General features: G+C 40.5%; 77 protein-coding genes, 5 pseudogenes, 1 riboswitch and 2 other annotated features (1 of these 85 running past the window's edge). Of the genes and pseudogenes, 53 read left to right on the plus strand and 29 right to left on the minus strand.

The annotated features are described in order from the left end of the window. From QO189_RS09210 to QO189_RS09230, 5 genes are all read left to right on the plus strand, one after another. On the plus strand, positions 1 to 4,653 hold a 4,653-nt coding region (locus tag QO189_RS09210), incomplete at its 5' end, for a beta strand repeat-containing protein (protein ID WP_371532510.1). Between the two features lie 175 nt (positions 4,654 to 4,828). Next, positions 4,829 to 6,709, plus strand: a complete 1,881-nt coding sequence (locus tag QO189_RS09215; RefSeq protein WP_371532511.1) for a hypothetical protein — start codon at positions 4,829 to 4,831, stop codon at positions 6,707 to 6,709. Between the two features lie 332 nt (positions 6,710 to 7,041). Next, positions 7,042 to 8,586, plus strand: coding sequence for a TolC family protein (locus QO189_RS09220; RefSeq protein WP_371532512.1), 1,545 nt, complete (start codon positions 7,042 to 7,044; stop codon positions 8,584 to 8,586). A gap of 115 nt (positions 8,587 to 8,701) precedes the next feature. Then, positions 8,702 to 11,074, plus strand: a complete 2,373-nt coding sequence (locus tag QO189_RS09225; protein WP_371532513.1) for a type I secretion system permease/ATPase — start codon at positions 8,702 to 8,704, stop codon at positions 11,072 to 11,074. Between the two features lie 2 nt (positions 11,075 to 11,076). After that, positions 11,077 to 12,246 (plus strand): HlyD family efflux transporter periplasmic adaptor subunit, encoded by a 1,170-nt coding sequence (locus tag QO189_RS09230; protein WP_371532514.1) that lies wholly within the window; start codon positions 11,077 to 11,079, stop codon positions 12,244 to 12,246. Positions 12,247 to 12,360: 114 nt separating this feature from the next. On the opposite strand, the gene QO189_RS09235 is transcribed toward QO189_RS09230, so the two are convergent. The 7 genes from QO189_RS09235 to QO189_RS09265 all read right to left on the minus strand — a co-directional run bounded on the left by QO189_RS09235 (position 12,361) and on the right by QO189_RS09265 (position 18,155). After that, positions 12,361 to 13,122 carry a hypothetical protein gene (locus QO189_RS09235; protein ID WP_371532515.1) on the minus strand — a complete coding sequence of 254 codons (762 nt, stop codon included), beginning with the start codon at positions 13,120 to 13,122 and terminating at the stop codon, positions 12,361 to 12,363. Positions 13,123 to 13,251: 129 nt separating this feature from the next. Further along, complete coding sequence (locus tag QO189_RS09240; RefSeq protein WP_371532516.1) at positions 13,252 to 14,202, minus strand: acyltransferase; 951 nt, start codon at positions 14,200 to 14,202, stop codon at positions 13,252 to 13,254. Positions 14,203 to 14,410: 208 nt separating this feature from the next. After that, entirely contained in the window at positions 14,411 to 14,953 is a 543-nt protein-coding gene (locus QO189_RS09245; RefSeq protein ID WP_371532517.1) for a redoxin domain-containing protein, read from the minus strand. A 187-nt stretch (positions 14,954 to 15,140) separates the two neighbouring features. Further along, positions 15,141 to 16,028 carry a glutathione-dependent disulfide-bond oxidoreductase gene (gene yghU, locus QO189_RS09250; protein ID WP_371532518.1) on the minus strand — a complete coding sequence of 296 codons (888 nt, stop codon included), beginning with the start codon at positions 16,026 to 16,028 and terminating at the stop codon, positions 15,141 to 15,143. A 70-nt stretch (positions 16,029 to 16,098) separates the two neighbouring features. Then, a complete protein-coding gene (locus QO189_RS09255; protein ID WP_371532519.1) occupies positions 16,099 to 16,752 on the minus strand; it encodes a DsbA family protein in 654 nt (217 codons plus the stop codon). 107 nt (positions 16,753 to 16,859) lie between these two features. Continuing rightward, positions 16,860 to 17,417, minus strand: a complete 558-nt coding sequence (locus tag QO189_RS09260) for a carboxymuconolactone decarboxylase family protein (protein ID WP_371532520.1) — start codon at positions 17,415 to 17,417, stop codon at positions 16,860 to 16,862. A 447-nt stretch (positions 17,418 to 17,864) separates the two neighbouring features. Continuing rightward, positions 17,865 to 18,155, minus strand: coding sequence for a putative quinol monooxygenase (locus tag QO189_RS09265; RefSeq protein ID WP_371532521.1), 291 nt, complete (start codon positions 18,153 to 18,155; stop codon positions 17,865 to 17,867). A gap of 245 nt (positions 18,156 to 18,400) precedes the next feature. Here QO189_RS09265 and QO189_RS09270 point away from each other — a divergent pair, with 245 nt between their 5' ends. Both QO189_RS09270 and QO189_RS09275 read left to right on the plus strand, forming a co-directional pair. Next, positions 18,401 to 19,081, plus strand: a complete 681-nt coding sequence (locus QO189_RS09270; RefSeq protein WP_371532522.1) for a glutathione S-transferase family protein — start codon at positions 18,401 to 18,403, stop codon at positions 19,079 to 19,081. A gap of 120 nt (positions 19,082 to 19,201) precedes the next feature. Further along, complete coding sequence (locus QO189_RS09275; protein WP_371532523.1) at positions 19,202 to 19,786, plus strand: TetR/AcrR family transcriptional regulator; 585 nt, start codon at positions 19,202 to 19,204, stop codon at positions 19,784 to 19,786. A gap of 215 nt (positions 19,787 to 20,001) precedes the next feature. Here QO189_RS09275 and QO189_RS09280 read toward each other — a convergent pair whose 3' ends face one another. Both QO189_RS09280 and QO189_RS09285 read right to left on the minus strand, forming a co-directional pair. Continuing rightward, positions 20,002 to 20,922 carry a haloalkane dehalogenase gene (locus tag QO189_RS09280; protein WP_371532524.1) on the minus strand — a complete coding sequence of 307 codons (921 nt, stop codon included), beginning with the start codon at positions 20,920 to 20,922 and terminating at the stop codon, positions 20,002 to 20,004. Positions 20,923 to 21,134: 212 nt separating this feature from the next. Beyond that, positions 21,135 to 22,391 (minus strand): SIP domain-containing protein, encoded by a 1,257-nt coding sequence (locus QO189_RS09285; protein ID WP_371532525.1) that lies wholly within the window; start codon positions 22,389 to 22,391, stop codon positions 21,135 to 21,137. Between the two features lie 172 nt (positions 22,392 to 22,563). On the opposite strand from QO189_RS09285, the gene QO189_RS09290 reads away from it, so the two are divergent. From QO189_RS09290 to QO189_RS09325, 8 genes are all read left to right on the plus strand, one after another. After that, entirely contained in the window at positions 22,564 to 23,328 is a 765-nt protein-coding gene (locus tag QO189_RS09290) for an ABC transporter ATP-binding protein (RefSeq protein WP_371532526.1), read from the plus strand. 43 nt (positions 23,329 to 23,371) lie between these two features. Further along, the gene (locus QO189_RS09295; RefSeq protein WP_371532527.1) at positions 23,372 to 24,448 is read left to right on the plus strand and encodes an ABC transporter substrate-binding protein; all 1,077 of its coding nucleotides are present in this window, start codon (positions 23,372 to 23,374) and stop codon (positions 24,446 to 24,448) included. Next, on the plus strand, positions 24,445 to 26,571 hold the full coding sequence (gene fhuB / locus QO189_RS09300) for a Fe(3+)-hydroxamate ABC transporter permease FhuB (RefSeq protein ID WP_371532528.1): 2,127 nt from the start codon (positions 24,445 to 24,447) through the stop codon (positions 26,569 to 26,571). Before QO189_RS09295 ends, fhuB begins: the two co-directional genes overlap by 4 nt. A 190-nt stretch (positions 26,572 to 26,761) precedes the next feature. Then, positions 26,762 to 29,143, plus strand: a complete 2,382-nt coding sequence (locus QO189_RS09305) for a TonB-dependent receptor (protein WP_371532529.1) — start codon at positions 26,762 to 26,764, stop codon at positions 29,141 to 29,143. 109 nt (positions 29,144 to 29,252) lie between these two features. After that, positions 29,253 to 29,420: riboswitch (yybP-ykoY riboswitch) on the plus strand. Next, positions 29,392 to 30,000 (plus strand): manganese efflux pump MntP family protein, encoded by a 609-nt coding sequence (locus QO189_RS09310; protein ID WP_371532530.1) that lies wholly within the window; start codon positions 29,392 to 29,394, stop codon positions 29,998 to 30,000. Its footprint overlaps the riboswitch before it by 29 nt. Before the next feature lie 560 nt (positions 30,001 to 30,560). After that, positions 30,561 to 32,243: an NAD-dependent malic enzyme gene (locus QO189_RS09315; protein ID WP_371532531.1), complete on the plus strand. Its 1,683-nt coding sequence runs from the start codon at positions 30,561 to 30,563 to the stop codon at positions 32,241 to 32,243. A 1,317-nt stretch (positions 32,244 to 33,560) separates the two neighbouring features. Next, positions 33,561 to 34,319, plus strand: coding sequence for a 5-oxoprolinase subunit PxpA (locus QO189_RS09320; RefSeq protein ID WP_371532532.1), 759 nt, complete (start codon positions 33,561 to 33,563; stop codon positions 34,317 to 34,319). Positions 34,320 to 34,390: 71 nt separating this feature from the next. Beyond that, on the plus strand, positions 34,391 to 35,875 hold the full coding sequence (locus QO189_RS09325) for an amidase (protein WP_371532533.1): 1,485 nt from the start codon (positions 34,391 to 34,393) through the stop codon (positions 35,873 to 35,875). Between the two features lie 297 nt (positions 35,876 to 36,172). Here the strand turns inward: QO189_RS09325 and QO189_RS09330 are convergent, their stop codons facing one another. Continuing rightward, a complete protein-coding gene (locus tag QO189_RS09330; RefSeq protein ID WP_371532534.1) occupies positions 36,173 to 36,979 on the minus strand; it encodes an alpha/beta fold hydrolase in 807 nt (268 codons plus the stop codon). Positions 36,980 to 37,194: 215 nt separating this feature from the next. Here QO189_RS09330 and QO189_RS09335 point away from each other — a divergent pair, with 215 nt between their 5' ends. After that, complete coding sequence (locus tag QO189_RS09335) at positions 37,195 to 40,068, plus strand: LuxR C-terminal-related transcriptional regulator (protein WP_371532535.1); 2,874 nt, start codon at positions 37,195 to 37,197, stop codon at positions 40,066 to 40,068. Positions 40,069 to 40,113: 45 nt separating this feature from the next. Here QO189_RS09335 and QO189_RS09340 read toward each other — a convergent pair whose 3' ends face one another. Beyond that, the gene (locus tag QO189_RS09340; protein ID WP_371532536.1) at positions 40,114 to 40,857 is read right to left on the minus strand and encodes an SDR family NAD(P)-dependent oxidoreductase; all 744 of its coding nucleotides are present in this window, start codon (positions 40,855 to 40,857) and stop codon (positions 40,114 to 40,116) included. Between the two features lie 379 nt (positions 40,858 to 41,236). Between QO189_RS09340 and QO189_RS09345 the strand changes: the two genes are divergently transcribed. From QO189_RS09345 to QO189_RS09355, 3 genes are all read left to right on the plus strand, one after another. After that, on the plus strand, positions 41,237 to 41,746 hold the full coding sequence (locus tag QO189_RS09345; RefSeq protein WP_194618425.1) for a 2,4'-dihydroxyacetophenone dioxygenase family protein: 510 nt from the start codon (positions 41,237 to 41,239) through the stop codon (positions 41,744 to 41,746). A 699-nt stretch (positions 41,747 to 42,445) separates the two neighbouring features. Further along, a complete protein-coding gene (locus QO189_RS09350) occupies positions 42,446 to 43,792 on the plus strand; it encodes an APC family permease (protein ID WP_371532537.1) in 1,347 nt (448 codons plus the stop codon). A 1-nt stretch (position 43,793) separates the two neighbouring features. After that, entirely contained in the window at positions 43,794 to 44,732 is a 939-nt protein-coding gene (locus QO189_RS09355; protein WP_371532538.1) for an acetamidase/formamidase family protein, read from the plus strand. Positions 44,733 to 45,481: 749 nt separating this feature from the next. Here QO189_RS09355 and QO189_RS09360 read toward each other — a convergent pair. Then, positions 45,482 to 46,620 (minus strand): annotated as a pseudogene (locus QO189_RS09360) (IS3 family transposase). A gap of 330 nt (positions 46,621 to 46,950) precedes the next feature. Here QO189_RS09360 and QO189_RS09365 point away from each other — a divergent pair. From QO189_RS09365 to QO189_RS09390, 6 genes and pseudogenes are all read left to right on the plus strand, one after another. Next, the gene (locus QO189_RS09365) at positions 46,951 to 47,727 is read left to right on the plus strand and encodes an enoyl-CoA hydratase (RefSeq protein ID WP_134292699.1); all 777 of its coding nucleotides are present in this window, start codon (positions 46,951 to 46,953) and stop codon (positions 47,725 to 47,727) included. Between the two features lie 76 nt (positions 47,728 to 47,803). Then, a complete protein-coding gene (locus QO189_RS09370; RefSeq protein ID WP_371532539.1) occupies positions 47,804 to 49,411 on the plus strand; it encodes a 3-hydroxyacyl-CoA dehydrogenase in 1,608 nt (535 codons plus the stop codon). 49 nt (positions 49,412 to 49,460) lie between these two features. Further along, positions 49,461 to 50,663, plus strand: a complete 1,203-nt coding sequence (locus QO189_RS09375) for a 3-oxoadipyl-CoA thiolase (protein ID WP_134292701.1) — start codon at positions 49,461 to 49,463, stop codon at positions 50,661 to 50,663. A 297-nt stretch (positions 50,664 to 50,960) separates the two neighbouring features. Next, positions 50,961 to 51,479, plus strand: coding sequence for a helix-turn-helix domain-containing protein (locus tag QO189_RS09380; protein ID WP_371532540.1), 519 nt, complete (start codon positions 50,961 to 50,963; stop codon positions 51,477 to 51,479). After that, on the plus strand, positions 51,467 to 52,306 hold the full coding sequence (locus tag QO189_RS09385; protein WP_371532635.1) for an IS3 family transposase: 840 nt from the start codon (positions 51,467 to 51,469) through the stop codon (positions 52,304 to 52,306). Before QO189_RS09380 ends, QO189_RS09385 begins: the two co-directional genes overlap by 13 nt. Before the next feature lie 351 nt (positions 52,307 to 52,657). Continuing rightward, positions 52,658 to 53,827 (plus strand): annotated as a pseudogene (locus QO189_RS09390) (IS3 family transposase). After that, positions 52,885 to 53,000 (plus strand) — a sequence feature (AL1L pseudoknot). (Overlaps the previous pseudogene by 116 nt.) Positions 53,828 to 53,996: 169 nt before the next feature. On the opposite strand, the gene QO189_RS09395 reads toward QO189_RS09390, so the two are convergent. Beyond that, the gene (locus QO189_RS09395) at positions 53,997 to 55,235 is read right to left on the minus strand and encodes an MFS transporter (RefSeq protein ID WP_371532541.1); all 1,239 of its coding nucleotides are present in this window, start codon (positions 55,233 to 55,235) and stop codon (positions 53,997 to 53,999) included. Positions 55,236 to 55,285: 50 nt separating this feature from the next. Continuing rightward, positions 55,286 to 56,440 carry an acyl-CoA dehydrogenase family protein gene (locus QO189_RS09400; RefSeq protein ID WP_371532542.1) on the minus strand — a complete coding sequence of 385 codons (1,155 nt, stop codon included), beginning with the start codon at positions 56,438 to 56,440 and terminating at the stop codon, positions 55,286 to 55,288. A gap of 306 nt (positions 56,441 to 56,746) precedes the next feature. Here QO189_RS09400 and QO189_RS09405 point away from each other — a divergent pair, with 306 nt between their 5' ends. Continuing rightward, positions 56,747 to 57,964, plus strand: coding sequence for a CaiB/BaiF CoA-transferase family protein (locus tag QO189_RS09405; RefSeq protein WP_186474333.1), 1,218 nt, complete (start codon positions 56,747 to 56,749; stop codon positions 57,962 to 57,964). Between the two features lie 124 nt (positions 57,965 to 58,088). Further along, the gene (locus tag QO189_RS09410) at positions 58,089 to 58,943 is read left to right on the plus strand and encodes an IclR family transcriptional regulator (protein WP_134292705.1); all 855 of its coding nucleotides are present in this window, start codon (positions 58,089 to 58,091) and stop codon (positions 58,941 to 58,943) included. A gap of 456 nt (positions 58,944 to 59,399) precedes the next feature. Here the strand turns inward: QO189_RS09410 and QO189_RS09415 are convergent, their stop codons facing one another. Together QO189_RS09415 and QO189_RS09420 are read right to left on the minus strand one after the other, a co-directional pair. After that, positions 59,400 to 61,199 carry a DUF927 domain-containing protein gene (locus QO189_RS09415; protein ID WP_371532543.1) on the minus strand — a complete coding sequence of 600 codons (1,800 nt, stop codon included), beginning with the start codon at positions 61,197 to 61,199 and terminating at the stop codon, positions 59,400 to 59,402. A 131-nt stretch (positions 61,200 to 61,330) separates the two neighbouring features. Then, entirely contained in the window at positions 61,331 to 61,600 is a 270-nt protein-coding gene (locus QO189_RS09420; protein ID WP_134292707.1) for a helix-turn-helix domain-containing protein, read from the minus strand. A gap of 568 nt (positions 61,601 to 62,168) precedes the next feature. Here QO189_RS09420 and QO189_RS09425 point away from each other — a divergent pair. Continuing rightward, positions 62,169 to 63,392, plus strand: a pseudogene (locus QO189_RS09425) (IS3 family transposase). Continuing rightward, positions 62,444 to 62,560: a sequence feature (AL1L pseudoknot), on the plus strand. It overlaps the preceding pseudogene by 117 nt. A gap of 459 nt (positions 63,393 to 63,851) precedes the next feature. On the opposite strand, the gene QO189_RS09430 reads toward QO189_RS09425, so the two are convergent. Continuing rightward, positions 63,852 to 64,691: an XRE family transcriptional regulator gene (locus QO189_RS09430; RefSeq protein ID WP_371532544.1), complete on the minus strand. Its 840-nt coding sequence runs from the start codon at positions 64,689 to 64,691 to the stop codon at positions 63,852 to 63,854. Positions 64,692 to 65,056: 365 nt separating this feature from the next. On the opposite strand from QO189_RS09430, the gene QO189_RS09435 reads away from it, so the two are divergent. After that, positions 65,057 to 65,215, plus strand: a complete 159-nt coding sequence (locus QO189_RS09435; protein WP_166739248.1) for a hypothetical protein — start codon at positions 65,057 to 65,059, stop codon at positions 65,213 to 65,215. 667 nt (positions 65,216 to 65,882) lie between these two features. Here the strand turns inward: QO189_RS09435 and QO189_RS09440 are convergent. Further along, a pseudogene (locus tag QO189_RS09440) lies at positions 65,883 to 67,009 on the minus strand (IS3 family transposase). A 100-nt stretch (positions 67,010 to 67,109) separates the two neighbouring features. Here QO189_RS09440 and QO189_RS09445 point away from each other — a divergent pair. The 4 genes from QO189_RS09445 to QO189_RS09460 all read left to right on the plus strand — a co-directional run bounded on the left by QO189_RS09445 (position 67,110) and on the right by QO189_RS09460 (position 69,427). After that, entirely contained in the window at positions 67,110 to 67,514 is a 405-nt protein-coding gene (locus QO189_RS09445) for a helix-turn-helix transcriptional regulator (protein ID WP_371532636.1), read from the plus strand. Positions 67,515 to 67,538: 24 nt separating this feature from the next. Further along, positions 67,539 to 68,213 (plus strand): hypothetical protein, encoded by a 675-nt coding sequence (locus QO189_RS09450; RefSeq protein WP_371532545.1) that lies wholly within the window; start codon positions 67,539 to 67,541, stop codon positions 68,211 to 68,213. 50 nt (positions 68,214 to 68,263) lie between these two features. Beyond that, the gene (locus QO189_RS09455) at positions 68,264 to 68,716 is read left to right on the plus strand and encodes a DUF1810 domain-containing protein (protein ID WP_371532546.1); all 453 of its coding nucleotides are present in this window, start codon (positions 68,264 to 68,266) and stop codon (positions 68,714 to 68,716) included. Between the two features lie 84 nt (positions 68,717 to 68,800). Next, positions 68,801 to 69,427, plus strand: a complete 627-nt coding sequence (locus tag QO189_RS09460) for a hypothetical protein (protein WP_371532547.1) — start codon at positions 68,801 to 68,803, stop codon at positions 69,425 to 69,427. 125 nt (positions 69,428 to 69,552) lie between these two features. Here the strand turns inward: QO189_RS09460 and QO189_RS09465 are convergent, their stop codons facing one another. The 6 genes from QO189_RS09465 to QO189_RS09490 form a co-directional block, all read right to left on the minus strand. Next, positions 69,553 to 71,811: a DUF262 domain-containing protein gene (locus tag QO189_RS09465; RefSeq protein WP_371532548.1), complete on the minus strand. Its 2,259-nt coding sequence runs from the start codon at positions 71,809 to 71,811 to the stop codon at positions 69,553 to 69,555. After that, complete coding sequence (locus QO189_RS09470) at positions 71,808 to 73,748, minus strand: DUF262 domain-containing protein (RefSeq protein WP_371532549.1); 1,941 nt, start codon at positions 73,746 to 73,748, stop codon at positions 71,808 to 71,810. Before QO189_RS09470 ends, QO189_RS09465 begins: the two co-directional genes overlap by 4 nt. Positions 73,749 to 74,017: 269 nt before the next feature. Further along, complete coding sequence (locus QO189_RS09475) at positions 74,018 to 75,409, minus strand: GIY-YIG nuclease family protein (protein WP_371532550.1); 1,392 nt, start codon at positions 75,407 to 75,409, stop codon at positions 74,018 to 74,020. Then, positions 75,363 to 77,564 (minus strand): DEAD/DEAH box helicase, encoded by a 2,202-nt coding sequence (locus QO189_RS09480; protein ID WP_371532551.1) that lies wholly within the window; start codon positions 77,562 to 77,564, stop codon positions 75,363 to 75,365. The genes QO189_RS09475 and QO189_RS09480 overlap by 47 nt, the downstream gene beginning before the upstream one ends. An 83-nt stretch (positions 77,565 to 77,647) precedes the next feature. Further along, positions 77,648 to 78,265 (minus strand): hypothetical protein, encoded by a 618-nt coding sequence (locus tag QO189_RS09485; RefSeq protein ID WP_347163191.1) that lies wholly within the window; start codon positions 78,263 to 78,265, stop codon positions 77,648 to 77,650. Positions 78,266 to 78,349: 84 nt separating this feature from the next. Next, complete coding sequence (locus QO189_RS09490) at positions 78,350 to 81,124, minus strand: DNA methyltransferase (RefSeq protein ID WP_371532552.1); 2,775 nt, start codon at positions 81,122 to 81,124, stop codon at positions 78,350 to 78,352. Between the two features lie 160 nt (positions 81,125 to 81,284). Between QO189_RS09490 and QO189_RS09495 the strand changes: the two genes are divergently transcribed. The 7 genes from QO189_RS09495 to QO189_RS09525 all read left to right on the plus strand — a co-directional run bounded on the left by QO189_RS09495 (position 81,285) and on the right by QO189_RS09525 (position 91,335). After that, entirely contained in the window at positions 81,285 to 81,761 is a 477-nt protein-coding gene (locus QO189_RS09495; protein WP_371532553.1) for a hypothetical protein, read from the plus strand. Positions 81,762 to 81,942: 181 nt separating this feature from the next. Continuing rightward, positions 81,943 to 82,554, plus strand: a complete 612-nt coding sequence (locus QO189_RS09500; protein ID WP_371532554.1) for a hypothetical protein — start codon at positions 81,943 to 81,945, stop codon at positions 82,552 to 82,554. Between the two features lie 462 nt (positions 82,555 to 83,016). Further along, positions 83,017 to 85,083, plus strand: coding sequence for an anti-phage ZorAB system protein ZorA (zorA, locus tag QO189_RS09505; RefSeq protein WP_371532555.1), 2,067 nt, complete (start codon positions 83,017 to 83,019; stop codon positions 85,081 to 85,083). A gap of 18 nt (positions 85,084 to 85,101) precedes the next feature. Further along, positions 85,102 to 85,833 carry a type I Zorya anti-phage system protein ZorB1 gene (zorB1, locus tag QO189_RS09510; RefSeq protein ID WP_371532556.1) on the plus strand — a complete coding sequence of 244 codons (732 nt, stop codon included), beginning with the start codon at positions 85,102 to 85,104 and terminating at the stop codon, positions 85,831 to 85,833. 5 nt (positions 85,834 to 85,838) lie between these two features. Continuing rightward, positions 85,839 to 87,260 (plus strand): EH signature domain-containing protein, encoded by a 1,422-nt coding sequence (locus QO189_RS09515; protein ID WP_371532557.1) that lies wholly within the window; start codon positions 85,839 to 85,841, stop codon positions 87,258 to 87,260. Positions 87,261 to 87,269: 9 nt separating this feature from the next. Next, a complete protein-coding gene (locus QO189_RS09520) occupies positions 87,270 to 90,497 on the plus strand; it encodes a DEAD/DEAH box helicase (RefSeq protein WP_371532558.1) in 3,228 nt (1,075 codons plus the stop codon). Between the two features lie 124 nt (positions 90,498 to 90,621). Then, a complete protein-coding gene (locus QO189_RS09525) occupies positions 90,622 to 91,335 on the plus strand; it encodes a hypothetical protein (protein WP_371532559.1) in 714 nt (237 codons plus the stop codon). Between the two features lie 270 nt (positions 91,336 to 91,605). Here QO189_RS09525 and QO189_RS09530 read toward each other — a convergent pair whose 3' ends face one another. Together QO189_RS09530 and QO189_RS09535 are read right to left on the minus strand one after the other, a co-directional pair. Next, entirely contained in the window at positions 91,606 to 92,247 is a 642-nt protein-coding gene (locus tag QO189_RS09530) for a DNA polymerase III subunit epsilon (RefSeq protein WP_101212840.1), read from the minus strand. A gap of 125 nt (positions 92,248 to 92,372) precedes the next feature. Then, positions 92,373 to 93,014: a TetR/AcrR family transcriptional regulator gene (locus QO189_RS09535; RefSeq protein WP_101212838.1), complete on the minus strand. Its 642-nt coding sequence runs from the start codon at positions 93,012 to 93,014 to the stop codon at positions 92,373 to 92,375. A gap of 331 nt (positions 93,015 to 93,345) precedes the next feature. Here QO189_RS09535 and QO189_RS09540 point away from each other — a divergent pair, with 331 nt between their 5' ends. The 12 genes from QO189_RS09540 (at position 93,346) to QO189_RS09595 (ending at position 110,153) form a co-directional block, all read left to right on the plus strand. After that, complete coding sequence (locus tag QO189_RS09540; RefSeq protein WP_101212836.1) at positions 93,346 to 94,491, plus strand: acyl-CoA dehydrogenase family protein; 1,146 nt, start codon at positions 93,346 to 93,348, stop codon at positions 94,489 to 94,491. A gap of 247 nt (positions 94,492 to 94,738) precedes the next feature. Continuing rightward, positions 94,739 to 96,199 (plus strand): GntP family permease, encoded by a 1,461-nt coding sequence (locus tag QO189_RS09545; RefSeq protein WP_025650715.1) that lies wholly within the window; start codon positions 94,739 to 94,741, stop codon positions 96,197 to 96,199. A 129-nt stretch (positions 96,200 to 96,328) separates the two neighbouring features. Continuing rightward, complete coding sequence (locus QO189_RS09550; RefSeq protein WP_228706538.1) at positions 96,329 to 97,129, plus strand: enoyl-CoA hydratase/isomerase family protein; 801 nt, start codon at positions 96,329 to 96,331, stop codon at positions 97,127 to 97,129. 50 nt (positions 97,130 to 97,179) lie between these two features. Continuing rightward, positions 97,180 to 97,956, plus strand: a complete 777-nt coding sequence (locus QO189_RS09555; protein ID WP_025650713.1) for an SDR family NAD(P)-dependent oxidoreductase — start codon at positions 97,180 to 97,182, stop codon at positions 97,954 to 97,956. A gap of 14 nt (positions 97,957 to 97,970) precedes the next feature. Continuing rightward, positions 97,971 to 98,999 carry an MBL fold metallo-hydrolase gene (locus tag QO189_RS09560; protein WP_025650712.1) on the plus strand — a complete coding sequence of 343 codons (1,029 nt, stop codon included), beginning with the start codon at positions 97,971 to 97,973 and terminating at the stop codon, positions 98,997 to 98,999. Between the two features lie 129 nt (positions 99,000 to 99,128). Then, entirely contained in the window at positions 99,129 to 100,691 is a 1,563-nt protein-coding gene (locus QO189_RS09565; protein ID WP_025650711.1) for a class I adenylate-forming enzyme family protein, read from the plus strand. A gap of 89 nt (positions 100,692 to 100,780) precedes the next feature. Beyond that, a complete protein-coding gene (locus QO189_RS09570; RefSeq protein ID WP_025650710.1) occupies positions 100,781 to 102,022 on the plus strand; it encodes a thiolase family protein in 1,242 nt (413 codons plus the stop codon). Between the two features lie 1,040 nt (positions 102,023 to 103,062). Then, positions 103,063 to 103,254, plus strand: coding sequence for a hypothetical protein (locus QO189_RS09575; protein WP_156915590.1), 192 nt, complete (start codon positions 103,063 to 103,065; stop codon positions 103,252 to 103,254). Between the two features lie 427 nt (positions 103,255 to 103,681). Beyond that, complete coding sequence (locus tag QO189_RS09580; protein WP_025650707.1) at positions 103,682 to 103,900, plus strand: helix-turn-helix transcriptional regulator; 219 nt, start codon at positions 103,682 to 103,684, stop codon at positions 103,898 to 103,900. 374 nt (positions 103,901 to 104,274) lie between these two features. After that, positions 104,275 to 104,712 carry a hypothetical protein gene (locus QO189_RS09585; protein WP_025650706.1) on the plus strand — a complete coding sequence of 146 codons (438 nt, stop codon included), beginning with the start codon at positions 104,275 to 104,277 and terminating at the stop codon, positions 104,710 to 104,712. Further along, positions 104,699 to 107,011 carry a hypothetical protein gene (locus tag QO189_RS09590; protein ID WP_025650705.1) on the plus strand — a complete coding sequence of 771 codons (2,313 nt, stop codon included), beginning with the start codon at positions 104,699 to 104,701 and terminating at the stop codon, positions 107,009 to 107,011. Before QO189_RS09585 ends, QO189_RS09590 begins: the two co-directional genes overlap by 14 nt. Next, entirely contained in the window at positions 107,004 to 110,153 is a 3,150-nt protein-coding gene (locus QO189_RS09595) for a tyrosine-type recombinase/integrase (RefSeq protein ID WP_025650704.1), read from the plus strand. Before QO189_RS09590 ends, QO189_RS09595 begins: the two co-directional genes overlap by 8 nt. 910 nt (positions 110,154 to 111,063) lie before the next feature. Here the strand turns inward: QO189_RS09595 and QO189_RS09600 are convergent. After that, entirely contained in the window at positions 111,064 to 112,587 is a 1,524-nt protein-coding gene (locus QO189_RS09600) for a hypothetical protein (protein ID WP_371532560.1), read from the minus strand. Between the two features lie 792 nt (positions 112,588 to 113,379). Between QO189_RS09600 and QO189_RS09605 the strand changes: the two are divergent. Beyond that, positions 113,380 to 113,520: pseudogene (locus QO189_RS09605) on the plus strand (transposase); the annotation flags it as partial. A 172-nt stretch (positions 113,521 to 113,692) separates the two neighbouring features. On the opposite strand, the gene QO189_RS09610 reads toward QO189_RS09605, so the two are convergent. Together QO189_RS09610 and QO189_RS09615 are read right to left on the minus strand one after the other, a co-directional pair. After that, the gene (locus QO189_RS09610) at positions 113,693 to 113,815 is read right to left on the minus strand and encodes a hypothetical protein (protein WP_371532561.1); all 123 of its coding nucleotides are present in this window, start codon (positions 113,813 to 113,815) and stop codon (positions 113,693 to 113,695) included. A 780-nt stretch (positions 113,816 to 114,595) separates the two neighbouring features. After that, a protein-coding gene (locus tag QO189_RS09615) for a WG repeat-containing protein (RefSeq protein ID WP_371532562.1) crosses the window boundary here: on the minus strand, positions 114,596 to 115,343 show its 3' portion. The gene runs 356 nt beyond the window's last position; only the last 748 of its 1,104 coding nucleotides appear in the window; the start codon falls outside the window, past its right edge — the gene reads right to left on this strand; it ends in the stop codon at positions 114,596 to 114,598.

Here is a 115,343-nt window from a genome sequence, read left to right on the forward strand (position 1 = left end):
GATCTGATTACCTTTTTAAGAGGTGATGATGGTGCCGATGGTCAGGACGGCGTTGATGGCGCAGATGGTGCCGACGGCCAGGATGGTGCAGATGGTCGATCTGCTCTTGAGCTGTTGATTGCAGTGGGCGAATTACCTGCAGATGCCACTGTCGATGACTTTATCGAATACCTAAGAGGTGATGATGGCATCAATGGCGCAGATGGTGTCGATGGTCAGGATGGTGCAGATGGTCGATCTGCTCTTGAGCTATTGATTGAAGTCGGTGCATTACCAGAAAATGCCACCGTTGATGACTTTATCGAATACCTAAGAGGTGATGATGGCGCAGATGGTGTCGATGGGGTCGATGGTCAGGACGGTATTGACGGTGACAATGTTCCTTTTGTTAATATATTAGAAGGAGATGATGCCCTTATCACTGGTTCTGATTTGCTTGAGACAGGTAGTATAGCAGTTGCTATAGCGCTGACAGATGACGCTCAAGTAGATGATATTCTGACCGTCAATGGCATTGATACTGTTATTACTCAAGACATGATTGATAATGGCTTTATTACTTCTGTAGATATTCCAGCACAAGGTCAGACATTGTTTGTTAGAGCCACAATCACATACCAAGATGGTACTCAATCAGGGACTGGTAAAGACTTTGCGAGAGTTGGTGATACAGAAGCCCCCATTCTAACAGTCGATGCCATTGATAATGGCCCAGACGAGGATGGTAACGGTGAACCGGATAGTACTACGATTACAGGGACAACCGAAGCAGGGGCTATCGTTGGTGTTGATATTAATGGAGACGGAAGGGCTGATTTTGTCACCTTGGCAGATGCATTAGGTAATTTCTCAGTGACAATCGAACCTGCACTGGATGAAGGTCAGCAAGTAGATGTTACTGCTACAGATGCTGCAGATAATACTTCTGAACCACAGGTAGTTATTGGCTTAGGTGACACTATTGCACCTACTAATCCTACCATTACTGCCCCGCCACCCAATGGGCTTAACGGTACGTACAGTGAAGAGGATTTGAATGCAGATGGTACCGTTACTGTCTTGGTTGAAGTGCCTAATGATGCTCAACTTGGCGATACCTTAATTGTTAATGATCAAGAAATCTTAATAACTCGAAAAATACTATTTACTGGTTACTCGCTAAATGTTGATCCTGGCGATAGAGTGACGGCCAGTATCAGAGATAAAGCGGGTAATGAAAGTGGTACTGTCATTGCAGATATTAGTGTTGATAGTACTGCGCCTTTAAATGCGCCGGTTATCACTGACAACGTGGCCAATGATGGCAGTGGCGATTTGCTAGATCCTCCAGAAATCATTGCAGATTTTGGTATTACTAATGACAATACCCCAGGTGTCATCGTACCTACCGATCAAGTGGCTAATGGCACACCGCAACTGGTCGTCGATGGAGAGGTAGTAGCGTCAACTTCTGTGCCAAATGGCGATGGTAGTGTAACTTTGACGCCCTCCCAGCCACTTGCAGATGGGGAGCATGACTTGACCTACAACATCAGAGATAGTGCTAACAACGTCAGTGGTAATGCGCCTGTCGAAACCATCATAGTAGATACCACTGCACCCGGAGGAGAAGATGGCGCAGCTCAACCGCTACCAGTCGTTATCATTCCTGAAGCTGCTGGTGGCGTAAATGCGACTGAGTTTGCAGATGGTATCCAAACTCAGGTAACGTTACCAACAGGTACTTTGGTAGGCGATATTGTCACGCTCACCATAACGCCAGAGATTGGCACAGCCATTACCGTTGACTATGTAGTGACAGCAAATGATCTTGATGTCAACGGTGGCAATGGTACAGCAGATATCACCATTCCAAATGGTGCAGGCGGCATCAGTATCAATGGCGCTTATAGCGTAGTGGCGACAGTAGCGGATGCTGCTGGTAATGTCAGTGCGCCAAGTGTGGCTGTCGATTTTGATTTAAACGCAGATTTCATCGCTCGCGATGATCTGGACGACTTGGATCTAGGAGCATTACAGGTCACCTATTACGGTCCAGTCAGTGGTTCTGATTTAGACATACTTGGTGTTGGAGAAGGGACGGGTGGTGTAGACAGCAGCCTCAACTTTACCGTGAATGCAGGCGCAAGTGGTACAGTCAGTATTGAAGTCAGTCAGACAGCGTTAGTCGCAGTAGCAGATGCGATAAATATAGAAGTTTATAATAGCAATGGAGATCTGGTTTATGTTGGTACGACAGGTGACGACCCACTGATAGGTGATGTGCTCGGTTTCGAGTTACTAGGGTTAACTGGTAATGATACATTGACCGCAACAGTCTCAGGTCTAACTCCAGATAATTATACGGTCGTGGTACGTAATGATCGTAGTACTCTCGAAACTTTAATCGATGATATTACCTTGGAAGAGTTAGGTGATGCAGGGGTTGTACTTGGTCCTGACAACCAAGAGGCTGTGCTGGATGCTGTTGAAGCTGCACTTAATGACACTCTTGGACTAGGTTCAGATTTAGGCTTAGGCCTAGGATTGAACTTAGGCTTAGACTTGAGTTTGGGTGTGGGAACTTTGGTTAGAGGTATTCTCGAAACTACCTTAGATCTAACCACAGATATAGGGGCTGGTGAACTGGTCGGTTTGCTGCAAGAAAGCGCAGTATTAAATACATTGCTCGGCGGGGTGATTGATCCTGTGGTCGATGCATTGGCCGAAGCACTACTAAGTAATACTTTGACATTACTTCAAACGACGGATATCACTGCCACAGTGACTGAGTTCGATTATGCAGATGACACTGTCATTGAAGGAAACGTCATCAATCCTGATCCATTGGTAGTAGGTGAACCAGGCGAGGATGACGTGCTTGGCGGCGTACTGATTGATATTGATAGTAATAATACTGGATCCGAGCCTACTTCGCAGACAGTTGGTAATGTAACGACATTCACGATACAGGGTCAGTACGGTGTTTTGGTTATTGATTCCAATGGTGGTTATACCTATACGGCGAACGGCGATTTTGCATCATCAGGTCAGACAGATACATTTACCTATACAGTATCTGATGGGGATGTCAGTGATACAGCAGAGTTGGTAATCAATCTCGATGCAGTCGTTGATACGACTCCGCCAGATACCCCAACGATCGATGTGCCTATCGCTGGCGATAACGTCGTTAATGCTACCGAAGCTGCGGCAAGTTTTGCGGTCACAGGTACGGGTGTTTCAGGCGATACGATTACCTTGACTGATGGCTCAAATAACATTCTCGGTACGGCGATTGTTGATGCGCTTGGTAATTGGAGTATCAACGTTGATGAAGCAGAAGTGAGGGCAATGGGAGAAGGCGCTGAGCAGTTGAGCGCTACTGCAACAGACCCTGCGGGCAACGTAAGTATTATCGCTGCGACAGCTACTATCACTGTTGACACGACTGTGCCAGTGGCGTTTGATAATGACGTTGCACTGGATATAGGTTTCCAGACATCGACTACTAATGTAGCCTTAAAGAGTACTACGGTAGGAGGACTACTTAACCTTGGTTTGCTTGCAGATACCGTAGAGGTAAGCGCGCTGAGTAGTAGTAATGTTCTTTCTTTCAATGTCGCTGAAAACACAACTAGGCAGGTAACGGTTGATGGTCGTGGAAGTGCTCTTGCAAATCTAAGTGTTTCTGGAGATCGTGATTTTGATCTTGTGGTATATAAAGATAATGGAGACGGTTCTGCTACATTAGTCCAAACAACAGAGGATTGGCTGGTTTATAAAGCAGGTATTGGATTCTTGGCACCTTCATGGAGTGCTGCTGACCTTGTATTACCGGAGTTTGAAGGTGGCGGAACGTACTATGTCACGCTCGGTAATGATGGCGGACTTCTAGATGTTTCGTTATTGAGTGGTCTTAGACTTGAAACAAAATCAGACGTCATTACCAATTACACCCCACCTGCTACCGTTAATGCTTCGGCAGGTGGGAATGTCATTACCGACATAGGTGATGATGGTGCAGACGTTATTACAGCCGGAACGATCGTGTCAGTAGTTGACGGCATTGGAGTAACCACAGGAACACAGATCACTGGAGACTATGGCGTACTTACCATTAACCAAGATGGTAGCTATACCTACGTAGCCAATACTGATTTCACGGGCACGTTTGGTGATGTTGATCGCTTTGAGTACACGATTACGGCACCAAATGGCGAAATATCTATCGCAAATCTAGATATTACGCTTGATTACAATACAGATAGTGGGGCGTTTGCTGCACGTAGCGTGATACTAGATGACACCTTCACACTTGGCATTGATGATGCTATCGAACTTCCTGATACATCATTAACCACCTCAAGCGAAGGTTTCGAAATTCTTAGCTTTGAGGGCGCAGATCAAGTGATTAGCCTATCTGATATGATGCAGCCCGATATCATTGATATTAGCGGTATTGGTGCTAATACGTTGAATGTAGCAGCTAAAGACATTAATTCCGCGATTTATGTCAGAGGCGATAGTGACGATACAGTCGATCTAGAAGGGGATAGTTGGTCAAGTGTTGGACAGACTGTCTCAGAAGGTGAGATATATGATGTGTGGCAATCAGGTGTTGACACCTCTACGCAGATCTACATCGATACTGATATAGTTAATATTATCTGATACCCGCCAATCGTATTTTAATATTGAAAACGCTTCCGAAATGGAGGCGTTTTTCATGCTATTTATTTAGCTGTTTTAAGATATAGTTAATAGTGCTTCAGAGGTTTCATATAATTGTTTTATTTTTTAAGTTAAAAATATTAGAAAGTAAAAGACTATAAAGGATAATAAAAACATGGATGAATGTATAGACTCGACTGTCTTAGTGAACCATTTGAAAGAAAATATCTCAAAAATTTATGACAACTGGTCAAAAACACATATTAATCAAATAAATAACAAGAGTGGAGTAAATGTCATTTTTGATACTCTACTTAATACCTTTGTGTTATCCGTATCCGATGGCTACGCAAGAGCCAAAACGGTGACATTTTTTATAGATGGTTTAGTGAATATAAATGAAGCAAGTCGTATTAATGATTTTGCTGATTTTGAAAAAATACTCCCTATCATTATTACAAAAATTACTAATTTATCATCTAAGTTTGAAGCGCCTATCGCTTGGCTTAGACTTGAGTGGATCAATCAGGCAGCACTTACGACTTGGTCAAGCTTTGAGCAATATGTAAAAAGTTTTAAACGCAATTACTATCGCTCAGGAGTTGCGTTCAAAGGAGTACGTGAGCCATGGTTGTTGCTTACTGAGATGGAGTTAAATGCCAATGCATGTCTGTATTTAGGCAATAGTGTCGCTCATGCTGGTGTCAATATCCACAATCTGACAACTTACGTGAGAGCGCGTCATGGCAGTAGTCAAATTCCAGATTTTAGCGATGATTTGCCTATTGTCAGCTTTAATACGGCAGGTGTGTTTATAGATGGAAAGACAGGAGGATTTCATAATCTTGAGACTCAGCCGCGTTGCAAAGGTCATCGTAAGCTGTTGCCACTATCGGCAGAAAATATTCAGCCTATCATTGAGATGTCTACACAGTATCTTGCTAGACAAGTAACGCACACAGGCCGATATGTATATGGGTATTTCCCTTGCTTTGATCGGATGATACAGACTTACAATAGTCTACGCCATGCCAGTAGTACTTATGCGTTGATAGAGGGTTATGAGGCGTGCCGTCGCTTTGGTAGTGATTTTGATGACGACTACAGCACGCAATCAAGTCAAGCTTCAGCGATGCTAGCTAAGCTGACGTTGTCTGAAATGCACATTAATATCGACAAAGCCATGAGCTATCTGATTGATGAGCTTATTCAAATATACGATGATAAGGCCTATGTCATAGATACAGGCGGAGAGATCAAACTGGGTGCGAATGCTGTGGCGATATTAGCAATCGTCAAGTATTTGCAGGTCTTGCCTGATATGCCGTTTGCAGACGACTACCGTGCATTGGCCACTAAGTTAGCGATAGGTATCGTCGCGATGCAACAAGATGACGGCAGCTTTGTGCACGTATTACATCGTAAAGACCTAACACTAAAAGCGAAACACCGCATTATTTATTATGATGGAGAGGCTGCATTTGCAATGATGCGCCTATATGGTTTGACCAAAGATGAGCGTTGGCTTGACTGTGTCACGCGAGCCTTTGATTATTTTATAGCAGCGAAGCACCACCAAGCCCATGACCATTGGCTGTCTTACTGTTCAAACGAGCTGATTATTTATAAGCCTGAAAAAAAGTATTTTCGTTTCGCGGTCAATAATATCGCAGGGTATATCGACTTTATCAAAAATCGCATCACCACGTTTCCAACCTTACTTGAGCTATGCATGGCGTTTCACAAAATGCTATTAAAGCTAGATGATTATCCAGAATTTCACGATGTGTTAGTAGACTTTGATATTCAAAGCTTTTATCAAGCATTACATGTACGCGCCAATCACCTCATGAATGGTTTTTTCTTTCCAGAAATGGCTATGTTCTATAAGGCTCCGCAGACCATCTTGCACGGTTTTTTCATCCGTCATCATTCATTTAGAGTGCGTATTGATGACGTGGAGCACTATCTATCAGGATTAATCGCGTATCAGCGTTTTTTGAAAAGCGCAGATTATCCAAAGCTTGCTAGTAAAAGCGCCAAAGCTATTAAATAATTATGATTGATGCTGAAGATTTCGCTATTGATCACTTTGACTTCACTATTACAGTCATTGATTTTTTGAAAAGTAAATTCACAGCGATTTTTTAGATCACTAATTTTGAATATAGTAAAAAAATACTACTATCGAGAATTTATTCGAAAAAATAGCATTTAAAATATAGACTTAAAAATGCTGATTGATTCTAATTCTCTATAAGGAATAAATAAATATCATTTTAGTTATTATCTGATTGTCTTATCACATAAGTTTTAGTAAGGTTTAATGAATAGACACTAAACAGCGCATCAAAAAGATGTTCATAATGCTGACCACTGAAACTGAATATGAAAAATACGAGTTACCGAAAATATCTCTCTTATAATCTGATATCGCGTCAGAAGACTGCTTTTTTGGCAGCGTGTTTGTCTTTTACCATACCTGCCAAAGCAGCGGTAGAAGATTTACAGATCAATAATTTGGTTGCGCAAGCGATTCAGACGCATCCTTTGGTGGGGTCGGCACGCGCGAGTCAACAAGCAACCACAGAAGGTATCAGCGCGGCCAAGTTAAATCTGTTGCCAACGCCAAGTGTCAGCTCAGGTTTTGATAGAGACAATGATTTTGTCTCACAAGTGACCCTACGCCAGCCTTTATGGACGGGCGGCAAGCTCACAGCAGATGTCAATCAAGCCATATTTGATGATAAAGCTGCCGTGGAATATATCTACGAGCAACAAAATTTAGTCGCCAAAACGACCATTGATGCTTGGCAGAGCTACATTCAAGCTGTCGCAAAACAAGCCGTCCATGTCGATAATCTAAAAGAACTGGGTGATTTTGAAGCCATGATGCAGCGCCGCGTTGGCCAAGGGGTATCGGCTAGGATTGAGCTTGATCTTGTGACCAACCGTATCCTGCAGGAGCAGACGGCTTATCAAGCTGCTGCTGAGCAGCAACGTATCGCCGCCGCTCGGCTTGAGCAAATTATCGGTCAGCCGTTGTCTCAAATGAGTGCGATGAGCATACCGAACATCAAGGTACTGGTAAATCAAGCCAAGCAGCAATCTGTCGATTTTGAAAAAATGGCGTTTGATCGAGCAGGTTTTTATAACCCTACTGTTGTAAAAGAGCATTTCCAGATTGAATCTGCCAAGCAAGGTGTCGAATCGCAAAAAGCTGCTCAATATCCCACCGTTTATGCTCAGTACGAACATGCTTACTATCACGAAAATAACGAAAACGATGGCAAGTTTTCATTAGGTTTGAGTTATGCACCCGGTGCTGGATTTTCCAATTTTGCGCTAGCACGCGCCTCACAAGCACAGGTCAATAGCCTAATACAGAATCAAGAAGCAGCACGCCGTAATGTGATAGAGAACATTCAAGTACAGTACCAGCAGTTTGTCAGTGCAAAAGATAGAGAAACGTCATTGGTCGCTGCCGTCGCTGGTGCACAGCTGGTGGTCAGCTCGTATCGTCGGCAGTTTATTGCTGGGCGAAAGTCATGGCTAGAAGTACTCAATGCCGTTCGTGAGCACAATGATTATCAAGTACAGCTGGTACAAACTCGGGCAGAGATGCTGGGTGCATTTTATCGACTGCAAGTAGATTTTGGCATCATGCAGTGGCAGCAGTTTTCTCATAATCGTCAGCCAGTCACTCTATTTAGCCCCAAAAATTCGGTCAAACAGTGGCTCAATAAGCAAGAGAATAGCAGCAACATGAGTCACGAGTTTGGCTACGGAGACAATATAGCAGAAGAGCAGTATATCGAGATTAGGCTACCAGCGACTGCCGAGCAAGATTTGGATAATGGTCACTATCTCATGTTGAATGAAGACTACAGTATTACGCCGATAATTGAACAAAAGAGTATGGTAAATAACTAAATAGGTAAGTCATAGAAAAGCGTAGATAGCCATTTCTCGATAACAATGACTTTAGTGTTTTTCCTAGATTATCTTGAATATAGCAACTGTCTAAAAAATGAAATAAGCGAGTGATATGAGTGCACATTTGCAGAAGACAACGTCTGAATCTGTTGATCACAGCAATGAATTACCACTGTCTGAACAGGTTGATCTGACTGAAACGCTGACCGATGCGATCAAGCACTTGCTCGGGCAACAGGGCTATCCAGTAGATAATATAAGACTCCATGATATCGTTGAGCGTCATAGTGAGCTATCGGATAGACAAGGTCAAAGCATTCATGAGTTAGGCGGTGTCATCGCTGTGTTACAAGGTATTGGTATTAATGACACACCCGAGATATTAGAGCAGCCCGATGCGGCTTTTTTGCCCTTGCTGGCGTATCAGTCGGCGTTAGGCTGGGGCGTCATCGACAGTCAAACCCCGCAAAAAATCTGGAACTTTAGACAGTCAAACCAGCAAGTACATGTGCGCGCCAATGAGCTGTCGTTGGTGTTGCGTATTCGCCTAAAAGAAGATCATATTCAGCAGCGCAAAGCCTCATTTTCTGACTTGCTAAAATCTGATTTGGGTAATTATAAAGGCATTCTCGTTGAAGCTGTTATCGCCACTTTTCTGATTAATATGCTGGCGTTGGCAGTCTCCTTGTTTTCTATGCAAGTTTATGACCGTGTCATACCAACACGCAGTGAGTACACGCTTATCATTTTGGCAAGCGGTGTGCTTTTGGTCATTTTATTTGAAGCGTTTATGAAATTTTCGCGTTCAAAGATTATGGATAAAGTGGTGGTCGGTCTCGATCAGTATCTGTCTCGAGAAGTGTTCCAGCGTCTACTCAAAGTACGTATCGATCAGATGCCAGGGTCAGTGGGCTCTATGGCAGCACAATTACGTGGCTACGAGCAAGTGCGCAGCTTTTTTACCGCCAGTACGCTTTTTGGCTTGGTCGATTTGCCGATGACCATTATTTTTATTACCTTGGTGGCTTTTATTGGCTCACCTTTAGTAGCTGCCGTACCAGTGGTTGCAGCGATGATCGCGATTACGATGGGACTGATTGCGCGCAAACGCATTGATGCCATTGCAGCAGAAGGCGCGACGGCTTCTTATTATAAAACAGGTCTGCTAGTCGAGGCGGTAGAAGGTGTTGAGACTATAAAGGCGGGGGCGGGTAGTTGGAAATTTCTTTCGCGTTGGCTTGATGTGATGGATGTGACTATCAAAAACGACTTGGACATGAAGCATGCCAATGATAATCTCACGTATTTCACACAGATGCTGCAGCAGGTCAGTTATGTTGGTATCGTGATTGTTGGCTCATTTGTCGTGATGCAAGGTGACATGACAATGGGTGGACTGATTGCCTGCTCGATATTGGGTGGTAGGGTACTCGCGCCCGTTATGGCGATACCCAATTTATTAGTACAGTATGCTCATGCCAAAGCCGCTAAGATGAACATTGAGAGCCTATTTGCCCTTGAGCAAGACAACCAAGGCGTGGCTTACCCATTGTCACCCACACATATTAAAGGTGGCTATCAGTGTGACGGTCTGGTATTTAACTATAAAGACAATGACCGCCCAGCCATCAACATTCCACAGCTATCGATAAAACCGGGCGAACGCATAGCGATACTTGGACCTATTGGCTCAGGAAAATCGACACTATTAAAGGTGCTGGCAGGATTGTATGCACCGACCAAAGGCCGAGTGTTGTTAGATGGTCTTGATATACATCAAGTCAGCCGTGAGACGCTCAGTGAGCGTCTGGGTTACTTGCAGCAAGACCATCGATTGTTTCAAGGGACTCTGCGGGAGAACTTATTAATTGGTATGGCAGCGCCCAATGATGATGTTCTACAGGACACGCTACATAGAACCGGACTCATCAATTTAGTATCGAGCCATTCTAGCGGCCTTGACTTGCCGATTAGTGAAGGTGGTAAAGGGCTGTCAGGTGGGCAAAAGCAACTGGTAGCATTCACCCGTTTGCTGCTGACCAAGCCGGATGTGTTTTTGCTAGACGAGCCGACAGCATCTATGGACAATCGCCAAGAGCAGCGCTGCTTGCAGGTTTTGCGGCAGGAACTGACTCAGGGACAGACATTTATTGTGTCTACCCATAAGACCGCATTGCTTGACTTGGCTGATCGCATCATTATCATGGACAACCAGCGCATTATTATGGATGGACCAAAACAGGCCGTACTCGATGAGCTGAAAAAAAACGAGCAAGGAAAACAAAAAGTCACTGCACAACAAAGTAATAAAACAGCGCACCAAACCAGTCGCCCAGCAGCTAAAGTGAAACCAAATCCTACTGTAGCTCAGCAACCAGTAACTAGGCAGCAATTGACTGACCCAAAAGTAAAAGGGCTTGAGGCGACGAACAATAGCGTACAGCCTAGCAGCGCCAAATTCTCAATAGACGATCAAGGGAAGTAGGTATGTCATCGTATAAATACACACCCACCAAACCCAAAGTTGGTCAAGCCAGATTGAGTATTTGGGTCGCTTTGATTGGTATTATCATTTTGATCGTATGGGCGTCGTTTGCCAAGATTGATCAGGTTACCCGTGCCACTGCAACAGTGATTGCAAGCGCGCGGACGCAGGAGATTCAAGCATCAGAAGGCGGTGTGTTGACAGATCTAGCGGTTGTCGAGGGTGAAGAGGTCAAAGCAGGTCAGCTGCTTGTGGTATTAGAAGAAGAGCGTGCTAAAGCAGCGGTGGATAATTCTGCCTCTAAAACAGCGGCATTAAAGGCCAAATTGGCAAGGTTAAATGCCGAAATTTTTGAAACACCACTGGTGTTCCCTAAAGACGTACAAAGTTATCCTGAGTACGTACAGAACCAAAGAGCGCTCTATAACCGTCGGCGTCAGGCCATTAATGAAGATGTCTCTTCTCTCGAAAAAATGCTGGTACTAGCGCGCCAAGAGCTTAGCATGAACGAGCCATTACTCGAATATGGCGATGTCAGTCAGGCCGATGTCATCAAGCTGAGTCGGCAGGTCGCTGATATTGAAGCGCAAATCAACAATAAGCGTAACAAGTACTTTGAAGAAGCACAGGCGGAAATGACGAAAGCTCAAGAGGAGCTGGATACAGAACTTGAGCAGTTACGAGATCGGGCACAAGTGCTAGAAGAAAAGCGTTTGATGGCACCGACAGAAGGTAAGATCAAAAATATCAATGTAACGACCATCGGCGGTGTGGTTAAACCGGGCGAGGTGATTATGCAGATTCTACCGACCAGTAGTGATTTGGTTGTCGATGCCAAGGTCAGCCCTGCTGATATTGCCTATGTTAAAGAAGGTCAGCAGGCAACCGTCAAACTCGATGCCTATGACTACTCTATCTTTGGGGCCATGAATGGCACGGTTAGCTATATCAGTCCTGATACGCTCATGGAGCAAACGCCCAAAGGAGAAGAACCCTACTATCGCGTATTGATTGTGATACATGGTGCTGAGTTTGCGGGCCGCGGTGATGAGATCGTCATCAAGCCCGGTATGACAGCCTCTGTCGATATCAAAGCGATGGAGCGTACCGTATTGTCTTATTTGACTAAGCCCATTACCAAGACCTTATCAGAAGGTTTGGGTGAGCGCTAACAGCTTAATATTGAGTATTTACCAATGAGATTGAAAAACCCCAGTTAATTGCTGGGGTTTCTTTATATAAAGGCATTTGGCTTTATTGTGCTACTTCTCATAAACCTTCTACTATTAGTTAGAGTTTTCACGAAGGTTTTGGCTATCTTTGATGTTCGCCTCATTTCTCAACTGCTGCTGCTTATCAATTTTTTGCTGATTGCGTTTTTTGACTTCATTGATAGCGGCGCTCAGCTGATCGTTGATTTCTTCTACTTCAGATTTCGCTGAGAGGTAATCTTTAGCTATTTGCGTCTCGTTTTTGTTTGTGGGCACATCCATCTCTAGTAGACCTGCATTGTTTTTGAGGTTCTCTAGATTAGTATCAGCACTCGTTATAATTGGTTGAGATATTTCATCTTTTTGAGCTTTTAGACGTTTATTTTCTTGGGATTGATCTTTGACATCTTGAGTCAATTTTGCGGAGGTATTGGGAGCTTTTTTAGGGTTGCTATCAAGATTATTATCAAGGTTGCTATCAAAATTGTTAGAAGCTTGAGAAGACATCGTTTGTGTAGTTTCTGAGATGGTTGTTTGCGCATCATTGCTGGTTGAATTGGTTAAGGCAGTGCTTTTATCGAGGACATTAGTGTCCGCAGGGCTATTATCGAGGTTGTCGAGTGTCTTAGTAGTGGTGACAGTCGTAGTATAAACTTTATCAGTAGGTGGGAGGTTGATACTATTAATAGCAGCGGGTTTGGCTGCATTCACACCATTGTTTGCTGTTTTTGCTGTATCCGCTTGATTTGTGTTGAGATAAAACATAAGAAAAGCCCCAGCATGTACCAGTATTGCAAGGCATAACGCCCAAAACCATTTTTCACGAAACTTCATCATTAGATGGTTTTACCTTTCTCATATTGGTACGTGCTGAACACCTCGAGGTTATCAAATAATAAGGATTATTGATATGGGGAATCAATTGAAAGCTTCTGAACTGAGTATTTTGAACCGAGCACTTTTATACTAGGCGTCTTTGGTCTCAAATTCAGCAAGCATGTCTGTGATTAGCTGATCTTTTTTGTGCCATACTTGCTCGACCCAGTCAAACATCTGTGCTTTTATCGCGTCATCTGTTTCATAACCGCCATTTTTAATCGCAGTAAATAAGTCTTCAGGTATCTCGATATGACGCACATCGACGCCTAGTCGTTTAATATTGCCTTTCCATAAGTCACTATAAGTGGGTATGCCGTCAGGATAGACAATCGTCATGTCCAAGATACCGTCGATCTCTGAGCCCAGGGCGCTCAAAGCAAGTGATAATCCGCCAGCACGGGGCTTGAGCAAATGCTTATATGGTGAGTTTTGTTTGTCACGTTTGCTAGGGGTGAAGCGCGTTCCTTCCAAATAATTTAGCAAAGTAAAAGGCTTGTCTTTTAATAGCGCGCAGGCTCGTTTTGCCTCTTCGATGTCTTTACCTTTTAGAGCAGGATTTTTGGCAATGGCTTCTTTAGAATGTCGACGCATCATGGGGAAGTCAAGAAAGTAAAAAGCCTGACCAATCACCGGAATATAGATAAGCTCAAACTTTGTAAAAAAGCGCGTCAATGGTAGGCGTTTTTCACTGATATATTGCATGATGCTGGTATCGACCCACGATTGGTGGTTGCTCATCAGTAGGTATTGACCGTCTGTGTGTACATCATCAGGCAAGCTGATACGCCAGTCTTTACGCGGCAGGACATTGTCGATAACGGCATTGTTACTGTTGATCCAATAGTTGGTGACATCGATAACGGCTTTGTCAGCGATAGCCGCTCCAGTGATGGCTTTGGCAGCGCCCATTATCCATACAGGAGGTCCTGCCAAGATACTATTAAAGGTAATCACGCCAGTTGCTGTGGTGAGTGATGCAGCTTTGCCCAATTTTGGGGCGCGTTCATGTAGTTTTTGAACGATTGATTTCAATCGCATAGTAAGTCCTTTTTCTCATACCAGTGATGAGGTATTGATAATATTACTGCATGATTTTAGCAGAAATCAATCTCAGTGTACGAGTGTTAACAAAAAATAATAAACAGCCGCTTTAATGAAACGCATTATTTTTGCCATAAAAAAGCGTACCAAGGCATGACCTTGATACGCTTTTTCCAAAACTATCGCCCATAAAAATTAGGGCTATTTAGCCATGCATACCACGGATTGGATAGTTGTTCTCTGGTTTTCTGACGAACACCAAGCCATCCGCTAGAGCTTCAAGGTCTGGTCTAGAGAATGGTGCATTTGAGAGATCAACGATTTGTATCTTGCCTTCACCGTTTATGACGAATACAGCAGGCTCTGCAAATGGATGATCCGTTTCTTTCGCTGAACGTGGATCAGAGATATAAAGCCCTAGCGTATTCATCTGATCGATAGTCAGACCATAAGCAATAGGGAAGCTGATATCTAATTCTTCTAAGTGTCCTTCTAGCTGCTCTTTACTGTCGCCAGACACGGCAATGACATCGATACCATTGTCATAGAAAGACTTTTTCACAGTCTCTAACGTATTTAAATATTTTGTACAGATTGGGCAGTGCTTGCCACGATAGACAACCACCAGCTTCCAGTCATGACCGTTCGCAGGTTTGCCAAGTTCTGTCATCTCTCCATCTAATAGCTGTACCTCCATTTCAGGAAAAGCAGCACCAGCTTTGATTTTTTGAGCGTAATTATTTGACATAGTTGTTATCCTTTTTAATAGCATTTTATGATGAGTATGTTTTGAACAATCTTACTTTAGCAGTCTTAATTGTAAAAGTATGGGGTGTTTACAGTGCTCCAAAGTAGCAATGGGAAAAGTTAACATTACCCTGAACATTGTCCAATAAGACTACTTAAGTAAGCGAGTAAATAATAGACAAAGGCGTCTATTTGTTTGGTTCTTCAGTGGTATGAGCATTTAGTTTGTCTTGAGTTTTTAGCTCAAAATCTGACGCATCATGACGTTCATGGAGTTGCTCAGAGGGTTTGCCCCAAGTGCGGTTGACCTTGCGACCGCGTTGTACAGCAGGGCGCTCTAAAATCTCTTTTGCCCAGCGGTGTACGTTTTTATAGCTTTCAACTTGTAGGAACTCTCCTGCACCGTAAGCCTCGCCAAGTATCAAATTGCCATACCAAGGCCACGTGGCGATATCGGCAATCGTATACTCATCGCCGCCCAAATAGCGATGTTCTGCCAGCTCTCGATCCAGTACATCTAACTGACGCTTGACTTCCATCGTAAATCGATTGATAGGATACTCAAACTTCTCTGGTGCATAAGAGTAGAAATGTCCAAAACCGCCACCCAAGTAAGGGGCAGAGCCTTGCAGCCAGAAGAGCCAATTCATGACTTCAGTGCGTGCAGCGGCATCTTTGGGGAGCAGTTGTCCGAACTTTTCAGCAAGATAAAACAAGATAGCACCACTTTCAAACACACGGCTACCAGTCTCTGTATCAAACAGCACTGGGATCTTTGAGTTGGGGTTAATCTCAACAAAACCTGATGAGAACTGTCCGCCTTCACCAATCTCAATAAGGTGCGCGTCGTACTCGGCTTCTGTTACACCTAAAGCCAGCAACTCTTCAACCATAATGGTGACTTTTTGGCCATTAGGCGTACCCATTGAGTAAATCTGCAAAGGGTGTTTGCCACGAGGTAGTTCTGCTTCGTGCGTGGCGCCTGCGATAGGGCGGTTGACGCTTGCCCACATACCGCCGCTTTCTGCATCCCACGTCCAGATACTGGGTGGCTCGTAATGATTAGAATTTGACATAATGAGGATACCTTTTTATAGACTGTGCTCAGTAGGGTGCGATTGATAAATTGAATCCGGTTTATGGTTTTTATTCTGACATCTCAGTCAATTGCTCAATAATATTTTTATAGTTTTCTACGTCTTGTGCGCCGCTCACTAAATGGCGACCGTTAAAGATAACTGATGGCACGCTTTGAATACCTTGCTGTTTTGAATGCTGTACGGACTCACGTATCACATCGGCAAAGCGTTGATCTTCGATGACTGCGAGCGCCTCAGTACGATCGAGTCCAATATTGGCGGCGATATCAGCAAGCACAGCGCTGTCAGCTACATTGCTATTATCAACGAAGTGCGCGACAAACAAGGCTTGTTTTAGGTCGTGCATACGTCCTTGCTGATCGGCCCAATGCAGCAACTGATGGGCATTAAACGTATTATAAGTACGAAACTCATCGGTAAATTGGAAGTTAAAACCAGCTTCTGCACCTGCCGCTGTCATTCTAGCTCGGCTCTCTTTAACGTCCTCAGCAGTCGTACCGTACTTCTCCATGATATGCTCACGATAGTTGCGTCCTTCAACTGGCGTGTTAGGATTTAGCTCAAACGGATGCCAGTGAATCTCATGCGGCGTGTTGGTTTGTTTTAGTGCCTCCGCTAGTTGACTGTAGCCAATAGCGCACCAAGGGCATACAACGTCGGACACGATATCTATTTGCAAGGGTTTTTTGACCTGTTCCATAGGATCTCTCATTAGCTATCAATTAATATGAAAAACTGCTGCCCGACGATGTTTCGAACAACAGTATGGAAACATCAAATGGACAGTATCAGCGTTCGCTGCAAGACTTATTGGTCAGCTTTATGCCATTCGAATTTCTGGAATGGTTTGTCGATTGGGGTATTAGCTAGGTGATTCGTGTAGTTGCTCATGACTTTTTGAGCCGTACCAAGAATGACTTCTAAGATCTGACGTTTGGTATAGCCTGCGTCCAAAAATGCTTGAACCGCGCTATCATCAACGTTACCACGATTACGTACGACAGAAAGCGTGAAATCACGTAAGGCTTCTAGGCGGGCGGTTGGTAGCGGCGTTTCATCACGTAGTGCATTAGTGATGGCGTCATCTACTTTCATGCTCTTAGCAATACCCGTATGCGCAGGCACACAGTAATGGCAAGCATGTTCAACATTGATGGTTTGCCATACGACAGTGGTCTCTTCATCATCAAAACTACTGTTCAGGAACAACTCATGAAGACGTTGATAACCTTCTAGCAGACCTGGCGCTTCAGCCATGACAGCATGTAGGTTGGGCACCATACCAAAAGCATTGATAGATACGTCAAGCAATGCTTGGCTTTCTTGTGGGGCGCTTTGTTTATCGTGAAGCGTAAATTCCGTCATAATGTTATTCCTAATCATAGGTTTGAGATTTGGTGTGTTTTAGATATTTATGCTGGTTAAGTTTATTTGCTGATTTATATTTAACGATTAAATTGAGCGTTCACTCAAAATCAGACATATTGCTTTGTAACTGAGTCAATGAAACCACTATAAATGATATTGAACAGTCGCTCAATATTTATTTGAGTAATCGTTCAAATAAATTGTAACGGTGAAATTATATTTCTATCTTCTGTGGGGTTTATAGTAATAATATCAGTGGTTTGAGAAAGTCGCACTTTGTAAACGGAGACGTAGTAACGAATGTCGTCAAGCTAATGAAGCAAGTTAAATGATTACGATGCGATCTTATCAACCAAAAACCACTCGCCAAAAAAAAGAGCACAGTAGCGCTCTTTTTAATATAAATATTCCTATGATCTAATTCTCATTGAGTGATTATAGGGATTAAGCAATTTCTGTCATCTCATTTAGTATGAAGGACTCAATAGCGCCTTCTGTTGCGGCTGAAAAATCTTTTAAGTGTTGGTTTTCCATATGTATTTGCCACAGCTCGCGCGTGGCCCAGCTTTCATGAAACATGAAGTGAGCAGGGTTGTCGTTATCTTGGAACAGGTTATACCCAAGACAACCTTCTTCATCACGCGTAGGTGGTATGAGTTTTTCGAGCTCAGCCTTGACTAGGGCAATGCTGTCATCTTTGGCAGTGATATTGGCAATAATCGTTAATATAGACATGTTTAATCCCTTGTTATCGTTAGTTAGTAGGATGGGTAGAGTAGCCTGTATGGGTATGCAATCTACTATATCGATGTACAGCATAAGATAAGTTATTACTTGAACGACCGTTCATTTATAGTTATAGTATTTGTCAGACCATAAACAAACTTTTCAGATCACGATGCCTATTTTTTGTTATCTCTCATACCTTTTATAGTCATCAGATTTTCAGATCATCTACTATGTTGTAATAGGACAAGATTATGCTTACGTTTTATTTTCACCAAACGCCAAACCCAATGAAAGTGGCACTGTTTCTTGAAGAGACTGGTTTGCCCTATGAGCTCGTTGCTGTCGATACGCTAAAAGGGGAGCAGCACACGCCTGAATACCGCGCTATCAATCCCAATGGTAAAACGCCGGCACTGGAAGATGATGGCAAGCGCGTGTTCGACTCTACTGCTATCTTAATGTACTTGTCTGAAAAAACAGGATTGCTGGCAGGACAGCCAGAGGATCGTAGTGAGATGCTCTCGTGGTTGATGTTTTTAGCAACTGGTCTGGGCCCTTATTCTGGTCAATCTGTGCATTTTAGGCACAAGGCGCCAGAAAAGATCCCCTATGCGATGAACCGCTATCTTCGTGAAGCTGAGCGGCATTACGAAGTGCTCGACACCCATTTGGAAGGCCGTGAGTATTTAGTTGGAGACGAGTATTCAATCGCTGATATCTCCGCGTGGGGCTGGATAGACAAGGCAACGGTGGTACTGGGCGACGCAGGTTTAGATAATTATCCTAATCTAAAGCGTTGGTTTGCAACTATTGATGCCCGTCCTGCGGTGCAAAAAGCGCGTGAAATTCCTAAAAACATCGACTTTAAAACTGAGTTGGATGAGGTTGCTGCACGCGCGCTTTACCCACAGAATTTTGATAAGAACAGTTAATCAAAGCAAAGATGCACAAAAAGCTTTATAATAAAAAGTGATTAAAAACAGCAACTAAGGTTGATTCTATAAACTTTGCCTTAAAATAGATTTTGAGGCAAAGCTATTAAGGTAAAAATTATGAGTGCTCCAATAAAGTTCAATCGCGAGGATGTGATCGAAAAAGCAAAAAATCTCTATTGGGAAAAAGGCTATCACGCAACCTCGATGCGCAATCTGCAAGACGTCATCAATATGCATCCTGGTAGTCTTTATGCGGCTTTTGGTAGTAAAGATAAGTTATTTATAGAATCCTTAAACCGTTATGCGGCAGATGGTGCCAAGCGTTTGGCTGACTGTATTGAGCAAAAAGACACCGTGCTTGATGGATTAAAACATTTTATCCATACCGTTATCGTATGTAATAAAGCGACGGCACCAAGTGGTATGTGCATGATTGTAAAAACGATCGCTGAATTGACTCAGAATGATAGTCCAGCGCTGTTGGCACATGCCACAGGGATTTTGGAAGGGATAGAAGCCTCATTCGCTACGCTATTCGCACAAGCTATTGATAGTGGCGAAATCAACGCAGAGAAAAACCCGACTGAATTGGCGCGCTATCTTCAAATTCAGATCATAGGTCTTAGGACGTATGCTCAGATTACCAGTGATGACGTTGCAGTAGAAAAGTACATCGATGATATTTTTAAAAACATCGTATAAAGACTGATACTTTTTAGCAAAAACACCCTGACTGTCTACTTAAACAGTCAGGGTGTTTTTTTATGAGCTATTTTATATATGCCATTTACTGCGAGTCTTTAGAGTCACTAGGGCGTGTCCCTATTTTAAAAATGGTGATAAAAATGAGATAAATCACAGGCAAACGGCGTCAAAGATTTAGCCATTTTTAGCCCATTTAGTGATAAACGTTTGAATTAGGGACACGCCCTAGGATTATCACGAATGAATTTAAGCAACAGCTCAGCCAGCTTTTCGCCTTGATCTTCTTGAAGAAAATGCCCACCGTTAACAATGGTCGTATGCTGCTGACCATTGGTGCCGGGGATGAGTTTTTGCAGAATACGGTCGCCGCCACCCGTCACTGGGTCAGAGTCACTAAACAGTGTGATAAAAGGTTTTGTCCATTTGCTCAGTACTCCCCAAGCGGCACGATTTTTTTCTGACGCAGGGTCATCTGGTGTGGTGGGTACTAGTAACGGAAACTGCCGAGCGCCTTCTTTGTACGACTCATCAGGGAAGGGGGCATCGTACGCATCCATCACCCCTTGTGATAGCGTCGTTGTGGTACCACTTTTGATCGTCGCGCCTGCATTGAACTGCGGCGTCTCTTGCGAGAATTGCTGCCATTTACGAAACCCTTCGCCAGAATCATGATCGCCAGTCGGGAGCATGGTATTGCCAGCGGCCACTCGAGCGAAACTATCTGGGTTTTCTGCCACCAATCGTAGGCCGATTAAACCACCCCAATCTTGACAGAATAGCGTGATATTATTCAAATCTAGCTGATCAAGTACCGATTGCATCCAATCGACATGCCTTTGATAAGTGTAATCGGTGCGAGAGGCAGGCTTATCTGAGCGACCAAAGCCGATAAGGTCTGGCACGATGACACGGTGTCCTGCGTTCGTCAGTATCGGAATCATTTTGCGGTACAAATAACTCCAAGAAGGCTCTCCATGTAGTAGCAATACAGGGTCAGCGTCTTTTGGGCCTTCATCGAGATAATGGACGCGCAGCTCACCGCCTTCGGTGTCATCGATCATCAGATAGTTTGGGGCAAAGTCATAATCGGGTAGATTGGTAAAACAATCATCCGAGGTTCTGAGGGCTTTCATAATCATCCTTGAGTGGGGTTAATAACCGTGCGTGCTTGCACAATGTTGAGATTTGCTTTAATCAAGTCTTGAATAAAGACTATAACGTACAATGCTTTGCAGCTACAAACCCTAGTAGTGAACAGTTCAGTATTGAATGATGTGCATTAGAATACTGAAAAACTGTCATCTTCAGCTCGATTATTATGGTCAACAAGCCACATTTTATGGGTTTAATCCTGACGCCAATATACCTTTATCACAACCTCTGCACGGCTAAGATCAAGTCGCTCTCTGAGCATGGGGCGCAGTGCCTTGACGGTGCTTGCCTCTAACGCACCCCAGACCTGATCAATTTTTAAAGACTGATCTGTCAAATAATTGCCTACCGCACTATCGATTATGGACGCTAAATGCTGTCCTGAGCATTGCTGATCGGTGACGATGGGAAGTACGGTGAAGTTGTCTTTAGCGGTATTCTTGGTAGTGCGCTCACTATTGCTGTCAATACTATTATTCGTGCTGCTATCAATACCGCTACGCATTTTTACGTTATCAAAATAACGTTGATCCGCCGCGGTGTGTGTGACACAAACAACTAACGGCGGTGTCGGATTTTCCCAAAGCTCGAGCAATCTCGCGACAGTCGGCATAGACGTCTCATCAGCGATTAATAACGCTTGACCGTCACGCAAATGATCCACTTTTTCAGGGAACTCTCTTTTGGTCACTATGGTTTCACCTACCTGTAGCGACTGAGCCCAACTGCCGCCCAGCGTATCTCCATGAAGAAACACATCGACCCACGCTTGTACGCCAGTAGGCGTTTGCCATGCTTTTCTTAAGGTGTAATAACGATGAGCGCGTGCAGAGCGTGCGTTGTCCTCTATACCAGTGGTTACGCTATTATTAGCGGCGCTATTGTGCGCCAAGTCAAACAAGTAAGCATAGCCTGCGTCATTGATTGGCACTGAGGAGGGCTGTTTGTTTAATGAGTCACTATTACTTAATTCGAGCATGCTTAGTTCAAGACGGAGCATGTTCTCGCTGACTTTATAGCGGTTTTCCACCGTAAAGGTTTGTTTGATTAATTTGATGGTTTTTTTACCCAGCTTTTTATCTGCCCTTTGTTTGAGCGCAATATATTGAACTTGTAGCTCATCAGGATGGGTAAGGGCTGCGGGAAAGGCAATAAAAAAGGTTTGATTCTGCACAGTGTGGTTTTGAGCATTAACAGATTGAGACTCTACATTTTTTGGTTGTACTTGTAACTGCATCCCTTCAGCGTAAACCGTCGTCAATTGTACCTCTATATTATCTAATTCAGCAGTGGATATAGGGGTAAATGCCTGTAAAAACCCTAACAGCTCATCTACATGTTCTTCATTGATATGACTGATGATGTCTTTTAGTTCAGGGGCATTTAAGGGGGTATACGGTCTGTCTTGACCATAACGATTACGTTCAGAAGTTAGGAGGATATTAGCCATATTGATACTCATAAGAAATTACGGGTTTAAAAGTTAAACGGTCAATTAGTTAATGATAATTGTTTTTATTATCATTTACGAGTAAAATCATTTTAATTGTCGTTTTCGTTTTAAGAAAGCGATTGCTATCACCTCTTAATTTTCTTAATTTTGACCAACAATGAGTGCCTATATGCTACGTGCAAACCAACTGACCATCAGTCGTCAAGGGAATACTTTACTAGATAACGTGAGCTGCGAGATTGATACCAAGCAGTTGGTGGCGCTGGTTGGACATAATGGTTCAGGCAAGTCGACTCTGATTAAGGCATTGGCAGGGGAGATGGCGAGTAGTGGCGGTAGTATCACCCTAGATGATACTCGTATCAATGATTACGGCAGTAAAGAGCTGGCACGTCAAATGGCCTATCTACCGCAGCAACTGCCGGACGCCGCTGGTTTTACCGTTCGTGAGCTGGTGATGCTCGGACGCTATCCGCATCAAAAGTGGCTACAAAAGCCAACTCAAATGGATAGAGATAAAGTTGAGCAAGCGCTAAAGGTGACCCAAACCAAAGCGTTTGCTGATCGTATTACGGCCACATTATCAGGCGGTGAGCGCGCCCGTGCTTGGCTTGCGATGTGCTTGGCGCAAGACACTAAGTATTTATTGCTTGATGAACCACTCGCTGCGCTTGATATGCATTATCAGATTGAGGTCATTCAGCTGATCCGCCGTTTGGTAGATGAGCAGGGCTTGAGTGTGGTGATTATTATTCACGATATTAATTTAGCCGCGCAGTATGCGGATCGCATTATCGCGCTAAAAAACGGCCGTATTTGTCACAACGGCACTATCAAAAGCACGATGCAATCTGAGGTATTACACAATATTTTTAACGTTGACATGCAGCTACTCAGTCATCCCATAACAGGGCAGCCTGTTGCAGTCGCTTAACACGAGATTGTTCTTCCTCATTTGCCTAAAAAGATATGCCTCTATGTTTTCTGTTGTGTTCGCTGTTTTTTATCACTATCAATCGTCAAGGCACTCGGTAGCCACATCAGGGCGCGCGTCGCCAGCCGCCGTGTTCAAAGTGCTGACTCTCTTCGCCTTTGTTATGCTCACCTCGTTGACATTGACCGCTTGTAGTCACTCTGCATCCGACAAAGATGTTACTCACTTTGATGAATCACCTCCTGACAATATCACTGAAACAGCAAACAGCCACACGGTCATTATTAATAGTGACCGTATTAATAATGACCGTATTAATATCGTCTCCCCTGATTGGGGCAATGCTGCGACGCTGACCGCGATGGGACATGCGCCGATTGCGACTGGTGATATCAGAGTGTGGGACAGATGGGTCGGTCGCCCCAATCTCCCAGCGTCAACCACAGACATTGGTATTCGTTATCAGCCTAATGCCGAGTTAGTCGCCCAGCTACCGGTCGATATGGTCATAGATAACTATTTTTATGAGCATGCTCGCAGCCTATACGGTGATGTGCCTGCCGAGTCAGTGATGTTTGCAGCAAAAGGGGAGACAGCAACGTGGGCCGACTATACCGAACCGACGCGAGCGCTTGGTGCGCTTATTGAAAACCCTACATTGGCAGAAGACTATATTGTACAGAGCCAAAAAGAGATACAGCTTGCCAGCCAGCATTTCCAAAATAGCTACCCAAAAGTAAAAAAGTTTGCGGTGGTACAGTTTGTTGATGCCAATAACATGCGCATGTATGTCGATAACAGTCTATTCAAAGTAGCATTAGATCAGATGGGTAAAGAGCTTATGGTCTTAGGTAAGGGAAATGCATGGGGGTTTTTTAAAATACGTATGAAAGATTTGGCGCAGTTAGATGATGAGACCTGCCTACTTATCATAGATCCTATTAGCCCAATCACTAAAGCTGAAATTGAAGACAGTTTAATATGGCAGCGTCTAGGTTACGGTGATAATCGCTGTATGGCAGAGCTGCCACCAGTATGGATTTATGGCGGTATGTCGTCACTGGTCAGTTTGGCAAATAACCTATCGACGGCTGCGTTGAAAGGTGGTGTCACATTATGACTATCCACACTGATACTGCCACTAATACTAACTCTACTAATACCAATAATAGTACTAATGCTATGACCTCAGCTTCACGCTCCTGTTCAGCAATCACTTCATCGTCTAAGCCGCCACCGAGCAGACCTCATATCTCTTCATTGATCAGCACATCTTGGCGATTGTGGATTACTCTCATAGGGCTAACGGTTTTATCAGTATGGAGTGGTTGGACATTATTAAATCAAGAATGGACGCGTCCGATCAGTGAGCTATTTTTACCAAGCTCGCAACTGGATATTGCCAGTATGGCAACGCAGCTTCATTTGGTTGCGACCAGTATAGTGGCGTTATTAGCAGGCGGATTGTTGGGTGTGGTCAGTATTTTGCTACAGCAGCTAGTCAAAAACCCATTGGCGTCAGACACTACGTTGGGGGTAGGGGTAGGCGCACAGTTGGCTATGCTGATTGTGACGTTATTTTTACCAAGTTTGGCCATTTATGGTGGCATTTATGTGGCTTTTGTCGGTGCCATTATAAGTATGGGTTTAGTGTTTGCCTTGTCAGCGCCCAGTCGATTTAACCCGCTGATTTTGATATTAGCCGGTTTAGTCGTGAATATTTTGCTAGCAGCGGTCGCCAACGTATTAGTGCTATTTTTCGCTGAGCGCAGTAATGGCATGTTGTCATGGGCAGCTGGTTTTTTGGCTCAAAGTAGTTGGGGCACCAGTCAAATACTGGTAGTAACAGCTATTTTAATGACCATAGTGAGCCTACCTTTGTTAAAACCGCTGACGCTGATGAGTTTAGATGACTCGCAGGCCAGGCGTTTGGGCGTACCGATCAATGGTATTCGCGCATTGGTGGTGCTCATTGTGGCAATGGTAACGGCATTGGTCATTAGTGAAGTTGGGCTGATAGGTTTTATTGGTCTTGGTGCGGCAAGCTTGGTCAATGCGCTGGGTATCTCGTCCATTGGCAAGCGTTTGGTAGCCGCGTTTGGGCTAGGTGCATTGCTGCTACTGTTAACCAGCAATGTTGCGTTATTGCTTGAGCCGATACTAGGTATGCAAATCCCAGCTGGTGCCATGACGGGTATCCTTGGTGCGCCACTGATTATTTGGCTGATTTTGCGCCAGCGTCGTGAGCGCATAGAAACCGTAACGCCTATGATGAGCGGTCAAAACAAGAGCGTTGTGTTTTGGCGATGGAGCGCTGGTGTTATCATCACAATAATGCTGGCTTGCCTTTTTGTACAGGATATCAATGGTTGGGGACTTAGTGCCGATTGGGCGCTGACGCAGCAGTACCGTTTACCTCGTAGTTTAAGTGCTGCGGCCACAGGGTTGATGTTGGCTGTTGCAGGTGTGCTACTACAAACTTTAACGCGTAACCCCATGGCTAGCCCCGAGGTCTTGGGTGTCAGCTCAGGGGCGGCGCTTGGGGTGATTTTAGGGTTTTTATTACTGCCAAGTTTAGGGCTATCTGCGGGAGCAGGGACGTTGCTGGTTTCAGGACTGTCAGGGGCGATGGCAGTGTTACTGCTGGTTATTTGGCTGGCGCGCAGGGTCAGCTCAGGCTATCTATTATTGGTCGGTATTGGTATTGCCGCCATGATGGATGGGGTCATGCACATGGTCAAGCTCTCAGGCGACCCACGTCTGGAGGCGATGCTCAGCTGGTTATCAGGCACGACCTATAGCGCTCAGCCCAATACTGTCTGGTATCTCATGGGTCTTGCGCTTATTTTATTGGTACTTAGCTCATTGATTATCAAACCGTTGCGTGTCCTTGGTTTAGGGACAGGAGTGGCTCGTAATCTAGGCGTGGCAGTGACGCCTGTGACGCTAGCGCTATTGGTGTTAGTAGCCGCGCTTAGTACCGCCAGTACGCTTGCTGTCGGACCCTTGAGTTTTATTGGTCTGATGGTGCCGCATTTGGCGACTTCGCTAGGTGCGGTAAAGCTTGAACGGCAATTGCCATTAGCAGCTCTTTTAGGAGCAGGGGTGATGGTGATAGCGGATTGGATCGGACGTTATGTGATTTTCCCTTATGAGCTACCCGCTGGTACAGTCGCCGCCATCATTGGCGGTAGCTATTTCTTATGGCTTATTCGTAAGGTACCCACTACGACAAAAAACTAGAACCGATTCGTAGTGGGAAGGTGATGGCAACGCTTACCAGTTGCACAAAAACATAATAAATTATTTTATAGAAATAATAATCATTATCATTTATGATGTCTTTCACAAAGTTAGTACATACAGTATCATTCGCTAAATATAACGACTGTCCACCTATCCAACTAAGTGAAATAACCTAAGTGAAGTAATTATGAAAAGCCACCATCACGTTGCTCTATCTCTTCTTACCCTTTGTATCAGCCAGCAGTTATATGCGCAAACTAGTACCAATACAGCGAATGTCGTATTAGACATACAAACTACCGCAGAAATCTCATCAAGCTCATCATCTAAGGAAGTGCCTAGTGTGACCTTGGATACCATCAAAGTCGCTGCCAATGCTAGAACCGGGACAGCGCTGGCGCAAAAAATTAGTGAAATGCCCGCAGTCACTCAAGTGATTACCGAAAATGAGATTCAGATGCAGGCCACAGGCGACCGTACTACGGGCGATATCTTGGCACAGCTGATTCCAAGCCTAGGTGCCAGTAGTGGCTCAACCAGTAATTACGGTACCACCATGCATGGTCGTCCTGTGCAGTTTTTGCTAAATGGTGTTCCCTTAAGCAGTTCGCGTAGTCTCTCACGCGAGCTAAATAGTATTGATCCTGCACAGCTTGAGCGGGTAGAGGTGCTCTCAGGTGCGACCAGCATCTATGGTGCTGGTGCGGCTGGCGGATTGATTAACCTCGTCACCAAGTCATTAGTTGGTTATGGCCCTATCAGACAAACTAGAGTCGGCATCAGTAGCAGCCGAGACTTTGACTCAGAGTCATTCGGCTATCATGTCGGTCAGACACTAGGCTATGGTGGCGAGCGAGTGTATGGTCGTTTAGATGTCGATTATGATACCAAAGGCGGCAAGTTCGATAGTCATGGCGATCGCATCAGTCCTGATGTCAACCAAACAGATCAACAAGATACCAAGTCCTTGAGTGTGAATGGTAGCTTGGGTATGGCGTTAACCGACAGTCAAAGTATTGATCTTGCCGTGACTTATTATAATGATGAGCAAGATACCGACTATGGTCCAGATTATGGTGATGGTTTGGCAGTGTTATTTGGCGCAAAACCATCTTTAAAAGCGATCGATGGTGCCAACATAAAAAACGAGCCGCTGACGACCAAAACCTCCGTCAACTTAAACTACAATAATGATGATATTGCCGGCTCAAATCTGAGCATTACAGGCTACTACCGAGACGAGAAAGGCCGCTTTTACCCTTCTGGAAAAACCGCGGACACCCAAGCATCTGAGGTATGGCGAGCAAACGGTCTCACTGATAAAGACACATTAGGCAAGTTATTGGGCGCGGCAACCTTTGTCACTCAATCAGAAGCTGATATCGAGGTCTTAGGTTTGCGTGCTGCTATGCAGACCGATAGCGAAATCGCAGGCAAAAAGACGCTCTTTAGCTACGGCGCTGACTTTGAACGTGAAAAAAGCAAGCAGACCTACTATGGACAAGACTTAAATGAGTTTATGGCAAGTAATGGTCTAAGCGCCCAGCCCAATGGTCTAACGTATAATGGTGGGCCAGATACGACCATCGATAAATGGGGCGCTTTTGTCAATGCCGATGTCGACTTAACGGATAAATGGCATACCAGTGCAGGCGTTCGTTATCAAAAGCTCAAAGCAGAAACCGATGCTTTTACGCCCATCTATGAGCAGCTGCTTGACGAGTACTTCAATAACCCTCGCATCAGTGGGACAAGTGCCGCTTATGGTATTGACTATCAAGCAGGCGATGTTAAAAAGGGCAGCACAGACCATGACAAAACCTTGTTCAATCTCGGTACTAGCTATCAATTAACCCCAAATGATCAAATATTTGCTAACTTTTCACAAGGCTTTACCACCGCAGATATCCAGCGTGCGCTGCGTGATGTGCGGGCAGGATTTGTGGTCAACTCAGAAAACGTACAGCCTATTGCCATCAATAACTACGAGTTTGGCTGGCAAGGTAAGCATGGCGATACGGCTGCTCGCTTAAGCGGTTTTTATAATGAATCAGATAAAGTCGTGCGCTTCACTGATGATTATACTGTAGAAGTCGTCGATACCGATGAGCGCGTCTACGGGGTAGAGGGGTCGCTTAGCCATGATATTAGCGATAAATGGCAAGTAGGCGGTAGTGTTGCCTATACCCGTGGTCAGTACGATAAGGATGGCGATTGGCTAGAGCTTGATGCCGTGCGTCTGACTCCGCTAAAAGGCACGGCATTTGCGCAATACCAATTTGATGAAGGCAGCAATATTCGTCTGCAAGCACTGGCAATAGGCGGTAATGACAGAGCTTTTAAAGACCAACAACAAGACCCTGACTCTAGTGCATTGCCAGTGACCGGTTATATGACCCTAGATGTATTAGGACAGGTAAAAATGCCAGTTGGCCGAGTAGATTATGGGGTTTATAACTTGCTCAACAAAGACTATCAAACGGTCTATCATCAGACCACATTTGGTGATTTGAATCGCTTACCTGCCTCAGGCACGACTTATGGGTTGAGCTATACTATCGACTACTAAAACTAACAGCATGTAAAAAATAAAAGTATCAAAAACCCTTCATGCCAGATCTTTATAGTATGAAGGGTTTAGTATTTTATGATTGACTTATAGCGCATCAATGCTAATCTAAACGTTCTTTGGGGAGTAGCCTGCTTTCGTACTGCGAAAGCGTTCGTATCAACATACTTGGCCACATGCCATGGTACGAACACCTCTCGGTTGGCGAGACCATCGATATATCTACACTGCAGGTCGGGGGTGTGGCTATGTCGTGGACTCTATACTCGACCAGAGAAAATCACATGAATCCTATCGCACTTCTACTACTTGCTTTTTCTATGTCTACGGATGCCTTTTCTGTGGCAATCAGTAAAGGAGCAATTCTTAAAAATCCTCGTTTTACCGAAGCTTTGAGAATGGGTGTTATTTTTGGCACCATTGAAGCGATCACGCCTATTATTGGTTGGTTAATTGGTCACTCTGCTACAACCTTTATAGATGCGTCTTTTATTGAGGCATGGGATCACTGGGTCGCGTTTGTCATACTTTTTGCGCTCGGTCTACACATGCTGTATGAGGGAATGAAGCCAAGTGATGAAACGGCAGAAGCACCGTCGAGACATTCTTTTTTTAAGCTCGCTTTGACTGCATTTGGTACCAGTATCGATGCCATGGCTGTTGGTGTGAGCCTAGCATTTGTCAAGGTCAATATTTTACTGGCGGCGGGTCTGATTGGTCTAGCGACTACGATAATGGTCACGCTAGGGGTGATGTTAGGAAAGGCATTGGGCTCCATAATCGGTCACAGAGCTGAAATATTTGGTGGTGTGATGCTAATTGCCATCGGTGCATGGATTTTATTTAGTCATCTTTAGTCACTCGATAGATATTAGCTACTTGATAAATAAAAGCCCATCTATATCAATAGTTGGGCTTTTATTATGTCTATAATCAGCACATAACACCGTAACTCTTGCTAAATGACCGGAACATCTCAGCACTACAAAAATTGCTAATCATCAATAGGATAACCATTATAAAGATAAAAATGCCAATGGCCCACATAGGCAAAGTGAGCATCCAATTCGTCAAATTTTGGTTACCACAATGGCTACAGTTCCAATCAGAACGTTTTAGGCTAGTATCACATTTGGGACATCTTTTATGATTAATAAACAATTTAGCCTCCCTTACAAATATATGCTTTTATAAGAGTATATATCCGCTATATCGATTGGGCAATTGTTTATCAGGATAATTATATATTGTCAGCGATTGGATACAAATCAGGATGAGGTGCATGATAATGAACATCTCTAAAACCATACATATTTAAAATGATTTTGTTACATATTGTTAAATATCAGCCGATGCTATGTATAATGCAGCACTAGTACAGTTTTCATTCATATGCCCTTAAGAAGAAGATTTTATCATGTCAAATAAGCGTCCCTTATATATTCCCGTTGCTGGCCCCGCTCTTTTAGAGACCCCTTTACTCAATAAAGGAAGTGCCTTCTCAGCAGAAGAGCGCAATAGCTTTAATTTAACTGGGCTACTACCGCATAATATTGAGACGATTGAAGAGCAGTCATTGCGTGCTTATCATCAGCTGCGCTCATTCACGAGTGATATGGACAAGCATATCTATTTGCGTAATATTCAAGATACCAATGAAACCTTGTTTTATCATTTGGTTGAGCAGCACATCGAAGAAATCATGCCGCTCATTTATACCCCGACAGTTGGTCAGGCATGTGAAAAATTCTCACAAATCTATCGCCGTAAACGGGGGCTATTTGTTTCATATGCTGAGCGTCATCAAATCGATGATATATTGCAAAATGCCACCAAACAAAACGTTAAAGTAATCGTTGTCACTGACGGCGAACGTATATTGGGCCTTGGAGACCAAGGTATTGGCGGTATGGGTATTCCAATCGGTAAATTGTCTTTATATACGGCGTGCGGTGGTATTAGTCCAGCATATTGCTTACCAATACTGTTAGATGTTGGCACCAATAATCAACAGCTCCTTGATGATCCTATGTATATGGGCTGGAGAAACCCACGTATTTCTGGTGATGAGTATAATGAATTTGTGGACTTATTCATTCAAGCCGTTAAGCGCCGTTGGCCAGAAGCATTATTACAGTTCGAAGATTTTGCACAGGAAAATGCCACCCCATTATTGAATAAGTATCGTGACCAGTTATGCTGTTTCAATGATGATATTCAAGGGACGGCTGCGGTATCGGTCGGTACCTTGATTGCTGCCTGCTTGAATAAAGGTCAAAAACTGAGCGAGCAAAAAATCGCATTTTTAGGAGCAGGCTCGGCAGGTTGTGGTATCGCCGAACATATTGTTCGCCAAATGCAACGTGAAGGATTGACTGAAGCGCAAGCGCGTAGCCAAGTATTTATGGTTGATCGTTATGGCCTACTGACTGATAGCATGACCGAGCTGCAAAAATTCCAAGTACCATTGGTACAAAAAGAATCTACTATCGCACACTGGGATAAAAGTAACAAACTGGGTTTAGCGCAAGTGGTTAAACAAGCAGAAGTCACCGTATTGTTTGGTGTCAGTGGCCAAAAAGGCCTGTTTACCCAAGAAGTTATCGAAGCGTTATGCGCCAATACGGAACATCCAATTGTATTACCGTTGTCAAACCCAACATCTCGTGTGGAGGCAACACCGCAAGAAGTGATGAACTGGAGTCGTGGCAAAGCCATTATTGCAACAGGTAGTCCTTTTCCTCCTACGACCTTCAATGGCCAGACCTTTGAGGTGTCTCAGTGTAATAACAGCTATATATTCCCAGGTATTGGCCTTGGCGTTCTGGCGGCTCAGGCGACAGGTATTAGTGATAATATGCTCATGGCGGCAAGCCAGGCCCTTGCAGATATCTCTATGGAGTACGAAAAAGTACCAGGTGCTATACTACCGCCAATCAAAGTTATCAGAGAGATTAGTGAAAAAATAGCCTATGCAGTAGCAGTGCAAGCGGTTGAAGATAAGCTGGCACTACCTGATACCGCGGAGAACTTACAACGCCGAATAGAGGCAAACTTTTGGTTACCTGAATACCGTCACTATCGCCGTACTTCTTTTTAATCCATAACCGTGATATAAAAAAAGCCCAACACTGCGATAGAAGTAGTGTTGGGCTTTTTTATTTGAGCAAGCAGATGAGGCTTATGCTCGAAGAGATGCAAGAAAATTAGAAAGATATCAATAGTATACTGGTAGATTATGAGTAGAGGAATTAAATAACCCAATCAAAACCGTCAGACAATAAAAAACCCTCACAAGCCAATGCTTGTAAGGGTTTGAATTTGGTGGGCCCAGTAGGACTTGAACCTACGACCAAAGGATTATGAGTCCTTATTTTTACAACAACAATACACAACACTTATCAACAAATAGCTATAAATATCAATGCTATTCCTTGAATTTCATGGGCTTGAAATGAAAGATAGCTTTAGCTGTCAACAAACAGACATATCTATCGACAAATCTAGAGTATCAAAATAGTATCAAAAAAAACAGTATTAGCAGTTCTTTGAAAAGTAAGGACCTACAAATGAAACTTTTAAGTGATGAGCAGTAGAGGACTAATCTTTCATTCAAAGTATCAAAAAAGCGTACCCACATTGTGAGTACGCTTAATACTGATAAGTATAAGTGTTTTAACGCCTAATACATTATATCTCTTTTACCAGAAAGTAATACCGTTAGATACTGTATTCGAAATATCTAACGGTATTAGGCTTGTAGTCTGACTTACCTTCTTCGCTGTATTCTTCCAATATCAATTACAACGAGTCATTAATTTAGTCAACAAATACGATAAGCCAGATAGATAGCACCCATGAAATGAAGGACTGATTTATCATAGTGAGTAAAAATTGCATGATACGGCTTAATCTTGGCAAAGAAGTTCTCAATTAATTAGCGTGCCTTGTAGAGCTTTCCATTGAAGTTTTAACTGATGTGACTGACATACTTGACCAATAGGCTTGGCAAAATATTGTGTGTTGAGCTCTTTAGTAATCTGAACTGCCAGCACATACCGCGTGCTATAGACAACCAATAAATGAAAAGAAAAAATTTCAGGATAACAATTAAAGTAAGAATAGGGGTTGCAAAGTACAAAGCTCTGTTCTTATAATCAAGTCTCGCATACTGAAATATTGTTCAGTATTCTGAACAATATTTAAATTCAGTTTAATCTCTAAAGGGACTACGCCATTTGAATTTAATGATGTGAAGGTTTGGATATGGTATTGAAAATTATATTATGACCAAATACTCACACTCTGAAATTAGCTAGTTTCTATGACTTATATAAACTTAATATCCAATATTCTTAATCGTCTATTAGCTATTAAGTAAAACGCGACCCAAAACGCATTTCTAAGGAAAATTTTCATGACATTGAAGATCGATTTGAATTCAGATATGGGTGAAGGGTTCGGCGCTTGGTCGATTGGTGACGATGTTGATCGCGATATTATGCCATTGATTAGCTCCGCCAATATCGCAGCAGGCTTTCACGCTGGCGACCCTTCCACTATGATTGGAACTTTACGTTTGGCATCTCGTCATGGAGTATGCGTTGGCGTGCACCCAGGGTTCCATGATTTAGTGGGGTTTGGACGTCGACATATTTCGGCCTCTGCTGATGAACTGGTGAATGATGCTCTGTACCAGCTGGGTGCTCTACGCGAACTTGCCAAGCTTGAAGGCCTTAAGATGCATCACTTTAAATTGCATGGTGCATTGTTTATGCATGCCGCACGCGATAAGGAGTTTGCCGAAAAGCTAACATCTGCTCTAGCAATTGTCGCTCCTGACTTATCTATTTACTGTCTAGCTAACTCAGCCATTGATCAAGCAGCAAAAAACGCTGGTTTGCAAAGAGTTCATGAGTTCTACGCAGATCGTGATTACGATGATGAAGGAAATATCGTATTCGTTCGAAAAGTTAAGCAGCTTGATCCTGAGCTAGTGGCAAAAAAAGTGTTACGTGCATGCCAAAACAACGAAGTAGAGTCAGTCAGTGGAAAGATAGTGACTGTTAAATTCGACTCTATATGTATTCATAGTGATACTCCTGGGGCTATTTCGCTGATTAAAGCAGTACGATCAGCTCTCGATAATGCATGTATTGAAGTAGCCGCGCCTTAGCTTAATCATGATTTAAGCTGGGCGTTTAAACCTAAGCAATGTAAGTGAACATAATTCCAAGGAAGACAATTATGAAAGATTTTGAAATTGAAGAGTTAACCATCACCGATATGCAAGCGCATCTCAAAAATGGGTCGATCACTGTGCGCAGTTTGGTTGAAGCGTACCTTGAACGGATAGAGGCAATTGATAAATCTGGACCTACTCTTAATTCTATCATTACTATCAATCCAATCGCACTTGAAGAAGCCGATCGCCTTGATGCACATTTCGCTAAGACAGGCGAATTTGTTGGTGCATTACATGGTGTGCCGGTGCTAGTAAAAGATCAAATAGAAACCAAAGATATGATGACTACTTTTGGTTCCATTGCTCAAGACGGCTATCAGCCAAAGAATGATGCAACTGTTGTTAAGAAAATGAAGGCTGCCGGCGCCATTATCCTTGCCAAAACAACGTTGCCAGATTTTGCAACATCATGGTTTGGCTTTTGTTCAAAACAAGGTGAAACCAAGAATCCCTATGTTTTGTCACATGATCCAGGTGGTTCTAGTAGTGGTACAGCTGCTTCGATTGCGGCAAATTTAGGGTTGGTTGGAGTAGGCGAAGATACAGGTGGATCTATACGTTTACCATCCAGCTTTTCAAATCTTGTTGGTGTCCGTGTGACGCCAGGATTGATCAGTCGCGATGGCACATCACCGCTTGTTGTGTTTCAAGACACAGCCGGACCAATGGCACGTACTGTAACGGATGCGGCGCTACTTTTGGATACGATGGTAGGCTATGATCCTGCAGATGAATACACGACCGCAGCATGTATCGCTAATCATAAAGGCAGCTACGCTGATGCACTGGATGCTAACAGTCTTAATGGCGCGCGTCTGGGTGTTATACGCAATGCTTATGGATCAAATGATAATACTGAATCAGCAGAAGTGAATCAGATTGTTGACTCAGCTCTTGAAAATGCAAAGAATGCTGGGGCAATATTGGTTGATGTCGAAATTCCAGACATGATGGAACACATTACCGAAACCTCTTTGTATGGTTCGCATTCACGGCATGATATTAATCAGTTCTTGGCTTCACGTGAAGACATGCCTACCAAAAGCCTCGAAGAAATCAAAGAAAATGGTACGTACCACCCCGTACTAGACCTCTTGATTGATATCTTTGAAGGGCCAGTAAATCCAGAAGATGAGCCTGACTATTTCCGAAAGCTTGCTGCTCGTGACCATTTTCAACGTCTAGTTGCCGGAATCGTTGCGAAAAACAACTTGGACGCGTTAGTATTCCCTTGTGTTCAAGTGCTTCCTCCGTCAAAGCAAGATGTCCGTGATGGCAAGCATCAAGTACTCACTTTCCCAACGAATACTTTAATTGCTTCACAGACTTGGATGCCTTCAATTTGTCTCCCTGCCGGATTCAGTGAAAGTGGTTTACCTGTGGGTATGGAACTGATTGTTTTACCATATCACGAGCCAGACTTATTCCGACTTGGTTATGCATTTGAACAGGCTAACAATGTACGTCGCAAGCCGGAATATCTATAACTTCTTAATTTTTAATAGTTGCCTTAACGCTTTGAAATATAGGCGTTAAGGAAATAAAATATGTTTTCATTGAATGGTAAAGCTAAAATTGTTGATGTTATTAAGTTGCTTTGTGTCAATGTATAGCTTAGTTACAACATTATACTGCGTATAATGAAAGACGATTTTCATTTTAAAGCTGGAAGTGTCAAGCACATAGATAAATTCACTAATGACATAAGCCAAACATGCTTGATTGAATTTAATTAAGTGAGTAAATACTTCATAAGTGATCAAATCACCAATATCTCAAGTTATTTAATATAATGAATGCGCTGAAATAAAATCTACAATATATCTATTAACGATTTCTGGTTGCTCAAGTGCTACCGAGTGGCCAGCCTTTGGAATCACAAACATTTTGCCGTCTGCTACTGTTTTAGTAATATTTTCTGACAGAGGTACTTCATATGCATGATCCTGTTCGCCTGCCAATACTAGCGTAGGTACTTTGCACCCTTTAAGCTCATCTAATATGCCAGTGCGATGAATAACGCCATCAGCACTGCGCGCAATATCTGTTCCCAACTTTAGCATATGATCACGCCAGTACTCACGCTCGCTTGCTCGAGAGGCATCTGCCAAATAGTCATCGCTAAACATGATATACATAAGCGTATCTATAAATGGCTCAGTACCTTGCGCGCCTAGGCCTTCAACCAAAGGTGAAAAATCAGCCAGTTTGTATTCAAGCTCTCCGCTAGACCCAAGTACAATACAACCCTTTAGTAAATCCGGGCGGCGAGCGGCTAAACGTAGCGCAATAAACCCGCCCATAGAGTTGCCAGCAAAAAAGCAAGGTCCTAGATCGAGTTCCTCAATTAATGCTATGGCATCGTTGGTATGAGTATCCATGTCAACGCTTTTCAGTTCTGAACGAGCGCTTTGCCCTTGATCCCGATCATCATAGCTCACCACTCGAATGGTTTTAGATAGGTGCTCTATCTGATGCGCGAACATTTTATGATCAAAAAACAGCGAGTGACTTAGTACTAATACCGGAGCGTCTTTAGGACCTTCATCGTTATAAAACAGGTTGATTCCGTTGACATTAATATTTGGCATAATCTCTTCCTTGTGTGAACACTATTGAGTCTGACAACACTCATAATAAACAGAGAGTAATATCTAAGTTAATCCTTTAACCTGTTATTTATATCAGAACTTCTGAGTCATTGGAAACGTTAAATGGTGAGCTTATAAGTTCTCTTGTTTTTTGCTATCTTGAGTCATATTTATAAAGATTATTTAGCAATAAACTGTTAAAAAATGAGGCAAGGATGCTTATTTTAAGCACAAAGATCGAACGACCACAATTGCAACAAGTCAGGTTACTTGAGCGTCCCAAATTACTGCATCAAGTGTTTGGAGAAGCTACTCATCGGTTGACTTTGATGCACGCCGCTGCAGGGTACGGTAAAACGACTGTTATGGTACAGCAGAGCGAACAGCTAGAGATACGTGGTCTCACGGTCAGTTGGCTAACTCTAGATAGCGACGACAACGACCCTATACGTCTTTACCAATATTTGTGGACAATATTGACTCAGAAAACTGATTCACAATTATTAGTAGAAGACAGGGTGACAAAGAGTCATATTCATCATTTATTGTCTCAGCTTGATACGGTAACCTCCCATACGTTGTTTATTGATGAACTAGAGGTATTAACCAACTCTAATAGCTTGAACATAATCTGGTGGCTATACTTATTTTTACCCAGTAACTATCATTTAGTTATTGCCTCACGTACGTTACCAAACTGGCCACTTACAAAAGGTGAACTACAAGGATTAGTACAAATTATTAGAGCACATGAATTGCGTTTGTCAGCATCTGACACTTATATGCTACAGCAATATCTACACGACAATTTGATAAAAAATACTACGCTTACGCCCTACATGACGGCCAATCAATCAAAGTCAAAGGTGATAGTAGATGCTGCTAACACTTTGACTTTGATTGATAATGAATTGGTATCAATGTTGATTGAAAAAACAGAAGGCTGGCTAACAGGTATACAGCTCATTAATTTATGCTGTAAGAATGAAAAAGATCTATATCAACTCGTACATCAAATGAACGGCGCACAGCGGCAAATAGCTGACTTCTTAGCGGAGCAGGTATTTTTACAATGTGATGCGCATGTGCAAAACCTTTTATTAAGTATTAGCGTATTAAGAAAAATAAATGCCAACTTGTGTCATGCGTTAACTGGTGCAACTGATGCACAGGTCTTGCTTAAAAACCTAAGTCAACAAGGACTTTTTATTCAAGCCATAGATGATCAATATCAGTGGTTTCGTATACATCAATTAATGAGACAGTTTCTGCAAACAAGGCTAAAAAATCGAGCGCCAGAAAAGTATTTGGCTTCTCACTCTAAAGCAGCAGAATGGTATCAAGCACATAATATGTTTTTGGAGACGATCTACCATGCACAGGTAATCGGTGATAACACATTGATTCTATCAGCCTTAACAGCAGTCAGTCATGATTTGATACTGGAGGGGCGGCTCTATAATTTATTAGAGTTGACAGAACCTCTAACTGACGTTCAGCTATGCCAACATCCAGCTTTGCTATACGATTTGATTTGGGGTTTGATTCTATCTCGTCAACATCATAAAGCCGCCCGTTATATAAAAGTGCTTGAGCAAGAAGAATTCTATTTGTTAGATAGGGATAACCAAACTTCTATTAGTCATAAAGATAAGCAATTGGGTTTATCAGCAATGACCGTTTTTATTGCTGATGACTTGCCTAGGTCTCATCAGTTAGCGCAAAAAGGTCTTAAACAACTGTCACTAGAGGCGTATTTCTTTAGAGCACCGTTATTGGCCATCTGTGCTTTATATCAACTTAATAGTGGCAATATCCAACATGCTCATTCACTAATTTTGCAATCAAGAAACCTTTATATCAAGGACAATAATCCGTACGGTTTAACTTATATAGACAGTATTGATGCGACCTGTGACAGGTTGTTAGGCGACATACCATCGGCCACTAAAAAATTTCAGCGCATTGGTATCAGTCCAGAGTATGCTCAATTAGGAACCAACGATAGCAATCTTAACATGATGCTAAGCGTGGCAAGTAGTTTAAAAGCGAACTTCTATTATGAGTGCAATCGTATGGAAGATGCCAAACAAGCATTGAGAGACTTTGGCCAAGGTGAAAATATGGTTATCACGGATATGATTACGCTAGGTTTTTTGACAGAACTAAATCTAACTTGCTTATCAGGGATAGGTATTGGCTATCAAGCTCTCTCAAAAGCCAATAGTAAAGCGGATGAATGGTCGCTCCCTCGGCTAACCAGTGATATACAACGATGGATTGACGAGCAAGACTTGAAAAAAATAATGCCAGTAATAGTGACAGGAAAATATGATGATAAGAATGATCGGCTTAGTTATCAAATAAAAAAAAGAGTAAAAAGAGAAGACGGTGAGCTTAGTGATTTAACGTTGACTGAATTACTGACTGGATTGGACCTGTTACCATATCGTACGACGATATTTCTAGGTAATAGTCAGCAAGTAGCGCAAGCAGTGGTGGAGCTGAATAAATTTCTAAAAGCTGATTTACCCTTTGTGATACGTAATGCTCGTATAAGGTTATTGTTGGCAATGGCCTATTACGCGTTAGATCAGCCTATATTGTCTTACAAAAGCTTATTAAACGCATTGGAACAATTTAAATCTACTCAAACACATCGAATTATACTCGATGAGCATCCGCTAATTTTGATGTTGTTGAATAAGCTTTATCAGTATGAGGGAAGTGAGATTGCCGTATCGTCTGATATCCAAAAATATGTAGTATCTATACTAGAAATAGGGGAGTATGCTTTTCGTGAAGAAATCAATTTTTCATCGAAAAATAAACAACATCAAATAAAAAGTACTATGCAACCATCTCGTGATAATCAGAGTGATTCTGATAGTAGGGTAGTGTTATCAGAGCGCGAAATTGAAATACTATTATTGGTTGAAAGGGGGTTGAGTGATGGACAGATAGCCGATAAGATTTTTTTATCTATCCACACCGTAAAATGGCATTTACGTAATATTTATCATAAATTACAAGTACGCTCCCGAACACAAGCCGTTGCGCAAGCACATCAACAGTATATTCTGAAATAGGCCAAGTCGTAACAGACCATGACCTATTTTTAGGGCATTTGCATGTTAAACAATAGAATAGCCACCATCGACGTTGACGATGGTACCAGTAATCCAACTAGCTGCATCAGAAGCTAAAAATAAAACCACATTAGCCACTTCTATTGGGTTACCAAACCTTGCCAGAGGCGTTCTTGCCATAATACCATCGGTAAAACCGTCTAGTACTTTTAACTGTTGAATCATAGGAGTATCAATCCAGCCGGGTGCTACAGCATTCACACGAATATGATCTTTTGCAAGGTAGATAGCATGAGATTTAGTCAGTTGATCGATTGCGCCCTTGGATGATGCGTAAGCAGGCGTGAGTTGTGACCCAAATATAGAGTACATAGATGAGACGTTAATAATAGAACCACCAGATGATTCTGCCAATAGTGGCGCCGCGCATTCACTGATATGAAAAACTGCCGTTAAATTAATATCAACAACCTTTTTAAACATAGGTAATTCGTGTTCTGTTGTCGAGCCAATACCTGCGCCATTAAAAAGCACATCAAGCTGATTTAAATTTTTGAAAAAATGGGCAACTTTATCTTCATCAGTGACATCTAGTTCCACTGACTCTATATCCAATTGCTGTGGATACTGTGCCTCCTTACTATTCAGTCCCAATGCCCAAACCTTAGCGCCTTTTTGTGCAAAGGCAATGGCAACGGCTTGTCCAATTCCTGATGTTGCTCCGGTCACCACGACAACTTTATGAGCAAACAAATCTTTTGAAAATGTATCTGATGCTTTCGTATCCATACGAAATATTCCTTTTATTAAACAGCTATAACTTAAGTAGCTAGATAAACTAATAAACTTACTCTTCTGGTATATGGCTATGAAGCAGGTTAGATAGTTATAAAATGTCCCTACCAGGGTCTACTATCAGACATGCCCTAGTCATATTGATTAAAATTAGCATAAATATTGATAATAAAAGGATGGTTGTACTCAGTATTATGCTTATAAAAAACCATTCTTTTGAGTGGTTGGCAGTAAGTTTTAGGCGAATATACTAATAGAGTATCTGCAAGAGATTAGGTGCAGTCATGGCTTAACTTGCTTACAACTAGCAGCATCTGAAGGACACTGATGCTGACTCCGACTATGAATCGTATATCACAAAAGGAATTGCATTATGTCTATCGGCACCCCTCAAGACTATCTATTGACACTAAATATGAAAAAGGAAGGCGAGATAAAAAATGCCTTGCCAGGTGTTCATATCACGCCCTTTTATTTGAACTCTGAAACAGGGGTATGGGTTATTTACGCCCGTTTTGAACCCAATACTCAATTACCAGAGCATTTTCATACGGGGATAGTACATTTTTATACCACAGCAGGATCTTGGATGTATTTGGAGTATCCAGATGATGTGCAAACAGCTGGAAGCTATTTATTTGAACCAGCAGGGTCAACACATACACTCAGAAGTGATGAAGGTGCAGAGGGGTTTATCATGGTTGAAGGTGCTAATGTGAACTTCAATGAGGATGGCTCGCTTATGTTTATTATGGATGCTGGGTGGATTGAACAGATGCTACATACTGTCGCTAAAGAAACTGGACAAAAAATGCCTCGTTATATTAAGCCAAATGCTAATAACGATTTTAGTGATAAAGCTACGAATAACCCTACAGTCTAAATACCTATCTGATACCTAATAGTAAGAAGCATCGAAATTTATACTGTGATTTTAGCTTCGTGGATGACAATCGTCCCAATGAGACATCTTCTTTAGTCAGAGCGAAGCCATAGTAGGTCTTCATAAACTAATCCTTCTGAGTGATATGCAACTTAGAAGGGCTAATTAAACTCTGCAAAGAGCAGCTCGCGAAGCACGCCTTTAAAGATAACAGGCACTTTCTTAGTATTCCTCGAGTATGTCACATATTAGACGTGAAGCTATCAAGCTACTACGAGCGGGCAAGTTGTGTTATGAGCGCACAGCGCGTATATCGTAACAAATGTGAGCTACTAGTTAAAGTAATGCATAGTGAGACAAGAAGACAAAAGCTCGTCTAAACGCATACCTGAGTGAGGACAAGTATGATATTAGCCAATACAGTCTAGAGACGTTCAAGAGCGAAACATAGATATCTTCGGTACAGTGTAATTATACTCTACGCATATGGGCTTCCAGTAAATATTTATACAAAACTTTAGGAATTGGTACTGTAGAAAATATAGTATCTACTTAATGAGTCGGCAATGTGCCAAAATTTACATAAACTTAAAGGTGTTCACTTATTTTAAAAATGAAGTCAGTGTTGCTCTGCTGATCGAATAAATAAAAAGCTTTCAAAATACTAAAAAGGAAATTGTAAATAAAAGGAGTTCATCAATGAGTGAGAATACGCTTGAAAGTCTTGGCTACAAGCAAGAGCTTTCGCGAACGCTAGAGCTGAAAGATCTTGTGATCTACGGCCTTATTTTTATCGTTCCTATTGCACCTTTCGGCATCTTTGGGCATGTAATGAGCGCCAGTGGTGGTACGATCGTGACGGCCTATATAATTGGGCTAATAGGTATGCTTTTTACTGCTATTAGTTATTCACAAATGGCTAAAGAGTTCCCTGTAGCAGGTTCTGTGTATTCTTATGTGTCTAAAGGTACTAATAGCTTTGTCGGATTTGTCACAGGTTGGATTATGTTGCTGGACTATGTTCTCATACCAGCTCTGCTCTACGTGGTTGGAGCACTCGCTATTCACGATATTTTTCCCTCTATCTCACCTTTGATTTTGATTATTGCTTTTGTAATATTTAATACTTACGTCAATATTCGTGGTATCAGTTTCACCGCTGGATTCAATCGTTGGATGCTGATCGCTGAGCTTATCGTTCTTGCTGTATTTCTAGTCGTCGGAGTTGTAGCGATTAGCAATAATGTTAACGGGGCCGTATTTTCAATAGCTCCTGTTTACGATGTAGATAACTTTTCGCTGGGACTCATCATTTCTGCTGTACCTATTGCTGTTCTGAGTTTTCTTGGATTTGATGGTATTTCTACACTGGCTGAAGAAGCAAAAGGGGGAGGAAAAGCGGTCAGTAAAGCGATTTTCTTAGTATTGTTTATTATCGGTGGTTTATTTATCGCTCAAACATGGATTGCAGCTTTAATACAACCGGATCCAGAACAGTTTAACAACCTTGATACTGCATTCTACGAAACAGCACGTATCGCTGGTGGCGAGTGGCTAGCAGTACTAACGGCAGCGACGACAGCAATTGCTTGGGGTATTGCGGATTCACTAGTTGCACAAATTGCAACAGCTCGTATTCTATACAGTATGGGACGTGATAAGTTATTACCTACCGCACTTTCTCGTGTACATTCTCGTTATAAAACACCATATGTCAGTACACTCTTAGTCAGTGTGATATCTATTGTAGCCGCAATTGCTTTTATGTCTCATCTTGCTTTACTGACATCTATCGTCACAATTGGTGCTTTGACAGCGTTTTTGATTCTTAACGTTAGTACAATGTATTATTTTGTACTTAAAAAGAAGTCTTACAACTTTTTTCTCCACATCCTAAGTCCTCTATTTGGAATAGGCGTTGTGGGATATATCTGGAGTGGCTTTGAATCCTATACTATTATTACTGGTGCAGTCTGGGCCGCAATAGGTTTTGGTATTTATTACCTAGCGAAAATGCGCGGCCAAGAAGTTGATATGGAGATTTAATATGCATTTTAAAACGATACACGATGTTCATCATTGCTTTGATCATGATTTGAAGCCCGTTGAAATTATAAGTTCTAGCGATACTAGACGATTCGATATTCTCGATGCTAGTGGAGGGTTGATTACTCGTGATAGTAAGGCTGAGATCCTTACGCGATTGCCTATGGATGCCTTGAACCCTGTATGTGGTCCGTTATTCATTGAAGATGCTGAGCCAGGTGATGTTATCGAAATTGAGCTTTTAGATTTTGAACCTAGTGGTTGGGGATGGACAGGAATAATACCCGGCTTCGGTTTACTGGCTGAAGAGTTTACAAAACCGTGGTTAAAAATTTCAGAGTATGATAGTGAGTCAGTGTATTTCTATGATGATATCGTTATTCCTTTCCGGCCGTTTGCTGGGACCATCGGGTTAGCACCTGCTGAACCTGGTTCTCATTCTATCGTTCCCCCGCGTGTATGTGGTGGGAACTTAGATATTCGCGATCTGGTAAAGGGATCTAAGCTTTATTTACCAGTTCAGGTGCCAGGCGGCCTTCTTAGCATTGGCGATACACATGCATGTCAAGGAGATGGAGAAGTATGTGGTACCGCGGTCGAGACTCGTATGGCGGCTACAGCGACAATTAGACTGCTTAAAGGCGACAGTATTCCTGCTCCCATGTTTGATATGCCAGCTGTTGCTAGCGATAACCATAATGAGGGCTACATTGTTACCACAGGAGTAGGTCCTGATCTTATGGAAGGGGCAAAAAATGCTGTTCGATTTATGATTGACCGGTTAAAGAAAAAAGCTGGTATGGATGAAGAGTTAGCTTATGCCCTATGCAGCGTAGCTGGACAGCTGAAAATCAGTGAAATCGTTGATCAGCCGAACTGGGTAGTATCATTTTACATTCCTAAATCAATTTTTAAGTCACACAGTCTCAAAGCTATTTAAATATTAGTAAGTTATTCAGCCATGGCCGAATTTACAGTTTGGCCATAGCTGAATATTATATTTAGCGTATCATCTGTTAGAAAGCAATTACTTCTTATTAATAGCCCAAAGCGCGATACATAACTTAATTTTACTGGTTAAATTTCCTACCCCAACCTTTGCAACATTACCTAAGAAAAGCACACTTCATTAGTAAGCCCTCTACACCATGTAGATAATAGCATATAAAGCTTTTTTGACTTGTTAGAGTAAGATTGTTCCATGGTATATGTAGATATTGATGATGTTTGAAATACCATGATACTAAGGGGTTTACTACCTAATAAGTTATAGTTTTAATAAGAATTTGATCTACTGGAGCGTTAACTATTTCTACTATATCTCTCAGTTTTTAGCATAGCTCAACACTATGAAACCGACTATATAAGTGTATTTATACTGACTCTAATGCTTGCTGGCATGATTGAGCTTAAGGATTAACACTATCTTGTTTAAGCAGCCATTGAAGATACCCAGCACTCTCAGAACTAATGGCTAAACCTGCAATAGCCTCACCCTTATATTTACCAAAACCTAAATGCGTAGGTATACACGCCATTTGGCTAAACTTATACAAGCTTTCTATATTACTTATCTCATGATCTTGGCTATTGGCCAAATCAATCAGACTATCAAGTGACCCCTGCCGTCAAATCCGTACAATTAAACTTGGGACATTTTAGTTATGCAGCCTGACGATCAAAGTCAAATCACATCTGTCTTGGCGATCTATAGCCTAAATCCTTTTGAATCCTAGTTTGGTTGTAATACAGCTCTATATATTGTGTGATCTCGTTGATCGCTGTAAACCTTGTTTTATACTCTTGATGATATACAAGCTCACTCTTTAACGTACCCCAGAAGATTTCTATAGGAGCATTATTAAAGCAATTGCCTTTACCACTCATTAAGCCTTTAAAACGATGCTGCTTGATAATTTTGTAATAGGTATGACTGCAATACTGGTTGCCTCTATTAGAATGCACAGTCAGCCCTTGGCTTGGCCTTTCATTCCTAATTGCCATATTCAATGCATGACAGCCTAAATAGGCGGTCATGCGCTTACTTAAGGCGTATCCAACAAGCTCTCTAGTATAGAGATCTTTAACACCTGCTAAGTATAGCCAATCCTCAGCAGTCCAAATATAAGTGATGTCACTGACCCAAGACTCATTGGAGCGCTTAGCATCAAACTGCTGAACCAGCATGTTTAGATAGACAAGCTTGTTATGGTTTGAGTCAGTGGTGACTTTAAAGCGCTTGTGGCGACAGTATTTGATGTCATGCTCTTCTTTAATACTTCTAATCATATATTGGCTAATATCATACCCTTGCGCACTTAGGTAGGCATGTAGTCAATCAACACCATAACGTTCTTTAGTTTCACTATGAGCTGCTCTAACTAATAGCTTACGGTGGTTACGGTATATCTGCTGTTCACTAATCTCACGATTTATCCAGCCGTAATAGCTCGATGATTTTATGTTTAATACACGGCGCATGCAGGTAATACTAAAAAGGTACTGGTTGTCTTTGATAAAGACGTACTTCATCAACTGTGCTTTGCGAAATACGCCGTGGCCTTTTTTAGTATCTCTCGTTTCTCTTCAACCACTTTAAGCTGCCGCTTGAGCTGCTTTATTTCCTGAATAGCTGCCATAAGCTCAGGATCATACTACTCAGTTCATAAAAGCTTGCCTTGATTGGCTTTGTTCTACCAGTTAGATAACGTTTGCATGGCGATGCTAAGCTACTTGGCAGTGGCTGAAACGTTGCCGTTGTTGTTTGCTATCTTCTTAACGGCTTCTACTTTAAATTCTGTGCTGTAAGTTTTGATTTTCTTGGCCACGGTAGACTCCTCATCGAGTCGTTAGTTTACCAAGTTTATCTCTACGGTTTCTTCAGCATAGCTTACTTCGAATAACTGGTTTTCTTTGACAGTAATAATATCACTTGGTTGAATTGGTAAGATGTCTTTAATATTTAAAACCGCAATGCAGTATTTTTTTTAATAAAATACCAGTATTTTTATTGTGTTATTTAGATGTCTAGCTTCACAAAACAAATTAAACAGTATATATTGTTAATAAATATCGCTATGCAGTATTTTATATCCAAATATCTATGCTTTTTAAGCTAACAGTATTTTACTTGAAGACATTATTAGAGGGACAGCATCATGGAAGAGCAAATAATTTTGACTGAGCAGCTAGCGAATGGTATTTGCGTGATAACGCTCAATCGACCCAAAGTTCGTAATGCGTTAAATACTGAACTGCGTCAGAAACTGGCGGATATTTTTATCCAGCTCAATGACGACCCACAGACTAAAGCCATTGTGTTGACTGGTGGTGATAAGGTATTTGCAGCTGGTGCTGATGTTAATGATTTTTTGACAGCAAAAACCGTCGATGTATATCTACGTCATAGTGAGCGTTATTGGGATGCGATTACCAATTGTCGCAAGCCAATTATTGCTGCGGTCAATGGTTATGCGCTTGGCGGCGGCTGTGAGCTGGCTATGCATACTGACATTATTGTCGCTGGCAAGTCCGCTAAATTTGGTCAACCAGAAATCAAAATTGGGCTGATGCCAGGAGCTGGGGGCACGCAGCGATTGTTTCGCGTGATTGGCAAGCATAAAGCAATGAAGCTGATACTAACAGGCGATATGATCAGTGCTGAGGCTGCGGATCAAATGGGATTGGTTTCTGAAGTGGTTGACGATGAAACCACCATCAAGCGTGCCATTGAGATTGCTAAAAAACTGGCAGGTTATTCGCCCATTGCATTGATGCAAATCAAAGAAGTGGCCAATCTTGGGGTTGATATGCCGCTACAGGCTGCATTGGCCTTGGAGCGTAAAGCCTTTCAGATTTTATTTGATACCGAAGATCAAAAAGAGGGCGTAAAGGCCTTTTTGGAAAAACGTGACGCCAATTATAAAGGTCAGTAGCGTGTGGTTTGCTAAGGATAAGCAGACCAATTTTTTGAAAATAAAATTATTCAACAAGATCATATAAAGGACGACTATGACCGCCAATACAATAAATATCAAATCATTGGCCATCATCGGCACAGGTGTCATGGGCATGGGTATCGCCCAAATTGCTGCCCAAGCAGGTATTCAGGTGCTTTTGTTCGATGCCAAAATGGGCGCTGCTGCACAAGGGCGTAAATCTCTTCAAACCATGCTCGAAAAACTAACGGCGAAAGGTAAGTTCACTGACGCGCAGCTTCAATCTGCTTTGGCAAATCTGATAGTGATTGATGATATAGCCAACATATCTACAGTAGATGTCGTTGTTGAAGCCATTGTTGAAAACCTAGAAATCAAACAACAGCTTTTTAAACAATTAGAAAGCATTGTGCCTACCAAGACAATTTTGGCAACCAACACTTCCTCATTAGCCGTGACCGCGATTGCTGCCAATTGTACGCACCCAGAACGTGTGGCTGGATTTCACTTTTTTAACCCAGTGCCGCTCATGAAAATCGTTGAAGTGATTCCTGGACTTTCTACTCATCCATCAATCGTTGAGACATTGACTACATTAGCGACGCGCATGGGACATTTAGGGGTGGTGGCAAAAGACACCCCAGGCTTTATTGTCAATCATGGCGGTAGAGCTTACGGTACAGAGGCCTTAAAAATATTGGGAGAAGGGGTTGCCAGTTTCGAGGATATTGATCGTATTTTGCGTGAAGGGGCTGGCTTTCGGATGGGGCCGTTCGAGCTACTCGATCTGACGGGTATCGACGTCTCTCACCCCGTGATGGAATCAATTTATACCCAGTTTTATCATGAAGATCGTTACCGTCCCCATCCCTTAACCCGTCAGATGCTCATAGGAAAAAAGCTTGGTCGTAAAGTTGGTGAAGGCTTTTATCAATATACAGAAAATAAAAAACAAGATGGTCAAAAAGTCACAAAAGATATCTCTCAACAGCCATCGTTTGAGGTGTCAGCCTCTGATACAGCCATCACCTCAGTTTGGATTGGCGCTGACGTAGTAGAGGATAAGCAGCAGCTGATTGATTATTTGAATGCTAATAATATCAACATCGACAATGGCGATAAGCCACAATCTGACAGTCTGGTATTACTGGCAATGTATGGCGAGGACACAACCAATGCTGCTATGCGCTATCACGTGAACCCCAAACAAGCGGTTGCTATCGATATGCTGACTGACTTGTCAATGCATCGTACATTGATGCCAAGTATCGTCACTCAAGATAAGTTCGTGGCACAAGCTTATGCTTTATTTGGTAAACACCCAGACAAAACCGTCAGTGACAATGAAAAGTCAATACAGGCTACGGTTGATGCAACACTCATCAATGAAAGCACAGGCTTTGTGGCGCAGCGAGTCATCGCAATGGTGGTTAACTTAGGCTGTGATATTGCACTGCAAGGTATCGCCTCTCCTGATGATATTGATAATGCGGTTAGGCTGGGATTGGGCTATCCCTACGGCCCTATCTCATGGGGAGATAAGCTTGGTGCTGAGCGGATATTACTCATTTTAGAGCGTATTTACGGATTAACCGGTGATCCGCGCTACCGTTCTAGCCCATGGTTACAGCGCCGAGCCACACTTGGTATTTCACTGTTCTCTCAGCAGAGCAACTATTAATATTAATGGTGTAATAAAATACACTTTAAAATGACAGCTAGGAGAAATTATGTTGGACGCCTATATTTATGATGGATTAAGAAGTGCTTTTGGTCGGCATGGTGGCGCATTAGCAACTGTTCGTCCGGATGACTTAATCGCTAAAGTGATGAAGACTTTAGTCGAAAAGCATCAACTACCTAACGATATTTTTAATGAAGTATTGATCGGTAATACCAATCAAGCTGGTGAGGATTCACGCAACATTGCCCGTAATGCTGCGCTGCTAGCAGGGTTGGATGTAAAAACACCGGGTCAAACTGTCAATCGTCTATGTGCTTCTGGATTATCGGCTATTATAGATGCCGCTCGCAGTATTACCTGCAACGAAGGCGATGTTATTTTAGCGGGCGGTGTTGAGTCAATGACTCGTGCACCCTTTGTCTTTGCTAAGACTGCGCAGCCTTTTAGTCGTGAGTTTAAAGTATTTGATACCACTATCGGCAGCCGGTTCCCTAATCCCATCATAGAAGAGCATTTTGGTAACGATAGCATGCCGCAAACGGGTGATAATGTTGCGCGTAAATATGGTATCACTCGTGAAGCAGCGGATAAGTTCGCAGCAGCTTCGCAAGCTAAATACCAGGCCGCCAAAAAAACTGGGTTCTTTGATGATGAAATAACGCCAATTATGGTATCACAAGGCAAAAAACTCCCTGAGAAATCAGTAGTTGAGGATGAGCATCCGCGCGCCAAATCTACTGTTGAAGCATTACAAAAATTAAAAACTTTAAATAACGAAGGCGTTGTTACAGCAGGCAATGCTTCAGGCATCAATGATGGTGCCGCTGCCCTGATTATCGGCTCAAAGCAGGCAGAGGAAAAGTTAGGATTCAAGCCTATCGCAAAGATTCTTTCATCTGGTGCCATGGGTGTCGAGCCAAATATTATGGGCGTAGGCCCTGTTGAAGCCATTAAGCTGGCGTTAAAACGTGCTGATTTGACCCTTGATGATATGGCTATCATTGAGATTAATGAAGCATTCGCCTCGCAGGTACTGGGTTGTCTCAAAGGTTTAGATATTGATTTTGATGACAAGCGCGTCAACCCTAATGGCGGAGCAATTGCTATTGGACATCCGCTAGGGGCATCAGGTGCAAGAATTGCGTTGAGTACAGCACGTGAGTTACAGCGGACAGGTGAAAAATATGCAGTAGTTAGTTTATGTATTGGCGTTGGGCAAGGGCTTGCCATGGTGATAGAACGAGTGTAAACCTTCTAAGCTACCTTTGCTATTAATATTCTTGCCACATTATTTTATGATTAATAACGGCTATTACGACTTTTGTATTTAATCAACATGAAAATTATCAGCAAATTCCAGGAATATATATCCAGGAATATATATATAATTTCCCTTTGGTTTTTTGTGGCCAGACCTTCATATAAATATTTTTTGAACAAATAGTATACTACTTACGATTTTTAGAACATAAATTAAATAACCCCCATACTTTTTCAATTTATGAACTGACCCCCATAAGTTGGACACAACTTATGGGGTATTTTTATGCGTTACGATCTGGACTTTAAGATGCAAGTCATCGCATACTATCGGCAAGGGCATACCGGAATCGCTACAGCAAAGAAGTTTGGACTTGATAAAAAGATAATCTCTAGATGGGTTAAGCAATATCAAAGCGGCGGTGTAGAGGCTATCAAGCCAAAGGCGAGTAAAACTAAATATAGTAGCGAGTTTAAACGTAACGTACTCACAGTCATGTTAGAACAAGGGTTAAGCCAGTCTGAGGTCGCTTTAACATTTAACATCAGCTCACCTGCGCTCATTAGTCACTGGCACAAAGCGTATCGACTACATGGCATGTCTGGACTCACTTCCAAACATAAAGGTAGAGGCGCCATGACCAAGCCCGTGATCACAAACAAACCAGATGATGAAAAGAGTCTTGCTGAATTAAAGCGCGAGAATGCATACCTACGTGCAGAGAATGCCTACCTAAAAAAGCTCGATGCCTTGCTCAAAGCGGAGGAACAAGCAGACAGAAAGCAAGGCTCATCGAAGCGCTAAGAGATGACTGCTGTTTATCTGACTTGCTTAAAGTCTCAGGTATGCCTAAAAGCGTCTTTTATTATCATAGAGCAAAGCTTGAGAGTGACGACAAATACGCTGAGTTGAAGCCACGTATTGCTAAGCTGTATCATCAGCACAAAGGTAGGTATGACTATCGTAGAATAACGGTCGCATTAAAACAGTTAGGTTTTCATCACAATCATAAGCTTATTGCTAGGCTTATGTGTCAGTTAAACTTAACTGCCAAAATAAGGCGCAAGAAGTACCACTACTATAAAGGGGTACAAGGCAAGATCGCGAAGAATCATTTACAGCGTCAGTTTCATGCAGATGGGCCACATAAGCGCTGGCTTACAGATATTACTGAGTTTAAGGTCGGTGATCATAAGTTGTATTTATCGCCCATACTTGATTGTTATAACAATGAGATTGTCAGTTATACGCTCTCAAGAAGGCCAACTTATGATTTGGTGAGTCAAATGCTAGATTGTGCTTTAAATAAGACAAAGGCGTGCCGTGGTAAGAGGTTAATGCTGCACTCGGATCAAGGATGGCATTATCAAATGAAACCGTTTAGCACGACGCTTAAACAGAATGGCATTAAGCAAAGCATGAGCAGAAAAGGCAATTGCTTGGATAATGCGTTCATGGATGGGTTCTTCGGTACATTAAAGTGCGAGACCATTTATGTTGAAAAACCTCAAACTATTGAGCAGTTAGAGCAACAAATCCATGAGTACATTCACTATTACAACAATGAGCGCATTCAATTGAAACTAAAAGGACTGAGTCCTGTGCAATACAGAACTCAGTCCTTGGGGTAAACTAAACCGTCCAAGTTTTGGGGGGCAGTTCATTTATGGGGGTTGTTTAATAATGTAGTAATAAACTAATTTATGGTATTTGATAAGATTTTTCTATTTTCCATATCAATGCTTCTGTATTATATTATAGTCAATCCTCTATAAAAGGGTTACAGCATTAACCTCGTTTGAAGTATCACATATACATCTATACTCGGTTGCCTTGTATCTCTTATAAACTGAATCAACTATAGTATACCCTTTTGAATATCTATTCAGTTTTGAAACATGAACCGTACCAGTATTGTCAGAGACTCGACATGTTGAGAGAATACGACATACACTTCTGACCTTAAAGAATGCGCCGTTCGCATGCTGATAGAAGCAGTGAGCAACTATCCTTTCACATGGTCAACCATTCAAGCTATAGCGTCAAAGATTGGCTGTACGTCTGAAACCCTGCAATCATTGCATAAAAAGCAAATAGAACAAACTATTCCTGCCTCAATACAAGCTCAAAGCCAAAAGCAATGTATTGGAAAGCTTGAACGCGAAAATAGAGAGCTCATGCAAGCCAATGAAATAATAGGCAAGGCTGCTGCTACTTTCGCCTAAGTGGAGCTTGAACGCCCATAAAGTGATGATCAATTTTATTGATGATTATAAAGATAGTTATGGGATCGAGCCAATCAATTGAGTACTATCGATTGCCCCATTAGCCTATTACCGTAAAGAATATTTAGCCAATAGTCCAGCAAAGTGCTCTTTACGCCAGCAACATGATGAACTTCTATATTAGCGAGATTAGGCGTATTTGTCTGGACAATAAGTCTCGCTATGGTATGCGTAAAGTCTGGCGACAGATGAAGGCGAATGACATTCGTGTGGCTCGTTATATGGTAGAGCGGTTAATGACTCAGTATGAGCTGCAAGGAATTTGGAGTCGCAAAGGCAAGATTACCACCAACTGCCGTGATGGTCAGAAGCGCGCAGAGGACCTAGTCAATTGTAACTTTAATGTTAATTTTTTTAACCAGATTTAGGTTGCGAATTTTACTTACATTAAGACCAGGATCGGATGGGCTTATACCGCTTTTATCATTGTTGTATTTGCTCGCACTATTGTGGGTTGGAAGGTATCGAATCGTATGAATACTGATATGGTAATGGCAATTTTAAACCAAGCGATAGCAGAGAGGAACAAGGTCAAAGATGTAATTCATCATACCGATAGAGGCGTTAAGTATTTATCTATTCGCTATACCGATAGAATGGCTGAAGCTGGTGTTATCGCTTCTATAGGTACGACTTGTGATTCATACGATAACGCATTGGTCGAAACGGTCACAGGCTATATAATTCTGAGGTCATTCATTATTTAAAGCAGATCTGGAATGGTATCAACGATGTTAAACTGACAACCTTTGAATGGATGGATTGGTTCAATAAAACAAGGTTGCATAGTACGATTGTCTATATGTCACCTTTAAGTTTGAAAAGCGGTATTACAATAATTTTAATCTGTTAGGTGAAGCTGCCTGACTCAAGTAAATCAACCTCCGATATACTCAAGGCGGTTTGTAAATGTATTCAGTCAAACTAAAAAGACTGAGCCCTGTGTAATACAGCGCTCAGCTCTTAATTCAAATTTAAATACTCATGATCTAGGTAACAATTTAAAATTGAGAATTTTTTTAAACTGAGCATTAAATCACGATTTTTGCGGATCGAATTGTTTTTCTTTAATAAACAAGGCTGGAATTATACCGCAGATAAAGTACGCACCTCCCATCACTACAAAACCCAAACCAATTGAACCACCACTTGCAAGGAAACCAATCACAGCAGGTGCAGTTGCTGCACCGATGCGTCCCATATTGTAAGCGCCACCCATAGCCGTACCGCGTATGAGCGTTGGGAAGCTTTCGGCCATATATGTAGCATTCACACCGTAAGGGATTCCGTATAAGAAGCCAAACGTTACCAATAAATAAAGAATATTGGCGGGTGAGTTATAGAACACAATTAGGGGTAAGAAAAGGGCTGTACCAATGGCACCAAAAGCATAGGTAGCACGGCGACCCACTTTATCAGCCATATATCCAGCTAAAATTTTACCAAAAATCATCGCTGCATACGTACCAACCATATAAGAAGTCATTTCTTTGAATTTTAAACCCAGCTCACTTTCTAAATAAGTCGGCATCCAATTGTTTACGCCATAGTAGCCAAACTGAAGAAAGCCTGCAGTCAAAGCCCAAAGGATGAACATATTACGGTTACGTTTATTTTGAAAAATAGTTTTCCATGTTGATGACGTATTAACTTCTTTATTCGTACTTTCTTTTTTCAAACGGTTTTCTTGCCATGAGGCTGGTTCTGGGACCAAAAAATGCATTAGAACAGCTATTAAAATTGGAATTGCGGCTACATAAAATAGCATCCGCCAACCGTGATCGGGGATAAGCCAACCTGCTAGTAATGTGGCCACAATATATCCCACAGTCCAGCCTGCTTGCAGTGTACCCAACACAGTAGTACGATATTTAGTCGGTACGTATTCTGCCATTAATGTATTGGAAGCAATATATAGTGAACCTAGGCCTAATGAGGCAAAGAAACGTAATGTAGCAAATTCAACATATGATCGGGTAAAGCCAAGACCACAGGTCAAAATTGAAAATAATAAGATGGATATGACTACTACGCGCACACGACCAAAACGGTCACAAGCCCAGCCGCCAAAGACACCACCAATGGCCATACCCAGTAAAGTAAAACTCCCTAACATCCCTGCTTCAACCGACGTTAGTCCAAACTCAGCTATAAGACTATTTAAGCTATAAGATAAAAGCATTAAGTCTGCACCATCAACCAATAAGGCAAGAAAGGCAAAGACAAAGGCTATTTTCCAAGTGTTTGGACCTATTTTGGATAAAGTGCTCTTCATAATTATAATCCATTATATATAAAGGGCTTAACCGTATTAAGCCAAAAAATTTATTGAGCTACTTCACGAATCATATTTCGTGCAATAATTACTTGTTGAATTTGAGTAGTACCTTCATATAAGCGGAATAAACGCACATCACGATAAAAACGCTCAATCGAATATTCACTGATATAACCAGCACCCCCATGAATCTGAACACAACGATCGGCAACACGACCACACATCTCAGTAGCAAACATTTTTGCGCAAGATGCTTCAGTACTGACTTCTTTACCTAGGTCACGTAAGCGTGCAGCATCAATTACCATACATTTTGCAGCGTAAATTTCAGCTTTCGAATCAGCAAGCATCCCTTGAATTAACTGAAACTGAGCAATTGCTTGTCCAAATTGTTTGCGCTCAACTGCATATTGCAGTGCATCATCTAACATTCGAGTTGCTGCACCAACACTGATGGCTGCAATATGAATACGACCTTTGTCTAAAACCTTCATTGCGGTTTTAAAACCTACGCCTTCAATCCCACCAATTAATGAAGACGCTGGGATACGACAGTCTTCAAAGATGACATCACAGGTGTGAGCGCCTTGTTGACCCATTTTTTTATCACGTTTACCTAGTGATATGCCTGCAGTTTGACTGTCGACTATAAAGGCAGAGATAGCTGCTGAACCTTTGAGTTGAAGATTAGTTCGCGCCATGACGGTGAATACCCCGGCGTGCGGTGCATTAGTGATATAGCGCTTAGTACCATTTAAAATGTAGTCATCACCATCTTTTATTGCGGTAGTTTTCAAGGATGCGGCATCAGAGCCAGAGTCAGGCTCGGTCAGACAAAAGGCACCAATAATTTCACCACTTGCTAAGTGTGGCAGAAATTGCTGTTTTTGCGCTTCAGTGCCATCGATAATCAAGCCCGATGAGCCAATACCGTTGTTAGTGCCAATCAGAGAACGGAAGGCCGGTGAGGTACGACCTAATTCAAATGCTATATAAACTTCTTCTTCCATAGTAAGACCAAGACCTTCGTATTGTTCAGGTATGGTTAAACCGAATAAACCTAGTTCTTTCATTTGCTCAACAATGACTGCAGGAATTTCATCTGTTTTTGCAACTAGATCTTCATTGGGAATAAATACGCCTTCAACAAATTTACGTATCATATAGATTAATGAGTCCAGATTTTCCTTGTCGCGAATCATAAACTGTCCTTAAGTAGAGCGTTGAAAAAGTAATAAACTATAGATATAGATCAACAGTATCAGCATAATATAAATAAGTTTAATTGATAAAACAATACTTTTTATTAATTAATATCGCAATGCGGTATTTATTTTATAAAAGTTTTGATGTTTTTTAGAGTTGTAAACTTTTGAAATAATGGTTTGTAAGCTAAAAACCGTTATTGATTTTTATCAAAATAGGTGTATATTAAGTTTTTATATCGCTTAGCGAAACTAAAACGCTATTTAATTGAAGGGAATATTTATCAAACAGAAGGAGTTGTTATGGGTGCTTTAGATGGAATTCGTGTGCTTGACCTAAGTCGAGTGCTTGCAGGGCCTTGGTGTGGACAGATTCTTGCAGATCTTGGTGCAGAAGTCATTAAGATAGAGCGCCCAAAATATGGCGATGATACACGCGCATGGGGACCACCATGGATGAAAAATGATCAGGGAGAAGACAGCCATGAAGCCGCTTACTATCAGTCAACTAATCGTAATAAACAATCAGTTGCTATTGATATCTCAACGGTTGAAGGTCAAGCCCTTGTTCACTCACTAATAAAAGACACTGATGTACTAATTGAAAATTACAAAACTGACTCTTTGAAGAAATATAACTTGGACTATGAGAGCTTATCGCAAATCAACCCAAGATTAGTATATTGCTCAATTACTGGATTTGGGCAGACTGGACCACGAGCAGAGGAACCTGGCTATGATTTTATTATTCAAGGCATGGGCGGCTTAATGTCAGTTACTGGTGAAAAAGACAGTTTACCAGGTGGGGGACCACAGAAACTTGGTATTGCCTTTTCTGATATAACTACTGGTTTATATGCCACAGTCGCTATTCAAGCTGCTTTATTGAACCGGCATATTAGTGGATTAGGACAGTATATTGATATGGCATTGCTAGATGTGCAAGTCGCCACATTGGCTAATCAAGGCATGAATTATTTGGCGTCTGGCAAAGTGCCAACGCGTTACGGTAATGCCCATGCCAATATAGTGCCTTACCAAGTGTTTAAGGCCTCTGATCGTGACTTCATTATCGCGTGCGGTAATGACAAGCAATTTGCTCAATTGTGTGACGCCATCGGTTTAGCTGATTTACCCCAGGATCCACGGTTTAGCAGTAATGCACAAAGAATCAAATATCGGACCGAAGTCACCACGCTTCTTGCCGCACACTTTGCAACGCGAACGGCAGATGAGTGGGTGTCAGCTATTCAGACAGCGAAAGTACCAGTCGGATTAATTAATAATCTTGAGCAAGCCTTCAAAGAGCCGCAAGTAAAAGCTCGTAATATGTTGATCGATATGCAACATCCTGAGTCTAAGAATTTGACATTAATTGGTTCACCGATCAAGATGTCTAGAACACCAGTTGAATATCGTCAAGCGCCACCAACTCTGGGGCAACATACCGATGAAATTTTATCTCGTATAGCGAGTCAAGAGGAGTTAGCTAAGTTGAGAAAAAATAACATAATTGGTTAGTTCATTTGCACTTAAACAATATGATATATGTAGTCTTAATTGGTGATTTTGCTATTGTGTATCTAAATAGCTTATAATTCTCACTATGCGAACAATTAATTAATATTAAGTAGACTGTGTGCCTATGAGCGATGTTACCCCTAATGAACAAGCCGAAAAAATAGTGTCTGTTTTAAGACATGAATTACTACATCCTATTGAAGATATGTTGGATGAGGAGGATCGTCAATTTATTACTGCTCTAGCACGCGGTCTAGAATTACTACGTTGTTTTTCTACTGAACAACCAAATCTTGGTAACCAAGAGTTGTCGAAAATGACTGGTTTGCCTAAGCCTACTATTACTCGACTAACCCATACACTATCTCGACTAGACTATATTAAACAAGTTCCAAATTCGAGTAAATTTCAGCTTTCTGCAGGCGTATTAGCACTCGGTTATTCTATGCTATCGAATGTTTCAATTCGTTCAGTCGCACAGCAATATATGAAAGATTTAGCTGATTATACTGGGGCTGCTGTAGCAGTAGCAACAAGGAATCGTCTAAATATGATTTATTTGGACGTAGTGCAAGGTGTAGGTAATGTCACTATGCGTCGTCAAGTAGGAAGCTATTTACCGATTCATTTGAGCTCAGCAGGAAGAGCTTGCTTAGCAGCAATGCCAGCAGATGAGCGTGATTTTTTATTGGATGCTATTCGTATTAAATACAAAGAAGATTGGATTAAAATCAGGCGTGACTTAGACAAAGCATTTAAAGACTACCAAGATTTTGGTTATTGCTTTTCTATTGGCGATTGGCATAAAGGAGTCAGCTCTGTAGCAGTACCCTTAATGCATGAACAGCATGGTTTGTTAGTTTTTAACTGTGGTGGTCCAAGCTTTGTAATGAAACGCGAGAAACTGGAAGAAGATGTTGCACCACGTTTGCTGCTTATGGTTAATAATATTAAATCTGAAGTAGTTAATTTAATGTAATAGTTAAAAGCTTGGTATAGATTAAATTCTCTAGTTAATAAAGTATTTCAAGTTATATAAATCATTATTATTTATAACTAATGTTATCTCAATCATTAGCGACTCAATAAATTGAAATTATAAAAATTTACTTAGAAACAAGCGTGTTTCTTCTATGCCTGTTTTATTCCAAGAGGAGACAATGGAAAAGGCGAATAGCCTTAAAACTGTCGGAAACTCAAATCTCATTTTTCATCAAGTTACCTAATTAGAATCAATAAATGAAAGTTGAAGCCTACTACTGATAGTATGTGCTCAGATAAATAATGTAGATACAAACCTTCTCAATGCATTAGTTGATGATTTGGAATGTACTACATTTATATCTATGATTTCAAAAGTTCTATTACCTAATCACTATTAGATATAGGGTGCAGAAATGTAAATCTATGAGCGTTTAAATTATATCCGTAATTGTTAAAATTGATAATCCATAATACTCTTTTTTATAGCATAGGCTCGAGTATAGTCGACATTTGGATTATTAATCTTTAAGGTTCCATGACCATCTTTATCTGCTTTTATTAATTTATGCTTTACTAGAGTCTCAATGACTGCCTTAAGAGGGTAGGGTTTGCATATTTCTTCAAAGGTATTAGGTGGGATTAGAAAGACTTGATCTGATTCTCTATAGTAGCCGGTTCTACTGCCAGCTACTATAGAGATTGAAGTGCTATCATCTTCAATACTATTTTCCGAATCAGTTTTTTTAGAATTTTTTGAAGATATGATTTTTTCAAACTTATTATTTGCATATTTTTCTAAATATAATGACAGTTGTTTAACAATGTTTCTTTCTTCTTGATTTCCGTCATGCCCGTTATTCATAATCCAGTTCTCAAAGCATGCTTTTACGCCTTTCATAGCATCACCGGTCTCCCAACCAGTTATACCAGCTTCAGTTGCTATTTCGCCTGCAGCTGCTAGTATAGAAAATCTATCGCAGGCTCGATTAGCTTGAGACTTTACCCCAGGAAAATGATTTTTAAATTCTCTCATTATTTCTTTAGCTCTGATTTTCACTCCATCTAAGTTCGCAGTTAAGTATGTAAGCCAAGCATCCCCTGCAGTTCCGTAGTTAATGCTAGCAGCATCTCTTATAGTATTAGCTTGCTCCTCAGCATTAAGCCCAAGAACTAAACTATCAAAAATGCCAAAGCCCTTTCCTGGATCTGCATCAATATGACATAAACGAACTTCCATCCCCGCGTTTGTTGTTCCACCGTCTGCTTCTATTACGGATTTAAGGGTCTCTTCTCCATTGGATAAGAATATTATTCGCCATTCCGTAGTTGGTCTATTGCCACCATCTGAGAAACTTCTACTTTTGCCCTTATCATTAGCAAGCATATAGCACATAGTACCAACGTCTTTATTGGTAGCTTGGCTAATTTCATCTAACACTAAAAGTCCATCGTTTCTCATAGCTGCTAAAGCTTCGGCAGCATTAGAGGTGGTATTCCAATGGTTAATGTATGTGCTAGGACTCCCCCAGACACTAGCTGCAATATATAAACAAATAGATTTTCCTATGCTAGATTTGCCAACAATATGAAAGCCTCCACCTGGAATATCCAATAACTTCAAGAGTGGTCCAGAGAGTGCAGAGCTAATCGCAAAAACAAATCGGCTTTGTTCTCGTAGTAATGATGACAGCTTATTACGCCAGTCATCTATACTGCCCTTAGTGCCATATGATTTCTTCAGAGTGTTAAGGTCTTGGAAATAAGTCTCATGGTTTGTGTCACCATATATTTTATATGGTGTGACAAACTTCTTGCCATGCCAGCCTAACCTACTAGTATAAGCTCCTATTTTTTCGATAGGATTTTTATTGATTAAGAAGCTTAAAGCATCTTTAGGTTTTTTTATAGTAGATACCTTTAAACCTCTTTTCGATAATTCCTGAATATATTGAAGTGAGTACTGGTGCAAGTGTTCAGCGGGCATCAGCCATCGCTTTTCATTACCACAATAATCCTCCCACTGTAAAACGAAAAACCAGTTATCATTCTCATCATGGCATCGCGCTAGTACAGATAGAGAGTGGCAGCATATAAATTCTTTATACTTCAATTGGTCTTGAGCGTTGTGTTCAACTAAATACCATCCATCAGGAAACAACTCAATATACCCATTTTTATAAGGTAGTTTAGTCATTTTAGATTTTAAGTCAGTATTCATCTCGGTTGATTGTATTGCATTTTTAACTTTCATACATCACTTCCTCAAATCAATCTATTACTTATTCAAGTCTTATAGTTAATCGAGTTATATAACTCAAAATAAAAATATTTAAATTGATCAATTAAAAGTTAACTCATTACTGTAAGAAATAAAGCTGACAGCTAGTAATTGCTAGTAGAGGAGTGAAGAGACTTATCTAAATACTCGTCTAGATGTTTCTTTCTGTAAACCACATGTCTACCAATTTTACTATAAATTATGGTGTTCGAGTGATGGCACCTCATGTATTGAAGCGTGTGAAATGATTTACCCAGATAGGCTGCAGCGTAATCTGGAGAGAAAGGTGTAGAAGGATCTGAGTCAGAAACGGTGTTCTTCATCATTTGTTTTTCTTCTTCAGTATATGAAGTCCAAGCTTTACGTTTAATCATAGTTTTACCTGCTAAATAAATTGTCTGAAAATAATTAAAGTAATCTTACTATAAATACTTACAATAAGAAACATAGATAAGTAGCTATCAATGTTTATCTATGTAATTTTATGTAAAAATATCATATAAAAAACTCTGTTTTTAACCAAACTCTATTTAAGCCTTATTCAGAAAAACTGTAGGGAATAACTGGATAAATTAATGACTCGATAAGGAAGTTACCATGAGCAATAAGATGCAGAGCTACAGTGCGTAATTTAAAGAAGAGGGTTTTAAAAAGATAGCAGATAACAAAGGTAGTCTAAGTGGGATGTCAAGATAGTTGAGGATGTCAATGCAAACGATATCTAACTAAAGAATAAATCGAATGAAGTTAAACTTGTAAGTGCTAAGCAATATGGTCCTGAGATCATGCCTATAATAGAGGAAAATAAGCGCTTAAAGCTAAAATTTAAAGTAGCTGAAGAAAGAGTGAAGATTCTAAGGAAAGACCATCGTGTATTTTGTAAGTGGTGAATTGAACCGCCCCGGGATTGTTGGAGACTCAACATTCTGAGAGAATACGACAATGAAAAGACAAGCATATACTCCTGAGATTAAAGAACGCGCCGTTCGTATGCTAATAGAAGCATCAAACGACTACCCATCCACTTGGTCAGCGATTCAAGCTATAGGCCCTAAGATTGGCTGTACGCCTGAAACTCTGAGGTCTTGGCATAAGAAACACATAGATCAAACCATCCCTGCTTCAGTACAAGCGCAAAGCCAAGAGCAACGCATTAAGGAGCTTGAGCGTGAGAACAAAGAACTCAAGCAAGCTAACGAGATTATCAGGAAGGCTGCTGCTTTTTTCGCCCAGGCGGAGACGGGCCGCTGACTAAAACCATGATTCAATTCATCGAAGATAACAAGCATCTTTATGGGGTCGAGCTGATCTGTAGAGTCTTACCGATTGCCCCATCAACCTATCACCGTGCTAAATACTTGGAGGATTGCCCTGAGAAGCGTTCCTTTCGCAGTCAGCATGACGACTTTTACATCAGCGAGATTAAACATATTTGGCAAGACAGTAAATGTCGTTACGGTGCACGTAAAGTCTGGCAGCAAATGAAGGCTGACGGGTTAAAGGTTGCTCGGTGTACCGTAGAGCGTTTAATGAGAGAGCATGGCCTACAAGGCATCTGGCGTGGAAAAGGTAAGATAACCACCAACAGCCGTGACGACCAAAAGCGTGCTGATGACTTGGTTAATCGTAACTTTAGCGCCCATCGCCCTAACCAGCTATGGGTTACTGACTTTACTTATATCAAGACAACGAGTGGCTGGGTGTATACCGCTTTTATTATTGATGTGTTTGCTCGCGCTATTGTGGGCTGGAAAGTCTCTAATCGCATGAACACCGATATGGTGATGGCGGCATTAAACCAAGCAATAGCAGATAGAAATAATCCCAAAGATGTTATTCATCACAGTGATCGAGCGAGGGGTTCAGTACTTATCTATTCGCTATACCGATAAGATGACAGACTGCGGCGTGATTGCTTCTGTTGGTAAAACAGGCGATTCATACGGCAATGCATTGGCTGAAACGGTCAATGGGCTTTATAAGGCTGAAGTAATTCATTACTTAAAGCAGAACTGGACTGGCGTTAATGATGTCGAACTGGCAACCCTTGAATGGGTAGACTGGTTCAATAAGACTCGTCTACATAGCACGATTGGTTATGTATCACCTTTTGAATTTGAAAAGCGGTATTATAATAATCTTAATCTGTTAGGTGAAGCTGCTTGACTCAAGTAAATTAACCTCTGATATAGTCGGGGCGGTTCAGAATGTTCGAAAACCGCTGATGAGTTTGAATTTAAGTTTACTTTACGAACTCTTATCGTGAACATAACCCTTGGACTTGCGAAATTAATATATTCTCCGAGATTTCTTCTTAATTTTCATTATTGGCAAAGCACTAGGTATGGTAATTTCTGGCTACTACGAATGGACGAAACAAAGAATTAGCTATCAGTAGTTCCATCGCAAAATCTAACGGTTAATAAAAAGAGGGAGTTTCCCAAACTTTGTGTAACTGCTTATAATCCACCAACAGGAGAAGTAAATATCGTACTAACAAGTATTGTAAGATCATCGAGTAGAATGAATTTAGGGACTCAACTTATAGGTATGACAGCTACTTCGATAGGGTTTCTACGTTATTAATTCCATAGGTCAGCTGTACTAGCAGTAATGTCTATATTTCTACCATATATCAATGTTTGTCCATGAGTAAATCCAACCAATAATATTTATATCTTGCATATCACTGGCTTTCACAACTTCATCTTTAAATAGATCGTTTTTACTACGTATTAATAAACCTCCGTCGGGCTGCCGGTAAAGATACTTGATACGGTAAATTTTGCCTTGTTTAAAATAGTAAATTTTGCCATCTTTAATATTGCGTTTACTTCTATCTATAGCACAATTTGCTTTAGGTGCAATAAGAGGATACATGCTGTCATCCTCTACAGTTATATAAATTGTCATTTTGATATTTGCGCCAGCTGTATCTGCAATATTAGTTAGAAGCTTTCTAGCTTCGTCACTATCATTTATTTGGTGTAGTGGGTCTTCCAGTTGCATATTTGCCAAATTTTCGCTTTCTTTTTCAAAATTCTCTATAAGCTCCTGTTCATCAAGGTCCTGTTTGTCATCCAACAATATAAGCTGTTCTTCATACAATTCCTTTAGATAACTTATACTATAGGGAAGGTTTGGTTTAAGTTTTAAAAAACTTAAGTAGTCATCACGAAAACTTTCCTCAACAGACTTAAAATACATTTCTGCATCATCAGGACCGAATCGATAGTTAAAATTGTAGTAATCGTCACCTTCTTCGAGCCATCCAGGAGGCACATTAAATACCTCTGATAGCCTTAAAATATATTCATAGCTAGGCCGAGCGCTTCCTGATATCCATTTAGATACAGAACCTCTGGATGCTCCTATAGATTTCGAGATATCAACCTGTCTTAAATTGTTATCTTTCATGCAGCTTTCAATCCGATGCCCAATTGAAGAGATTTCTTTATCTTCCATTTTTCCATCCATTTTCTATTAGAGAAACATTTTAACACTGTTTCTTTGGATTAAGAAACAGCACTAAAGTGTTCCTCTAAAATGAGAATAATAATAATTTAAAAAATATTTTTTCATTGATAATCAGCCTTGAATGTTTCAATCCAAATATACTGACTATTAATTATTTATGAAGTTCCCACATTCCCAATCTTCCCATTAATCCTATCTGCTAAACTTTTCTAAATTTAAGGTTCTATTAGGCAGTGTCCTTGATTGGCAAAGGGCTTATAGGCACTAAAATAATGTATATATTCTGATGATCGATAGGTATATGAAAAAATGGCAAAATAATTGTTAAAAATGGTATTTAAGATATTAGCTTTATGGGTGTTATCAAAGAGATAGGGGTTGAGCTTATAGGACTAGATAAATATTTTATCGCTGATGAAGACCAATATTTAGAGGCTTTTAGAAGCAAATCCTGCATGCAAAGCATGACTCCTATTATTCATAATAGGGGGAGTGTCAAACAGTCTAATTAAGGGTTTGATGGCTATTTATACAAGCTATACTATTTAGTCGAGAATATATTCGCTATGCTTAAGTGTTTTAGCACTATAGCCACTAGTGATGAAAAGTTAACTCGTAATTTTAAGTCAATGCTTGACCTATCGTATATTATTTATTGCAAGATGAATTGAGGACATGCTCTAGTGATAATTAAATACTGGGAATACTGGGAATACTGGGAATACTGGGAATACTGGGAATACTGGGAATACTGGGAATACTGGGAATACTGGGAATAACGAAGATCTCAGCTGTGGCTAGTTGTCTGATAAAGATTATAAAACATGCTTTGTAATCTTACCCCAATTTTCACAAAGCCACCTGACAAATATTATGACTAGCAATTTGTAGTGCTGGCTTTATATAAATAGGATTAGATGAATTATCACTATAGTGTTTTCGTATTTTGGTTGATAATCAGCATGTCTATAAATGCTATTGATAGATCCGTAATATTATAGGTAATCACATCTGATAATTTTTAAACATATGGATATAAGTTGATGCTGCAAGAGCTCATTACTTCAGAACCACCTTGCCAGCCACACCGTCCATTCTGACCTATGCTGTCAAATCTGTAGACATTGACTTGGGAGATTTTAGTTACGCAGCATGACGATAAAATTCAAACCACACCTGTCATGGCGTTTTATAGCCCAAACCCTTTTGGATTCTAGTCCCACTGTGAGCATAGCTCTTGCCTTGCGTTGCTGCAAAGCAGTGCTTTGCTAATCGCTCCTCATTATACTCAAGCTCAATATATTTAATGATGTCATTGATAGTTTCGAATCTCATTTTATAATCCTGATGATACACTAACTCATTTTTCAATATGCCCCAGAAACTCTCTATCGGGGCATTATCAAAGCAATTACCATGTCTGGACATTGAGCCCTTAAATTTATGCTGCTTAATGATCTTATGATAGTCATAACTACAGTACTGACTGCCTCTATCAGAATGCACAATAAGCCCTTGGCTGGGTCGTTTGTTTTTGATAGCCATGCTGAGTGCACGGCATACTAAATCTGCTGTCATACGCTTGTGTATAGCATAGCCGACCAGCTCTTTAGTGTAGAGGTTTTTAACACCTGCTAAGTATAGCCAACCCTCATCTGTCCATATGTAAGTGATGTCACTAACCCAAGCTTCGTTAGGACGACTGGTATCAAATTTTTGATCGAGCAGGTTTGGATAAATAAACTTGTTATGGTTTGAGTTGGTGGCAACTTTAAAACGCTTGTGACGACGGCAAACAATGCCGTATTCTTCTTTAATGCGTCTTACCATGTATTGACTGATATGATAGCCTTGCTCTGAAAGATGAGTATGCAATCGCTCACAGCCATAGCGCTGCTTAGTTTCATCATGAGCCACGCGCACCAGCAGTTCACACTGGTTGCGGTGGATCTGCTGATTACTAACACCACGATTTATCCAGTTGTAATAGCTTGATGGCTTGATACCTAATACGTGACACATACAGGTGATACTAAATATCTTCTGATTATCCTTGATAAAGACGTACTTCATCAACTGCGTTTCGCGAAGTACGCCGTGGCCTTTAGTATAACCATGAGCTCAGGATCATATTCTTTAGTACCGATCAGCTTGCCTTTATCAGCTTTGTTTTGCCAGTTAGATAATGTCTGCATGGCGATGCCAAGCTGCTTTGCAGTCGCTGAAACATTGCCATTATTATCTGCTATCTTTTTAACGGCTTCAGCTTTGAATGCTGCACTATAGGTTCTGATTTTCTTAGTCATGATAAACTCCTCATTGAGTCGTTAGTTTACCAAGTTTGGTTCTACAGTTTTTTCAGCATAGCTCATTAATCCGGTAGATGATCATATCGATGATAATAAACTGCTAGAGGAGCATCGCAACTTTGCAGTCAACCGTATTACCGAGGCAGTAGTTATAGACAAGCCAATACCTGACTGGGTAGGGCGTGACGTTTTTACATTAGATAGCTTACAGAAGCTGGGCAAGCTAGAGTTTGGTAAAAATACTGAAATCAACTTGGTTTTAAAAGTACAGAAATATGCCTGTCAGCATCTTTATGAGCGCCCATTATCGATAGATCAGAAGATTACGATTATTGATGACACTTGGCGTCAAGTCAGCGCTACAGTTGCTAATACGACTCGTCTGCAAGATTGGCTGGTGAGTATGTCGCAATTGTCCGTCGTCGTTGAACCATTAGAGCTAAAGACAGTTATTCTCGAGCGCCTAGAAAGTGGGATGCAGCTTTATAAAACCGATGAATAATTTCACTTTAAAGAGGAGCCGAGTATGAGAGTAGATAGTAGTGTTAAAGATAAACAGGCTACAAAAAATGACATCAACGAAGAACGTAGTAATGAGCTTCAGATAGAGCCCATACCTTTAACTGCTTTATATACGCCGCAGGCAGATAACTACCTCTTGTCTGAGGTTGGGTTTATCGTTATCGAAGATGGCTGGAATGAGCAGTCACTGCTAAATCTACAACAACAAGTCGGTTGCACATTGTTTGCGCTACAAACCACAGATAAGCAAATTGATAGATTCAAAGTAATAGATGGGATCATTATTTGCAAAGCAAATGAAGTCGGGCAGGTAATAACCGTATTTGAATCAGTACTATCTGATCGGGATAAGGTTGGTATAGATGTTAATGATATCAAAAGATCCTGCGGGGCTGAGAAGCCTGCTAAGTTTATACAAGCTAGGGCAACGAGCATACCAGACTCAGAACAAGTAAAAAGTGCCGTTAATCATCTGCTTAATCAAATTCCTGAAGGTCTTAGTACCCAGTATATGATGCTTGATATTGAAAGTGATCATAAACTATCTCTTGATGAGTTTTTTAGTATCACAACTGTGGTTGAAAACCGAATTGCTGACGATTCAGAAGTGTTTTACGGCAATAGGATGATTGATAAACCTGACTATTGCTGGATGGGGGCGATATATGTGGCTGATTAGTGTGGCAGGTAGGCAAACGTTCATTAATTAAATCGCAAGGAGTGCAGAAAATGACAACGATAGATAAAGATTTGTTTGATGATTTTATCCAAGCTCAAGATACTATCTATTCACAAGTGATTGAAGAGCTGACCCAAGGTCGTAAGCGCACGCATTGGATGTGGTTTATCTTTCCACAGGTAAAAGGGTTAGGGCACAGTAAAATGTCTCGACGATTTGCAATAGAGAGTCTGGAACAAGCGAAAGCGTATTTGCAGCATGAGGTGCTTGGAGCACGGTTAATAGAGTGCGCTGAATTACTGCTGTTACACCCTGATAAAAGCGCTTTAGATATCTTTGGTTCACCGGACAATTTGAAGCTGCACTCTTCACTGACATTGTTTGCCTCTGCCGATGGTAATAAATGTGTATTTAAACAAATCTTATATCAGTTCTTCGCTGGCAGTTATGATACAAACACTATCAAGATGCTAAATCAAATCAATGACCAGCAATATAAGTAAATAAAACCGAATATGATTTAACTCGCACTAAAGTTTGATACTTCTAACCATACCAAGAAACATTATTTATCAGTGAGTATAGCGATGAAATACCATCTGGACGAATCATATATAGATGACACACCTGATGCATTCCTATATCAACGAACTATGGATCGTTACCCTAGGTCTGTTATTGGTTGCTTTATTATCAGCGAGGATTGGAATGAGCAGGCGCTACTAGAGCTAAAAGAGAAGTCAGAAACTTGGTTTTTAGTGGGATTGCAAATAGATGATATGGATTTTGATCGTTTAGATATTATAGAGGGCATTGTTAAATGTCAGCCTGATGAAGTAAAAGCTGTCACCGAGCTACTCAATGTAAACGCTGCAAGTACAATCATCGGTATAGATATTGTAGATATCAAAAGCCTATTTGAATGTGGTAATTTATTCCAGTTCATTCAAGCAAGTACCATAGGTGACTCTGAATCAGATTTAGTAAAAGTAACAACACATAAGCTTATAAATCAATTATCAAAAGCACACCATACTAAAGGGTTGTTTATTGGAATGGAAAGCGTTCAAAGCTTACCAATAGAAGTTTTTGCTTACATAGCAGATGCTGTTGAAAGATTATTACCTAATATTGGTGAAGATATATATTACCGCTCAAGTATGACTGATGAACCTAACTCTTTTCATTTAAAAGCAATATATGCTGAGGAGTAGGTTGACAGTAGAGAGTTAGATGCTGATTTCACAACCTAATCTGTCCTATCAGTAACGTCAGATTAGGATTTAGGAGCCCATCCCGGATTTAGAGAAAACAGAATTATAATTAATTTGATTTGGATTCAAAGATCAATCAAAAATCTCTCTATGTCTAGTAAAGTATTTGAGCATAGTCTTATACGATCATTTAGATCATAGCCTTCAGTATCTTGTGGAACTACAATACTTGCATTTTTATCTAGTATTCCATGTTCAATGATTCTTGATATTGCAATATTACTAACTGAGTCCTCTTCAGGAGCGTAAAACTCGAAGTTATTATTGTACATTCTGATATTTAAAATGCAGTTTTCATACGCAAATTGAAGGTCGTTACCGTAGTCATCGATACTGCAATAGTTTTTATGCTGATTACGTAGTTCTAAAAGGAAAGGATTCCAATGGTGACCATTGAATTGCTTTCGGTTCATCATAAAGCATTCATATGGTTTAAATTTATATTGACCCCAAAAATAGTACCCAGACTTAAAGTTGCTAAAGCTACTGTATTTTGCAAAGTAGTAGTTCCAAGGGTAAGACTCTTGCGAATAGTTATTAATAATAGATTGGTTACTAGTATCAGGATTATCTAAAAATATTTTTAGGTATTGTTGTAAAATTTCTCGGGTATTATCAAAGCCTTTGCGCCTATCGCTTTTTGTAAATAGTTCTCGCCATATCGAAGCATTGTTATTACCAATGCGCCGTTTACCGTAACTATAGTCTTGAGAATAATCGTCTATTGACATCATGGCACGGCTAATCATCTTATAGCTTTCGTCCGTATCTCTTGAAAATATTGTATCAAACATAGTTGCATAGCTAGTGATATCATTATCTTCTGTAAGCCCCATTATTGATACTGAGCCTCTAAGTAAATTATGGTCTTCAAGCTTATAAATAGGAGACTTTAAAGTTTGATTATTACTAATTATATTCGACTTAATTGACTCCTCTGAAAGTTGCTGTTTTGAAAATTGAGAGTCATCCTCAAGATTTTTGTCGTTAAGAATGTTATCTATATCTTTATATAAAACCTTTAAATACTCTTTTCTGATATTGTCATCAGAAGCGATAATTAAATTGCGTATCTTTCTTATTTTATCTGAAAATCCAACAATATCTTCTTGCAAATGGCGCATCATAGCGTATAGCATTAGTTGCTCACCAATAGAGAAAGCATTTCTTTGTTCAATGTTATACACCTGGGCACATTTGTAGAATAAATTGGTTTCAGCACTGTTAAAAAATAACCTTACCTTACTAACTGAAAAGTCAGTTTTACTTACGTATAAGTATTCAAAGAAGTAATGCGGATTATTTTTTTGCTGGTTTACAAAGGTATCTAATGCGTCAAATAAGTAATTAACATTTCTCTCATTATTGCGATATACAGTGTTGGCAACTTCTTGCCAATAACCATCTTCGATTGTTATGTTCTTGGTTGTAATCAGCAAGTCTGTGATGTACTGATAAAAATTTAAGAAAGATTGATCGACCTCAGCAGCAATATCGATATTAGTACTCTCATTGGCCTTATGAATATCCCAGAACAGATCTGACCATTGATTGTCAATTTTTTGATTAAAAATAGGTACCATGCTATCTGGAATTATTCCAGAAAATTGAGATTTAAAATGTTCAAAGTTGGTCAAGGATTTACCACGAGAGTTCATTTTTATATACAAATCCTCTGGCAGTCCTAAACCTTTCATTTCGAGCAAATAAAAAACAATTTTTGGGCTATCTCCTGTTAGTTTTTCCCAAACATTTTTTAAATTATTAGTATTAAAAACAGTTTCAATTGCATCAAGCATAACCAGCATAGAGGCAATAGTAGGGTCACTTTGCCAAGAAATAAAAAACCATGGTTGATTTTCAATTTGTAACTTTATTGGTTTACTATCTACCTCTTGGTTAGGTATAAAGTGAATAAGCTTTTCACAAAATTTTCTACATTTATCACGAGTAGCGTAGGAGAAATTGGCTAATAAAGCTTGATTTTCGTCGGTTATTTTGTTTTCAGTTACTGCCGTATACCAATGTAACAGAAACAATGTGGTTAAACGTTGTTGCCCATCCAACGGCTTGAAGATCGGTATACTGTCTTTTTTATTCTCTTCGCCTTCATCTTTAACTAAATAGCCATAAATAAAATCAAGCTTCAAAGGCGCATCGTTATAATCTTCAGCTAATACGTCAGATATGTTATTTAAAAATCTATGACGAATCCTTCTAACTTCTTCATTATTCCTACCTTGTGCATAGTCTCGTTGGATAGGTGGAATAATGACCTTGTATTGTTCAAGCAGATCAATAAATTTTGTTTCTGTAATACTCATAGGTCATCCTCTGACAGGGGAGTGGTGCTATTTAATTCGAATAGTAGAGCGATGTTATTAGAGTTATCAAAGTCATATGGAATGTAGTTAGACAAAGTGTCTAGCATCTCTTTAAGGTATGTTTCTTGATCTTGCGGACTCCAAATGTACTTAGGCTCTAAAGAACCAGCATCAGAATAATAACCCTGGAATACTCTTTTGGTACAAATAGGGATAAAACTGCCTTCTTTATCCAATTTAATAATTTGGCGTCGCTTAACCTCAAACGCCGAGTTATTTAGTACTGAGTTATTTGGTTGACTAAGTAACGCCATATTACCTAGGCCATGCATTTGTGTATTGTTTGGATCGTTTTTAGAAGAAAGTAATTTATTTATTTTTTCAAATAAGGTATTAAATCTATCCCAACTCAAAGTAATATTATTGCTAATGTAATCTTGAGATTCCGATATCATTTTATTAATAGCAGGATCGATCTCGAATTCAGGTTGGTTTTTTAATTCATTTAGTACAGGTAAATGTAGTTCTAACCATTGAATCCATTGCTCTTTTTTAGTTTGATCTAACCCTTCGGAGCTTTGGGCGTGAATGTGTTCTAAGCTCCATTGGTTAGACTTATGTTGTTTAAACGGATAAAAGTCGTCTATGGTTTTTGACGTACGATAAACCTCTACATTAAATAAGAGTAACAAGTTGAAAAGTACAGCCTTGTTTTTATCATAACTAAGATCTGTGACGCTATCTTCTGTAAAACCAAAACTGATGGAGTCTTGAATGTGCTTGTTGATGTGAGCTGTAAATTCATCTTTGGTATGACTCATTGCATACTTAACTAACTGGTTTAGCGAAGGTTTGTCGTAGCCTTTTATGCGCTTACTTGAGACAAGATAGCCTATTAGATGATAAAGCTCTCTATCATTATTCCATTCAATAAGCGTGTGATAAAAATTATCAATTCTTTCCCAGGCCATGGACAAGCTAGAACTGGCGCTATCCGTAACGGGCGTCTTACTCTGATTTAAAAACCAAAGAAATGTATGCAAGGTATCAAGATCGCTCGCTGATTTTCCTGCAATTAGATCTAAAATCAGGTCAATTTTAGTATCGAAGTCTTCTCGCTTCTTGTTCGTTATAAATGACCAAAATTTCCTATCCTGCTCATTCAGCTTGTGTTCTATATCGTCCCATAACGAGGCTATTTCGTAGTGCTTAATTCTTTGTGTTTCAGTCGCTAGCTCACTAAAACTATCTGTTGATAAAAATAATGCTTTGGTAAGCTCGGCATTGGTTAAGGGGATTTTACCAAGATTTAGCCTTTCAAAAAGTTTAATGCTATTTTCTTCTTGCTCGACCTCATACCAAATTATTTTTGAATAGTTTAAAAAGTTATCTAAAAATTTTTCTGAAGAAAAATATTCTTTATACTTTTCTCTATAGGACAATTCCCAGTCTCTGATAGCTTGATAAGCTTTAGAGATATGATAGTAATCGATATTGTTTTTATCGATAGCAACTGTTAAATCATCTTCATTAAATTTTAGATTTGATAAAAATTGTACAGAATTTTCACGAGTTTCATAATCAATGCTGAACATCGGCTTCTTTTGCTTGCCTATCCAAAACTCATTAATATATTTTAATATCAGATAAATAGTAGTAAGTCGTTGCTGTCCATCGATAACCTCATACCAGCTACCTTCAAGTACTCTATCTGGTATCGCATTAGACGATAGATTTTTCAAGACAATAGGTTGCAGGCAGTAAAAAGTTTTTTCAACTGGTGTCGTATCCTTGATTTCTCTTGGTGTAAAATTATCAATATCATCTAATAACTGGCAAACTTGTTGTTCTGTCCAGCGATAGCCACGCTGATAATATCGAATGAAAAATTTGTGCTCTGAAATATCTTTAATCGCTATTGGCTTAAGCTCAATCATTTAATTATATCCTTGATAACTTGCTTATCTTTAAACACTCTGATAACAAACCCCGATTTTCACAAAGCCATCTGGTAAATCTCATTATTAGCAATTTATAGTAGAAGCTTTGTAAATACTGACTTAGAGGTTTTATCAGTATAGTATGTTCACATTTTGGTTGATAATCAGTATATCTATAAATGCTATTTATAGACCCGTAATATTATAGGTAAGTGCATCTGATAATTTTTAAATATATGGGTATAAGTTAATGCTGCAAGCGCTCACTACTTCAAAACCACCTTGCCAGCTACACCATCCATTCGATAGTCTTTAATGTCCCCAGCGATAACCAAGTTAATGGCCTTTTCTATTTCAGCAAGAGGAACATTGAACCATTCTGTTGCTTTGTAGAGATTATCGTTTGCTGCTTTTAAAGACACTTTAACTCTTTGGTCGTAGAAGAAAGCATGCAATACACCTTCCACGCTTCGGGCATTGGCGTCATAAACTTGCCACTCAGCAATAATGTCTACAGGTTGCTGCAAGAATGCGGTATCCCTAACTGAGTGCTTGGTTCGCGCCTCACCTGTAAGGGTTGAGAAACCAACTTTATGAAGGTGTTTATAATGCGCCAAGGTGTTTGGGGTTTCAGTCAGCTTGGCAACATAAATGACTCCAGTAAGTTGCCGATCATCGCCAAAGTTTTTGGCCAGTTCATCGTCCATCCAGTCGGGATCAGTAATTAACAGCTGATAGCTGTTTTCATATTTATACTGAGCGGTCGCCAATGAATAAGTGAGCATATTCGACTCTGTACCATTAGAGAATATTAAGCGTAGTCTCTCTTGGCTACGAGCATTCTTTCTAGCCTCTGCTTTATAAATATTAGCCACATAGCAAAGCATGCCATTTAAAACAAAGACACTGCCGATGTTGATTGCTTTCACCGATGAAAAGTTAGTTTTAGTAAAAGCACCCGTTTGAATGGCTTTAGATATGCGCTCAAACGTCGCTTCAAATTTATAAAAGTCCTTACATTCGAACCGGCTGGCTATATCTTCGTCATTATATTGATCGTAGCTGGCACGTGTATTGCTCTGATGGTCATTGACTAAGATCTCAGAGTGGATGTTGTCAAAAATCCCTAGGTCATCACTGTTGAAAATATCATCTAGACTATTGATAACAGGTAGCTCGCTAACAGCATCTACTACCGGTTCAGTTTCCTTACTACTATCGCTGATTGCCTTTTTAGACCCATCATCATCCTTATTACTCATGCTTTTGTCTGAGAGTGTCGGTTGGTCAGATAGGGTAGACGCAGTAGTTTGAGCAGATAGTAAACCATGCTTATCTAAAGCTAGCAGTTCTTGCGAGTTTGCGTGGTTGGTTTGTATGGTAGCTAAGAGGCGAGCACTTATTTTTTCATTAATGTCGCTGGCACTGCTACTGGGACGGCGTCCATGCTTATCAATAAAATTGTTTATGTCGTTAAACTGCTGTGTCAAAACGCTATTGTTCGCTGAGCTTTTAGTAATAGGCTTTACATCATCTAATAGCCCCGTACTATCGTTAGAAAAGATATCTTCTAGCGTTTTGTACTCACGACTTTGATAGATCTCATCGAGTTTAATCATGACTATTGGCTTCTCGCTTGGCTTTTTGGTTTCTGACATAGGAGATAACTTCAGTCATGCGCCGCTCGATAGCATCTTCTGAGTTTCTATTTGGCTGACGGCCTTTGCTTTTCATGAATGCAACTATTTTTGGCCACATCAGTACGGCTTCTGCCTCGGTTACGGTAGAACGGCCGGCATGTACGACGTCATTGATTGTTTGTAGTACTTCTTTATCGACGGTTCTAGAGAGGACTTCATAAGCATCATGAAATGGGTTGACCGATTTCACAAGGTCAATGGGAAGGTTATTTACATTGACGAACTTACTGCCAACTTTCACAAAGCCGTTGCTAGGGTTTGAGTCGTTGCTACTGCTTGATTGGGTTTTGGGGTTATAAATTTTTGCATCAGCTGGCAGGTGGCGCCCTTTAATAATGTCACTTTCGTTGAGCTGATCTTTCCGTTCAGCGTTTAGAGTAGCGATATCGACATACTCAGTGCCTTGCTTAACGAAAAATCGTTCATTTTCAATAACGGCATCTTCAGGAATATCTTTACCATCAACCACGCCACCTTGGCGGTTGATAGCCATATACTGCATGACACCTTCTTGCACTTGCCGTACTTCATTGGTATCCAGCGCTGGGTATTTACTACGGATAATACTTGGGATGACGGTATCTGATACGGCTTCAGTCTCGACGTTATTGGTTTCAGCGGCGATATACTTTTTGATGTTCTCTGTATTTTGGGCTAACTGGGCCAATATCTCATCACGGTCTTGGTTGAGTATCTTCATGACTCGATCAGAGGGAGGGTTTACTGTATCGTCAATGATAATGGTACCTGCCGGCAAGTCTGCCTTACCTAATATATCCAGCTCACTACGACGTTTAAAGTTAATGTTAGGTTTGAGCACTTGCTCCATCAGTAGCGATAAAGTAATGGCTTTTAATAAATCATTAACAGAGCTTGTCACTTCAGATTTATCAGCTTCTGGCTCAGCGATTAGATTGGTAAATTGAGCATGGTGTTTGCCCGCGCTATCGCGTGTTGAGCGGCCAATAATCTGCACCACCTCAGTCAGAGAGCCTCGATAGCCAATGGTCAATACGTGCTCACAATACTCCCAGTCAAAGCCTTCTTTTGCCATGCCAAGAGCAATAATGATATCCATCTGATCGCGAGAGGTAATATCAGCCAAATAAGCCTGAGTATTAGCCCGCATAGCGTCATCAGTCACTAGGTCTGCGAGTAGCAATTGCTTACCGTCATGTGTGCGTATTGTCATAACACCCGTAATATCATCACGAGACTCAACTTCACCAATGACATCTATGATACGGCCAACGGTTTCATATTTGTCTGTCTCAGCAGTGAGACTGTTGACGTTAGGAATGTGAATAATGGTTTTTTTACTGGTATCCAAGCATTCATCTAAGGCGTCAAAGAATGATTTTTTATAGAAGTGATAGCCGAGTCCCAATGATTTCAAGTGTTCATAACCATTAAGCTGTTCGTAGTAGGTGTAAGTTACCTTATCGAACTTCTCTTCGTCGCTATCTGACAAGATGGGCACTGAGTCACCACGGAAATATGAACCCGTCATTGCCACAATATGTGCGCTAGTCTGCGTCATAATGCCATCTAGTATGGCACCTAAGCGGTTTGATTCACTTGCTGATACGTGATGGAATTCATCAATACCAATAAGAATATCGTTAAATAGCTCAATACTACCGCCGTCCTCGATTATCTTATCAAAGCCATATCTAAAACTGTGATGAGTACAAACTAAAACCTGAGGTAGGGAGTTGTCATCTACGTTTGAAGTGAGAAACTCTGAAAATATAGCACTCTTGCTCGTGTCACTTTGAGCAATATTTAAGCATAAGTTATAGCGATCTGCTACTTGCCAATCTGCAAAGAAACCATAGTTACTGAGCGCTGTTGACTTAAAAGACTTGCCAATACTCATCTCTGGTACAGTAATAATAACTTTCTTGATACCTTGGTTAATAAGCTTATCCAAGGCCAAAAACATCATGGCGCGTGACTTACCAGAGGCAGGTGGTGATTTGATGAGCAAATACTGGCTATTACGCTTCTCAAATGCACGTGCCTGCATTTCACGCATGCCAAGCTCGTTGTTTTTTTTACTTTGACCCGTGCGGGCGTAATTTTGATTTAGGATATTAACAGTGGCAGTCATAGTAGATTCATCATAGGTAGAGATGCTTGTAAGGCTGTAGCGTCGTAAAAATAAAACTCATTTGTCATAGCAATAGTGTGAAATCAATAGACACAAGTTATCGTATTATCATTACGGTCAAACCTAGCTTTTGAATCATACAAACCGTCACTCATATAGTCTGATGTTTGACGTGTTTTGAAGTGCTTCCACACACTTTGCATGTCTGCATTTTTAGCAAACTTCAGAACGTGTGCACCACCTTCTGACTCAGGCCTAAACTTATATTGATACTCTGTTATAGGTTGTTCGCGGTATTTGACACCATCTGCAAATTTAATATGGTATTCGGTATATTCATAATTAGTATGAATGCTGATATCCTTCATGAGTGCGCTATAACCAGGAGTCCATTGAGATCTGGGTGTTATAGAAAACTCATAAATATCATCATTTGCATTCGGTTTTGCAAGCGTCTTCATTTTCATCGTTTTATCAATGAATTTATTATGATGTTTATTGATAGAGCTATAAATAGGACCATCACCGATACAGCCATCTTCCATCCACGCAAACAATATAAACATATCGCCTTCAGGAAGGTCTTGACCATTTTTGCCTTTTAGCGATATGAGATCACTTTGTGACGCAGCTGATGCTTGACCTGCAGAAAACACGAGTAGGGCAGCAATTGCTACGCTTGGTAAGATTTTGGAAATCATAATAGAACGCTCTTTATAATGTGTTTGATGTTGTTTTCCATAAATATTAAAAGACGCTACTTACTTTTCTTTTGGGTTTTCTTTTTACTTTTGCTCTGCTGCTCTGCTGCTCTGCTGCTCTGCCTCGATAAGCTGCTCATAGCGTGCCAGCAAATGCGCCAAGCGCTCTTCGGTGTTGGCAAAGCCTTGCGGACGATACAGCTTATCCACTGCATCATCGAGATTGCTATGCGCTTGCTTTAAGTCTTTTGGCATCTTATCGGGATCGTATAGCTCAGCTAATGTCATGCCAGCATTACTGGCTCGAGCAAGCAGGATTTCTTCCGCGAGATTTTCTATATTGTTTTTTTGCTCGCCAGTGGCATCAGGGAAAGGGAAGGTGTTGTAGACGATAGTACTCGTATAACGATAACGACTTTCTAAACGACCAGCGACTAAACGCATCCAATCGTTATGAATAAATGAAGTTAAAATTGCGAAGTCATATATTGATCCTTCAGGAATAATATTGACGAGATTCGTAGCTATAACTTCGTAGCCATAAAAACCTATAGGCACATATTCTCGGCGTTCAGAGGTAACTCCGGGAATTAGGATATAGTTTCTAGGATTGTTAATGTCTCTAAACTCGTGAGGTTTTTCAGCCAGTTTATTTGCTCCTTTATCTCGACTCGCAAGACGCATTTGTCTGACTTTTTCAACTCTTTCTTTTACAAGAGATAGAGTTTTTAATTCTTCTTGTGTGATATTTACTAACCAAAGGCAGTAACGTTCTTTAGCATTTAGAAACTCAGCAGAGCCAAGTAGCTTTTTTATCCATTTCTTAGAACTTGGCTCTTCTTTGATTAATGTTTTATATTCTTCAGGATCTAATAGTAGATTTCCACCGTCAACTGGCTTATTACCGTAGATCATTGGGGACGCACTATGTAAAGGATGACGCCTACTTTCGATAGCTATATTTGAGCCTTTTACCAAATATGGACTTATATTGTTTACTTTTTCTTTGTGCCAGATACTATGTACTAACTTGTAAATGCTTTTTTGAGTTGAAGTTTTTGAAGATAAACTAATAATAACTACATGCACGCCAGCATTGTGTTTAGCATTATTTTTCCAAGGGAAACTTTGGTAAGCAAAGCTAATATGGATGCCTAGATCAAAAATATAGGGAAATAACATTGCTACTTGCTCGCCTTGAGCAATCGAGTTAGTCGATACCAATGCGAGCTGTGCATTTGAGTGAGCAATATAGTGTGAGCCTTTCCAAAACCAAGAAGCAACATAATCGAGAGATTTAAATTTCTTTAAATCTTTAAATGCAAGTTCCATATCTTTAGATTGCTCGTCAGTTCTATTGGTTGTACCTCCAAACGGTGGGTTACCTACGATATAAATCTCATCACTGCCATTATTTGGACATACCACTTGCCAGTCTATACGCAAGCTATTGCCATAAACAATATGCCCACTGTCTTTGAGGGGCAGCATAGGCTGAGATGCACCGAACTCTTGCTCGAATAGCACATTCATCTGATGCTCAGCGAGCCAAAGTGACAAACGCGCTATTTGACTGGCAAAGTCGTCATACTCGATACCGTACAGATTATCTAAGCTGACCACACTATCGAAGCCTAAACCTAACAGATTGTCTTTCGATCCTAGTAAATCGCGTTGTGCCTTTAATACATCAATTTCTAGTTTACGTAGCTCTTTATAAGCAATGATCAAAAAGTTGCCTGATCCACACGCCGGGTCAAATACTTTGATCTTGCTGATACGCTTAAGTAGGGTATCTAAGCGTTCGGCTTTATTGTTCTTATGGCGATTGTCATGACTCAATGCTATGACTGTATCTAGCTCTGTACGTAGCTCGTCTAAGAATAGCGGCTGTATGACCTTCATGATATTGCTAACACTGGTGTAATGCTGTCCTAAGCTGCCACGCTGCTCAGGGTCAATCACTGCCTGAAACATGGAGCCAAAAATATCTGGGTTAATCTCGGCCCAGCTCAAACGTGCGCACTCTAATAAGATACGGCGGGTACGCGCATCAAACTCCGGAATGGCAAACTGATATTCAAACAAGCTGCCGTTCACATAGGGGAATGCACTTAGGTGTGTAGGCTTTGCATGACGTTCCGCACTAGAGTCAGGTAAGTCTAGAACTTCAAATAGCTCATATAAGATGCTATCGACGTCACTGCCATCTATGTTGGTAGTTCTGTCAATCACGTCATAGAACTGATCGGCTTTAAAAATACCCGTGTCTTCTGCATAAAAGCAGAACAGTAGCCGCGTTAAAAATATATTGAGCGCATGTAAGTCATCAGCAGTATTAAACTCATTGAGCTTACGGATATGGTCAAACAAGCGCCCCATTTTCTCCGACGCTTGCACATCAGCTGGATGCTCTGAGTACTCACGTGCACGCTCTAGGCCGGCAAGTGGCAATAGGAAATGGTAGTTCTTATAAAGATCAGCAAAATCGCAGTCAAGCGTCTCATCATACTTAGTATCATTAATCAGTACGGTGTTGAAGTCTGTCACCATTACCATACGGATTTTGTGCTGACTAATAATTGGGCTGCTTACTACCTCACTTAGGGCTTGCGCAAGGTCTTGGGCTTCAGCGACAGGCTTGAAGTAGATACGATGCTTATTGGCAACCTCGCCAGCTTCAGGATTGGCTGCGACATTGAAACGGCCGTCATTCTTTTTGAGAGAGGTAATAGTAGATTTTGAGACATCTAGCAGCGTTAGGAAATCATATATAAAGTCTTCTTTTTTATTCTTATCAATGGCTTTAGCGGTTAATTTTTCTAAATCTTCAAAAAACTGGGTTTGGTTAAATGCCATGGTTGTCTCTATAGATAATTTACTAATGTAAAAAAGTAGGCTAATGTGCAATTATAGCGCTATCTTATGATATTTAAAGGCTTAGTTGCTCTAAATGGATCGATATAGCGTATTATTACTTGTTTTCTTTAAAACAAAAGTTTATTAATAGGGCTTATCGATGATAGTTGGTAGTTATTTTCACGGTGACTCTACCCGTATTGGATTGATACAGCATGGTTGCTATGGAGAAGCATTACATATCATCGTTAATTTTGCTAGCGCTAAGCATCGTAAAGCTGAAAGGGTAGTTTCTGCTCGCACTGAACTGAGCGACTTACGTGATGAGCTTATAAGTTTTGATCATAGAACTTTACAGTGGTTGCATGATCGTATGGCGGCTACCTTTCGTATGGAGTATTGTCTTAATGCGGATTTTTTTACTTACAAGATACCAGACCCGCATACGCCCGAAGAAATTATGACATTTTGGTTTGACTTTCTTAGAAAAGAGTTTGAAAGAGTATTTGCTGAGTATGTTCAGCTTCCTCGATTAATTCTTACTGCAGCTCTCTACCCAAATCCTGATCAAAAGGGTAAAAATGCAGAAGATGAGCTTTATGAAATGACAATGCAGTTATATCCCGATATAGAATAGGTAAGTGCTTGGTTACTAATATCATGTATGGATGCTTTAAACTTTAAGATAATAGTTTTTCGAGCTACATTTTTATGTCGTTTTCCATTGAAAATTAGGTAGTGTTTTTGCGTATATAGAGAAGTTAATGAATCATACTGAGCACGAGAAAAGTACAGTCGATCCACATCAAAGCAGGTCAGTGGAGTACGATCGCGCAAAGCCCGAAATTACCCAACCAAACTCTCAGTTCGATCATGAGCTATTTCTTGATGGTATAACTCTTGCCGGCGCGTATTTTGAGAGTGGTATTCGTGACTTTGGTGACTACGCCGCAGCCATGATTGATGATTTGGGCGCTAGTATAACGCCCTACTTGCTTTCATTTTGGGAGAGTATACGAGATTACCCAGGTCTTGATACTCGAGACATGACAGACGTATACAGTAGTAGAAAGTTATATGAGCAATTACTATTAGGGCATAGTGATAGAAGTGATATATCAGCAACAGGGCAAGGGTTGAGCCTACAGATGGTAGCTAGTATAAAAAAAGAGCGGAAAAAATACGAGAATGAAGACGTAATACATAATAGGGAAATGCATCATCAAATATTAGCCACTTGGAAACGAGACAGCCCACAGATGACAAAACGACTTAGAAATTTGCAAGTGTTGGACGACATGGCATTTGTATGTCAGGAAAGAATGTGGCAAGCAAACGATGATTACCGAGCCAGTGGAATGCCACCAACAGATGCAAGAGAAACAGCAGAGAAGGAACATCTCATGCTAGAGCCTGAAAACCTAAGATAATGTACAAACCCCGATATACCGATAGTTTTTAACCCATCACTAACAGAGTTTGTAGTGGCATAATAAATTGTTAGCCATCCTATGAATCTGTCATTATAGGTCAACATGCTCATTCAGATGAGCGCTTCAATTCTAAATCAAACGGAAAACTTCATTTATCCATCTAATATAATATAGCCGCAAACAGTCTATTATTTCCTTAATATCAGCTGTCAACAATTTTTCAGCCATTTGTTTGTTACCTCCAGTCTGATTAATTTTGATAAACAATAATTGGTTTATGTTACTATTCTCTTTTTGTAAGTTACAGCTTGTAATTAAGGTTATGTAATACCGTCAAACGTATTTGTTGACGTACCTCTTTCCCATGAATTTAAGCTGACATTAATTTAGTAATATTTAGGATTGATAAGTTGAATAGTATAACTTTCAATTTCTTATTTGATGGGATAGGTGATATTGATGGATTGGTTAAAAGTAGCGCAGTTTTCGCAAGGCTATTATGTTTTCCCTGCAATAATTTTCATCTTTATTGCTTACATCAGTTTGCGGTTTTTTCTAAATTATTTAAGTCCTGCTAAGGAACTAAACCATAAAATATCACAACTAGCTGATGAATTAGACAAGCTTGATGACAACCCTAATCTTGATAAAGATTCATTAGATGCAAAGTTTGATGGCAACCCTTCTTTGAAGCAAGCTTGGATAAGCTATAAAAAAACCTTTCATGATACTTATGAAACAGTGGATGGCGAAGCTAAGGTAGCTTATTCACGGGCAACGGTACCAAGCGAGGTGTTTTTCACAGAGTCTATTGTTGTCGATATACCGTTGAAGGTGGATTTTTATAAGCATCTACCAGGCATTATTACTGGTGTCGGTATTATCGTGACATTTCTTGGTTTGCTAATTGGACTGTTAGCGTTCGACCCTGCTGGCAATCCTGACAAGGTTCAAGACAGTTTAGCGTTATTGCTAACAGGTGTCGCAGAAGCCTTTATGGCCTCTGGCTTAGCTATCGCAGCTGCCATGGTTATTACTTGGCGTGAAAAATCATGGCTTAGACAGTGCTACGCACAATTACAACGGTTAAATACAGCCATTGATAACGCTTTTACTGCTGACGAAAGTGGTGAGGAGTATCTAGCCAAGCTACTGAAGTCATCTCAAGCAAACGAGGTGAATGCCAGGCAGCTTAAAGACAGCTTAGTTAATGACTTAAAAGCCATGATGACTAACTTGGTTGAAGAAAATAAAAGAAATCAAGCTGCCTTTGCAACTCAGTTAACTGATTCTTATGCTCAAACAAGTCAATCGATGGCAACCCAGATTGGCGATTCGATTAAGGATAGCCTTCAAGATCCTTTAGATAAGATTGCCTCGAGCGTGCAGCAAGTTAGTGGTGATCAAGGTTCAGCCGTACAAGAACTTATGACTGATGTGCTAGCCGCGTTTATGAGTAAGCTAGAAACAACATTTGGTGGTCAAATGACAGGTATGAGCGAAATGATGACTCAATCTGTCACGGCTATGCGTGAGATGCAGTCAGGATTTTCTCAATTAATGACAGACATGCAAACTAACAGTGAAGTTTCGACCAAAACGTTAGAGACACAAATGGCAAAAATGATGGATGATATTCATCAAAAGCAGAATGAGATGTCTACCCAAATGACTGAAATGGTAGAAAATCTATCTGCAGGTTCGGCCAAGATTGGCGATCAAGGGCTGCATGCTGTTGAGCAGCTAAATAACAAAGTATCAGAAATGGTGTCGGGTTTAGGTACTTCAATGTCAGGTCTGTTATCAAATGTGGCAGAGCAACGTATCGATCAGGATCGCCAAATATTAGACAATCAGCAAAAATTGCATGAGCAGTCATCTGTATTGATTGATAACTTAGGTAGTGAAATTAAAGAGCTGATTGTTCATAGCCAAAATGCAGTTCAAAGTCATAAAGAAAATATTCAAAAACTATCTCAAGTGACCACTGATAGTATTACTGGTATGAATACTGGCGCAGACAAGATGCGCTTAGCTTCTGAGCAGTTTACGACAGCTGGTAGCTCACTAGTCACAGTGACTGGTAAAACCTCAGAACTTATTGCAGAGGTGAATACCACTTCAACCAACATGACCAGTGCAAGTAGTAACCTAATTGAATTGATACGAGATTATAAGAACTCTCAAAACAGCGTTAATATTGCCATTGAAACACTAGAGAATCTTATTCAGCAGTCAAAGTCTGAAGCTGGCATGAGTAGTAAAATGCTTAATGACATGCAGAATATGACCACAGCTTTAGACAAAGTGAAGATGGAAATGCAAGAGTATCTATCAGAGGTAAGTGATGTTTTGGTGAAGAGCTTTGATAGTTTTGGCACTTCCGTTGAAAGTAGTCTAAATCATTCGTTAGTGTCTTTTGATAATACACTTGACCAAGCTGTCAAACGTCTGGCAACTGGTGTTGAAGGTCTAGGTGATGTAGTAGAGAACCTTGAAGATCTTACGCAAAAAACCAGACGCTAATTCGGGAGTGTATCGCTAATGATTGGTAATAGGTACGCTAAGAAGCATCGTTCAAAAGATGAGGGTGAAAAACCTTTTTGGATTTCATTTGCTGATTTGATGACAGCGCTAATGACACTCTTTTTGGTAGTGATGGCAGTATCTTTAATGGTTGTCACTAAGAAAATTAACGAAGCCACGCAAGCAGAAAAAGAACGCAGTTCAGAGGTCTTAGATATCTGTACTAATATTAAAGACGACCCTGCTTTAAAGAATCAGTTGATCACCGTAGACTGCAAAGAAAACCGTATAAATTTTGGTGAAGCGGGTCGGTTTGGGTACAACGATTACCGATTGAATGAAGAGGGTATAAAAGCGCTAAGTGCTTTGGTGCCAGTTGTCTTAGAAGCTGCTAATAGTGAGAATGGTAAAAAATGGTTTAAGCAAATTGTGATTGAAGGTTTTACAGATACAGATGGATCGTATTTATATAACCTAAATTTAAGCTTGCGTCGTTCGGAGTGGGTGATGTGTAGCTTGTTGGATCCCACATTTAATCAAGATCTGGATTTAACTGACACGCAAAAAAATCAAATTAAACAGCTGTTTCTAGCGGGCGGTGTGTCATTTAATTCAGCAAAAGACAGTAAAGAAGCCTCGCGCCGTGTAGAGCTACGAATGCAGTTCTATGGTTTAAAAGAAAAAGACAGTGCTGGGGCGCAGCCTATTTTTGTTTCTGCTCCTATTGAAACCTGTCAGCTGGCAAGGTGAATGTGATGAGTATCGCTATATTAAAGCAGAGGCTGAATCAGAGTGTCGATAATTTTTCTGAAGCCGACCAAGTACATAATAAATTTGTCAAACCGACCAAATTAATGAAGACGTTAGCGCTCATTGAACGTAAGTTTGATGATATGGAAAATACGCAGCCTATCGAAGAAAAGATTGCCAAATCAATCTTAAAGTTAGAAGAGCATGGCACAGACTATTTGACAAAACGTGATTGGAAGAATCTAGCTTGGTCACTCAGCAAAAAGCTTTTAAATTATGAGGATAAGATACTTTTCACCTTTATAGGTGGCCAACTCATTGAGCAGTTTAGCAAAATGGAGCCTGAGTCTCTAAAGTCTGTCTATTTTCCGCTGCTGTACAGTTATTTTGCAGTAGAACAAGATGAGATAAATAAACGGCCTAATAACTGGATTCAGCTTAGAAATATCTTAAATAACAATCGCTCTACGTTGTTTCAGGCCACTCTTAAGCCTAAAAAATGGCTTACCACGTTAACGGATCATCCTGAAGTACTCTCACTAGATCCTTCAAAACGATTTATTAGTGATTTTTTACAGAATAGCGATGACAGCAGAGTCAGTAAGCAGTTAGAAAGTTTGAGCATTGCACCAAACAGCTGGTTTTGGGACAGTTTGGTCAACTCATCTATCAAGTCTGTTAAGACAATGAAAGAAGAGGATTACTTTAAAGTGATTCCACGTTTTTTACTGCTATTAGAAAGAAACCCAATATATACCACCGCTATTTTAACAGCTTTACTTGAACGTTATGCCTCTACCTCAAAACGCGCAGTCGTACATGAAGCATTAAAGCACACCTGTTTGACGCAATGGGATAATCCGCAATACGATTCATCAGCAGGCTGGCGGAATGTCAGTTTAGACACTAAAAAAATGGTAATTCAGTGGTTTGTCCGAGCTGACTTAGAAGCTTTCTTCAAATTATTTAGCCAAACAGCTGATGTCGACCGCTTTGATTACTGGATTAAGTTTATTGATAAAATCTCTTTTTCTCAGATATTTTTAGGCCCAGCCGCTGTGCAATCTAGACATGCTGAGCATAGAAAGTTCAGAGAGCTAAACCGCGGCAGATTAAAAAATATTACGGGTTCTACTGCTAGTAACAATGCTTTTTTACTAAAAATTGATAACGTTCATATTGTTGACTTTTCAGATACTGGAAATGCTTGCTATGGGTATAGTGACTTACCTTTTAATCTTAGTAAGAAAAACATAACGGTTCATGAATTAAAGAGCAAACAACATTCAATATTTAAAAGTGATTCTGGTCGAGCAACGAGTTTGAGTCATTCAGGAAACTGGGAAGCAAAATTTGATGAGAAACTCGCTGAGCTAGGTGTCTTTGCCAGCCAATCCAGTAGTTCAAAATACAAAAAACGTTATTAAAGAGCTGATATGAAACTAGCATTCTGGAAAAGAAAAAAATCCGTTGAGCCTGCTGCTGTAGAAGCTGAAATAGCAAGTATCGTGCCTTTACAGCTGCAATACGATGATATTGGCTTAAAGCACTGCTATACAGCTGTGGCTAAAACGGATGCAGATTTCTATTGGGAGAGCTTGGCTGATGAGGAGGTTGCCTATCAGTCGGATGATAACTATATCTTACCATGGGAAGAGCTTTTTCAGATTCAACAAGACTCTGAGCATAAGGGTGTTATTGATCTGCTCAACCTGCCGTTATCAAATGATTTACACCCGATTATTCGTAGTGAAAATGGTATAAGCGATTCGGATTTTCAAATTATTTTGGAGGGCTGGTGTGATAACAACAAGGTTAAATTCAAAGGCTCAGTCAAGCGTACAGGGGCAATCATTAGTCTTGCCGGTAAAGAGCATCTGTTGAGTGAGGCGACTTGGAAGCTATTAGAGAAAATCAAAGAGTTCTCTCGTGTCACGGATAAAAACAAATCATTAAACCAAAAGTATTGGGCGCAAATACGCAGTTTAGCGAATAAAAGTGAAGCGAACTTAGATGAGTTTCTACGTAAAACCATTGTACTTGCCCCAGAGGAGCTGCAACTTAATCTCCGCAAAAACTTAGTGAGTACTGAGTCAGTGGTAGAGGTGCAGCCTGACTTTAAAGACTCGCCCTCAAATTGGCTACAAACTTTTGATAAATATAATGACGTTCAAAACGAGTATACGATCAGCTTACCAGAAGGTGGTTTGGCACACGTCATCATCGATCCGCAAGTTAAAAGTGTACTCAATGAAATTAAGAAGATGCCAAACCGTCGGATAGCTGGTGAGCGTGCACAAACCTTTTTGCATAATCCTTTTGCGCAGTTAGGTGAAGATGCCGTCGAGGTTATCTCCTCAGAGGGTTTTGAGAAGTCCAAAGAAGAGGCAGAAATCTATAGCTACCGTTTGCTAATAGATAAAACTTATGATGAATTATCACATTTTAGTTTGGCTCAATTAACATTGCATGAAAACTCGAGTCGAGAAAAAGATCCTATTCTTTTGGAGCTTTCAAATCTAGAGCAAGCTCAACATTTTATCGCAACTTATGAGCGATCATCACCTATTTTCCTATGGGCAGGTTACAGCATAGATAGAACCAACTACTTAGATAACCAGATAGAAGCACTGAAAAGCGATTTAGAAAAAATTCAACAGTATGATGACGAATTACAAGCTAGGACTGTACTAGATTTAAGCAATTACAGCGATCGAGTGATTGGTATTGGTGAAGCTGAAAAACTGAACTCTGAAGCCATTCAAAAAGATAGTGGTGAATCCGAATGGTTACCACAGAACCTTATTGATGAATCAAGTAACTTATCCCAATTCACTTCCGAAAATACTGATGCCAGTACTGAACTGCTTGAGCAACGTATCCACCATGCAGAGTCAGAAGGGGAAAGTTTTGTTCTACATCCAGACAGCAATGTATCTATTGCATTAGAAGATGCAAAAAACTTACTTGATGAGTTTCGTGAGTCAAAAGATGAGAGCTCATCTGAAAACGATGTAGAGCAAGAACAGGCAGATCTTGATGAAAAGAAGAAAAAATCCACCTTATTAATTGCTAATAATATCGATGAGGCTGACTTTACTAAGAAGAGAGCTGAAATTCTGAATTTTGATGAAAGTAATCGACCTCCGGCCAGATTGCCATCGAGTTTTAGAAGCCAAGAATTTAGTCTAAAAAAGCATCAAGAATATGGTATCTCTTGGCTACAAAACCTATATCAGTATGCACCAATTCAGGTAAGTGGTTGCTTGTTAGCGGATGATATGGGATTAGGAAAAACGCTGCAGTTACTTTGTTTTATCGGTGAGTATTTAGAAACTGCAGAATCTAAAAAACCTGCACTGGTCGTAGCGCCAGTTTCTTTACTCGAAAACTGGGAATCTGAAATAAATAGGTTTTTTAGCGCAAAATTTGGAAAAGTCTTAAGTTTATATGGCGATAACTTAAAGCAGCGAAAAATACCGAAGCACTTAATATCCTCTCAATTAAGAAATGATTACGGAATAACGAATTTGCTTGAAGAGGATTGGTTAGATGGTGCAGATATCGTACTGACTACTTATGAAACCATGCGAGACCTTGAGTTTTCTTTAGGGAGGATAGATTGGAGTGTCATGATATGTGATGAAGCACAAAAAATAAAAGTGCCCACTGCCATGGTGACTAAAGCAGCTAAAGCCCAAAAAGCAGATTTTAAGATTGCTTGTACAGGTACGCCTGTAGAAAACTCACTGGTTGATCTATGGTGCTTATTTGATTTCATTCAAGAAAACCTACTGGGTTCGCTTAGTGAGTTTAATAAAGAGTACCGTCGTCCTATTGAAAAGAAAGACGATGAAGATAGCGCGATAATAGATGAGCTTCGTCAATTGATTGAGCCTCAAGTGTTAAGGCGTATGAAGCATGATGTCGCTGAGCTACCAGCAAAACACGAAGTTAATGATTGTAAAAATATTGAAATATCAACGCTGCAGCGCACACTCTATAAACAAGTATCAAATGATTATAAAAATTTATCTGAGCAAGGCCACAAAGGCGTTATGTTAAAAGCGCTACATGACATGCGAATGATTTGTGCTCATCCTCTAAAGTTTCAACAACAAGCGAGTATCAGTGATTCGCCTAAAGCCAAATGGTTAATAGACACTTTAGAGACAATAAAACAAAAACATGAGAAGGTGATTATTTTCACTGAGTTTAGAGATATTCAATTATTTTTAAAACGCCTTCTCCTTGAGCGATATGGATTAAGCGTTACTACAGTGAACGGAGATTCAAATACCAACAGCAGAAGAGGCTTAACCCGGCAGGGCATTATTGATCAGTTCCAAGAAGTGAATGGTTTTAATGTGATTATCTTATCCACGGTTGCAGTTGGCTTTGGTGTGAATATCCAAAAAGCGAATCATGTGATCCACTATACACGTAGTTGGAACCCAGCCAAGGAAGATCAGGCAACTGATAGAGCCTACCGAATTGGGCAGGACAAAGAAGTTTATGTGTACTACCCATCTATTGCAGCAACTGATTTTGAGACGTTTGAAATTAAACTGGATAAGCTGTTATCTAGTAAGCGTAGCCTTGCCGATGATATGTTGAAACCAAACGTAGAGCTCACTCAAGAACTGATTCAGTCGATTTATTGAGTAAGCTCTTTAACAAAAAAGGTGCTTAAGCACTGGTATCAATAAGAATGTTTTCAAGATAAAAAACATACAAACAGTTCGCTTTTCCATAAAAATATAATCAGTATTAAACAAGGGTAGATAGATGAGTGATAATTTTGCATTAACTGATACACAAGCTTATTGGTTTGTTGGCTCTATGTATGATGATAAAGATCATACGGCACGATTTATTGAAGATGGTATTTGGGAGTTCAATCCTGAAGCCAAACCGATTGATTCAATAAAGTCTATTAAGACTGGCGAGAAAATCGCTATTAAATCAAGCTACATAAGAAAAAATGGACTACCTTTTGACAATCGAGGACACGCTGTGTCTGTGATGGCTATCAAAGCCATTGGTACAGTGATAGAGAACTTAGGGGATGGTAAAAATTTAAAAGTAGACTGGGAAGTAAATCCTACTCTTAGAGAGTGGTATTTTTTCACAAATCGTAATACGGTTTGGAAGGTTATTCCTGAGACTGCGATAAGAGCTGGTTTGATAGATTTTGCATTTCATGGCAAAGCTCAGGATATTGACATGTTTCGCAATGATCCATATTGGCGAGAAAGGTTTAGTGATAATACTAAGGAAAATTTATCATTTAAGTGGACGAGCTTCTATGAGGAAATCGCATCCAAGCTTCTCTCTTTTAGAGATCGCCGTGATGAGCTTATTGCTGGCATTCATAAAATTTCTGAAAAAAGTGATGTTATGTCTATTCTCAACGATCAGTATGAAGAGGGTGTTGAAGGAGGGCTATTAAAAGATATATGTCCGTTCACAGTTATGGCTATGTTCAAACCCCGATATTAATAGCGTCACCTAAGAAAAATAAATTTCATACTCCAGCCCTCTACACTATATAGATAATAGCATATAGAGCTTTTATAACTTATCAGAGTAAGGTTGATTCATGGCATATGCAGATATTGACGATATTTTAAACACCATAATATTGAGGAGTTTACTACCTAATAAGTTATAGTTTTAATAAGAACTTGATCTACTTGAGCGTTAACTATTTCTAGTATCTATCTCAATTTTGAGCATAGCTAGACTATAAAACTGACGACATCAGTGTATTTATAAAGATTCTAATGCTTGCTGGCATGCTTGAGCTAAATAAGGGTCAATACTGTCCTGTTTAAGCAGCCATTTAATATAGCCAGTACCTTCAGAGCTAGCAGCTAAATCTGCAATAGCCTCACCCTTGTGCTTACCAAAGCTTAAATGCGTGGGTATACGCGCCATTTCACTAAATTCATATAAGCTTTCCACATCATTTATCTCATGACCTTGGCTATTAGCTAAATCAATCAGACTACCAAGCACCAGCTCAGTGAAGTAAATATCAGCAATGGCAGCATGTGCATCTCTTGCTTGAGCGCGCGCTATATAACGGTGAAAGTAATAGAGGAGGTATACTAGCTTATGACTCTCAAGCGTAGGAAGCAGGTAGTTAGCCATCGCATTAGTACATATCAGATTAGGAGTATGGGTCACGCCAGCATTTTTCAGAACGGTCATATCAAAATCAATATTATGACCAATCAAGTACTCAACACTGTTAGATAGTCTAAAATCAGTATGAGGCGGCTCATCTGCCACATCCTCATCACAGATATGTGATATTGCCATAGAGCCCAAGCTGATTTCTTTTAGAGGATTAAAGCGCTTCGCTCTTGGTGCTTGCAATACAGTCACCTTGGAAAGTACCCTAAGCATGCAAGATAGAACCTTAATATGTGGTTGCTCCAAATATGAGGTTACTCACTTTTCAAGATATTTCACCATTTAAAAATTATTATTACGTTTTTTAGTAAACGGCTAAACTCAAGCTTCAGAAATTGTTAATCTATTTCGGGCTTACTAATCGCGCGCCATAATATAATGAACAGCTCATCGAAGTTATCATTCAGAGGAGCTGGGTTTCTCCGTATAATATGCATTAATCCTAAGCGGCTAATAAAGCCTATAAACACATCAAATAAAGTAAATAAAGGCACCGTATCATTCAATATGCCTTGTTCCTGCCCATCTCTCAACACCTGTAAATAAGAATCAACTAACTCTTTATTATCATAAATGGCAATTTCGCGATAACGCGAAACTGGCACTGCTGTGGACAATACCATCATAGCATCTGGGCTTTTATCAATAAAATCGAAAAATACCCAAAGAGTTTTACGAAGGCGATCTTTAACACTATCAATACCTTGCAAATGATCAATCATACGGATCGCTAAACGTCCTAACACTCTATTTAAAATAGTGTAAATGATGGTTTGCTTGTCCCCAAAATAATTATACAAAGTTTTTAATGACATATTTGCTGCATTTGCTATCTGTATCATGCTCACTTCGGAGGGATCATGATTTGAAAATAACAACAGCACTGCTTTTTCAAGTTTGTTTAAGGTTGCTGGTCGCATAGCTGATATTGGTTTTAATTGTTTGTTCCTCAGTTTACTCTTCAAAGCCTTGCCTGCCATTTTCACATTCTCCAATTCATAGTTTGCATTTTGTTATCCTCTAATTTTTCTATTAGCCTGTATATAAATCGCCGATTGAACAAGTTTGCTATTTAGAAAAATATCTCCTGAATAAAGTATATGAGGATAATCTATATTATCTTTATTGTATAATTGATTGCAATATGTATTGCAACTGCATAATATAATTCCTACAAACCTTATTTAATAAGTTTTTATAGGTTATATAAAATGATAATATTTATTATCATTATTTTATATAATGCGATTATGAAATATGAAAACCAGTATTTTGAAGGTTTTCAAACACACTAAACTAGGAAAGGAAGCCATGACCATGTTAATGACAGAAGAGCAGAAAATGGCCACTGACGGCTTGCGTAAAGTTCTGGATAATGAAATTGAACCAAAGCTGCGTGCTCACGGAGAAGGTTTCATTCCTAAAGAGATGTTAAAAGGCTTTGTTAAGACTTTGACAGAATACGGCCTAATCAAAGCGCCCTTTCCTGAGAGGTGGGGTGGTTTAGGCTTGGATTGGGTGACGCACTTGTTACTTTGGGAAGAAGTGGGTGTTAGCTCAATAGATTTGGCATTACCTATCCTAATTAATGTTTCTGGCGCTGATCTGTTGATTAGAAATGCTCCAGAGCATATCAAAGAAAAGTATGTGCCGGGTCTGCTTTCAGGTGATTTGTTTATAGGCATCGGGATATCTGAGCCTGACGCAGGGTCTGATGTAGCTGCCGCAAGGACTCGAGCAGTGCGTGATGGCGACGACTGGATTATCAATGGAGAAAAAACCTGGATCTCAAACGGCGAGCATATGGATATCTTTATATGCACATGCAAAACTGCTGAGGGCGAATTGACCCATATTTTGGTAGATATGACCACATCAGGCATTGAAGTACGCGGTATTAAAAAAATGGCTTTAAATGGTCAGTCAACGGCACAAGTATTTTTTGGTGATGTGCGAGTCCCTGTGAGCAATACTATTGGTGAATTGGGCTCTGGGTTGAAGAATACGCTTGTGACTTTTGAACGTGCGCGCTGTCATATGGCAGCTTGGGGTTACTCTATTGCTCGTAGATCAATGGAAGAGTCTATTAAGTATAGCCAAGAGCGTTTCCAACACGGCAAGTTGATCGCGGGTCATCAATTAATAGCGGATAAAATCGCTGATATGGCTACTAAAATAGATGCCTCTAGATTACTAACGCTAAGAGCCGCCACTATGATCGATCATGGTATACGTTGTGATAAAGAGTGTGCGATGGCTAAATGGTATAGCACCGAAATGGCGGTCAAAGTTTGCCGTGATGCTGTGCAGATTCATGGCGGCAATGGCGTTACCAAAGAGTATATTGTTGAACGTTTAGCTCGAGAAGCAATTATTGGCACCATCCCCGATGGCACTACTGAAATCCAAAAGTTATTGATAGCGCGTTCGCTGACTGGTATTCAAGCCTTTAGATAAATTTACTCGACGCAATAGTGTCCCAATAAGAGAAAGTATGGGTAAAACAAAGCTGAGTTTTTTAATCAACTAGTAATAAATAGTACTGAGTCAGTAGCCAGTCAGCAAGTTGTAAGGAACATGCTTAATCGACCTAAACCGTGGGTTAATGCATAACAATTAGCTTGACCTGAACGATTAGACTGATTTTAACGATTAAAAAACTCTTAGTATCTGGTTTATTGATGTATGCCAAGGAGAGGCCATCATGTTTAGTACCATTGCTATTATCATAACTTTACTGTTATTGATGTTCTTTGCTTATCGTGGATATTCTGTGTTGATTTTGGCGCCGATATTGGCAGTGTTAGCCGTATTTTTATCAGGTGATTTTTTAAGCAGTATCCCTGCTTATACCGATATATTTATGGGTGGATTAAGTGGATTCTTACTCAAGTTTTTCCCAATATTTTTATTAGGTGCTATGTTTGGGCGCTTAATGGGAGATTCGGGAGCGGCCACAGTCATTGCTAATGCGATCGTCAAGAAGTTAGGGTCAAGCAAAGCTATTCTAGCCATTATTTTAGTATGTGCATTATTAACTTATGGTGGGGTATCTGGTTTTGTTGTAGTATTTGCTATCTATCCGGTAGCCAAGAACTTATTCAAGATTGCAGATATTCCTAAGCGTCTAATCCCAGCAGCGATTTCGGTAGGGTCTTTTACTTTTACCTTGACGGCACTGCCAGGTACACCTGCTATTCAAAACGCTATTCCTATTCCTTACTACAATACCAATCTTTTTGCCGCTCCTATCTTAGGTGTTATCGGCGGGATAATTATGTTCGTGCTGGGTTGGTGGTGGGTACAGTCACGAGCAAACAAAGCTAAATCGGCTGGTGAAGGTTATGGTCAGCATAAGGATGGTTTCGAAGGGGGTATTAATGTTGCGAAAAGTGATATTTCTCAAAATAATACCACTCAAGGCGAAGAGTTCGTAACGGGTCATACAGTTAAGGAAAAAGCCCCAATTTCATTTACGATGGTTATCATACCGCTGATATTGGTTATTGGGATTAATGCGTTACTGGTTTACGCTATCTTTCCTTCGATTGACTTCAGTGCGCTACAGACTCAGTTCCCTGATCTGAATATTGCTGGCTCATTAGGATTATGGTCTATTATTATCTCGTTAGTTATTGCCTGTTTGGTCTTGATTATAATGCGAGTTGGGCATTGGCACAATCTACAAAAAACTATTAATAATGGTACGTATGACTCCATGTTACCTATTTTCAATACCGGCTCTGAAGTAGGGTACGGTGCTGTCATTGCTTCGTTAGCAGGCTTTATCATTATTCGCGACAGTATTTTAAATATAAGTCCTAATAATCCATTAATTTCAGAAGCTATAGCCATGACGACGTTGGCAGGAATTACTGGTTCATCGTCTGGCGGTTTAAGCATTGCCTTAGCGACTCTAGGTGAAGATTATCTACGCATGGCCGTCTCAGCAGGTATTGATCCAGAGCTGATGCATCGAGTCGCCGTTATGGCCTCCGGCGGTCTAGACAGTCTGCCGCATAATGGTGCTGTAATTACTATGCTAGGTATTTGTGGTCTTACTCATAAGCAGGCTTATCTCAACGTGGCGGCGGTTACTATTGCTATCCCGATAATTGCCATCATTGCTGTTATTACCTTAGGAACTGTCTTTGGTTCATTCTAAGCAGCTTGATTAATTATGAGATGTTTACTTAATGATAAATAATAACCAAATATTAATAGAGACATATGCTGCCAATACGCATACCAATAATAGCGCTTTCAAAATTAACGTTCGATAGGAGAACCATACATGAAATTACATATGGAAAATAACGCTTTAGAATTTAAACAAGTAGGGCCAGCGGCTTGGATTACCTTGAATAGACCTGCCGCTATGAACGCCATTAATCTTAATATGATAGATAAGTATGAAGAGCTACTGCCAAAGATTGCTGAAGATAGCAGTGTGAAAGTATTGGTCATTACCGGTAATGGTACAGCCTTTTGTGCGGGTGCGGATCTTAAAGAAATCTTAGTCTCAAACGATGGCCCTGCAGGCGAAGCAGATTTCATTGATCGCTTAACCGTTAACGTGCTTGATGTACTACGTAACTTCCCTAAGCCAGTTATTGCAGCTATTAACGGTATTACTATGGCCGGTGGTTTAGAGACTGCTATGTGTGCGGATATTGTGATAGCTGCAGACAGCGCGCGCATAGGGGACGCTCATGCTAATTATGGCGTCTATCCAGGAGCTGGTGGTGCGGCAGTATTACCAAGATTAATTCCACTTAATGTTGCAAAGTATTTACTTTTCACTGGCGAAACCCTTTCTGCAGAAGAAATGAGAGGCTATGGCTTCGTTAATAAAGTTGTTAGCCCCGATAGCTTGCAAGAAGAAGTGCAAAAACTAGCAGAATTAATAGCGGAAAAAAGCCCTATAGCGCTAAAAAGAATGAAAGTAGTTGCTAATGCCAGTGCAGACAAATCGCGTGATGATGCGTTGCAACAGGAGCAAGTGTTGTTCCGTGCTCATATGCGCTCTTACGATATGCAAGAAGGTCTCACCGCGTTCAGTGAAAAGCGTAAACCAGAGTTTCGCGGCTATTAACTTAAGTTATTTTTCAAATAATTTTTAATCAGAAAACAAGGGAATGAATCATGAATTTAACCAATAAAGTTGTCGTTATCAGTGGTGGTGCCTCAGGATTAGGTTTAGCTACTGCTCAATATATGGTACGCAATAAAGGGGCTAAGGTAGCCTTATTAGATATGAATCAAGAAGCAGGTGAGGCTGCTGTTGCCGATCTTGGCAAAGATAAAGCCATGTTCTGTCGTACGGATGTGACTTCTGAAGAAGATGTCGATAACGCTATTGCTGCCATCATAGATGGGTTTGGCGCTATCCATGCCGACATCAACGCGGCAGGTATTGTAGCTCCAGCGAAGATTCTAAATAGAGAAGGCAAAGCTTCGGCATTAGCGAATTTTAAAGCAGTAATTAATGTGAATTTGATTGGGCTATATACCGTCATGTCAAAATGTGCTGAAAAAATGGCACTAAATGAGCCTGATGAAAAAGGCGAGCGTGGCGTTATTGTGAACGTCTCTTCTGGTGCTGCTTGGGAAGGCCAAATTGGGCAGAGCGCCTACGGAGCGTCAAAATCTGGCGTTAACGGTCTCAATATACCGGCAGCGCGTGAGTTCGGAAAATTGGGTATTCGAGTTAATTCCATTGCTCCAGGCATGTTTGCGACCCCTATGGTGGAGTCGCTTGATGCAAAAGTTAGTGAAGCTCTTATTGCTATGTGTGAAGCACCTAAACGTATGGGTAATATGGAAGAGTTTGCCTCTACTTGTGCATTTCTAATTGAAAATAGCTACATGAATGGTCGCTATATTCGTCTCGATGCTGCGACGATACTGCAGGCTAGATAATAGAAGGCAGTTTTATGAGTACTCAGCAAGGAAGTTACATTACGCCACCAGAGTTTGGTGAGTTGCTAGTCGTTAGTGACGGAATATTATGGACTAGATTTAAAATACCTAGCAAGTTGGATCATATAAATATTTATTTGATTAGGGATGTAGATGGCTGGTTCGTGATTGATTCAGGTCCTGCCTCCGATGAAAACCGTGACTTGTGGAAAAGCTTAATACAGAACTTACCTAGCCCCGCGAAAATTACCGGTATCTTAATCACTCATTCACACCCTGATCATATTGGACTGGCTGGCTGGTTGGAGGATTATAGCGATGCACCCTTATATATCTCCGAAAAGGAGATTTTACAGGCAAGGCTTGAGAACCGTTATCGCAGTACTAAAGATTACAGTGACTTGCCACATTTCTACAGTCGTATGGATGCCTCACTAGAAGACATGCAAAGTCTGGAGGAGGTTTGGGAGTACTTAGATATGATGTTTGGTTCGTTGCCCACCGAGGTAAATATTGTCAAGTCTGGCGATACGATTGAAATAGGGGGCGAGTCATGGCATCTTTGGTCGGGTTCGGGGCATTCTATAGAGCATATTTGTTTACAAAAGGCTTCGGGAGAGGTGATGATTTCAGGTGATCAAATCATCGAACATATCACGCCCTACGTTGGCCTAAATTATATGAGCCAAGAGACCGATCCTTTAGCCGGTTGGTTAGCAGGTCTGAGCGATATGATTGATTGGATAAGTACGAATGCACTGGTCTTACCCGCACATAATAAGCCGTTTTATCATGGGGATGAAAGAGTTCGTGAAGTGTTGCAGCACCATCAAACCTCGTTAGATAAACTGCGGAAAAACCTCGACCAATGGCGCACTGTCAACGAGTTAAGTTCGGTATTGGGATGGGCAAAGAAAAAAGGTTTTGCACGTTGTTTAGCGCTTGAAGAGACGTTCGCTCACGTTACTTATTTGGTGAATACTGGAGAAGTAGTTTGCGAGACTGCAGAACTATCCGGTGTCTTGTACTACCAGTTAGCTTAAACAATTATATTTTTTAGAGATCGTCTAAAAAGTTATAACCTTTGGTTTCATGGTAAATGTAAGAGATTCGATAGCAGGATTAGGCTGTAAAGATAAACAAGGGACTACCACTTATTAAGGATAATAAACATGTTAATTAATTTTAGTAATCATATGGCAGCACTCGCGCAGCGTTACGGAGATCGTGAAGCCTTAGTAAATATAGAGCGTAACCGCAGATATACTTTTTCTGAATTTCACCTCTTATCCAATCAAATCGTCAATATGATGGTCAGCTTAGGATTAGGTGTTGGCGATCGCTTTATCAATATTCTGGATAATGACAATCTATCATTGATTCATGCTCCAACTATTTTTAAAGGCGGCGCTACTGGTGCCTTCACCAATTTTAGAGATTCGCTTGAAGAGCATACTTGGCAGGTGGCGGCTGCTAATGTGAAAGTTGCATTTATTGAAACGTCATTACTCAAAACACATTATGAAATGTTAATAGGGCAAGGCATTACTATCGTCGTTATGGATAAGCCAGAAGATAGCTTAGAGGGTGTCCTTTATTTTTGGGAGCTAGTAGATCAGGCCCCTGATCATAATCCTGATTTTGAATTAGATGATCGTGAGCATTGTGCGCTGATTCGCTTTACTGGTGGTACGACTGGCAAAGGTAAGCCAGCTATGTACTCTATGGATAATTGGTTCAGCTGCCGTGATACGGCCTTTGCTTTTGATGACAAGGATATATGGGCCGATGAACCAAGATGCATTCACGTAGCGCCTATCAGTCATGGTAGTGGCATGCTTGTATTGCCAACGTTATATTCGGGTGGCTGTACGATTACCCAAAACAGCCCTGATTTGAATGCTTACTGCGCTAATATTGAAAAAGAAAAGGCTACGCTGACATTCTTAGTGCCTACCATACTTTATCGCCTGCTAGAGATTGAGTCTGATTTAAGTACGCTTAAGTATGTGGTTTATGGCGCAGCACCTATGAGCCCAGGAAAACTCAAATTACTTCAGGCAAAGCTAGGTAATATATTCATACAGGGATATGGGTCTACCGAGCACTTTGGTTTTGCATTGAACATGAGCACCCAAAAACATATTATAAAAACAGAAGTGGACGAAGTTCGATTAGGTTCCGCTGGTCAACCTACACCTAGTGTTGAGTGTGTTATCGTTGACAGTGAAGGCAATACACTGCCACAGGGCGAGACAGGAGAGCTCTGGGTACGCTCACGTAGTGTCTGCCAAGGATACCTGAATGCCCCTGAGCTTACCGCTGAGGAATTCCATAATGGATTTTGGAAGTCGGGTGACTTAGGTTATATGGATAAAGAAGGCTTTATTTATCTTGTCGACCGCAAAAAAGACATGATTATCTCAGGTGGTTTTAATATTTATGCCAATGAAGTCGAGTCTGCTCTTAATAGCCATGCGGATGTCTTTCTAGCTGCAGTAGTAGGTATCCCTCATGAAGAGTGGGGTGAGGCTGTACATGCTGAGGTTATTCTTAGAGACAATGTTAGCTTGACAGATCTTGAGCTCATTGCGCATGTTAAAAACCTGATTGGTAGCTATAAAGCGCCAAAAACTATCTTAATTGTTGAGCAGATTCCCACTAGTGTGGTTGGTAAAGTGCTACGTAGAAAGGTGCGTGAAAAATACTGGAGCGAGGCTCGTAAAATCTCTTAGTAAGGTACTTGATATTCACAGCCTAGTCTTTACAACTGGTGTTGATGGATAAATATTTACTTTCTAAAATTAATTCAAAGGAATGACCTATGAGTGACATTTATATTACTGGCGTTGGCATGACCAAGTTTGGCCGTCATATAGAGCGCAGTTATAAGGATTTGGTGCGTGAAGCGGTAGAACAGGCATTGACCGATGCCGGTGCTGAATTGGAGCAAGTTAAGCAAGCTTATTTTGCTTCCTGTGTTATCGGCTTTATGCAGGGTCAACACATGATTCCTGGTCAGGTAGCTTTACGCTCGATGGGCTTTCAAAGTATCCCAATCTTTAATATCGAAGGGGCTTGCGCGTCTTCTAGTACCGCCTTACATTTAGCAGCGATGGCGATCAAAAGTGGCTCGTGTGATATCGCTATTGCGGTAGGAGCTGAAAAAATGATCAATGAGGATAAGGCTAAGATGTTTGCCGCTTTTGACTCAGCTTGGGATGTAAGTACGGTTGCGGATAATCGGGATACCTTATTGGCGATGGGCGCAGGCTTTGAATGTCCTGAAGGCTCGCAATCTCCGAAACCGTACTCGATGTTTATGGATGTATACGCCGCCTTTAGTCGCCATCACATAAATACTTTTGGTACTACGCAAAGACAAATCGCGGCTGTCTGTGCAAAGAACCATACCCACTCTGTGCATAACCCACTGGCTCAGTATCAACGACCTTATACGATAGAAGAGGTATTGGCAGCACCACCTATCACATATCCGCTCACTCTGCCTATGTGCGCGCCCATCTCTGACGGTGCTGCGGCTACGGTCTTATGTAATGCGGAAGGGTTAAAGCGTCTAAAGGGTGATGCTAAACGTGCCATCAAGCTATTGAGTAGTGTCGTGCGCTCAAGCTCAGATCGCAGTTTTGAGGATTATAAAAACCACCTTACTGCGCTTGCTGCTACCGAAGCTTATGAAAAGGCGGGCGTCTCTCCGGCCGACGTAGATGTCGCTGAGGTACATGATGCTACGGCTATGGGAGAGATTATTCAGGTGGAAAATCTTCAACTGGTCGGTTATGGCGAGGCGGGTAGAGCAGCAGAAGCCGGCGAGCTGACAATCGGTGGCCGTGTCCCTGTCAACCCATCAGGCGGTCTTGAGTCCAAAGGACACCCGATTGGCGCAACCGGACTAGGTCAAGTCTATGAGCTGGTGACCCAACTACGGGGCGAAGCTGGCAGGCGTCAAGTAGAGGGCGCGCGAATTGCTATTCAAGAAAATGGTGGCGGTATTTATGGAGTAGAAGAGGCTACTGCCGTTATCAATATCTTTGCTATGCAGTAGTATTTAACTAACTCATTATTAAAAATAAAAAAGGAATTTTCTATGACTGAAATAGCTTATATCTATGATGCCATTCGTACGCCACGTGGCAAAGGGAAAAAAGAGGCTCCCTTTATTAGGCAACGCCAATTTGGCTTGTTCACACTTGAGCTATGCTGAAGAAACCGTAGAGATAAACTTGGTAAACTAAGCTTATTAATCGGAGTTTACCATGACCAAGAAAACCAGAACTTATAGCACAGAATTTAAAGCAGAGGCCGTTAAGAAGATAGCGGGCAAACCCCAATTTTGACAAACTCACCTGAGTAAGTTCTCGAACTAAAAAAAGGTGCTAACAATAGGCCGTATATAGCGTTAGCATCATTTTTTGCTACTACCTATATCTAATAATTATCGACATTTGTTCATCAAAATAAGAATCGAAAACCCTCGTTAATAAGGCTATAAGCATCTAAGAAATTACTACTTGATCCATAAAGTAATTTTACTAAAAGCATATTCATCAGTGAACTTTAGCACTAGCCCACTGTTTAAAGCCTAATAAGCACACAATGATAAATACTAACAGGACTGTTGATACGCAGAAGCGACTTAGTACAAGATTAACATTATCAAACCCATCAGTACGAATTTATGTCGCAGGTTATCGATTACGATAATAGGGATATAGAGAAGCTAAGTCTTTATACTCGCCATTTACAACCTATGCTACGTGAAAGGCTCGATGATGATGAGGTTTATTTCAGTAATATGATAATGAGTCACTACCGCTTTTTTAAGCTACGTCAACAGGATTTAAAACTGTAAGAGGGTAGTTTCTTTCCGCTGAATACTGGTAGCGGTGGAGCTGGCAAAGCTAAGGATAAATAAGAGGACTGGCTATTAAAAATAGTTGCAAGGTTAAATGAGCTATTCGATGCTGAAAATCTGACCGATAGAGACCTAATCAATTACTCGTAAACTATCTGGGATAAAGTCAACGAGAACCAAATCGTCATGAATACGAATATAGTTATTGTTTTAAGTGAAAGGAGTTGATTATGTCAGATAAAAATATCAGTTTTTTAGCTGAAAGTAGCTTTGATTATTTATTTACTAATAAAGTCACTTCTCCACATTGCATGCTCGCATACTGCACAAAACCAACTCTCTTTTGCCCGCATATAGGCGATATCAGCAGGTACATCAATGGGACAGGCGCTCCCGCAATATTCACAGCACACATCATCTAAGCAAGCATAGCATTGGCTTATGGTTTCAAATAATATGTGTGAACTGATATTATATTTTTGACAAAGCATACGGACATAATCTACATAGCTAGTTTTATGATCATAGGACCAATAATCCTCACAGACCCGTTTGTCCCAAGCATTTTGTGTCATGCTCCATTCAATCCTGATGCCCATAATATACTCCTTCTTAATGGCAGAATGACTATGATTAGTGTCACATTTTTATAGTATCTATATCTATCGAACGAGTCGCACCCATCATAGTTAGCCAGCTATTGAGCGATAAGATGAGTCTATGACATAATAAAGCGTTAGTCAGCACAAAATAGTTTTTGACGGAAACTTAGTTATTGCCAACGAGTATTATTTTAACAGAAAAGTAATCACTGGCAAGTATTTTTTACTTACCAATAAGGATTTTATTGTGATTTTATGTAATCTACCAGTGCTTTTAGCGGAAAGAAGGTTGCGAGTTGCAGATTTAGTAAGAATGACAGATATCAGCAAATCAACGCTTCATAGAATTTATAACGATGAGACAACTCGCATAGAATTCGATACCCTGAGTAAGTTGTGCCAGGTATTAAAAGTCAATCCAGGGGATGTTTTAAAGTATGTTCCCGATGAGAATGAAGAAAACTAAGCTTTATAGGAAGGTCGACTGCTATAAGACGTTAACCTCCTCACCCGACTAGAATTGAAATTTTAAAATACTCTTCAGCCTTTATTTATAATAGGTTGGAGAGTATTTTTTTGTCTAAAAGATTTTTCTAAATCAATATTTAAAGTATTAAAGATAAAAATATAACAGAAATATTAAAGTCTTTACAGCTGGTAGGTTATAACATATTATAGTTAATATAATTCACTATAATTAGTTAAAAAATGAATAATATTCATCTAAAGCCTATTCAAAAGTTTATAACTTTTAGTAAATCTAATCTGGTTATTCATACACATGCTCAGAAGGCATTATTGATGTGGCAACAATTTAGACCGAGAGTAGTTGGTGTAAACATGAATAGTTTTAATGACTATTATCGACCACCGCTACGCTTAGTATCTAAACCAGACGGCGCTTACTATTTTTTTAATGAATTTAGACGTATTGATAGGGTTCTTACAGAAGAGGTTAGTTTGCGTCAGCCTTGCTTGATTGCGGCTGAAAGCTTACAAGACATTAAGTACTTGGCTTGGAGTGAGGTTGTTGAGCTGGCTTTCGCAAGAGGGACTCATCATCCTGAGTTTTTTAAGGCACTCAGTAATAGTGCACCAAAAAGTATTATTTGCGAACTTATGAATATAGAGCGTCTTACGGTAGACAATTATTGTCAGTTTGCTGGTATCAGCCAAAGTGCTTATGAGTATCAGCAGGGCAAGGCGGTTAATGATGAGGTGATGTTGGGACTGCACAAAAACATGGATTGGATGGATGCCTCTTATGAGTCAAACTAAATTATTTGATGATGTGACTACTAGGCGAGTGTTGGATAAGCTTATTCCAACAGACTCACTGCATAACGTACAAATGCGCCAGCTCGTGATTGATGTGATTAGTCTGGTGCAAGATGATGATATTGGTTTGTTGTATTTAAAACCAGGTGAGAATTTTGCAGAACTTACTGGTATAGACTGTGAAGATGTGATTAAAGAAATCATTCGGCAAGGTAAAACAGTAGAGTGGGCGGTTACCTATATGCTGATTGTCTTTTATCAGGCATATGGCGAAGTTAATATAAATAATAATGCTTGGCGATTTATGAGTGGCTACTTAAAAGTGATATTTATGATCACAGTACGCCACAACAAACACTTTGCCAAAATAGATAAGCTTGGTGTGCGTGTTCGTATGGCGCTAAGACCTTCTGATCCACAACGTGGCATTCTCGACCAGTTAATCAGCACTCATGCTCAGTGCGATAGCTTGTCCTCATGTTTACCTTATATCAGACAATATGAAGCAAGCGTCAAACAGGAAGAGGCAACAGGTGAAAAAGCGAACCAATATCTTGGTAGTAAAATTGGTCAAATTAGGTTGGCTTATGAAGTAGCAATTGATAATAAGGCTTTTATTGGTAAAACCTATAATGAAGATACTAAACGCGTAAAGTTGTCTCAAACAGTCACCAAGATAGTGGCGCATATCGATGGTGAGCCGCTACAAAGAATAGTGTTTGGTACGAAACAATCAAAAAAGCACAGTAATGTGGCAATCGCTGAAAATATTGCCGATGACAACGAAGTGCCATTGCTAGACAATGATTTTAAGCCAGCTCTGCAAATTGCTAAATCTTCTGAGCTGCAGCAATGGCGATTGAAAAATAACCATCAACACGCCCGCCGTAACCAATTTCATTTCCCAACCAATCATCGTCAGCTAAGCATTACCGGATATCAGATGTTATTTGCCACGCTTTGGCAACGCTTTATGAATGTTGATAAAGAGAGTGGTACTGGGTATGCAGTTTTACTACTGTCACTGTTAAGCGGTCTTAGTATTGATAGCATCATTGCTGATTGGCAATGCAGTCGCAGTCAACGGCAGTATTTCGTCTATGACCGTGTCCGTAAAATCAGTAGTATCGCCATCACGATCGATGTGACGACCAATACTCGAAGTCATCTGCTTGCCCACAGACAAAGCAACGGCAGTACCTTTTATCGCGCACTGCCTGAAGCTTTACAAATCATGCTTGAGGATAAAATTACCGTTTCACCTGGTAATGTTAAAGCCGCTATCTCTTACGCTAAAGATATATTGAACCTGCCAGCACTGAGTCCTCAATATATTGAAGCCGGGCTATTTATCCTTATTAAAAACGAACTTAATAAGCCCCTACATGCCGACATGATCACAGGTGTTGATGTAAGGCATAGCTCTGCGCTGTATTACACTAGCACTAAAACGGTAGAGCTAGAGCAAACTTATATAAAAGCGGTAGAGCTGATAACTGAATACTGCAATGATGAGCAAAAAGTACTTTTAATAGATGAGTGTAGCGTACCGATGAACGGGCATAGAAGCCATATTGGTAGTGATATGGTACTAAAGACCACAATGTGCCAGCAGTTCTTTAATCAACTGGCTATCAGTGCTGAGAGTTTTAATGGAAAGTTAAAATCCCACATGGATCGCTATATTGCGCAGTTCAATAGTTATAGCATTTGGCTATGGCACATTATCCTGATCCAAACGGGTATTCGCCCAGTCAGACATGCACCAGGATTACTCAATCAGTTTGATTTGAAGCGGCGTATATTATGGGTATCTGACAAAGAAGAGCGTCATGCGCAGTCTGATGGCAGGCTCATTCCTCTTAGCAAGTTTTTGATAACTGCTATACAAAACTATATGACTTATATTAAGCAATTTGCCGCCATCTATAATCCATTATGTCCAGCAGCGCCTTATCCTATCAACGACATCTTGCAATCTGAGCGTCCTCTCATTCAGCTCTATAAAAAGAACCCAAAGGGCTTTACTAGCATTACGCCAAGCCAAGTTCGCTACCAGTTGCAAGACTTTTTTAGTCATCAGGATAATTGGCTGCGTCATCAGCTGAGATCCATGCTTACGGGGCGCGTGCCTGACTATCTGATTTGTGCCCTTTATGGTCATGAGCATCCTGATCAGGAATTTATGCATCCGATGTCATCAAGCTCTATTAATCAGCTGCACCAGCTCAGTTCCCATTTAGATGCGATTGCTACAGACCTTCACTTAAAACAAATTGAGGTTCGCCTATATGGATAACATTAGCGCTCATAAAATGCGACAGCTGAATAGAGAAGAAGCTAAAAACAGTATCAAGTATGATGCTAAAGCCCTAATTAAAGAATATATCAATCAATATCCTATGCAATCGCCTTGTGAGCTGCAGCATCATTATGAAGCGATTAACCAGTTACTAGAGGAGAAGTTCGATACCGCTCAAAACTTTCAATTGGCGCGGCGCGGATTTTTAGAGTTTATTCGTGATTATAATAAAGCTCACCAGATATACCTTAACGAGCCTGTTGTACCGATACTGGCGACTCGTGAGCGCTTGACCATTAATTATGATTGGTTTGTGAATGGGTGCGCTGTGGCAGACAGTAGCGCTATGATGATAGAGTCTTGGCAACGAAAACGGCGTTTTTCAATGAATGACTTGGTTGAGGGATTATTATATTGCAGCATCATGTATGGCGGTATCAACGACATTGAGGTGTTAAAAGCGCTCTATGATTGGCTATTTGGTGAGCGCCGTATATATAAAATTAACATGTCAGCGACTGATGAAAAAAGCAGAGTAGAATGTTTGGCTATAATACCGCTTAGCGTACCTGATGATAATTATGGAACTACGCTAGATGACAGCGAAAGCTTACATCGTTTTGTTGATTATATTCCCGATGATATGGGCCTATGTTTTTTATATGCTCTAAAGGATAAAGAGTTAAACACTGCCAAGATAAAGCCATTTAATACCATAATCAACGATATCTCACAAACGCTTAAACTCACCAATAAAGATATCGATCGCCCGCAGCACTCAATGCTCATCAAATATGCCAACTACCACTGGCGACAGCTAGAGGGTAGTCTAATCGATGGTGCGCTAGCCGTGGTGAAACAAGATGATATAAAGACAACAGGTTTGCCTACTGAGAAGCTAATCCATTATAACCGAGAGCTCATCAATCAAAACCCTGAGCCACTCGAGTGGTCTGAGCTGTTTGATGCCAGTTATCAGACGGTAGGAAAATCGCAGGACAAGAGAGATGCCACAGTTTATCCAAGCTTTAGCAAAAATCTGATCAAAGAGCTGCAAGATGCACTCAAATTGACTAGAAACGCCGCTATTTGTACTATCACAATATTAATGACAGACGCTAGCCAGCCTAATGCGCGACGCTTGCTTAGCTGGGTATTATCATTGCTCGGTGATAATAGTATTAGACTAAATACTATTAGTAAATATGCTGGCTGTATTGGTCGCGACTGGCTAATGCTGACGTTGGATGAGGATATTGATCAGTGGGAGGGTAATGACTTTGAGGAAGTGTACGAGCAAATTATTCAAAGTAAGGTAAAAGATGGTCGCAAGTTTTCTGTACTGTGCAAGTCGTCAGAGTTTGACGATACATATAGTGGTATAGATAATGATAACCATACTACTGGTCAACCGCTATCTTATCTTGATCGTTTAAAAGACAGTCAGAAATTTACTTATGGCCGTTTGAAAGCATTTCATGATCATCAGCGTATGCACTTTGATGCGCCTTATGTGCATTTTCCCTGGGGTAATAATCGGCAAGTTGTCAAAGCTGAAATGATATCACCGCGCGTGTATAGAGCGATGAGAAGTTATATCCAAACATCAGAGTTAGAGATAGAACAAAAGCAGCTATGTTTTATTGTACTGGCGCTTGCTTATCGGACTGGTATGCGAATTAACGAAATTATTGGTATTAAGGTTAGCGACATTGCAGATATAGGGTTTATTAATGGCCAAGTGGTTGAAGTGCCAAAAATAATCCTCAAGCCCAACCGCTATCGCCGGCTAAAAAGCAGTAGTTCTAAACGGGTGATACCGATAGACAGGCTTTTCAAGGATGATGAGTTAAAGCCCTTCATCGCATTCTATTATCAACAAAAAAGGTTAAAAAGAAATTATTTATTCTCACAAGGCTCAGGTGACCAGCCACTACCGTCCGTATTCTTTAGTAATATGATGAAAATAATATGGGATAGATTGCTGAGTACCCATGATTTCACCTTTCATAGCTTTCGGCATACTGCAATTAGCCAATTGGTCCTGGTGTTAAACGACTCGCCACTTAGAGAGGTGATGACAGATTATGGTACAGCCCATAGTGAATCTATCGTTAGCGCCGTGCTTGCTAATAATAAAGAAAAGGGGATGTGGTTTGGGCTAGCTAGCTTTGCAGGGCATCTAACGCCAGATACTACGTTTGAATATTATATGCATACCGCTCATCTATTGGCTGGATGGCAAATGAGTCAAGCCACACTTGTTATGCCGATAACCGTGTTTGAGATGGTGACAGGTATTGGTTATCAGACGGTGAATAGACAGAATGGCAGAGCTTATAGTCCTAACACCAAACAGGTTCATCTTGATAAAATGCGTGGCTATTTAATCAATAAGGTTGCGAGCAAAGAGTCTCTACTCTCTTATAACAGAACACCAGCTAATACAGATTATGAGCAAAACACACAAAATGACGCAGCGAATACTCGACCGTCTCTATTTGTCCATCCTAGAATTTATGATGTGATTGCACTGTTAGAAGAGCTGCAAAAAACAAGTGTTGATAAAAGAGCGGATCAGTTGGCAGAGGTCGCACTTCAGCATGGTATCGCTGTCAATGATGCTAGACAGATTTACGATAGAGCCAGTCAGATTTTTACTGATGATAGGCTGCTTTTGAGTGCGCCGACGGGACATAAAAACCAAGAGGTTCTAGTTAAAGCGCTTGATCGAGCATATCAGATGTCAATTGATGAGCCTGCTAGACTGAAATCGTTTGTAGGAATATTTACAGGTAAAAAAAACTTAAACACCTCATCGATTCATTTTGGTATTAAAGAGACTCAGCTTAAAATGCTACAGCAGTTCATGGAAGTAGGTTGTCAGCTTATCGATGCCAGTCATTGGCGAATTAGAGCACATAGCGAACAGGCAGTGCGTGATATTAAAAAAGAGCTTGGACTGAATAGCTCAATACGTATTGGTGCTCGTGAGAGTTTCCATGGTTATGAGGTTAGGGTAGTACAGAAAAAGCGGAGAAGATCTGATAAAAATATGGCTATAACAGATGATTATTATTCCTCGTCAGGAATTTTGAAGTATGTGGGATACTTACTTATAATATTAGTTGAAAACTAGATACAGCCTTTTGTAATTCTGAATGATTGCTTTTTTTATGTAGCTTGCAGTAGTTATCAAGCTGATTTATTCAAGTAGTTCGTATGAGCAAGGTGACAGAGTGACAAGCTATATGGTCAACGGGCTAGAAGATGATTTTTGCTCTATATGATTAAAATTTTGTCACAGATAATATTCTTCTAAACACTAGAGAGTATAAGGATTGTCACGTTGTCACGTTTAGAAAAGGTTAGTGTATACGATAAATGGAATACCTTACCTCGTTAGATGTGGTAGTGATAGGTACTGTGGCAGGAGTAACTCTTAAGTGACTACTAAAAAATAATACTAACAATGAGAATAATAACTTTAACTATAGTAATTAGCCTCTATCTAAGTGTTAGTTTCAGTTCAAAGCCAAGAAAAAGGAATTGCAATTAGATTTTAAGGTTTTAACCAAATAATAATGCATCGGCTATTTACTCGAGATTTATAACTCATAAAGTATCATCTTATTAGATAGAGCGTGAATATTTAATAGCTTTTGATATATTCACAGTAGCGGAGTATAGGTGGTTTTAGCGTGACAACGTGACAAGGCATACACTGTGTGGCGTACAGCTATTTTTATCCGCGACTTTTTAATACCTTTCACCGGTTACGATATGTTAAAAGGTAGGTAGCTAATAGCTTTCACGTTGTCACGTACGTAAATCCCAATATCTTCTCGACTACCTTATAAAAAATAAGATTTAAGAAGTTAACTACAAACTTTGCATGTTGAGGTCTTGGCTATATTTTTAGTAACTAAACTCTAGTTAGTTAGGCTCTCAAAAATACTAAAATGTATGTTTCTAACACACTGAAACTTGCAGAAATATCTATCCATTAAACTAACCTAACATTTAATTTGCGATGACCATTCAAGAATCTAATAATACTCCTTAATATAAGCATAAGCTCGATCGAATAGTTCTTGATCTTTGTGTAGCTTGTACTTCAAAAGTGCTTTACGTAAGGATTTTTGTACCTCACGCTCGCCAGCGCTAGTGGTTTGCCAGCCAGGAAAGCGCACAATTCTCACGATGGCATCAATATCAACAACAATGCGTTCGACCACCGCTGGTGTTTGATCTGTTTTCAGTTCTAGAAATAGTTCAGACAAAGCCGATGTAGGTGATTTCTCTTGGACCTCGATTTCTAGCTCTTTTTCTGCTTGAACGGTTTCTTTCGCAATTTTACAAAGCTCTTTTACAAAATCAATGGAAGCTACTAAACCTTTTTCAGCTTTATCTCGTAAAGCCTCAAGGCGTTCACTTAGAGACTTAAAAGTAGGCAAGTCGCCTGCACCCTTAAAGCGCTCAACTAAAGCTTTCTCTAGTTGCTTTACTTTTTTCGGACTAGGATTATTGAAGATATCTTCGATGATATTTGCATCCATGACAAATTCATCTAAGACATGCACACTACCCACATGCACGTTGTCATGGATCAATTTGGTAGTCTGTGCACCCAGTGTCAACCAAAGCAATTTACCGATACTGTCAGAGGCGGGCTTGACCGACTCATACACCTGAGCCAGCCATTTATAATCTTGGTTATAGTTATCTAACACTGAATCCGGTGATAACGACTCCCAAAGCTTAAATAGAAACTTAAAGTCCAACGCAAAAGCATCTTTCTTTTCATTATTGGCTATAGCGTTCTGTGCTGCTTCTAGGCCCTCAAAGCCTTCTAAGGTTCTATCTACGCTTTCAAAGTGAGACAAGGCATTGTGCATGGCTTGTGGGAGCTGTTCGCGCAGCTCTGATAGGTTAGTAATGATTTGCTGTGCACCTAGCTCATCAAACTCTAGCGCTTTTGCTGCATCATCAAACACACCAAAGTAATCAACAATGCAGCCAAAAGTCTTGCCTGGATATAGACGGTTGGTTCGGCAAATCGCTTGTAGCAAGGTATGGTCTTTCATGGACTTATCTAAGTACATGGTCTGACAAATAGGCGCGTCAAAACCTGTTAAAAGCTTTGCGGTAACGATAATAAATTTAAGCTCTGAGCTAGCGTCATTAAATTCATCAACAATTTTTTCTTGTTGGCTCTTGTCTATACCCCATTTTTTCTTAAACTCATAATCATCGTTAGCGGTAGTAGAAATAATCACTTTACTGGCCGCTTCAGGAAAGTGCTCATCCAGTGCCTCTTTATATAGAACGCAAGCATGACGATCTGGCGTTACTATCATTGCTTTAAAGCCGTGAGGCTCTACTTTTTCCATAAAGTGGATAGCAATGTCTTCAGCTATTCTAGTAATACGCTCAGGCGACTTTAAGAAGGCGGCCATTTTGGCTGACTTCTTATTCAAAGCATCAGCGTCTTCATCGCTTAACGCTTGGCTTTCTTTAAAGTCAGCAAAGGCTTTATCAAGTGATTCTTTATCAAACCCCGGTATTGACAACCTCACCTGAGAATAATAAAAAATTGAGAAAACTATACGTCATATACAGCATGGCTTGAAGCGTTTTTATGGCTTTAGTCTCTTAGATGGGTTATGTAATATTGATATATTGGCCACCATAAAAATGATGCCATCGTTACCTAAGATAATTTGTCTTAGCAGCATATAGCAGCTCTGTGTTCGAACTAATTTCACAGTAATGCTTTGCAGGTGAGCCTAATATAACAATGATATTTTTACCAAAATTCACAGGTCACCATTTTATTTTTAGGATTGTAGATAGCGCCTCGGTCTTCCGTTTCACCCTAGTACGAGGAGTTGTTTTTATATTTCTAATGGATTTTGAGATTCTAAGTGCTTTGAAATCAAAAGCTTTGACTCTCAATTCATTTTTATAATAACATGAATATTATTCACTATTTTATTATATATAATGAAAAATATTAAATTAAAACCAACTCAAAAATTTCTTGTGTTAATTAAGGATATTCTAGTTATCCATAATGATGCTAGAAAGGCTTTTAATATTTGGCATCAATTTAGACCGAAAACGTTGGATATTAATATGCATGCTTTGGATGATCATTATTGTCAACCATTACGTTTGGTAGCTGGCTTGGATGATACTTACTACTTCTGTAATGATTTTTGCAGTGTCGATATTCTGCTAAGAGAATAGATGGGTTTACGACAGCCATGTCTTATAGATTCTGAAAATCTAAACGACTGAGCTATGCTGAAGAAACCGTACAAGTAAACTTGGTAAACTAGGTGTATTCACAGGAGTTTACCATGACTAAGAAAGTCAGAACTTATAGCACAGAATTCAAAGCCGAAGCCGTCAAAAAGATAGCAGACAATAACGGCAATATCTCAGCGACTGCAAAACAAATCAGCATCACCATGCAAACGCTACGCCTTGACCACAGCCAAAATCTACGACACGGAGATGCTCTGGCACATCACTTGTAACGTCGATAGTTTCTGTTAGTAAGTGCTGTATGCTTTGATGATGCTGCCAGCCGTATGCAACCGTATAAAATATGGCCTTTTCTACGGATGTGAGCGCATTGGTCACTCGGTTTGTGCGGTTTCGAAAAGTAGTTTAATCCAAGTTTTCGTCAGAATTCTGACGAAAGTAGTTCACCATATTTTTATAGTAGTCGCCAAAGCTATTGTTCATAGACGCGTTAGAATTATCAATTTGAAGCTGAAGTTGAGCTGACATAATTGCTATCCTCAATGTGATCTTTCGATGTGTTGAGGCTATTATTAGTGCTTTTGTAAGACACCGTATAAGCTGGCAAGCTTGCGGCATATATATTGCTCAAATAAAAAGCCGTCTATCAGTGATAGATGGCTTTTTATTTGATGTTTTGCTCGAGCACAGTTCTGCGCTTTGCGCTTTAGGTAAGTGTCTCCCAGACACTCATTAATTCTCGCTCATCTTAAAAGTCAGGGTGCAGTTCAGATTTTGTATCGTACTATACAAAGTCACTTCTTAAAATTTTAATTTCTTATAAGTCAGGTATCAGGAGGGCAATAGCAAAGTAGTGCTCTGCTGTTTCCTTCCCCATCGCTGATTTTAAATGCAGAAAAATACTAAAAGAAAAGGACGCAACATTGACTGTTTCATTCTTTTTGCATGCGCTTTCAGCTATTTAGAAATACCGTTAAAGATATGACTGTGTTTAGCCATCTAATATTGATGTGAATGGTTGGATGTATAGGCCTCCTTGTAGCTTGAACCCTGTGTTATTTCTTAAGGTACGTCACGAAAGGTTACTGTGTAGCTATTATCACTCTTTTTGAACACAGCTGGATATTTCATTGCCTAATCCTTAGTTTATCGTCTATACAGAACGCACAGTATGGCTCTACATTGCCTTTGAATACTCTAAACGGTACATAAGAGTGCCATACTGTGATTTAAATTGCTCTAGTGGCACGTATAGCGTTTACGGTGAGTTATTATTCGCACCAAGCTAAGACATGCTGCAACTAGTTACTACCAACCATCAGTCATATCGATCAACTTCTTGTCAATGGCATCGTCTACCGCTTTATCCCAATCCTTGAATTTATTGGTCGCCAGTACCTTGCCTGTCTTGTCCAAGGTGTAGCGAGTAACACCGCTTGGCGACGTGTTGTACATGTACATAATGCCGTTTTTATAACGGCCGTCATCAAATGAATATTGGTCTGTTTCTAACTCAATAGAGGCAGCACTGTATTTTGGCTTAACAACGTACTTGCCCGACTTATCAATGATGCCCCACTTGCCAGCCTCACCGTCGTCAGAACGAACTGCTGCTAGACCCTCAGCAAAAGGTTTGGCATTGCTCCACTGTGCATTAATAACGTTGTTACCATTTTTGTCGATATAGCCGTAAGTGCCTTCATAATCACTTGGATCTCGGAGCACGTTGTATACAGCTAGACCCTCGCTAAAATAATCCAGTCTATCAAACTCTATAGGCACAACAAGCTTGCCTTTAAGGTCGATAGCACCGTATAGCTGATCTACTGAAACAATCGCCAACCCTTCAGAATAACCCATGATTTGATCGTATCTTGCTTTAGTAATCGACTTTCCAGCCTTGTCGATTGTGCCGTAATCTCCGTCTTTTTGAACAATCGCCACACCGTTCTCAAACTCACCAGCAAAGCCATAAGCGTAAGGGATGACGATTTTGCCTTTCTTGTCCATATAGCCATACACACCGCCATAAGAGCCATCTTTATTGGACTTGTAC

The sequence above is a fragment of the Psychrobacter sp. Arc29 genome (assembly GCF_041431175.1).
GTDB lineage: Bacteria > Pseudomonadota > Gammaproteobacteria > Pseudomonadales > Moraxellaceae > Psychrobacter.

Coding starts and splice junctions, on each gene's coding strand:
- QO189_RS09595 (WP_025650704.1), top strand. CDS start 107,004: ATGGATAACATTAGCGCTCATAAAATGCGACAGCTGAATAGAGAAGAA.
- QO189_RS09365 (WP_134292699.1), top strand. CDS start 46,951: ATGGAAGAGCAAATAATTTTGACTGAGCAGCTAGCGAATGGTATTTGC.
- QO189_RS09485 (WP_347163191.1), bottom strand. CDS start 78,265: ATGATTTCCAAAATCTTACCAAGCGTAGCAATTGCTGCCCTACTCGTG.
- QO189_RS09400 (WP_371532542.1), bottom strand. CDS start 56,440: ATGATTCGCGACAAGGAAAATCTGGACTCATTAATCTATATGATACGT.
- QO189_RS09410 (WP_134292705.1), top strand. CDS start 58,089: ATGAGCGATGTTACCCCTAATGAACAAGCCGAAAAAATAGTGTCTGTT.
- QO189_RS09275 (WP_371532523.1), top strand. CDS start 19,202: ATGAGTGCTCCAATAAAGTTCAATCGCGAGGATGTGATCGAAAAAGCA.
- QO189_RS09575 (WP_156915590.1), top strand. CDS start 103,063: ATGTCAGATAAAAATATCAGTTTTTTAGCTGAAAGTAGCTTTGATTAT.
- QO189_RS09520 (WP_371532558.1), top strand. CDS start 87,270: ATGAAACTAGCATTCTGGAAAAGAAAAAAATCCGTTGAGCCTGCTGCT.
- QO189_RS09495 (WP_371532553.1), top strand. CDS start 81,285: ATGATAGTTGGTAGTTATTTTCACGGTGACTCTACCCGTATTGGATTG.
- QO189_RS09420 (WP_134292707.1), bottom strand. CDS start 61,600: ATGATTAAACGTAAAGCTTGGACTTCATATACTGAAGAAGAAAAACAA.
- QO189_RS09350 (WP_371532537.1), top strand. CDS start 42,446: ATGAGTGAGAATACGCTTGAAAGTCTTGGCTACAAGCAAGAGCTTTCG.
- QO189_RS09340 (WP_371532536.1), bottom strand. CDS start 40,857: ATGGATACGAAAGCATCAGATACATTTTCAAAAGATTTGTTTGCTCAT.
- QO189_RS09450 (WP_371532545.1), top strand. CDS start 67,539: ATGAGAGTAGATAGTAGTGTTAAAGATAAACAGGCTACAAAAAATGAC.
- QO189_RS09240 (WP_371532516.1), bottom strand. CDS start 14,202: ATGCGATTGAAATCAATCGTTCAAAAACTACATGAACGCGCCCCAAAA.
- QO189_RS09405 (WP_186474333.1), top strand. CDS start 56,747: ATGGGTGCTTTAGATGGAATTCGTGTGCTTGACCTAAGTCGAGTGCTT.
- QO189_RS09530 (WP_101212840.1), bottom strand. CDS start 92,247: ATGCTTAGGGTACTTTCCAAGGTGACTGTATTGCAAGCACCAAGAGCG.
- QO189_RS09320 (WP_371532532.1), top strand. CDS start 33,561: ATGACATTGAAGATCGATTTGAATTCAGATATGGGTGAAGGGTTCGGC.
- yghU (WP_371532518.1), bottom strand. CDS start 16,028: ATGTCAAATTCTAATCATTACGAGCCACCCAGTATCTGGACGTGGGAT.
- QO189_RS09265 (WP_371532521.1), bottom strand. CDS start 18,155: ATGTCTATATTAACGATTATTGCCAATATCACTGCCAAAGATGACAGC.
- QO189_RS09335 (WP_371532535.1), top strand. CDS start 37,195: ATGCTTATTTTAAGCACAAAGATCGAACGACCACAATTGCAACAAGTC.
- QO189_RS09295 (WP_371532527.1), top strand. CDS start 23,372: ATGTTTTCTGTTGTGTTCGCTGTTTTTTATCACTATCAATCGTCAAGG.
- QO189_RS09610 (WP_371532561.1), bottom strand. CDS start 113,815: ATGTCAGCTCAACTTCAGCTTCAAATTGATAATTCTAACGCGTCTATG.
- QO189_RS09545 (WP_025650715.1), top strand. CDS start 94,739: ATGTTTAGTACCATTGCTATTATCATAACTTTACTGTTATTGATGTTC.
- QO189_RS09590 (WP_025650705.1), top strand. CDS start 104,699: ATGAGTCAAACTAAATTATTTGATGATGTGACTACTAGGCGAGTGTTG.
- QO189_RS09540 (WP_101212836.1), top strand. CDS start 93,346: ATGACCATGTTAATGACAGAAGAGCAGAAAATGGCCACTGACGGCTTG.
- QO189_RS09375 (WP_134292701.1), top strand. CDS start 49,461: ATGTTGGACGCCTATATTTATGATGGATTAAGAAGTGCTTTTGGTCGG.
- QO189_RS09515 (WP_371532557.1), top strand. CDS start 85,839: ATGAGTATCGCTATATTAAAGCAGAGGCTGAATCAGAGTGTCGATAAT.
- QO189_RS09395 (WP_371532541.1), bottom strand. CDS start 55,235: ATGAAGAGCACTTTATCCAAAATAGGTCCAAACACTTGGAAAATAGCC.
- QO189_RS09585 (WP_025650706.1), top strand. CDS start 104,275: ATGAATAGTTTTAATGACTATTATCGACCACCGCTACGCTTAGTATCT.
- QO189_RS09430 (WP_371532544.1), bottom strand. CDS start 64,691: ATGGAAGATAAAGAAATCTCTTCAATTGGGCATCGGATTGAAAGCTGC.
- fhuB (WP_371532528.1), top strand. CDS start 24,445: ATGACTATCCACACTGATACTGCCACTAATACTAACTCTACTAATACC.
- QO189_RS09245 (WP_371532517.1), bottom strand. CDS start 14,953: ATGTCAAATAATTACGCTCAAAAAATCAAAGCTGGTGCTGCTTTTCCT.
- QO189_RS09220 (WP_371532512.1), top strand. CDS start 7,042: ATGAAAAATACGAGTTACCGAAAATATCTCTCTTATAATCTGATATCG.
- QO189_RS09230 (WP_371532514.1), top strand. CDS start 11,077: ATGTCATCGTATAAATACACACCCACCAAACCCAAAGTTGGTCAAGCC.
- QO189_RS09370 (WP_371532539.1), top strand. CDS start 47,804: ATGACCGCCAATACAATAAATATCAAATCATTGGCCATCATCGGCACA.
- QO189_RS09270 (WP_371532522.1), top strand. CDS start 18,401: ATGCTTACGTTTTATTTTCACCAAACGCCAAACCCAATGAAAGTGGCA.
- QO189_RS09455 (WP_371532546.1), top strand. CDS start 68,264: ATGACAACGATAGATAAAGATTTGTTTGATGATTTTATCCAAGCTCAA.
- QO189_RS09525 (WP_371532559.1), top strand. CDS start 90,622: ATGAGTGATAATTTTGCATTAACTGATACACAAGCTTATTGGTTTGTT.
- QO189_RS09490 (WP_371532552.1), bottom strand. CDS start 81,124: ATGGCATTTAACCAAACCCAGTTTTTTGAAGATTTAGAAAAATTAACC.
- QO189_RS09280 (WP_371532524.1), bottom strand. CDS start 20,922: ATGAAAGCCCTCAGAACCTCGGATGATTGTTTTACCAATCTACCCGAT.
- QO189_RS09290 (WP_371532526.1), top strand. CDS start 22,564: ATGCTACGTGCAAACCAACTGACCATCAGTCGTCAAGGGAATACTTTA.
- QO189_RS09380 (WP_371532540.1), top strand. CDS start 50,961: ATGCGTTACGATCTGGACTTTAAGATGCAAGTCATCGCATACTATCGG.
- QO189_RS09435 (WP_166739248.1), top strand. CDS start 65,057: ATGGGTGTTATCAAAGAGATAGGGGTTGAGCTTATAGGACTAGATAAA.
- QO189_RS09235 (WP_371532515.1), bottom strand. CDS start 13,122: ATGATGAAGTTTCGTGAAAAATGGTTTTGGGCGTTATGCCTTGCAATA.
- QO189_RS09345 (WP_194618425.1), top strand. CDS start 41,237: ATGTCTATCGGCACCCCTCAAGACTATCTATTGACACTAAATATGAAA.
- zorA (WP_371532555.1), top strand. CDS start 83,017: ATGGATTGGTTAAAAGTAGCGCAGTTTTCGCAAGGCTATTATGTTTTC.
- QO189_RS09355 (WP_371532538.1), top strand. CDS start 43,794: ATGCATTTTAAAACGATACACGATGTTCATCATTGCTTTGATCATGAT.
- QO189_RS09460 (WP_371532547.1), top strand. CDS start 68,801: ATGAAATACCATCTGGACGAATCATATATAGATGACACACCTGATGCA.
- QO189_RS09570 (WP_025650710.1), top strand. CDS start 100,781: ATGAGTGACATTTATATTACTGGCGTTGGCATGACCAAGTTTGGCCGT.
- QO189_RS09550 (WP_228706538.1), top strand. CDS start 96,329: ATGAAATTACATATGGAAAATAACGCTTTAGAATTTAAACAAGTAGGG.
- QO189_RS09285 (WP_371532525.1), bottom strand. CDS start 22,391: ATGGCTAATATCCTCCTAACTTCTGAACGTAATCGTTATGGTCAAGAC.
- QO189_RS09315 (WP_371532531.1), top strand. CDS start 30,561: ATGTCAAATAAGCGTCCCTTATATATTCCCGTTGCTGGCCCCGCTCTT.
- QO189_RS09475 (WP_371532550.1), bottom strand. CDS start 75,409: ATGTCAGAAACCAAAAAGCCAAGCGAGAAGCCAATAGTCATGATTAAA.
- QO189_RS09215 (WP_371532511.1), top strand. CDS start 4,829: ATGGATGAATGTATAGACTCGACTGTCTTAGTGAACCATTTGAAAGAA.
- QO189_RS09225 (WP_371532513.1), top strand. CDS start 8,702: ATGAGTGCACATTTGCAGAAGACAACGTCTGAATCTGTTGATCACAGC.
- QO189_RS09310 (WP_371532530.1), top strand. CDS start 29,392: ATGTCGTGGACTCTATACTCGACCAGAGAAAATCACATGAATCCTATC.
- QO189_RS09465 (WP_371532548.1), bottom strand. CDS start 71,811: ATGAGTATTACAGAAACAAAATTTATTGATCTGCTTGAACAATACAAG.
- QO189_RS09470 (WP_371532549.1), bottom strand. CDS start 73,748: ATGATTGAGCTTAAGCCAATAGCGATTAAAGATATTTCAGAGCACAAA.
- QO189_RS09260 (WP_371532520.1), bottom strand. CDS start 17,417: ATGACGGAATTTACGCTTCACGATAAACAAAGCGCCCCACAAGAAAGC.
- QO189_RS09325 (WP_371532533.1), top strand. CDS start 34,391: ATGAAAGATTTTGAAATTGAAGAGTTAACCATCACCGATATGCAAGCG.
- zorB1 (WP_371532556.1), top strand. CDS start 85,102: ATGATTGGTAATAGGTACGCTAAGAAGCATCGTTCAAAAGATGAGGGT.
- QO189_RS09560 (WP_025650712.1), top strand. CDS start 97,971: ATGAGTACTCAGCAAGGAAGTTACATTACGCCACCAGAGTTTGGTGAG.
- QO189_RS09415 (WP_371532543.1), bottom strand. CDS start 61,199: ATGAAAGTTAAAAATGCAATACAATCAACCGAGATGAATACTGACTTA.
- QO189_RS09480 (WP_371532551.1), bottom strand. CDS start 77,564: ATGACTGCCACTGTTAATATCCTAAATCAAAATTACGCCCGCACGGGT.
- QO189_RS09555 (WP_025650713.1), top strand. CDS start 97,180: ATGAATTTAACCAATAAAGTTGTCGTTATCAGTGGTGGTGCCTCAGGA.
- QO189_RS09330 (WP_371532534.1), bottom strand. CDS start 36,979: ATGCCAAATATTAATGTCAACGGAATCAACCTGTTTTATAACGATGAA.
- QO189_RS09565 (WP_025650711.1), top strand. CDS start 99,129: ATGTTAATTAATTTTAGTAATCATATGGCAGCACTCGCGCAGCGTTAC.
- QO189_RS09305 (WP_371532529.1), top strand. CDS start 26,762: ATGAAAAGCCACCATCACGTTGCTCTATCTCTTCTTACCCTTTGTATC.
- QO189_RS09255 (WP_371532519.1), bottom strand. CDS start 16,752: ATGGAACAGGTCAAAAAACCCTTGCAAATAGATATCGTGTCCGACGTT.
- QO189_RS09535 (WP_101212838.1), bottom strand. CDS start 93,014: ATGGCAGGCAAGGCTTTGAAGAGTAAACTGAGGAACAAACAATTAAAA.